This window comes from Bradyrhizobium sp. SEMIA (genome assembly GCF_014844175.1).
In the GTDB taxonomy this organism is placed as follows: Bacteria; Pseudomonadota; Alphaproteobacteria; order Rhizobiales; family Xanthobacteraceae; genus Bradyrhizobium; species Bradyrhizobium arachidis.
In genome coordinates this window covers 3072501-3186840 of sequence record NZ_CP046601.1, presented here as the reverse complement: position 1 = coordinate 3186840, position 114340 = coordinate 3072501, and the positions used below count along the sequence as shown (strand labels likewise).

The 114340-nt window shown below is 65.0% G+C and carries 96 protein-coding genes and 12 pseudogenes (1 of these 108 running past the window's edge); 38 read left to right on the top strand and 70 right to left on the bottom strand.

The window, feature by feature from the left end; all coding sequences use genetic code 11:
* Positions 1–118: 118 nt before the first annotated feature.
* From FOM02_RS15610 to FOM02_RS15600, 3 genes are read right to left on the bottom strand one after another with little or no spacing between them, the layout of a single operon-like run.
* Positions 119–319, bottom strand: a complete 201-nt coding sequence (locus tag FOM02_RS15610) for a hypothetical protein (protein WP_027558243.1) — start codon at positions 317–319, stop codon at positions 119–121.
* Positions 320–379: 60 nt separating this feature from the next.
* The gene (locus tag FOM02_RS15605; RefSeq protein ID WP_084334204.1) at positions 380–562 is read right to left on the bottom strand and encodes a hypothetical protein; all 183 of its coding nucleotides are present in this window, start codon (positions 560–562) and stop codon (positions 380–382) included.
* Positions 563–579: 17 nt separating this feature from the next.
* Positions 580–801: a hypothetical protein gene (locus tag FOM02_RS15600; protein WP_027558242.1), complete on the bottom strand. Its 222-nt coding sequence runs from the start codon at positions 799–801 to the stop codon at positions 580–582.
* A 115-nt stretch (positions 802–916) separates the two neighbouring features.
* Here FOM02_RS15600 and FOM02_RS15595 point away from each other — a divergent pair, with 115 nt between their 5' ends.
* Both FOM02_RS15595 and FOM02_RS15590 read left to right on the top strand, forming a co-directional pair.
* Positions 917–1108, top strand: a complete 192-nt coding sequence (locus tag FOM02_RS15595) for a DUF3072 domain-containing protein (RefSeq protein WP_027558241.1) — start codon at positions 917–919, stop codon at positions 1106–1108.
* Between the two features lie 74 nt (positions 1109–1182).
* On the top strand, positions 1183–1479 hold the full coding sequence (locus FOM02_RS15590; RefSeq protein WP_027558240.1) for a DUF6496 domain-containing protein: 297 nt from the start codon (positions 1183–1185) through the stop codon (positions 1477–1479).
* A gap of 18 nt (positions 1480–1497) precedes the next feature.
* Here FOM02_RS15590 and FOM02_RS15585 read toward each other — a convergent pair whose 3' ends face one another.
* From FOM02_RS15585 to FOM02_RS15575, 3 genes and pseudogenes are all read right to left on the bottom strand, one after another.
* A complete protein-coding gene (locus FOM02_RS15585) occupies positions 1498–1860 on the bottom strand; it encodes a hypothetical protein (protein ID WP_027558239.1) in 363 nt (120 codons plus the stop codon).
* A gap of 274 nt (positions 1861–2134) precedes the next feature.
* A pseudogene (locus tag FOM02_RS15580) lies at positions 2135–3666 on the bottom strand (Do family serine endopeptidase).
* A gap of 132 nt (positions 3667–3798) precedes the next feature.
* On the bottom strand, positions 3799–4686 hold the full coding sequence (locus FOM02_RS15575) for a transporter substrate-binding domain-containing protein (protein WP_027558237.1): 888 nt from the start codon (positions 4684–4686) through the stop codon (positions 3799–3801).
* A gap of 111 nt (positions 4687–4797) precedes the next feature.
* On the opposite strand from FOM02_RS15575, the gene FOM02_RS15570 reads away from it, so the two are divergent.
* A complete protein-coding gene (locus FOM02_RS15570; RefSeq protein ID WP_027558236.1) occupies positions 4798–5487 on the top strand; it encodes a GntR family transcriptional regulator in 690 nt (229 codons plus the stop codon).
* Between the two features lie 42 nt (positions 5488–5529).
* On the top strand, positions 5530–6897 hold the full coding sequence (locus tag FOM02_RS15565) for an NAD(P)/FAD-dependent oxidoreductase (protein ID WP_027558235.1): 1368 nt from the start codon (positions 5530–5532) through the stop codon (positions 6895–6897).
* A gap of 21 nt (positions 6898–6918) precedes the next feature.
* Here FOM02_RS15565 and FOM02_RS15560 read toward each other — a convergent pair whose 3' ends face one another.
* From FOM02_RS15560 to FOM02_RS15515, 10 genes are all read right to left on the bottom strand, one after another.
* Complete coding sequence (locus tag FOM02_RS15560; protein WP_027558234.1) at positions 6919–7131, bottom strand: hypothetical protein; 213 nt, start codon at positions 7129–7131, stop codon at positions 6919–6921.
* A 169-nt stretch (positions 7132–7300) separates the two neighbouring features.
* A complete protein-coding gene (locus FOM02_RS15555) occupies positions 7301–9154 on the bottom strand; it encodes a putative bifunctional diguanylate cyclase/phosphodiesterase (RefSeq protein WP_035730076.1) in 1854 nt (617 codons plus the stop codon).
* A gap of 267 nt (positions 9155–9421) precedes the next feature.
* Positions 9422–10168, bottom strand: a complete 747-nt coding sequence (rpe, locus tag FOM02_RS15550) for a ribulose-phosphate 3-epimerase (protein ID WP_416207771.1) — start codon at positions 10166–10168, stop codon at positions 9422–9424.
* Positions 10155–11087 (bottom strand): CbbX protein, encoded by a 933-nt coding sequence (cbbX, locus tag FOM02_RS15545; RefSeq protein ID WP_027558231.1) that lies wholly within the window; start codon positions 11085–11087, stop codon positions 10155–10157. The genes rpe and cbbX overlap by 14 nt, the downstream gene beginning before the upstream one ends.
* 102 nt (positions 11088–11189) lie before the next feature.
* Positions 11190–11597: a ribulose bisphosphate carboxylase small subunit gene (locus FOM02_RS15540; RefSeq protein ID WP_027558230.1), complete on the bottom strand. Its 408-nt coding sequence runs from the start codon at positions 11595–11597 to the stop codon at positions 11190–11192.
* 11 nt (positions 11598–11608) lie between these two features.
* Positions 11609–13069 carry a form I ribulose bisphosphate carboxylase large subunit gene (locus tag FOM02_RS15535; RefSeq protein ID WP_027558229.1) on the bottom strand — a complete coding sequence of 487 codons (1461 nt, stop codon included), beginning with the start codon at positions 13067–13069 and terminating at the stop codon, positions 11609–11611.
* A 31-nt stretch (positions 13070–13100) separates the two neighbouring features.
* Positions 13101–14186: a class II fructose-bisphosphate aldolase gene (fba, locus tag FOM02_RS15530; protein WP_027558228.1), complete on the bottom strand. Its 1086-nt coding sequence runs from the start codon at positions 14184–14186 to the stop codon at positions 13101–13103.
* A 14-nt stretch (positions 14187–14200) separates the two neighbouring features.
* Positions 14201–16222, bottom strand: coding sequence for a transketolase (gene tkt, locus FOM02_RS15525; protein WP_027558227.1), 2022 nt, complete (start codon positions 16220–16222; stop codon positions 14201–14203).
* 16 nt (positions 16223–16238) lie between these two features.
* Positions 16239–17114 carry a phosphoribulokinase gene (locus FOM02_RS15520; RefSeq protein ID WP_027558226.1) on the bottom strand — a complete coding sequence of 292 codons (876 nt, stop codon included), beginning with the start codon at positions 17112–17114 and terminating at the stop codon, positions 16239–16241.
* A gap of 11 nt (positions 17115–17125) precedes the next feature.
* Positions 17126–18163: a class 1 fructose-bisphosphatase gene (locus FOM02_RS15515; protein ID WP_027558225.1), complete on the bottom strand. Its 1038-nt coding sequence runs from the start codon at positions 18161–18163 to the stop codon at positions 17126–17128.
* 119 nt (positions 18164–18282) lie between these two features.
* Here FOM02_RS15515 and FOM02_RS15510 point away from each other — a divergent pair, with 119 nt between their 5' ends.
* Positions 18283–19260 (top strand): LysR family transcriptional regulator, encoded by a 978-nt coding sequence (locus FOM02_RS15510; RefSeq protein WP_027558224.1) that lies wholly within the window; start codon positions 18283–18285, stop codon positions 19258–19260.
* A 382-nt stretch (positions 19261–19642) separates the two neighbouring features.
* The gene (locus FOM02_RS15505; RefSeq protein ID WP_027558223.1) at positions 19643–22036 is read left to right on the top strand and encodes a TonB-dependent siderophore receptor; all 2394 of its coding nucleotides are present in this window, start codon (positions 19643–19645) and stop codon (positions 22034–22036) included.
* A 77-nt stretch (positions 22037–22113) separates the two neighbouring features.
* Here the strand turns inward: FOM02_RS15505 and FOM02_RS15500 are convergent, their stop codons facing one another.
* The 5 genes from FOM02_RS15500 to FOM02_RS15480 all read right to left on the bottom strand — a co-directional run bounded on the left by FOM02_RS15500 (position 22114) and on the right by FOM02_RS15480 (position 26465).
* Entirely contained in the window at positions 22114–22323 is a 210-nt protein-coding gene (locus FOM02_RS15500; RefSeq protein WP_027558222.1) for a hypothetical protein, read from the bottom strand.
* A gap of 135 nt (positions 22324–22458) precedes the next feature.
* Positions 22459–22878, bottom strand: coding sequence for a hypothetical protein (locus FOM02_RS15495; RefSeq protein WP_027558221.1), 420 nt, complete (start codon positions 22876–22878; stop codon positions 22459–22461).
* A gap of 126 nt (positions 22879–23004) precedes the next feature.
* Positions 23005–24198 (bottom strand): MFS transporter, encoded by a 1194-nt coding sequence (locus tag FOM02_RS15490; RefSeq protein ID WP_027558220.1) that lies wholly within the window; start codon positions 24196–24198, stop codon positions 23005–23007.
* A 53-nt stretch (positions 24199–24251) separates the two neighbouring features.
* On the bottom strand, positions 24252–24872 hold the full coding sequence (locus FOM02_RS15485; RefSeq protein ID WP_035730079.1) for a TetR/AcrR family transcriptional regulator: 621 nt from the start codon (positions 24870–24872) through the stop codon (positions 24252–24254).
* Between the two features lie 699 nt (positions 24873–25571).
* Positions 25572–26465 carry a LysR substrate-binding domain-containing protein gene (locus FOM02_RS15480; RefSeq protein WP_265441857.1) on the bottom strand — a complete coding sequence of 298 codons (894 nt, stop codon included), beginning with the start codon at positions 26463–26465 and terminating at the stop codon, positions 25572–25574.
* Positions 26466–26615: 150 nt separating this feature from the next.
* On the opposite strand from FOM02_RS15480, the gene FOM02_RS15475 reads away from it, so the two are divergent.
* Complete coding sequence (locus FOM02_RS15475; protein WP_027562917.1) at positions 26616–27368, top strand: sulfite exporter TauE/SafE family protein; 753 nt, start codon at positions 26616–26618, stop codon at positions 27366–27368.
* A gap of 142 nt (positions 27369–27510) precedes the next feature.
* On the opposite strand, the gene FOM02_RS15470 is transcribed toward FOM02_RS15475, so the two are convergent.
* Positions 27511–28143: a LysE family translocator gene (locus FOM02_RS15470; protein ID WP_027562916.1), complete on the bottom strand. Its 633-nt coding sequence runs from the start codon at positions 28141–28143 to the stop codon at positions 27511–27513.
* A gap of 219 nt (positions 28144–28362) precedes the next feature.
* On the opposite strand from FOM02_RS15470, the gene FOM02_RS15465 reads away from it, so the two are divergent.
* Together FOM02_RS15465 and FOM02_RS15460 are read left to right on the top strand one after the other, a co-directional pair.
* The gene (locus FOM02_RS15465; RefSeq protein WP_027562915.1) at positions 28363–30159 is read left to right on the top strand and encodes an adenylate/guanylate cyclase domain-containing protein; all 1797 of its coding nucleotides are present in this window, start codon (positions 28363–28365) and stop codon (positions 30157–30159) included.
* Positions 30160–30352: 193 nt separating this feature from the next.
* On the top strand, positions 30353–33136 hold the full coding sequence (locus FOM02_RS15460; protein WP_027562914.1) for a di-heme-cytochrome C peroxidase: 2784 nt from the start codon (positions 30353–30355) through the stop codon (positions 33134–33136).
* Positions 33137–33178: 42 nt separating this feature from the next.
* Here the strand turns inward: FOM02_RS15460 and FOM02_RS15455 are convergent, their stop codons facing one another.
* Positions 33179–34186, bottom strand: coding sequence for a KpsF/GutQ family sugar-phosphate isomerase (locus tag FOM02_RS15455; protein ID WP_027562913.1), 1008 nt, complete (start codon positions 34184–34186; stop codon positions 33179–33181).
* A 193-nt stretch (positions 34187–34379) separates the two neighbouring features.
* On the opposite strand from FOM02_RS15455, the pseudogene FOM02_RS15450 reads away from it, so the two are divergent.
* Positions 34380–36120: pseudogene (locus tag FOM02_RS15450) on the top strand (outer membrane beta-barrel protein).
* A 204-nt stretch (positions 36121–36324) separates the two neighbouring features.
* On the opposite strand, the gene FOM02_RS15445 reads toward FOM02_RS15450, so the two are convergent.
* The gene (locus tag FOM02_RS15445; RefSeq protein ID WP_027562911.1) at positions 36325–37776 is read right to left on the bottom strand and encodes a glutamate synthase subunit beta; all 1452 of its coding nucleotides are present in this window, start codon (positions 37774–37776) and stop codon (positions 36325–36327) included.
* Positions 37777–37918: 142 nt separating this feature from the next.
* Positions 37919–42652, bottom strand: a complete 4734-nt coding sequence (gltB, locus tag FOM02_RS15440; protein WP_092215673.1) for a glutamate synthase large subunit — start codon at positions 42650–42652, stop codon at positions 37919–37921.
* Positions 42653–43144: 492 nt separating this feature from the next.
* Between gltB and FOM02_RS15435 the strand changes: the two are divergent.
* A pseudogene (locus tag FOM02_RS15435) lies at positions 43145–43832 on the top strand (hypothetical protein).
* A gap of 239 nt (positions 43833–44071) precedes the next feature.
* Here the strand turns inward: FOM02_RS15435 and FOM02_RS15430 are convergent.
* Together FOM02_RS15430 and FOM02_RS15425 are read right to left on the bottom strand one after the other, a co-directional pair.
* Entirely contained in the window at positions 44072–44842 is a 771-nt protein-coding gene (locus tag FOM02_RS15430) for an alpha/beta fold hydrolase (protein ID WP_027562908.1), read from the bottom strand.
* 148 nt (positions 44843–44990) lie between these two features.
* Positions 44991–45458, bottom strand: coding sequence for an Hsp20 family protein (locus FOM02_RS15425; RefSeq protein WP_027562907.1), 468 nt, complete (start codon positions 45456–45458; stop codon positions 44991–44993).
* 222 nt (positions 45459–45680) lie between these two features.
* Here FOM02_RS15425 and FOM02_RS15420 point away from each other — a divergent pair, with 222 nt between their 5' ends.
* Positions 45681–46628 carry an alpha/beta hydrolase gene (locus FOM02_RS15420; RefSeq protein ID WP_027562906.1) on the top strand — a complete coding sequence of 316 codons (948 nt, stop codon included), beginning with the start codon at positions 45681–45683 and terminating at the stop codon, positions 46626–46628.
* Between the two features lie 36 nt (positions 46629–46664).
* On the opposite strand, the gene FOM02_RS15415 is transcribed toward FOM02_RS15420, so the two are convergent.
* Positions 46665–47216, bottom strand: a complete 552-nt coding sequence (locus FOM02_RS15415) for a carboxymuconolactone decarboxylase family protein (RefSeq protein WP_027562905.1) — start codon at positions 47214–47216, stop codon at positions 46665–46667.
* Between the two features lie 72 nt (positions 47217–47288).
* On the opposite strand from FOM02_RS15415, the gene FOM02_RS15410 reads away from it, so the two are divergent.
* Positions 47289–47654, top strand: coding sequence for a winged helix-turn-helix transcriptional regulator (locus FOM02_RS15410; RefSeq protein ID WP_051378331.1), 366 nt, complete (start codon positions 47289–47291; stop codon positions 47652–47654).
* Between the two features lie 129 nt (positions 47655–47783).
* On the opposite strand, the gene FOM02_RS15405 is transcribed toward FOM02_RS15410, so the two are convergent.
* The 4 genes and pseudogenes from FOM02_RS15405 to hemH all read right to left on the bottom strand — a co-directional run bounded on the left by FOM02_RS15405 (position 47784) and on the right by hemH (position 51517).
* Positions 47784–48227 (bottom strand): NfeD family protein, encoded by a 444-nt coding sequence (locus FOM02_RS15405; RefSeq protein WP_027562904.1) that lies wholly within the window; start codon positions 48225–48227, stop codon positions 47784–47786.
* Between the two features lie 21 nt (positions 48228–48248).
* Positions 48249–49260 (bottom strand): annotated as a pseudogene (locus tag FOM02_RS15400) (SPFH domain-containing protein).
* Positions 49261–49499: 239 nt separating this feature from the next.
* Positions 49500–50468 (bottom strand): ABC transporter substrate-binding protein, encoded by a 969-nt coding sequence (locus FOM02_RS15395; protein WP_027562902.1) that lies wholly within the window; start codon positions 50466–50468, stop codon positions 49500–49502.
* An 11-nt stretch (positions 50469–50479) separates the two neighbouring features.
* Positions 50480–51517, bottom strand: coding sequence for a ferrochelatase (hemH, locus tag FOM02_RS15390; RefSeq protein WP_027562901.1), 1038 nt, complete (start codon positions 51515–51517; stop codon positions 50480–50482).
* Positions 51518–51598: 81 nt separating this feature from the next.
* Between hemH and FOM02_RS15385 the strand changes: the two genes are divergently transcribed.
* A complete protein-coding gene (locus tag FOM02_RS15385; protein ID WP_027562900.1) occupies positions 51599–51997 on the top strand; it encodes an MAPEG family protein in 399 nt (132 codons plus the stop codon).
* A gap of 151 nt (positions 51998–52148) precedes the next feature.
* Here the strand turns inward: FOM02_RS15385 and FOM02_RS15380 are convergent.
* The 3 genes and pseudogenes from FOM02_RS15380 to FOM02_RS15370 form a co-directional block, all read right to left on the bottom strand.
* Positions 52149–53256: pseudogene (locus tag FOM02_RS15380) on the bottom strand (nickel/cobalt transporter).
* The gene (locus FOM02_RS15375; protein ID WP_027562898.1) at positions 53247–53885 is read right to left on the bottom strand and encodes a DUF1007 family protein; all 639 of its coding nucleotides are present in this window, start codon (positions 53883–53885) and stop codon (positions 53247–53249) included. Before FOM02_RS15375 ends, FOM02_RS15380 begins: the two are co-directional and overlap by 10 nt.
* On the bottom strand, positions 53885–55966 hold the full coding sequence (locus FOM02_RS15370; RefSeq protein ID WP_027562897.1) for a M3 family metallopeptidase: 2082 nt from the start codon (positions 55964–55966) through the stop codon (positions 53885–53887). The genes FOM02_RS15375 and FOM02_RS15370 overlap by 1 nt, the downstream gene beginning before the upstream one ends.
* Positions 55967–56103: 137 nt before the next feature.
* On the opposite strand from FOM02_RS15370, the gene FOM02_RS15365 reads away from it, so the two are divergent.
* A complete protein-coding gene (locus FOM02_RS15365) occupies positions 56104–56358 on the top strand; it encodes a hypothetical protein (RefSeq protein ID WP_027562896.1) in 255 nt (84 codons plus the stop codon).
* A gap of 485 nt (positions 56359–56843) precedes the next feature.
* Here the strand turns inward: FOM02_RS15365 and FOM02_RS15360 are convergent, their stop codons facing one another.
* Positions 56844–57032, bottom strand: a complete 189-nt coding sequence (locus FOM02_RS15360) for a hypothetical protein (protein ID WP_164938904.1) — start codon at positions 57030–57032, stop codon at positions 56844–56846.
* Between FOM02_RS15360 and FOM02_RS15355 the strand changes: the two genes are divergently transcribed.
* The 4 genes and pseudogenes from FOM02_RS15355 (at position 57031) to FOM02_RS15340 (ending at position 60941) form a co-directional block, all read left to right on the top strand.
* Positions 57031–58173 carry a type III PLP-dependent enzyme gene (locus FOM02_RS15355; protein ID WP_027562895.1) on the top strand — a complete coding sequence of 381 codons (1143 nt, stop codon included), beginning with the start codon at positions 57031–57033 and terminating at the stop codon, positions 58171–58173. The two genes, FOM02_RS15360 and FOM02_RS15355, sit on opposite strands and share 2 nt — an antisense overlap.
* A 131-nt stretch (positions 58174–58304) precedes the next feature.
* Positions 58305–58891: pseudogene (locus FOM02_RS15350) on the top strand (GNAT family N-acetyltransferase).
* 149 nt (positions 58892–59040) lie between these two features.
* Positions 59041–59430, top strand: coding sequence for a RidA family protein (locus FOM02_RS15345; protein WP_027562893.1), 390 nt, complete (start codon positions 59041–59043; stop codon positions 59428–59430).
* Between the two features lie 68 nt (positions 59431–59498).
* Entirely contained in the window at positions 59499–60941 is a 1443-nt protein-coding gene (locus tag FOM02_RS15340; protein WP_027562892.1) for a homospermidine synthase, read from the top strand.
* A gap of 130 nt (positions 60942–61071) precedes the next feature.
* Here FOM02_RS15340 and FOM02_RS15335 read toward each other — a convergent pair whose 3' ends face one another.
* The 11 genes and pseudogenes from FOM02_RS15335 to FOM02_RS15285 all read right to left on the bottom strand — a co-directional run bounded on the left by FOM02_RS15335 (position 61072) and on the right by FOM02_RS15285 (position 69314).
* Positions 61072–61401, bottom strand: coding sequence for a hypothetical protein (locus FOM02_RS15335; protein ID WP_027562891.1), 330 nt, complete (start codon positions 61399–61401; stop codon positions 61072–61074).
* Between the two features lie 101 nt (positions 61402–61502).
* Positions 61503–62218: pseudogene (locus tag FOM02_RS15330) on the bottom strand (MgtC/SapB family protein).
* Positions 62219–62339: 121 nt separating this feature from the next.
* Complete coding sequence (locus FOM02_RS15325) at positions 62340–63359, bottom strand: WD40 repeat domain-containing protein (RefSeq protein WP_027562889.1); 1020 nt, start codon at positions 63357–63359, stop codon at positions 62340–62342.
* Positions 63359–64408 (bottom strand): CobW family GTP-binding protein, encoded by a 1050-nt coding sequence (locus FOM02_RS15320; protein ID WP_027562888.1) that lies wholly within the window; start codon positions 64406–64408, stop codon positions 63359–63361. The genes FOM02_RS15325 and FOM02_RS15320 overlap by 1 nt, the downstream gene beginning before the upstream one ends.
* A 53-nt stretch (positions 64409–64461) precedes the next feature.
* On the bottom strand, positions 64462–65325 hold the full coding sequence (locus FOM02_RS15315; protein WP_027562887.1) for a metal ABC transporter substrate-binding protein: 864 nt from the start codon (positions 65323–65325) through the stop codon (positions 64462–64464).
* Between the two features lie 2 nt (positions 65326–65327).
* A pseudogene (locus tag FOM02_RS15310) lies at positions 65328–66196 on the bottom strand (metal ABC transporter permease).
* A 6-nt stretch (positions 66197–66202) separates the two neighbouring features.
* A complete protein-coding gene (locus FOM02_RS15305) occupies positions 66203–66955 on the bottom strand; it encodes a metal ABC transporter ATP-binding protein (protein WP_027562885.1) in 753 nt (250 codons plus the stop codon).
* A gap of 2 nt (positions 66956–66957) precedes the next feature.
* Positions 66958–67200, bottom strand: a complete 243-nt coding sequence (locus tag FOM02_RS15300; RefSeq protein WP_035730688.1) for a hypothetical protein — start codon at positions 67198–67200, stop codon at positions 66958–66960.
* Positions 67201–67338: 138 nt separating this feature from the next.
* Positions 67339–67839 (bottom strand): hypothetical protein, encoded by a 501-nt coding sequence (locus tag FOM02_RS15295; protein ID WP_027562884.1) that lies wholly within the window; start codon positions 67837–67839, stop codon positions 67339–67341.
* On the bottom strand, positions 67836–68447 hold the full coding sequence (locus FOM02_RS15290; RefSeq protein ID WP_027562883.1) for a permease: 612 nt from the start codon (positions 68445–68447) through the stop codon (positions 67836–67838). Before FOM02_RS15290 ends, FOM02_RS15295 begins: the two co-directional genes overlap by 4 nt.
* A 270-nt stretch (positions 68448–68717) precedes the next feature.
* Positions 68718–69314 (bottom strand): superoxide dismutase, encoded by a 597-nt coding sequence (locus FOM02_RS15285; RefSeq protein ID WP_027562882.1) that lies wholly within the window; start codon positions 69312–69314, stop codon positions 68718–68720.
* Positions 69315–69556: 242 nt separating this feature from the next.
* Here FOM02_RS15285 and FOM02_RS15280 point away from each other — a divergent pair, with 242 nt between their 5' ends.
* From FOM02_RS15280 to FOM02_RS15270, 3 genes and pseudogenes are all read left to right on the top strand, one after another.
* Positions 69557–70084 (top strand): GNAT family N-acetyltransferase, encoded by a 528-nt coding sequence (locus FOM02_RS15280; protein WP_027562881.1) that lies wholly within the window; start codon positions 69557–69559, stop codon positions 70082–70084.
* An 83-nt stretch (positions 70085–70167) separates the two neighbouring features.
* Positions 70168–71552: pseudogene (locus tag FOM02_RS15275) on the top strand (MATE family efflux transporter).
* Positions 71553–71662: 110 nt separating this feature from the next.
* On the top strand, positions 71663–72091 hold the full coding sequence (locus FOM02_RS15270) for a DUF2147 domain-containing protein (RefSeq protein WP_027562879.1): 429 nt from the start codon (positions 71663–71665) through the stop codon (positions 72089–72091).
* A gap of 97 nt (positions 72092–72188) precedes the next feature.
* On the opposite strand, the gene FOM02_RS15265 is transcribed toward FOM02_RS15270, so the two are convergent.
* Positions 72189–73340 carry a DUF3095 domain-containing protein gene (locus FOM02_RS15265; RefSeq protein ID WP_027562878.1) on the bottom strand — a complete coding sequence of 384 codons (1152 nt, stop codon included), beginning with the start codon at positions 73338–73340 and terminating at the stop codon, positions 72189–72191.
* A 211-nt stretch (positions 73341–73551) separates the two neighbouring features.
* Here FOM02_RS15265 and FOM02_RS15260 point away from each other — a divergent pair, with 211 nt between their 5' ends.
* The gene (locus FOM02_RS15260; RefSeq protein ID WP_027562877.1) at positions 73552–73938 is read left to right on the top strand and encodes a hypothetical protein; all 387 of its coding nucleotides are present in this window, start codon (positions 73552–73554) and stop codon (positions 73936–73938) included.
* A gap of 13 nt (positions 73939–73951) precedes the next feature.
* Here FOM02_RS15260 and FOM02_RS15255 read toward each other — a convergent pair whose 3' ends face one another.
* From FOM02_RS15255 to FOM02_RS15235, 5 genes are all read right to left on the bottom strand, one after another.
* Complete coding sequence (locus tag FOM02_RS15255; RefSeq protein ID WP_027562876.1) at positions 73952–74161, bottom strand: hypothetical protein; 210 nt, start codon at positions 74159–74161, stop codon at positions 73952–73954.
* Between the two features lie 126 nt (positions 74162–74287).
* On the bottom strand, positions 74288–75010 hold the full coding sequence (locus FOM02_RS15250; RefSeq protein WP_027562875.1) for an SDR family NAD(P)-dependent oxidoreductase: 723 nt from the start codon (positions 75008–75010) through the stop codon (positions 74288–74290).
* Complete coding sequence (locus FOM02_RS15245) at positions 75003–76385, bottom strand: class I adenylate-forming enzyme family protein (protein WP_027562874.1); 1383 nt, start codon at positions 76383–76385, stop codon at positions 75003–75005. Before FOM02_RS15245 ends, FOM02_RS15250 begins: the two co-directional genes overlap by 8 nt.
* Positions 76372–76617, bottom strand: coding sequence for an acyl carrier protein (locus FOM02_RS15240; RefSeq protein ID WP_015688794.1), 246 nt, complete (start codon positions 76615–76617; stop codon positions 76372–76374). The genes FOM02_RS15245 and FOM02_RS15240 overlap by 14 nt, the downstream gene beginning before the upstream one ends.
* A 145-nt stretch (positions 76618–76762) precedes the next feature.
* Complete coding sequence (locus FOM02_RS15235) at positions 76763–78577, bottom strand: long-chain-acyl-CoA synthetase (RefSeq protein WP_027562873.1); 1815 nt, start codon at positions 78575–78577, stop codon at positions 76763–76765.
* 233 nt (positions 78578–78810) lie between these two features.
* Between FOM02_RS15235 and FOM02_RS15230 the strand changes: the two genes are divergently transcribed.
* The gene (locus tag FOM02_RS15230) at positions 78811–79791 is read left to right on the top strand and encodes a Bug family tripartite tricarboxylate transporter substrate binding protein (RefSeq protein ID WP_027562872.1); all 981 of its coding nucleotides are present in this window, start codon (positions 78811–78813) and stop codon (positions 79789–79791) included.
* A gap of 92 nt (positions 79792–79883) precedes the next feature.
* Positions 79884–80297 carry a hypothetical protein gene (locus FOM02_RS15225; RefSeq protein WP_027562871.1) on the top strand — a complete coding sequence of 138 codons (414 nt, stop codon included), beginning with the start codon at positions 79884–79886 and terminating at the stop codon, positions 80295–80297.
* 10 nt (positions 80298–80307) lie between these two features.
* Here FOM02_RS15225 and FOM02_RS15220 read toward each other — a convergent pair whose 3' ends face one another.
* Positions 80308–80577, bottom strand: coding sequence for a DUF3551 domain-containing protein (locus FOM02_RS15220; protein ID WP_027562870.1), 270 nt, complete (start codon positions 80575–80577; stop codon positions 80308–80310).
* A 34-nt stretch (positions 80578–80611) separates the two neighbouring features.
* A complete protein-coding gene (locus FOM02_RS15215) occupies positions 80612–80893 on the bottom strand; it encodes a DUF3551 domain-containing protein (protein WP_027562869.1) in 282 nt (93 codons plus the stop codon).
* Between the two features lie 428 nt (positions 80894–81321).
* Here FOM02_RS15215 and FOM02_RS15210 point away from each other — a divergent pair, with 428 nt between their 5' ends.
* A complete protein-coding gene (locus tag FOM02_RS15210; RefSeq protein WP_265441856.1) occupies positions 81322–84456 on the top strand; it encodes a multidrug efflux RND transporter permease subunit in 3135 nt (1044 codons plus the stop codon).
* A 234-nt stretch (positions 84457–84690) separates the two neighbouring features.
* On the opposite strand, the pseudogene htpG reads toward FOM02_RS15210, so the two are convergent.
* The 5 genes and pseudogenes from htpG to FOM02_RS15185 form a co-directional block, all read right to left on the bottom strand.
* A pseudogene (gene htpG, locus FOM02_RS15205) lies at positions 84691–86566 on the bottom strand (molecular chaperone HtpG).
* 106 nt (positions 86567–86672) lie between these two features.
* The gene (locus tag FOM02_RS15200) at positions 86673–87095 is read right to left on the bottom strand and encodes a hypothetical protein (protein ID WP_027562866.1); all 423 of its coding nucleotides are present in this window, start codon (positions 87093–87095) and stop codon (positions 86673–86675) included.
* Between the two features lie 458 nt (positions 87096–87553).
* On the bottom strand, positions 87554–89350 hold the full coding sequence (locus FOM02_RS15195) for a hypothetical protein (RefSeq protein ID WP_141263229.1): 1797 nt from the start codon (positions 89348–89350) through the stop codon (positions 87554–87556).
* Between the two features lie 433 nt (positions 89351–89783).
* Entirely contained in the window at positions 89784–90383 is a 600-nt protein-coding gene (locus FOM02_RS15190) for a nuclear transport factor 2 family protein (protein WP_027562864.1), read from the bottom strand.
* A gap of 176 nt (positions 90384–90559) precedes the next feature.
* Complete coding sequence (locus FOM02_RS15185) at positions 90560–91366, bottom strand: response regulator (protein WP_027562863.1); 807 nt, start codon at positions 91364–91366, stop codon at positions 90560–90562.
* A 231-nt stretch (positions 91367–91597) separates the two neighbouring features.
* Between FOM02_RS15185 and FOM02_RS15180 the strand changes: the two genes are divergently transcribed.
* The gene (locus FOM02_RS15180) at positions 91598–91834 is read left to right on the top strand and encodes a NepR family anti-sigma factor (RefSeq protein WP_027562862.1); all 237 of its coding nucleotides are present in this window, start codon (positions 91598–91600) and stop codon (positions 91832–91834) included.
* The gene (locus FOM02_RS15175) at positions 91834–92382 is read left to right on the top strand and encodes a sigma-70 family RNA polymerase sigma factor (RefSeq protein WP_018316216.1); all 549 of its coding nucleotides are present in this window, start codon (positions 91834–91836) and stop codon (positions 92380–92382) included. The genes FOM02_RS15180 and FOM02_RS15175 overlap by 1 nt, the downstream gene beginning before the upstream one ends.
* Positions 92383–92484: 102 nt before the next feature.
* On the opposite strand, the gene FOM02_RS15170 is transcribed toward FOM02_RS15175, so the two are convergent.
* The 8 genes from FOM02_RS15170 to FOM02_RS15135 all read right to left on the bottom strand — a co-directional run bounded on the left by FOM02_RS15170 (position 92485) and on the right by FOM02_RS15135 (position 101577).
* Positions 92485–93183, bottom strand: a complete 699-nt coding sequence (locus FOM02_RS15170; protein ID WP_027562861.1) for a nitroreductase — start codon at positions 93181–93183, stop codon at positions 92485–92487.
* 136 nt (positions 93184–93319) lie between these two features.
* On the bottom strand, positions 93320–94564 hold the full coding sequence (locus FOM02_RS15165; protein ID WP_027562860.1) for an acyl-CoA dehydrogenase: 1245 nt from the start codon (positions 94562–94564) through the stop codon (positions 93320–93322).
* A 9-nt stretch (positions 94565–94573) separates the two neighbouring features.
* The gene (locus tag FOM02_RS15160; RefSeq protein ID WP_027562859.1) at positions 94574–95818 is read right to left on the bottom strand and encodes an acyl-CoA dehydrogenase; all 1245 of its coding nucleotides are present in this window, start codon (positions 95816–95818) and stop codon (positions 94574–94576) included.
* Positions 95819–95958: 140 nt separating this feature from the next.
* Complete coding sequence (locus FOM02_RS15155) at positions 95959–97086, bottom strand: acyl-CoA dehydrogenase family protein (protein WP_027562858.1); 1128 nt, start codon at positions 97084–97086, stop codon at positions 95959–95961.
* A gap of 155 nt (positions 97087–97241) precedes the next feature.
* Positions 97242–99113 (bottom strand): AMP-binding protein, encoded by a 1872-nt coding sequence (locus FOM02_RS15150; RefSeq protein ID WP_027562857.1) that lies wholly within the window; start codon positions 99111–99113, stop codon positions 97242–97244.
* A 43-nt stretch (positions 99114–99156) separates the two neighbouring features.
* Complete coding sequence (locus tag FOM02_RS15145) at positions 99157–99963, bottom strand: enoyl-CoA hydratase/isomerase family protein (protein WP_027562856.1); 807 nt, start codon at positions 99961–99963, stop codon at positions 99157–99159.
* Between the two features lie 181 nt (positions 99964–100144).
* On the bottom strand, positions 100145–100903 hold the full coding sequence (locus tag FOM02_RS15140) for an SDR family NAD(P)-dependent oxidoreductase (protein ID WP_027562855.1): 759 nt from the start codon (positions 100901–100903) through the stop codon (positions 100145–100147).
* 71 nt (positions 100904–100974) lie between these two features.
* On the bottom strand, positions 100975–101577 hold the full coding sequence (locus tag FOM02_RS15135) for a TetR family transcriptional regulator (RefSeq protein ID WP_027562854.1): 603 nt from the start codon (positions 101575–101577) through the stop codon (positions 100975–100977).
* 214 nt (positions 101578–101791) lie between these two features.
* On the opposite strand from FOM02_RS15135, the gene FOM02_RS15130 reads away from it, so the two are divergent.
* Together FOM02_RS15130 and FOM02_RS15125 are read left to right on the top strand one after the other, a co-directional pair.
* Positions 101792–102964, top strand: a complete 1173-nt coding sequence (locus FOM02_RS15130; protein WP_027562853.1) for an acetyl-CoA C-acetyltransferase — start codon at positions 101792–101794, stop codon at positions 102962–102964.
* 117 nt (positions 102965–103081) lie between these two features.
* Positions 103082–104626 (top strand): acyl-CoA synthetase, encoded by a 1545-nt coding sequence (locus FOM02_RS15125; RefSeq protein ID WP_027562852.1) that lies wholly within the window; start codon positions 103082–103084, stop codon positions 104624–104626.
* Positions 104627–104744: 118 nt separating this feature from the next.
* On the opposite strand, the gene FOM02_RS15120 is transcribed toward FOM02_RS15125, so the two are convergent.
* Positions 104745–105287, bottom strand: coding sequence for a methylated-DNA--[protein]-cysteine S-methyltransferase (locus tag FOM02_RS15120; protein ID WP_027562851.1), 543 nt, complete (start codon positions 105285–105287; stop codon positions 104745–104747).
* 141 nt (positions 105288–105428) lie between these two features.
* On the opposite strand from FOM02_RS15120, the gene FOM02_RS15115 reads away from it, so the two are divergent.
* Positions 105429–106247, top strand: coding sequence for an alpha/beta fold hydrolase (locus FOM02_RS15115; RefSeq protein WP_027562850.1), 819 nt, complete (start codon positions 105429–105431; stop codon positions 106245–106247).
* 2 nt (positions 106248–106249) lie between these two features.
* Positions 106250–107062, top strand: a complete 813-nt coding sequence (locus FOM02_RS15110; protein WP_027562849.1) for an alpha/beta fold hydrolase — start codon at positions 106250–106252, stop codon at positions 107060–107062.
* Between the two features lie 146 nt (positions 107063–107208).
* On the opposite strand, the gene FOM02_RS15105 is transcribed toward FOM02_RS15110, so the two are convergent.
* Entirely contained in the window at positions 107209–107667 is a 459-nt protein-coding gene (locus FOM02_RS15105; RefSeq protein ID WP_035732041.1) for a carboxymuconolactone decarboxylase family protein, read from the bottom strand.
* 100 nt (positions 107668–107767) lie between these two features.
* On the opposite strand from FOM02_RS15105, the gene FOM02_RS15100 reads away from it, so the two are divergent.
* The 6 genes and pseudogenes from FOM02_RS15100 to FOM02_RS15070 form a co-directional block, all read left to right on the top strand.
* Entirely contained in the window at positions 107768–108637 is an 870-nt protein-coding gene (locus FOM02_RS15100) for a sigma-70 family RNA polymerase sigma factor (RefSeq protein WP_027562847.1), read from the top strand.
* A gap of 86 nt (positions 108638–108723) precedes the next feature.
* The gene (locus FOM02_RS15095; RefSeq protein ID WP_027562846.1) at positions 108724–109971 is read left to right on the top strand and encodes a M20/M25/M40 family metallo-hydrolase; all 1248 of its coding nucleotides are present in this window, start codon (positions 108724–108726) and stop codon (positions 109969–109971) included.
* 196 nt (positions 109972–110167) lie between these two features.
* A pseudogene (locus FOM02_RS46825) lies at positions 110168–110831 on the top strand (GntR family transcriptional regulator).
* A gap of 133 nt (positions 110832–110964) precedes the next feature.
* Positions 110965–111765 carry a phytanoyl-CoA dioxygenase family protein gene (locus tag FOM02_RS15080; protein ID WP_027562844.1) on the top strand — a complete coding sequence of 267 codons (801 nt, stop codon included), beginning with the start codon at positions 110965–110967 and terminating at the stop codon, positions 111763–111765.
* 167 nt (positions 111766–111932) lie between these two features.
* Positions 111933–113245, top strand: a pseudogene (locus FOM02_RS15075) (NAD(P)H-dependent oxidoreductase).
* 178 nt (positions 113246–113423) lie between these two features.
* Positions 113424–114340: the 5' portion of a TRAP transporter substrate-binding protein gene (locus tag FOM02_RS15070; protein ID WP_027562842.1), read on the top strand. It continues 172 nt past the right edge of the window; only the first 917 of its 1089 coding nucleotides appear in the window; it begins with the start codon at positions 113424–113426; its stop codon lies off the right edge, out of view.

The following is a 114340-nucleotide window of genomic DNA, read 5'->3' as shown; positions in this document are numbered from 1 at the left end:
CATGACCACACCGGGCGCTAAAGCGCGATGAGATTTGGATGAATCGTCATCGCGCTTTAGGTTGTTGTTTACGCATGATCTTTCCGGAAAACCGCTTCGCACTTTTCCGGATCATGCTTTAGCGCCACATCGTCGGTGCGCGGACCAGAGCATCTCGCGCAGCCTGTTTTAGATCCTCGATCGAGCGGCGATCTGTTTGCGCGGCCTCACGCAGCCGCGTGGCGACACGCTCGCGCGTCGCCAGTTCGGAGAGAGGAAGCCCGGCGCAGACGTCGTCCAGCACGGCCTGTATCAAAGCGGCCATTTCGGCATCGTGCATCGGCGAGCTCCAGCGTGTCGCGTAGCGCGCTCGCTTTAGCTGCGTCGGATGTCAGGGATGTTAAACGCGCCCCACAGCATTGGCTTTCACGAGCTGGTCGAGCTGCGCGCGCTTGCGCGCAATCAGGAGCTGGGCCGCAGCATCATCCAATCCCTCGCGCTGCAATTGCCGGATCGCGGAGCCGAGCTCGAGGATTTCGGCGCGCAGTCTTAGAATCCGGTACGTGTCCGGGTCTTCCTCCACCGCGCGCCTCCGAACTCTCAGCGGCGCGCGATGGCGCGCACCGGATTGACGGCTGTCTTCACGGGACGAAGGCGCACCCGGTCGCGGACATCAGGCAGGACGTCGCCACCGCCGGCGGCCTTCCATTCGCCGATCAGCAGATTGATCCTCCGGCGCAGATCCATCTGCGCCAGAGCTTTTTCGGTGCAGTCGCGATCGCGATTGACGAGGTCGCGGACGGACGCCTCGATATCGGCCATCTCCAGCCTCAAGGCGCTGATTTTACGTCGAATTTCATTAATTCTGTTGTCCATGGCTTGTTAGAACAAAATAAGAACATATAGTCAAGTCACGAATTCAGGATGGAGCAGCGACATGCAGGTTCAGGGTAAATACGACGCAAAGGCTTTTCTCATGGAGATGACCCGCGCGCAGGGGCTGAGGCTGAAGCGGCTCAGCGAGGAGGCCTACCAGCCGGCGCAATACGATCGGGATCTGTCCTCCGCTGAAGCTGCGCGCCGCATCCGCGCGCTGGAGGCGGAGATCGAGCTCGCGAATTCTTTCTAGGCAGCCGGAACGTTCCGCGCTTTGGGAACCATGCTTGTGTCCAATGGTTTTTCCCCGGCCAAGGGAGAGAATGCATGGCACGCAAGGCAAAGAAACGCCGTTACTCGCGTAGCGCCGGCAGCGATGTCGAGAGCGAGATGCGGCGCTACAAGAAGGGCACCGCGAAGAGCGGACGCGGCGGTCGTGGCGGGCGCGTGAAGAGCCGCAAGCAGGCGATCGCGATCGGACTGTCGAAGGCGCGCAAGAAGGGCAAGAAAGTCCCGAAGAAGGCATCGAAGCGCAAGACGTCCAAGAAAAAGACGTCCAGGAAGACGTCTAAGAAGTCATCCAGGAAATCATCCAAGAGGTCGTCGAAGCGCAAATCCTCCTAGCGCTCGCGCCGATCCGTGTCAGATCATGCTGCCGGGCATGAAGCAGCGGATCGAAATCCCGAACGCGGTCTTCACCGGCCACACCATGGTGCGGCCGGCCCGGTTCGGCTCGGTGATGACGGCTTCATCCGGCACCTCGACCCACTGCCCGTCGAGACGCACGCGATAATGCCCGTTGTGCGACTCCCAGTCGGGATCGGCAACGGCAAAACCATCCGCATCCGAACAGCACGGGCCAAGATGGCTGCGCAGGCTGTCGAACCATGGCTTGAGGGGGGAGTCGGCGTAACGGCCGTCATCACGCCCGAGGGCGTTTCCGCTCCACAGCACCAATGGCGCCACAAGCAACGCACGCCTCAGCGAGAGCTTCAATCGATCCATGTTCGGCACCGATCAAATGCGAACCACCGGCCGGTTCCAAAAAGCGGCTGGCAGTTCGAAGGTCCACGCTTGCAACTGGCTCGGCGGCTCCGTTGCCGCCAAGCAAATATACGACTCGGAACAGTGATCAGCGAACACGGCTTTTTCGGACGAACCGGGTCATCGTCCCTGCCGTTAACGAGAATGTTATCAGATATCCCGCGGTAATTCTGAAGGCGAACAGAAAAGGCGGCCCCAAGGGCCGCCTTTGGATTTGGTTCGGTCGACGTTCGCCTTACGCGAGCGGCACCGCGACGAAGCGGGTCGCCTCCGCGCTCTTGACCTGCAACAGCACGCTGCGCTTGCCGGAGGACTTCGCCTGCGCCAGCTCCGAGCGGACGTCGCCGACATTGGCAACGGCCTTGCCGCCGACATTGAGGATGACGTCGCCGGTCTGGATGCCGCGCTGCGCCGCAGGCCCTTGCGGATCGACCTCGGTGACGACGACGCCCTTCTGGCCGGCGCCCTGCACCTCGCCGGCCGGAGCCAGGCTCAGCCCGAGGCGCGGCGTGCCGGCGTCCGGCTGCACCTTGCCCTCGCCGGTCTTGCCTTGGGCCTGCCGCTCGTTCGGCAGCTCGCCGAGCGCGAGCGTCACGTCTTGGCTGCGCCCTTGTGGAAGACGTCGAGCTTCACCGAGGTGCCGGGCGCCAGCGTGGCGATGGTGCGGGCGAGATCGCGGGAGTCCTTGATCGCGGTGCCGTTGACGGCGGTGATGACGTCGCCGGCCTCGATGCCGGCCTTCGCCGCCGGGCTGCCGTCCTGCGGATTGTCGACGATCGCGCCGCGCGCTTCCTTGAGGCCGAGGCTGTCGGCAATGTCCGACGTCACCGGCTGCACCTGCACGCCGAGCCAGCCGCGCGTCACCGCACCCTTGTCCTTGAGCTGCGCGACGACGAGCTTCGCGGTCGAGGCCGGAATGTCGAAGCCGATGCCGACCGAGCCGCCGGAGGGCGAGAAGATCGCGGTGTTCACGCCGATCACGTTGCCGCTCATGTCGAAGGCCGGACCGCCGGAGTTGCCCTTGTTGATGGGCGCGTCGATCTGGATGAAGTCGTCATAGGGGCCGTTGCCGATGTCGCGGCCGCTGGCCGAGACGATGCCGGCCGTGACGGTGCCGCCGAGGCCGAAGGGATTGCCGACCGCGACCACCCAGTCGCCGATGCGCGGCTTCTGGTCGGAGAACTTGACGAACGGGAAGTCCTTCTTGCCGTCGACCTTGATCAGCGCGAGATCGGTCTTCGGATCCGTGCCGACCACCTTCGCAGTGTAGACCGTGCCGTCATCCATCGTCACCTGCACGGATTCGGCATGGTCGACGACGTGGTTGTTGGTCACGGCATAGCCGTCGGCGGAGATGAAGAAGCCGGAGCCTTCGCCGGTGATGACCTGGTGGCGCTGGCGCGGCATGCCGTTCATGCCGGGGCCGCGGAAACCGAACTGCCGCGAGAACTGGTCGAACGGCGAATCCTCGTCCGAATCCATCCGGTTCTGCTGCATCATCGCGCTCTTGTCGTTGTCCTGGTCGATCTTGACCCGCACCGAGATGACGGCGGGTTTGACCTTGGCAACGAGATCACCGAAGCCCTGCGGCGTCGCGGCGCCTTCCGCGGCCTGGGCCGGCGCGACGAAGGAGTTGACGCCGAATTGCGAGGAAACGGGAGAGGCAGCGAGCACGGCCACGCCGAGCGCGGCCACGGTGCCGAGCAGCGCGAGGCGGCGCGGCTTCAGGATTTTGCGGGGGGTGTCGGAATTGACGCGATCGTTCATGTCGAAATGTCCATGTTGGGTAAGTCGCCTTGAACCCAACATGGACATCGTCACCTTACGACGTCCCGTCCGTCCGATTAAATCTTGGCAAAGAACGGCGCAGCAGAAGAGCTGCACCATGCCGTCGAGCGATCACACGCCCTTGTCGTTCGGATTGGCGACCGCATCCTTGAGCGGCGTCGGCATCGGGAAGTTCAGGTTCACATTCTTGGGCGGAATGGGTTTTGTGAACCATTTCGCGTAGAGTTCCGCGAACTCGCCGCGCTTCATCATGGCGACCAGCGTCTTGTCGATCAATGCCTTGAACTCTGGATCGCCCTTGCGGATGATCAGCCCGTAAGGCTCGGTGCGCAGGCTGTCGTCGATGATCCGCCAATTGTCCGGCGTCTGGCTGCTGGCGATGAGTCCCGCGAGCAGGATGTCGTCCATGACGAAGGCGTCGCTGCGGCCGGTCGTGAGCGCCAGGAACGACGCGGCATGGTCCGGCGACAGCACCTGCTTGAAGCCGAAATTCTTCTCCTGGCTGCGTGCCAGCAACAGCGTGATCGACGTCGAGCCGGTGGTGAGCGCGACCGGCTTGTCCTTGAGATCCTCGAACGTCTTGATCGGCGCATCCTTCCGGACCACAGCGCGAATGCTCGAGACGAAGATGGTATTGCTGAAGGCCACCACCTTCTGGCGCTCCAGCGTGTTGGTGGCGGGACCGCAGACGATGTCGATGGTTCCGTTCTCGATCAACGGAATCTGCGTGCTGAGCTGGATCGGCTGCAGCCTGGTCTGAAGTGCCGGCAGCTTGAGCTCGTCCTTCACCGCATCGACGATCCGCACGCAGAGATCCATCGCAAAGCCGACCGGCTTCTGGTTCTGGTCGAGATAGGAGAACGGGACCGAGACGTCGCGATGGCCGAGCCGGATCTCGCCGACATCCTTGATCTTCGCCAGCGTCCCGCCCGGCGTCTGAGCCTGCGCGGGCGCCGTCAGCGCGGTCAAAAACATCAGCGAATACCACAGGTCCTTCATCACGCCACTCCTAGTTTGGATACAATCTCTCAATATTTTATACGCCGTATTGCATAATCCGCAAACAGATTTTATACAATCTGGGTCAAGCCAACCGCGACAGGGTGCCGGATGAAATCGGGAGCAGTGGCAAAGCAGCGCAGTGGCGGCGGTCACGGCTCCACGCCTGATGCCGTGCGCGAGGCGCTGCGCCGCGCGATCAGTGCAGGCGAGCTCGCGCCCGGCATCCAGCTTCGTCAGGACGAGCTCGCGGAGAAGTTCGGGACCAGCCGCATTCCCGTCAGGGAAGCGCTGCGCCAGCTTGAAGCGGAAGGCTTCGTGACGTTCCTGCCCAACCGGGGCGCGGTCGTCTCCGATCTCTCCATCGACGAGGTCGTCGAGCTGCTCGAAATCCGCATCGCACTCGAATGCCACGCATTGCGGCTCGCCATTCCGGCGATGGGCGATATCGATCTCGACGACACCAGAAAGATCCTGCGTTCCTACGACGCGGAGCCCGATCCGGAGCAATGGGGCGCGTTCAACTGGCGCTTCCACAAGGCGCTCTACGCCCCCTGCAATCGCCCTCGCCTGCTCGCGATGATCGAGGCCAATTACGGCCATGTGAGCCGCTTCACCCGCACCCTCGTGTCGCGTGCGACCGGCAAGGAACGGCCCCAGCGCGAGCATTACCAGCTGCTCGAATATTGCCGCGACGGCGAGGTCGAGAAGGCCGTGCGCCTGCTGCGCGAGCACATCGTTCAGACGCAGAAGACGCTGCGATCGGCGCAGCGTCTCGCATCACGGGACGAGACCGACTGATCCCGGGGGATCATCTGTCCCGCGAGCCAACGGAGAGTACGCTTGAAGACGAACGACGTCGAAATCCTGGTCATTGGCGCCGGCATGGCGGGCCTTGCCACCGCTTACTACCTCGCCGTCGAGCACAAGCGCTCGCGCCTCCTGATCGTCGATCAAGGCCAGCCGATGGCGCTGACGTCGGCGCAGTCAGGCGAGAACTATCGCAACTGGTGGCCGCATCCGACCATGGCCGCGTTTACCGACCACAGCTCGGACCTGATGGAGGACGTCGCGCGCCGCACGGATAATCGCATCCACATGACGCGGCGCGGCTACCTCCTCGTGACCCGCGACGACAGTCCGGACGAGCTGCTCCGTCAGTTGCATGCCGGCTACGGCGCCGCGGCCTCGAAACTGATCCGCCAGCATGAGGGCACCAGTCAGACCTATTCGCCGCCGCTCTCGGTGGACTGGCAGACCGCACCCGACGGCGTCGATGTGCTGCGCGGCCGCGACCTGATCCAGCGCTATTATCCCGCCTTCGACAAGGAGGCCGCGACCGCGCTTCACATCCGCCGGGCCGGCGACATCAGCGGCCAACAGCTCGGCCAGTACATGCTGGAGACGATGCGACCGTTGGCGGTCCAATTTCAGCAGGCGCGCGTGGTGGGCATCGCCAAGGCCGACCGGTTTCAGGTCGACGTCGTCGCCGACGGCGAGCGCCAGACCCTCAAGGCCGATATCATCGTCAATGCGGCAGGCCCGTTTGCGGCGCACATTTCTGCGATGCACGGCGAAAAGCTGCCGATGCACAACGTGCTTCAGCAGAAGATCGCCTTCGTCGACCGCCATCGCGCGGTCGATCGCAAGATGCCCTTTGCAATCGACCTCGACGGCCAGACGCTGGCCTGGTCGCCGGAGGAACGTGAGGCGCTGGCGGCCGACCCGGACCTCGCCCGGTTGCTGGAGCCGATGCCGGGCAGCATTCACTGCCGCCCCGACGGCGGCGACCACGGCCAATGGATCAAGCTTGGCTGGGCCTTCAACTCGGAGCCATCAGAGCCCACGCGCGAGCCGGAGCTCAATCCTTACTTCCCTGAGATTGTGCTTCGCGCCGCAAGCCGGCTCCAGCCCGCGCTCGGGCAATATCTTGGTGCCCTGCCCCGCGACCGCGTGCATTACGGCGGCTTCTATCCGATGACGAAGGAAAACTGGCCACTGATCGGCGCGGCCAAGACTGCAGGTGTATTCCTCACGGCCGCATTGTCGGGCTATGGAACGATGTCAGCCTGCGCCGCCGGCGATCTCTGTGCGCGCGCCGTGGTCGGCGCGCCGACACCCGCCTTTGCCGGCGTCCTCTCGCTCGCGCGCTACGAGAACAAGGCACTCATGGACGAACTCGAGAGTGCCGAGAGCCGCGGTCTACTCTGACCGCTCGCCGGCCGGCTGCCTTCACGCCGCGACGTGAGTCTCCCACGCTGCGGCCGCGGCGGCGTCCTCGTCGCGTTGTGCATTGCAGGCGTCGAAATGCGCCTTCAGCTCGGTCTCGGCGAGATGTTCGAAATGCTCGGCCTGGCCGAGGAGTTCCCAGGTCTGGAGCGGCCGGTAAGCCGCCTGCTGACGACAGAGGGACGCTAGTGCCCGGTAGCGACGTACGTTCTCCATGAGACCCTCCCTCGCATTCACTGGGCTTATTGCCCTGATTTGCGTCAGGCCGATGGCGGCCGTGCAACAGATTTGCTGCGCGCACGGCCGGCCTCATCAAAGTTAACTTTTCAGAAATCCGCAAGCGAAGATTGGTTCCTGGCGCAGAACCGGGGGAACTCGCAAGGCCTCAGGCGTAGCGGCGGCGCTCGACGGTGATGCCGATCAGATCGAGATACCGTTCGATCGGTTCGGGCCGGCCGATGAGGTAGCCCTGCATCTCGTCGCAAGCTTCCCCCGCCAGGAAGGCACACTGTGCTTCCGTCTCCACCCCTTCGGCGACGACAGGAATGTTCAGGGCGCGCGCAAGGCTGAGGACCGCGCGGACGATCTCGGCCGATTGCGGACTCGCCTCGAGATTGGAGATGAAGCTGCGGTCGATCCTGATCTTGTCGAACGGAAACGACTGGAGATAGGACAACGACGAATAGCCGGTGCCGAAATCGTCCATGGCGATGCGGATGCCGAGCGCCTTCAAACGCCGCAGCAGATTCAGCGCGCGGGTAAAATCGCCGATCAGCACACCCTCGGTGATCTCGACCTCGAGCCGCGTTGGCGCGAGCCCCGTCTCCAGCAGGATCTGGTGGATCGAGCGTTCGAGGTCGCCGGCCTGGAACTGGACCGGCGACAGATTGACTGCGACCGGCAGCGGCCGCGGCCACGACACCGCCTCGCGGCACGCTTCGCGCAGGATCCATTCGCCGATCTGGATGATCAGCCCGTTCTCCTCGGCGAGCGGAATGAACTGGTCCGGCGCCACGAAGCCGCGCGTCGGGTGGTTCCAGCGCAGCAGCGCCTCGAAGCCAACGACCTCGCCGTCCATCCGGGCCTGCGGCTGGAAGTGGACGAGGAGCTGGTTCTGCTCCAGCGCCTGGCGCAGATCGTGCTGCAACAGCCTGCGGTCGCGCAGCTCCTGATCCATCTCGGATTCGAAGAAGCGGACCCGGGCCCTGCCCTCGCGCTTGGCGCGATAGAGCGCGGAATCGGCGTTGGCGAGCAGCGTCGCCGCATCCACGCCGTCATCGGGGTAGACCGCGATGCCGACGCTGAGCCCGACATGGGAGAGATAATCGTCGACCTCGAGCTCGGTGCCGATCGCCTCGACCAGACGTTCGGCGAGCGCCAGCACCGCGTCCCGGCACGCATCGTCCGGCAGCAGGATCATGAACTCGTCGCCGCCGACGCGGGCGATGAAGGCGCCGTCGGCCTCCGCCGCAAGACGGTCCGCCGCCGCCCGCATCAGCATGTCGCCAACGGGGTGGCCGAACACGTCGTTGACTTCCTTGAAGCGGTCGTGATCGAGGCTCAGCACCGCAAAGCTGGTCGAAGCGTCCTGCGCCCGTTCCAGCTGCTCCGCCAGCGCAACGTTGAATGCGCTGCGGTTGGGCAGATCGGTCAGCACGTCGTGATGTGCGAGATGGCTGATGCGTTGCTGCGTGTTGACCCGCTCGGTGACGTCCTCGATCACGCCGACCAGATATTGCGGCTCACCCGCGCCGTCCGTGATCAGCATCTTGCGCGAATTCACGACGCGGTCGTGGCCCTTGACGCCGACTTCGAGCAGGTACTCCTCCAGGAACATCGGCATGCCGCTGGCGACCACCCGCCGGTCCTGCTCGTTGACCATGCGGGCGACGTCGGCCGGGAAGATCTCCTCGGGAGTCCTGCCCAGCATCTGCTCGCGCGGCACGCCGTAATAATTCTCGCCGGCGCGGTTGAGCAGGATGTAGCGCGAATCCTTTGCGCACTTCGCGAACACGGCGATCGGGATGTTCTCGACGATGGTGTCGAGGAATTCCTGGGTCCGCAGCAGATCCTGCTCGACCTCGTCATGGGTGTGCCCGCGCACATCCGTCATTCTCTGGCGGCCGCGATCACTGGCCTCGTAAGCCGCGCTGACGAGCTCGCCCAGCTTGACGAGATCGACCTGTCCGGCAGCATCGGTGGCGCAGCGGAGCTGCTCGGCGAACAAGCGGTGCATCATGCCATCGCTCCGCGCCGCGTGCAGGCCTCATGCCCGCAAATATCTGCGTTCCGCATCCCCGCGCTCTCATAGCGTTCCTAAACCGCAGATTGAGGCGCTTAACATTGCGCGGGCGTTAATCGAACTCGCGCCCCGGCCGCGTTGGTTACCCCGGCCTGAAAAGAACCGATCAGTTTGTGCGGCATCCTCCGTAGAACCCCGGAGAAAAGTGGCATGCCTTCGCACAAAGGGGACCACAGCAACATCGCCACGCGTCCCGTCCGTAGTCTACCGAATGAGCGCGCCCTCTCCGGCGCGCATCGGCTGCGCGGAAATATCCTGCAACTTCGGAACCCCACCGGCTTCCGCAGCGGCGCGAATGGCCGAAATGTTGGCGGCATAATCGGCGCGGCTCTTGCCGCGGAACACCGCCGAACCCGCGACCAGCGTATCGGCGCCCGCGGCGGCGACGGCAGCAGCATTGTCGCGCGTGACGCCGCCATCGACCTCGAGCCGGATCGGCCGGTCGCCGATCATGCTGCGAATACGCCTGATCTTCCCGATCTGGGATTCGAGAAAGGATTGGCCGCCGAAACCAGGATTGACCGTCATCACCAGCACAAGGTCGAGACGATCCAGCACATATTCGATCGCACTCTCTGGCGTCGCCGGGCACAGGCTGACGCCCGCCTTCTTGCCGAGCGCGCGGATTGCCTGGAGCGAGCGGTCGAGATGCGGACCTGCCTCGGCATGGACGGTGATGACGTCAGCACCGGCCTTGGCGAACGCCTCAAGGTACGGATCAACAGGCGCGATCATCAGATGAACGTCGAAGATCTTCGACGTCACCGGCCGGATCGCCTTGATGACGTCGGCGCCAAAGCTGATGTTCGGCACGAAATGTCCGTCCATCACATCGCAATGGATCCAATCGGCACCGGCTGCGTCAATCGCCGCGATCTCCTCGCCGAGGCGGGCGAAATCAGCCGCCAGGATGGAGGGAGCATGATGATCTGCTTGGTCATTGTTTTGCACTCCGCGCGTCGGCCCCGCCGCTGAAGACGCGGCTCGCCAGCACATCGGCGGCATCGACGGTTTCGAGATCGGCGACATCGAGCATGCGGTCAAGATCGGACACCAGGCGATCGGCCTGACGCAGGCGGATGCGGTCGACGGCATTGCGGATCGAGCGCGCATTGGAGAAGAACGGCTGGGTCCGGCGCAGCGCAATGTATTTCTCGAATGCTTCCCGTGCGGCCGCCGAGAAGCGATAGCCGCGCTCCTTCAGCATCAGCTCGGCGATAACGAGCAGCTCGGATTCGGCATAATCAGGGAATTCGATGTGGTGAGCGATGCGCGAACGGAAGCCGGGATTGGAGGCGAAAAAGCTCGTCATCCGCTCGCCATAGCCGGCGAGGATCACGACGAGATCCTCGCGCTGGTTCTCCATCACCTGGAGCAGGATCTCGATCGCCTCCTGGCCGTAGTCGCGCTCGTTGTCGGGCCGGTGCAGGTAATAGGCCTCGTCGATGAAGAGCACGCCGCCCATCGCTTTCTTCAGGATCTCCTTGGTCTTCGGCGCGGTGTGGCCGATATATTGGCCGACGAGATCGTCGCGCGTCACCGAGATCACCTGCCCGCGCCGCACGAAGCCGAGCCCGTGCAGAATCTTCGCCATACGCAGCGCCACCGTCGTCTTGCCGGTGCCGGGATTGCCGGTGAACGACATGTGCAGCGTCGGCGGCGCGGCGGCGAGGCCCGCGCGCTGCCGGATGCGCTCGATCAGCAGCAGCGAGGCGATCTGGCGCACACGGTTCTTTACCGGCTTGAGCCCGATCAACTCCTGCTCGAGCTGTTGCAGCGTGTCGGTGATCCCGGCGGCTTCCGCTTCCTTGCGAAGATCGAAACTCGTCTCACCGGGCTCGGTCGTCGTGGCGTGGAGGACATCCAGCATAGCTACCCTCGAAGAAAAGAGCTTCGCCGCGGGGGGGATGCGGCGAAGCAGTGGTCCGCCAAGGAAACGGAGCAGGGAGTGCTCCGCGCGGAACGAGAATGGTTATTGAGAAGCGTGCGCGGCGAGCTTTCGCACGGTGGTGTAGCGGATGGCGCGTCCGCCCACCTCCTGCCGCACCAGCTCGAACTCCGCCTCTTTCGGCGGCCGATTGACGATGAACGAGATCCGCACCGACTCCCAACCGTGGCTCGAGTCGAAACCGCTGATGCGGATGTAGCGGTCGCCATACACCCGGCGGCATTCGGCGAGCTCCATCATCACGCCGGCTGCGTCCTGGAGATCGAACATCGGCAGGCCCCACATCTCCCAATAGGTGCTGCGGGGGTGCGGATCGTCGGTGAACTCGATGTTCACCGCCCAGCCGTTCGTGAGGCAATACTGCACCTGCTTGTAGATCTGGTCGTCGGTGAGATCAGGCAGGAACGAGAAGCAGCCCTGGGTCAGTTTCATGTCAAATCTCCTCAGACGGTTTCCAGCGCCGTCGGCACGAAGTCCGGCGTGTCGGTGGATTGATAATTGAAGGTGACGTCCTTCCAGACCTCGAGCGCGGACTTCAGCGGCGTGCAGGTCTGCGCCGCCTTCGCCAGGATCTCCGGGCCTTCATGGACGTAGTCGCGCCCCTCGTTACGGGCGAGGATCATCGCCTCCAGCGCCACGCGGTTGGCAATCGCGCCGGCGGCGATGCCCATGGGATGGCCGATGGTGCCGCCGCCGAATTGCAGCACGACGTCCTCGCCGAGGAGATCGAGCAGCTGATGCATCTGCCCGGCATGGATGCCGCCTGAGGCCACCGGCATCATCTTGTTGAGGCTCGCCCACGACTGGTCGAAGAACAGGCCATGCTCGAGCTTCATCGGGTTGAAGTCCTCGCGGCAGACGTCGTAATAGCCGCGCGTGGTGTTGGGATCGCCTTCGAGCTTGCCGACCACGGTGCCGGCATGGATGTGATCGACGCCGGCGAGTCGCATCCATTTGGCGATGACGCGGAACGACACACCATGGCTCTTCTGCCGCGTATAGGTCGAGTGACCGGCGCGATGCAGATGCAGGATCATGTCGTTGCGGCGTGCCCATTTCGCCATGGACTGGATCGCGGTGTAGCCGATCACGAGGTCGATCATGACGATCACCGAACCGAGCTCCTTGGCGAATTCCGCGCGCTCGTACATGTCCTCCATGGTCGCCGCGGTGACGTTGAGATAGGTGCCCTTCACCTCGCCCGTGGCCGCCTGCGCCCGGTTCACCGCCTCCATGCAATAGAGGAAGCGATCGCGCCAGTGCATGAACGGCTGCGAGTTGATGTTCTCGTCGTCCTTGGTGAAGTCGAGCCCGCCCTTCAGCGCCTCGTAGACGACGCGGCCGTAGTTGCGCCCCGAAAGCCCGAGCTTCGGCTTCACCGTCGCGCCCAGCAGCGGCCGGCCGAACTTGTCGAGCCGCTCGCGCTCGACCACGACGCCGGTCGCCGGTCCCTGGAACGTCTTCACATAGGCGACCGGGAAGCGAATGTCCTCCAGACGGAGCGCCTTGAGTGGCTTGAAGCCGAACACGTTGCCGATGATCGAGGCCGACAGATTGGCTATCGAGCCGGGCTCGAACAGGTCGAGGTCATAGGCAATGTAGGCGAAATAGGAGCCCGGAGTGCCCGGCACCGGATCGACGCGGTAGCACTTCGCGCGGTATTTCTCCGCAGCGGTCAGGCGATCCGTCCACACCACCGTCCAGGTCGCTGTTGAGGATTCGCCGGCGACAGCGGCGGATGCCTCGATCGGGTCGACGCCCTCTTGCGGCGTCACGCGGAACAGCGCGATGACGTCGGTCTCCCTCGGCATATAGTCGGGCTCCCAATAGCCCATGCGCTTGTATTCCATCACGCCCGAGCGATATCTTTCCTTGCCCCGGACGGTTCCTGCGTGTGCGTTCATGGCTCTCTCCTGCTCTTCTCTCTCTGAATGATTAGGCTGCGACCGGCTCGCGGGCGCCGATGCGCGGATCGAGCTCGCCGGCGCGGTAGCGCCGCGCCATCTCGCTCAAGGGAATGACCTTGATCCTGCTGGCATGGCCAGCGGTGCCGAACTGCTCGAAGCGATCGCGGCAGAGCTCGCGCATCGCATCCATCGCCGGCTTGAGGAACTTGCGCGGATCGAACTCGGAGCGCGCCTGCGTCGCGACCTTGCGAAACACGGCGGTCATGGCCAGACGACAGTCGGTGTCGATATTGACCTTGCGCACGCCGCTCTTGATGCCGCGGACGATCTCCTCCACCGGCACGCCCCAGGTCTGCGGCATCTCGCCGCCGAACTGGTTGAACATGTCCTGGAGCGGCTGCGGCACCGAGGAGGAGCCGTGCATGACGAGATGCGTGTTCGGCAGCCGGCGATGAATCTCCTCGACCACCCGCATCGCCAGGATGTCGCCATCCGGCTTGCGACTGAACTTGTAGGCGCCGTGCGAGGTGCCCATCGCGATCGCGAGCGCATCAACCTTGGTGGCGCGGACAAAGTCGACGGCCTGGTCGGGATCCGTCAACAACTGGTCGTGGCTGACCTTGCCCTCGACACCGTGGCCGTCCTCCTGTTCGCCGCCACCATGCTCGAGCGAGCCAAGCACGCCGAGCTCGCCTTCGACCGAGGCGCCCGTCCAATGGGCGAGATCGACGACGCGGCGCGTGATCGCGACGTTGTAGTCGTAATCCGCCGCGGTCTTGGCATCGGCCTTGAGCGAGCCGTCCATCATGACAGAGGTGAAGCCATGGGCGATCGCGGAGGCGCAGGTCGCTTCGTCATTGCCGTGGTCCTGGTGCATGCACAGCGGGATGTCCGGATAGGTCCGCTCCAGCGCGTCGATCATGTGCGACAGCATGAGATCGCCTGCATAGCTGCGCGCACCGCGCGAGGCCTGGATGATCACGGGCGCGTCGACCTCGGCCGCCGCCTGCATGATCGCGATGCCCTGCTCCATGTTGTTGATGTTGAACGCCGGCACGGCGTAGCCGTGATTGGCGGCATGATCGAGCAGTTGGCGAAGGGTGATACGGGCCACGACAGATCCTCCTGTTATTGCTTGCGAGCGCGGGCGATCGCCCGGCGGGCGGCTTCGGCAACGCTTTGCGGCGTGATGCCGAATTCGCGGTACAGCACCGGAGCCGGCGCCGAGGCGCCGAAGCCGCGCATGCCGACGAACTCGCCGTCACTGCCGATCCAGCGATGCCAATCGCCGGCGACTGCTGCCTCGACGCCGACGCGCGGTGCGGTGCCGAGCACGGCAGCGCGGTAATCGTCCGGCTGCTCCTCGAACAACGCGAAGCACGGCGCGGAGACCACGGCCGCACGCACGTGCTCGGTTGCGAGCAGTCGGGCCGCTTCCAACGCAATCGACACTTCCGAGCCGGTCGCCATCAGCGTGACGTCGCGCCCGCCAGCGGGCGAGACGATGAGATAGGCGCCACGGGCGACCCGATTCCTGCCGCGGACATCGCTACGGAAGGTCGGCAACGCCTGCCGCGACAGGCAGAGCACGGAGGGACGATCCTCCTCTTCAAGTGCGCAGTCCCAGGCTTCCAGCGTCTCGACCGCGTCGGCCGGACGGAACACCAGAAGGTTCGGAATCACCCGCAGCGCGGCGAGATGCTCGACCGGCTGATGCGTCGGTCCGTCCTCGCCGAGGCCGATGGAATCGTGCGTCATGACATGGATGACGCGCAGCCGCATCAGGGCCGCAAGGCGGATCGCGGGCCGGCTGTAATCGGAGAAGGCGAGGAAGGTGCCGCCATAGGGAATGAACCCACCATGCAGCGCGAGGCCGTTCATCGCAGCCGCCATGCCGTGCTCGCGGATGCCGTAATGGATGTAATCGCCGGCGAATGCGCCGCTCTTGACGGGGACTTGGGCCTTGGCGTGCGTCAGGTTCGAATGCGTCAGGTCGGCAGAGCCTCCGATCAGCCCGGGAATCGTTCCAGCGATGGCATCAAGCACCTGTTGCGAGGCCTGCCGCGTCGCGAGCTTCGGCCGCTCGCCGGCAAAGCGCTCGCGCAATTTCGCCGAGGCCTGGGCATAGGCGTTCGGCAGGGCAACAGCTTTGCCCTCGACGAACAGATCGCGCTGCTCGGGCGTTGCGCCTTCATAACGATCGAGCCAGGCAAGACGCTCGACCTGCCCGCGCTGCCCGATCATCCGCCACGCCTTCGCGACGGGAATCGGCACGACGAAGGGCTGATAGTCCCAACCGAGGGTTCGGCGCGCTGCCGCGGTCTGTTCGGTGCCGAGCGGCGCGCCATGCGCCTTCTCGGTGCCCTGTCTATCAGGCGCGCCATAGCCGATGATGGTGCGGCAGGCGATCAGCGACGGGTTTGCGGTTTCGCGCTCTTCCGCGATCGCTTGCGCAACGGCTTCGGGATCGTGTCCGTCGACGCGGCGCACCGACCAGCCGGAGGCGGCGAAGCGTGCGAGTTGATCGTCCGAGGTCGCAAGCGACGTCGGCCCATCGATGGAGATGCCGTTGTCGTCGAACAGCACGATCAGGCGGCCGAGCTTGAGATGACCGGCCAGCGAGATCGCCTCCTGGCTGATGCCCTCCATCAGACAGCCGTCGCCGGCGATGACATAGGTGAAGTGATCGACGAGGCCGTCGCCATGCCGCGCATTGGCCATGCGTTCGGCAAGCGCCATGCCGACGGCTGTCGCAATGCCCTGCCCCAGCGGACCCGTGGTGGTCTCGACACCTGGCGTGTGGCCATATTCGGGATGGCCCGGCGTCTTCGAGCCCCATTGCCGGAAGGCCTTGATGTCGTCGAGGCTGACCGCGCCGCCGGTGAGATGCAGCAGCGCATAGAGCAGCATCGAACCATGGCCCGCCGACAGCACGAAACGGTCGCGGTCCGGCCAGTTGGGATGGGCCGAGTCGAACTTGAGGAATCGAGAGAACAGCACGGTCGCGACATCGGCCATGCCCATGGGCAGGCCGGGATGGCCGGACTGCGAGGTCTCGATGGCGTCGACCGCAAGGAAGCGGACGGCGTTGGCGAGATCGTTGTGCGTGACCGCGGTGAGGTCGGCTTCGGCGTGGACGGAGATGTTCATCGGTTTCTCTCCTCGTTCACTTCAAGCTGCGCTTGCGCTCGATCAGCTGCATGATCAGCGGCGTCAGGATCAGCTGCATCGCAAGATCGAGCTTCGCGCCCGGACACACGATCGAGTTCGCGCGGGACATCCAGCTGTGCGGCAGCATCGAGAGCAGATAAGGGAAGTCGATGCCGCGCGGATTCTTGAAGCGGATCACGACCATCGATTCGTCCGGCGTCGGGATCCAGCGCGCGATGAACGGATTGGAGGTGTCCACCGTCGGCACACGCTGGAAGTTGATGTCGGTCTCGGTGAATTGCGGGCAGATGTAGTGGATGTAGTCGGGCATCCGCCGCAGGATCGTGTCGGTGACGGCCTCGGTCGAATAGCCGCGCGCGCTGCGATCGCGGTGCAGCTTCTGGATCCATTCGAGATTGATGACGGGCACGACGCCGATCTTGAGGTCGGCATAACGTGCGACATTGACTTTGTCGGTGACGACAGCGCCGTGCAGGCCCTCGTAGAACAAGAGGTCTGAATTCTCCGGCAGCCGTTCCCATTCGGTGAAGGTGCCGGGTGCAGCGCCGTGCAGCGCGGATTCTTCTGCGTCGTGCACGTAATGCCGCGTCGTCGCCGTTCCGGTCTCGCCATAGTCGCGGAACGCGCGCTCCAGCTCCTCGAACAGATTGGTCTCGGGGCTGAAATGGCTGAAATGCTTGTTGCCGCGCTCGGCCTCGGTGGCCATCTTCGTGCGCATCTCGGCGCGGTCGTAGCGATGGAAGGCATCACCCTCGATGTAGACGGCGTTGACCTTCTCGCGGAAGAAGATCTGCTCGAAGGTCTTCTTGACCGAGGTGGTGCCGGCGCCGGAGGAGCCGGTGATGGAGATGATCGGATGCTTCCTGGACATGGGACGCCCTCCTACAGCCGGAAGAAGCCGCGTCGCGCGAACAGCGGCGCGGCGACGCTGGCAACCAAAAGCGGGTCGCAATGCAGTTCCTCAACGCGCCGCACCTCGTTGCTCGAGCCCATGATCAGCGGCACGCGCTGATGCAAGCTTTGCGCCGACAGATCGAGGATGCGCTCGCGCCCGGTCGAGGCCGAGCCGCCGGCCTGCTCGATGATCATGGCCATCGGATGCGCCTCATAAGTGAGGCGCAGGCGGCCGTCGCCATAGCCGGGACGCGCGTCTGACGGATACAGGAACACGCCTCCGCGGGTGAGGATGCGATAAGCCTCCGCCACCAGCGAGCCGATCCAGCGCATGTTGAAGTTATGGTTGGCGGGGCCTTCGACGCCGGCGAGGCATTCGTCGACGAAGGCGCGCACCGGCGGATCCCAGTGCCGGCGGTTGGAGGCGTTGATCGCGAACTCCTCGCAGGCCTCGGAGATCTGCACGGCGCTGCGGGCGAGCCGGAAGCAATTGGCCTTGCGGTCGAGCGTGAAGATGTCGACGCCGTCGCCGAGCGTCAGCACCAGCGAGGTCTGTGGACCGTAGGTGACGAACCCGGCGGCGAGTTGCGCTGACCCGCGCTGATGGAAGGCGAGCGAGACGTCGTCGGGCGCGGGCAGGATCGAGAAGATCGTGCCGACAGTCATGTTCAGGTCGATGTTGGAGGAGCCGTCGAGCGGGTCGATCGCGACGCAGATCTTTGCCTCGCGGTCACCGATCTGCGGCTCGCGCATCTCCTCCGACGCCAGCGCCGCGATCGGGAGCTTGCCAAGGCAGCGGCGCAGGATCGCATCGGCCTGCACGTCGAGGTCGCGCTGGACATCTCCGTCGCTGTTGCGGCCGGTGGTCAGGCCGGAGGCGTCGGCGAGATCGCCGGTCGCGATAAGGTCGGCGATCTCGATCGCCGCAGCTGCGATGGCATCGACTGCGGCCGCCACGGCAAGCGCATGCGGCGCCGTCTCGGAATACCGTTGAAGGTGGTCGTCCAGCCTGAGTTGCCCGGTCATCTGCGTCCATCCCCTTGCTGGCGCCGCATCCAGTTCCCTCCCCGCTGGAGGTCGGTGCGGTCAGTCCCAGCACGAGGAGATTGACAGGGGCGGCCTAATAAGGAAAATTTCTATTCATAATGAGCGCCAAAGAATTTTCTTATAATGGCCCCGGCCATGCGGCGGCCCAGCTCCGGCATCTGACGATCCGGCAGCTGCGCTCGCTCGCGGCGCTCTCGGCCAAGGGCAGCGTCACGGCGGCCTCCGGCCATCTGGGGCTGACGCAGCCGGCCGTGACCCAGCAGCTGCGGCAGCTCCAGGACCTTGCCGGCTTGCCGCTGGTGCAGCGGACCGGCGACGGCATGCTACTGACGGAGGCCGGCCGGGAAGTGCTGGCGCTCGCCGAACGCGTCGAGGCCGCGATCATGGACTGCCAGGGCGCACTCGACCTGCTCGCCGGGCGCACCGGCGGCACCGTGCATCTCGGCGCGGTCTCGACCGCGAAATATTTCGTGCCGCATGCGATCGCTGCGTTCTCGAAGCGGCATCCGAAGATCGAGATCAAGCTCACCATCGGCAATCGCGAGGAGATTCGCGAAGCCATGCACGGCTACGACCTCGATTTCGCGGTGATGGGTCGGCCACCGGCCGATGTCAGCGTCGACGTGCGTCAGCTTGGACGCAATCCGCACATCATCGTCGCGCGCAAGGGGCACTGGCTGGAGAAGGATTCGGGCCTCAGCCTGACCGACCTCGTGCACGAGACCTTCCTCACCCGCGAGCCGGGCTCCGGCACGCGCACGCTGATGGAGGGCATGTTCCAGAAGTCGGATCTCGAGCCGATCATCGGCATGGAGATGAGCAGCAACGAGACGATCAAGCAGGCGGTGATCGCCGGGCTCGGCATCGCCTTCATCTCGGCCCACACGGTCGCGCACGAGCTCGCCGAGGGCCGCCTCATCGTGCTCGACGTCGCGGGCTTGCCGATCGTGCGGCAATGGTACGTGATCCGCCGCAGCGACAAGGTGCTGCTGCCGCCTGCGCAGGCGATGTTCGATTTTCTCGGCTCGGAAGGCTCGAACTATCTGCCCGACGTGCCCGAGTTCGGCGGACGATAACTCGCAGGCGCTCAGCTCATGAGCTTCATGGCGACGGTCGCCGCCAGCACCACGATGATCTGGAGCAGACGCTCCGTCGTGAAGATGCGGTTGAAGGTGGTCATCGCTTGCCCCCCGGCCGGTTTGAAGATGATTTCGGTCGGCCGTTGCTAGCACAGGCGGGCACCGAGAGAACTCCGTAGTCGCCACGGGTTCTGCCCCATCCGGCCGATCGCCGGAATTCGAATTGTTTCGAACGATTCAAATCTCATGTCCAGGAATTGCTCGACGCCCTCAGTGTTCATGCACGCAGTGACTTCGCGTGCACGGATGCGTCTTGCCCCGCGTCCAGCCGCATCCTTGGGGAATCCGGGCGAGTTTTGCAGAGTTGAGGGAGGGCGCGATGAGTCATATCGCAGCCAACGCAGAGGTGTCGCCGTCCGCAGGCCGGATTTTCGATAACAAGGCGCCAGGCATCGCGGGCGCTATTCTCACCGCCCTGATGATTTCGGCCGCATTTCTCGTGAGCCCGCAAGCCTTCGCACAATCCGCGCCGGCACAAGGCGCGACGCTCCCGCCCGTCACCGTCACCGCACCGGAAACGCGAGGTCGCTCGAACCCGTCCCCCGCCGCGCGCCGGTCGAGCGGCCCACGGACCCGCCGGCCCCAGACCGCGCGGAGGCCGGAGACGACTGACCAGCCGAAGCCGTTCACGCCATCGCAGGACGCGCGCACCGGCACGGTCGGCTATTTCGCCAACAGCACCTCGGTTGCCACCAAGAGCAACACGCCGATCGTCAACATTCCGCAATCGCTCTCCGTCATCACCCACGAGCAGATCCGCGACCAGAACTACCAGGGCCTGACCGACGTCACCCGCTACGTCCCGAGCGTCGCTGTGCACCAGGGCGAAGGCAATCGCGACGAGCTCGTCATCCGCGGCGTCGATTCCAGCGCGAACTTCTTCGTCAACGGTTTCCGCGATGACGTCCAGTACTTCCGCGACTTGTACAACGCCCAGAGCATCGAGGTGCTGAAGGGCCCGAGCGCGCTGACCTTCGGCCGCGGCGCCGGCGGCGGCGTGCTCAACCGCACCCTCAAGGAGGCCGACGGCAGGCGCATCTACGAGGCGAGTGCGCAGACGGGATCATGGGGCGACCGCCGCGTCACGCTCGATGCAGGGCAGGCCATCAACGACAACGTGGCCGCGCGGCTGAACATGTTCTACGAGGGCAGCGATGCGTTCCGCGACTTCAACCATCTCGAGCGCTACGGCATCAACCCGACCGTCACGCTGAAGCCTGACGACTTCACCAGGGTCAAGCTGTCCTACGAATATTACCACGACGGCCGCACCGCCGATCGCGGCAATCCCTCGCAGAGCCTTCCCGGCGGGGTCACCCGCTTCAACCCGACGACGCCGTTTGCACCGAACGGGAATCTCCAGACCTTCTTCGGCAGCCCCAGCCTCAACACGGCGCAGGCGACGGTGCAGACCGGCATGGCGATCATCGAGCACGATTTCCAGAACGGGCTCTCGATGCGCAACGGCACCATCGCGGCCGACTACCAAAAATTCTACCAGAACGTCTATCCGGCCAACGGGCCGCTCGCCGGCGCCGTCAATGCGGCCGACACCGCGTTCAACCTCGGTGCCTATCAGCACACCACCAACCGCGACAATGTCTTCAACCAGACCGACTTCACCTACAAGGGCTGGACCGGCCCGATCGCGCACACCTTTGGCTTCGGCACCGAGTTCGGCCGCCAGACCGGCGTCGACATCCGCAACACCGGCATCCTCCCGAACGGCACCAACACCATCGTGCAGAACCCGTTCGCACCGACCTATTTCGGCCCGGTGACCTTCATCCATCATTTCACCGGCGTGAATGGCGACGGCGTCACGACGCCGGATTCCAACAGCAAATATGCGTTGAACGTCGAATCCGGCTACTTGCGCGACACCATCGAATTCTCGCGCGCGCTCCAGCTCATCCTGGGCACTCGGTTCGACCGCTTCGAGATGTCGGCGCTGGACATGAACACCAACATCAACCGCAACCGCACCGACAATCTGGTGTCGCCGCAGGCGGCCGTGATCCTCAAGCCGATGCAGACCATGTCGGTCTACACCGCCTACAGCATCTCCTATTTGCCCGCCTCCGGCGACCAGTTCTCCTCACTCAACGACGGCACGCTGATCCTCCAGCCGCAGAAGTTCGAGAACACCGAGGTCGGAATGAAGTGGAACATCAATCCGAAGCTGTTGTTCTCCACCGCGATCTACAATCTCAACCGCACCAACCAGCCGATCGCGGACGGCAACAATCCCGGCTTCTTCCTGCCCTCCGGCAGCACGCTGACGCGCGGCTTCGAGGCGAGCCTCGTCGGCTATGTCACCGAGCAGTGGCAGTCCTCGCTCGGCTATGCCTATACGGATGCGAAGATCACGAGCGCAACGTCGGCGACCGTGGTGCCCGGCAACCGCGTGCAGCTTGTCCCGTACAATCAGTTCGCCTGGTGGAACAAATATCAGTTCACGCCGATGTGGGCGGCCGCGCTCGGCATCATCTATTTCGGCGACTCGTTTGCGTCGTCCGACGATACGGTGCGCCTGCCGAGCTTCGTGCGCTTCGATGCCGGCGTCTACGCCACGATCGATGCCAACTGGCGCGCGCAGCTCACGGTCGAGAACATCTTCAACCGCGGCTATTGGGCGTCCGCCGACGGCAACAACAACATCTCGCCCGGTCAGGGCCGCACGGTGCGCGTTCAGGCGAGCTACAGGTTCTGACCGGTCATGGCGCGAGCGTCTGCGATCCCTCGCATGCGGTTCGCGCCTTTCGACCTCCGTGCTGCGATGGTTAACGATCAGGCCGCGAGCGGGGCGGCGTAATCCACGCGCGTGGCAAAGTAGGTTTCCAGCTCCGACAGCGCCCGCGCTTCCCAGTCCCTCGCCTGCTCCAGCAGCGACCAGCTCTGGCCCGGGCGGAATGCGGCGGTCTGGCGATAGAGAGATGCGATGCCGCGATAGCGACGCACGTTCTCCAAAATGGCGTGACCGTTTATTTGGCCGTTCATCGAAAACTCCCTCGTCATTCCCGGGGGAGAAATTGCGGCCAAATCTTTTTCGAAAAGTTAGCGCCGCGCAGCAAGCTCGCGGATGGTTGCCGGACTGTTGCGCACGCGCAACGCGCGCGATCCGGCACCGCCGATTTATTGCGAATTCGTTGCCGCGCTTTCGCCCGACGGCTTCAGCCCGCCGCGGCTGATGATCGCCATCGTCTCGCGGCAGAGATCGGCAAGGCCGATCAGGAGCACGGCGAGCAGGCAGAAGAAGTTGATGGAATCCGCATTCGCGCTGGTCAGCGGCATGAACTCGAAGAAGGGCGGTATGAACGCCCACCACACCAGCGGCACGGTGAGCAGCGCCGCGAACGCCGCCGCCGGCGCGCCTGCGACGATGCCGAGCACGAACAGGCTGGGCAGGAATGCCGCGAAATAGAGCTTTGCGCCGAGCGCGACGCAGATGCCTTGAATCGCAGCCGACGCTGCGACGACGCCGAATCCGAGCAGGAACGCCTGCCACGACCATGGCCGTACTCGCGGTACGCCAAACAGTCCCGCACGCCTCATCAGCCTCCCCCTGCCGCCCGTTAACCAAGGCCGCTTGCGACCAAAGTACTACAGCGCTGCGGAAATCGCGAGATGGAAATTCGGGCGCCGGCCGAGGCTTGGTAAACGCATCGCACCATCGCAGCCCTACTCGGTGGCGGCGTAGAGCAGGCCCGCGACCGGCAGGGCAAGGCCAATGGCCGATGCCAGCGTCCAGCCGCCCTGCGCAAAGGCCCAGGCGCCGACCGCCGAGCCGGCAGCGCCGGCGGCGAAGAACGTCGCCATGTAAAGGCCGTTGAGGCGGCTGCGGTGCTCGTGCCCGAGCACGAAGATGGCGCGAAAGCCGAGCACGACGTTGCCCTGCACGCCGATGTCGATCGCGATCGCGGCCACGACGAGACAAGCGAGGTTCAGCATCGAGCCGGGCGCGCCGAGATAGGTCACCAGAAAACCGGCGGCGGCGAGCAGCATGGCGACCCGCGTCGCGATGCGGCTATGGCCGCGATCGGCGAGCCGTCCCGCGATGGGAGCTGCGAACACACCGGCGACACCGGCGAGCGCGAACAGCGCGATGCCGCGCTGGGTGAAGCCGAATTCACTGGCGAGCTGGAGCGGCGCCACCGTCCAGAACAGCGTGAAGCAGCCGAACAGGCTCGCCTGGTACAGGGCGCGGCGCCGGAGCAGCGGCGTAGTCAGGGCCAGATGCGGCATGGAGAGCAGCAGCGTTCCGTAATGCATGCGCGCGACCGGCTTGCGCTTCGGCAGCGTCATCCACAGCACCGCCGCGAGCACGATCATCAGTGCGGCCGAGCAGAAGAACACCGCGTGCCATGAGGCGGCCGCCGTGACGAAGCTCGACACCGGCCGCGCCAGCATGATGCCGAGCATCAGGCCGGTCGAGACGTTGCCGACGACGCGGCCGCGGATGGCTTCGGGCGCAAGATGCGCGGCATAGGGAATGATGATCTGCACCGCGACCGAGCCGAGCCCGACGAATAAAGCGGCGATCAGGAATGGCAGCGCGTGGGTGGCGAACGCAGCGGCGAGCAGCGCGGCCGCGCCGAGCGTGATGACCGAGCAGATCAGCGCGCGATTCTCGACGAGGTCGCCGAGCGGCACGATGAAGAGCAGCCCGACGCCGTAGCCGATCTGCGTCATGGTGACGATCAGCCCGGCCGCTTCGTGCGACAGGCCGAGCGCGGCGCTGATCGGGGCGATCAGCGGCTGGGCGTAGTAGATGTTGGCGGCGACCATGCCACAGGCCGCGGCCAGCACGAAGGTTAGTCGCTGCGACACCGCATCCGGCCTGGGCGCAGTCTCGATCGTAGCATTCATCGTCATTTCACGTGGTCTCCAAACAATCGGGAACGTTCATTCCCTAATACGACACAAATTCAGGCGAGCAGCTTCATCGCGATGCCGACGATGCGGGTGCCGTCGAGCGGCAGGCGCGCCTTGCCGACGACGCGCATGCCTTGCGTGATGCAGATCATCAGCCGCGCGGTGTCATCGGGCTCGACATGGCCGGGAATCGAGCCGTCGGCCTGGCCCTCGCGGATCAGGCCGGCGATGAAGCTTTCATTGGTCTCGAGCTGGGCGCGGACGCGGGCGGCGACGGCGGAATCGACCGCCGACAGTTCGACCGCACTGCCGACCACAAGGCAGCCGCGCCGCCCCTCGATGCCTTGCGAATGCGCGACATAGGACAGCAGCACGTTGCGCAGCCGCTCGCGGCCGTTGTCGCCCTCGGCCGCCGCGCTGCGGGTCTGCTCCTGGCGCAGCGCCGTGTAGCGCTCGAAGGCGGCGAGGAACACCGCATGCTTGTCGCGAAACGCCTTGTAGACGCTGCCGGTGGCGAGCCGCATCGCCGCTGTGAGGTCGCCGATCGAGGTGGCATGATAGCCGCGCTCCCGAAACACGCGCACGGCGCGGTCGAGCGCGGTATCCATGTCGAACTCCCGGGGCCGTCCGGGCGGACGGGCTGCGGGCTGGGATCGGCGGGCTGTCTTTTGCATTGCGGCATAATAGGGAATGATTGTTCCCGAATAAAGACACGTGGTTGTGATGGGGGATTGGCCTGTACGTCGTTGCCAGATCCGTCATCCTGAGGTGCGAGGCATGGGACGCGACGCGTCCCATGGGGAGCCTCGAAGGATGAGCGGCCGAGATGCAGCTGGGCCGTCGCCCTTCGAGGCTTGCTCCACGGCGCATTGCGCCGCGGAGCGCGCACTTCGGGGTGGCGGGATGGACAAAGAGTTCGCTGCTATGGGGCGGCATCGCAATTTTCGGAACGGCTCTTGTAGGATGGGTAGAGCGGAGCGAAACCCATCGACTCCCGTGAACGCCGAAGCATGATGGGTTTCGCTGCGCTCTACCCATCCTACGGACTACGGCGCTGCAGACACACCTTCGCATCCTCGCGGCTGATGTCACCCGAGCTTTGCTTGGTCATTCCACCCTCAAAGCCAAGAGGGAGGGAAGGCCGGGTGCCAGCTAGCACCCGCGGTCCGCTGCGCGAATAGGTAGCGCAAGGAGACCGCACAGCGGTATACAGGTGAAGCCCAACACACGGCCTTCCCTGCGCGATGGTTGGACGGCTTATGCTTTTGCTGGGCCACCCCTCTCCCCCGCCTCCCCCCGCAAGGGGGGAGGGAGCGCAGTTGAAGCTTGCGGCCACGATGCGAGCTCACGCCAGTTCGCAGCCAACAGCCTCCTCACACCCGCCCTCCGCCCCGCAAATGCTCCACCAGCATCTTGGCCGCCTTGGCAGCGCCTTGAACGCTGCGGGCGCAGATCACGAGCTTGCGGTTGGCCCAGGCATCGCGCAGGCGGACCATGGCGAGCGGCATCAGCTTGGCGCAGCGGCGGGCGGCGGAGATCGGCACCAGGGCCACGCCGACGTCGGCGGCGACCATCTGGCAGATCGCGTCGAAATCGCGCATGCGCGCGCGATAATGCGGGCGCATGCCGAGCCGGGCGGCGTGCTTCGAAATGTGCATCTGGAGCGCGGTGGCGCTGGTGAGCCCGACGAAATCGCACGCGCCCGTCTCCTGGAAGTCGATCTGGCGGCGGCCCGCGAACGGGCCGCGCCGCGACGTCACCAGCGTCAAATGATCTTCGCTGAAGACGAAGCGCTCGATATGATCGGGCAGCGCATGCTCGGCGGCAAAGCCGAGATCGGCGGCGCCCGCGGTGATCGCGGCCGCGATATCGGTGCTTTCGCGCTCCTCGATGTCGACGGCGACATCGCGATGCTCGTGCAGGAATCCGGCCAGCGCCTTCGGCAGATGCTCCGACAGCCCCGAGGTGTTGACGAGAAAATGCACGCTGGCGCGCACGCCGCTGGCAAAGCCGGCGAGATCGCCGCGCATGGCGTCGATCTGGTGGATGACGAGCCGCGCATGATCGAGCAGGCTCTCACCGGCCGCGGTCAATTCGACGCCGCGCCGCCCGCGCTTGAGCAGGGCGACGCCAAGCGCATCCTCGAGCCCCTTGATGCGCGCGCTGGCGGAGGCCAGCGCCAGGTGCGAGCGCTCGGCGCCGCGGGTGATGCTGCGCTGGTCCGCGACCGCGATGAAGAGCTGGAGATCGACGAGATCAAAACGCATGGCAGGTCTCCAACCTTGTTGATTGAGCACGATCTTTCGGAAAACCGCTGCACACTTTCCCGGATCGTGCTCCAGACTTCGTAACTGGCGAAGGCTATCTCCGGAACCTCCAGATTGTGCCGGGATGCGGCTTCGGTCAATGTGTCCGACATGATCGACCCGCTTCTCATCGTCATCGCCGCCGTGTTCCTGATCGCCGGATTCGTCAAGGGCGTGGTCGGGCTCGGCCTGCCGACCGTCTCCATGGGCCTGCTCGCGGTGAGCATGGCGCCCAGCCGCGCGATCGCCATCGTGATCGTGCCCGCCATCGTCACCAACATCTGGCAGACTTTTGTCGGCCCTTATTTGCGCGACATCCTGAAGCGGCTATGGCCGCTGATGATCGGCACCGTGATCGGCTGCTGGCTGAATGCCGGCGCGCTCACCGGCCCCCATGCGCGTTACGGCACCGTGGTGCTCGGCGTCCTGCTGGTGATCTACGCGATCATCGGCCTCAGCAAATTCAAGTTCCACGTCGCGCCGCAGAACGAGAAATGGGTCGGCGGCGTGGTCGGCCTCATCACCGGCGTGATCTCGGCCTCGACGGGCGTGCAGGTGATCCCCTCGATGCCGTTCATGCAGGCGATCGGCATGGAGAAGGACGAACTGGTGCAGGCGCTCGGCGTGTTCTTCACCACCGCGACGCTGGCGCTCGCCTTCAATCTCACCGCCGGTGGATTGCTGACACCGGCCAATGCCGTGCCGGGCGCCGTCGCGATGGCGATGGCCTTTGCCGGCATGTTCGTCGGCCAGTCGGTGCGGGCGCGGATGCCGGCAGAAGCGTTCCGCCGCTGGTTTTTGATCGCGATGATTTTGCTGGGGCTTTATCTCGCCGGCGGCGCGCTGCTGAAAGAGTTCGCCTGAGGTCTACGATTTCGGCTCATAGAGATCGTAGGGTGGGCAAAGCGAAGCGTGCCCACCATTCCTGACCGTCCGGATCGCCAAATGGCGGGCACGGCGCTCTGCGCCTTTGCCCACCCTACGCAATGTCATTCGTTCGAACGATCTACCGCGTCTCCAGCATGGCGACGCGGATGCCGAGATAGATGAAGAGGCCGCCGAGCGCTCGGTTGACCCAGGCGATCGCGCCTTCGGAGCTGCGCAAGCGATGCGCGGCCTTGGCGGCGAAAGCGGCCAGCACCAGGCACCACAGCGTTCCCGTCGAGATGAAGATCAGGCCGAGCGTCAGGAAGGCGAGCGGCTTGTGGGCGGAATCGGCTGCGACGAATTGCGGCAGGAAAGCCAGGAAGAACAGCGCGACCTTGGGATTGAGCGCGTTGGTGAAGACGCCCTGGAGGAACACCCGTCGCAGCGAGCTCAGCGCCGGCTCGTCGGTGGCCGGCGCCAGCGCCGGGCGCGACCACAACATCTGAAGTCCGGTGACGATGAGATAGGCCGCGCCGACCAGCTTCAGGATCGAGAATGCGGTGGACGAGGCCATCAGCAAGGCCGAAAGGCCGATCGCGGCGCCCGCGACGTGGAAAAAGCAGCCGCAGCTGATGCCAAGCGCGGCCGCGGCGCCGCCCCTCCAGCCCATCTGCATACTGCGGCCGATCACATAGACCGTATCCGGGCCCGGCGTGATGTTGAGCACTATGCCCGCCAGGATGAAAAGCCAGATCTCGTGAATGCCCAGCATGTGAGGTGCCCGCCCGACCGCCTGCCACAAAGGGTCGGCTTAGTCGGTTCGCCCGCCGGCGTCCACCACCAGGATGCGTCAAATTTACCGCGAATTTGCAATGCGGATCATACTTTCGCTCGGCCGCATCTGCTCTATAAAGGCAGGGTTCTTGAAATGCGGGATTCGAGGCGACTGCCACGCCGTGGCCGGTCCTCGATCCCTTGGAGCTCCGGGGCTATGGAAAGACGTTTGGCTGCCATCGTCTGCGCCGATGTCGCCGGCTATTCGCGCATGATGGGCAGCGACGAGGCCGGCACCCATGCCGCCTTCAAAGCCCATCGCAGCGCGATTCACCCCATTATCCTCAATCACGGCGGCCGCGTCGTCAAAAACACCGGCGACGGCTTCCTGCTGGAATTCCCCTCGATCGTCGGCGCCACTGAGGCCGCGATCGCGATGCAGACGCTGATGGCGGAGCGCAACCACCATCTGCCGACCGACCGCGCCATGCAATTCCGGCTTGGCATCCACATGGGTGATGTCATCGCCGACGAGGACGAGGTCTTCGGCGACGACGTCAACATCGCCGTTCGCCTCGAAGCGGTGGCGAGCCCCGGCGGCTTCGCGATCTCGGCCAAGGCCTACCGGGAGGCGAGCAAGCATCTCCAGGTGCCGCTGACCGATGCCGGCAACCACCGTTTCAAGAACATCAAGGACGCGGTCGGGGTCTTCACCTGGACACCCGAGAACGCACCGGCACTCCTCCCCGAGCTACGGGAGGCATCCGTCCTGTCGCAGCAGTACCGCACCGCGATCGTCGGCGTGCTGCCCTTCGCCAATCTCAGCGACGCCCAGGACGAATATTTCTCCGACGGCCTGACCGAGGATCTGATCCACGCGCTGGCGCTGCAATCGTTCTATCGCGTGCTGAGCCGCAACTCGACCTTCGCCTTCAAGGGCAAGAATGTCTCGACCCGCCTGATCGCGCGCGAGATCGACGCCACCTATCTGATCCAGGGCTCGGTGCGGCGCGCCGGCGCAAAAATCCGCGTCACCGCCGAGCTGATCGCCCCGGAGACCGGCGAGCAGCTCTGGACCGGCCGCTACGACCGCGACATCGGCGACCTCTTTGCGATGCAGGACGAGATCACCACCAATCTGTCCGCCGCCATCGCGACCGAGATCGTCCGCGCGGAAGCCTCGGCGCCGGCGCGGCCCTCCACCGACGTGACCGCCTGGGACCGCTTCCTCAAGGGGCTGTCGCATTACTACCGGCAGACCAAGGAGGACCTCGCCACCGCCGTCGACCTGTTCCGGGAGGCCATCAGGCTCGATCCCAAACTGTCGATCGCGCACGCCTATCTCGCCACGATCCAGATCCAGAGCATCCAGTTCGGCTGGGTCAAGGGCACGCGCGAAATGTGGGCCGAGGCGATGAACCTCGCCGAGACCAGCGTCCGGCTCGACCCGCGTTCCTCCTTTGCGTTCTCGATCCTGTCCTGGGCGCACGCGATGGAAGGCCATTACGAGGCCGCGATGGACGCCGCCAAGCGCGCGGTCGCACTCAATCCCTACGACATGGGCGCGCGCGGCGTGCTCGGCATCTGCCATTTCGTCATCGGCGAGCACCGCGAGGCAATCGAGCTGTTCTCGATGGCCGCCCAACGCGACAACAGCGACCCGCGCTATCAATGGGCCGCGCTGAACGCCTTCAGCCATTATCTGTTGAGACAATACGACGCGACGCTGTCATGGGCCCGCGAGCAGCTCTACATCAACCCGAACCACATGCAGGCGCTGGCGATCCGCGCGGCGGCGCTTGCACAGTTGCGCCGGGACGATGAGGCGGCGGAGGCCACCGTGGTGCTGATGACCAATTACCCGACCCTGAATGTCGACCGTCACCTGCGCAATTTCCACTGGAAGCGGCCCGAGGACCTCGCCCATTACCGCGAGGGGCTCCTGAATGCGGGCGTGCCGCTTGGCAAGCTGACCCTGGTCCAGAGCGACGTCAAACGCGCCGCCGAATCCTGAAAAGGCAGGCGGCGGCCGTCTGCGATCCCTTCCGGGTTTTCCCCGACCTCGCGCCTGCCCGTGTTGACGCGACAGTGAATTCGGACACACTTCGCTACACGCTGAAGTAGTATAGTGTGCTGCCGGTTTGTTAGGACTTTTCGCGCTTTATCGGCGCGTTATTTCACGATTCGCTGTTTGTAGGATTTGGGCCATGCACGACCCCGCTTCGAAGCCGCCCTTCGACCCCTCGATCCCAGTCTCGCCAGACAATCCCTGCCCGTTCCTGCGCGGCCTCGTCGGCGAAGGTTTTGTCGACGGCGGGACCGTCCCGCTCAACACGCTGTCGCAGACCATCGCGAATGCGAGCGGCGAGACCGGACTGAAGAAGATCTGGGCCCGCATCCAGGTCCGCGGCGTTGCGACGATCGCCAACGGTTTCAGTCACATCCTCAAGAGCATCTGGTCCGGCCCGCAGCTCGACGCGCTGCGCGGTGGCCCGCTGGACAAACTGGGCGCCGGCTCGCGCATCCTCGGCGTCGACGGCAAGGTCAACGAGGACGAGATCGCGCGCCTCCAGAGCTTCGGCCGGATTTACACCGATCCGAACACCGGCGTCAGCGAGCCAGGCCTCAACGCCGCGGAAATCAAGACCTTCATGCACGACAATCTCAAGCGCGCCGGCAGCGCCGCGCGCTGGTACTACCCGGCGCTGATGCAGTTCGAATGGCCAGTCCTGCTGAAGATCATGGGCAAGGGCAAGGTCGACGGCAAGAAGGCGGAGCTCTATCTCAGCGTGGCCGACGTGCGCACGCTGTTCAACGAGCGCAAATTCCCCGACAGGATCACCCAGCGGATCGTGTCACAGCCGCTGCTGTCATCCTGCGCACTCAGGTTTCGCTGGGCTCTCGGGATCGCCGGGCTCTTCCTCGCCGGCGCGCTTCTCGCGCTCGTTGCGGTCGCCGAATTCCCCAACCAGGTCCGCGCCATGCTGCCGCAGAAGGGAATCCTCGCGCAGCTGCTGCCGCCGCCGTTGCCCGCGGTGCCCGACACCAAGGCCGCTTTCTGGCTCGAGCAGAACTGGTCGCTGAAGGACCGGCACTGGTTTCACCATGCGAGTCAGGGCACTGCGACCTTCCCGGTGCCCTATGAGTGGTTCGTGGCGCTGGAGCAGCCGCGCCTGCGTCTGTTCTCGAAGCCGGGCATGATGAAGGACAGCGCCTATCTCGAAAGCTTCGGCTTCATCCCCAGCCCACAGTCGGTCCAGACCGACGAGACCACGCTGCGCCGCTTCGGCTACGCCAATGTCTATGACACGAAGCAGGTACCGGACTGGTCGACGAGATGGACGCCGGCCGAGAACGTCGACGGCCTGCCGGTCGGCTTTGCGCGGATGACCGGCGTCATCGATCCTGCGAGCGGCCGACGCGAGGAGGACAAGATCGGGCTGACCTGCGCCGCCTGCCACACCGGCCAGATCCATTACCAGGGCATCGACGTCCGCTTCGACGGCGGCCCGGCCATGACCGACCTGAAGAAGCTCGAGCTCGCCACCGGCCTGTCGATCGCCTACACGCTCTACGTTCCGTTCCGCTTCGACCGCTTCGCCGATCGCGTGCTCGGCGCCGACGCCGGCAAGACGGATCGCGACGCGCTGAAGCAGAAGCTCAGCGCGATCGGCAAGTTCCTGATCGGCTGGCAAGAGAAATATAACGAGACGATCGAAGGCAAGAAGACCTGGGACGGCAGGCAGCAGAAGGACACTGAGGAAGGGTTCGGCCGCCTCGACGCCCTCAATCGCATCGGCAATCAGGTGTTCTCGCAGGATCTCGCACTGAGCGGGGTCAAGGGATTCGAGAAGAACCTGCACGCCCAGGACGCGCCGGTGAGCTATCCCCCGATCTGGACCGTGCCGTGGTTCAAGTTCGCGCAATACGACGCCTCGATCGAGCAGCCGCTGATCCGCAACGCCGGCGAAGCGCTCGGCGTGACGGCGCTGCTCAACCTGTCCGACGCCTATCCCGGCGACAGGATCTGGCGCTCCTCGGTTCACGTCAACACGCTCGGCTGGATCGAGGACATGCTGAGGGGTCCCGATCCCTTCAAGTCGCCCGATCCCGCCACCGGTCCGAAATTCGGCGGCCTGCTGTCGCCGAAATGGCCGTCGCAAATCCTCGGCGATGCCTGGAGGATCGACAGGGACAAGGCCGAGAAGGGCCGCAAGATCTACGCCGAGATGTGCTCCGGATGCCATTTGCCAGCGGTCGACACCCCGGCATTCTGGTCGTCAGGACGCTGGGAGCCGAGCGGCGACAGCAAGGTGCTGAACGCGGTCACGATTCCCCTCAAGGAGATCAACACCGACCCCGAGCAGACGCTCGTGCTCAGCAACAGGATCATCGACGTGCCCGGCTTCCTGAAGGTCAATACGGCCGACCTGCAGACATGGTGGCAATGCGATGTCCCGACCGCGAGCGCCTCGCCCAACGAGATGGTCTATGCGCTCGGCCTGATGACGGTGGTGGATCTCGTCGCCCGCAAATGGATGGACGACGAGAAGCTGTCGGACGCCGAGCGGGCGAAGCTGTGGAATCTCGCGCGCAAGAACTGCCTCAATCCGGTGGGGGGAGCGCGCTACCGCGCGCGTCCGCTGAACGGCATCTGGGCGACGGCGCCCTATTTGCACAACGGTTCGGTGCCTTCGCTGTACTGGCTGCTCAAGCCGCAGAACGAACGCCCGACCAAATTCTGCATGGGCCGCCGCGACTATGATCCCGTGACCGTCGGCTTCGCCGTCACCGCCGACGAGCGCTGCAAGACGGGTGAAACGCAGTTCTCGATGACCGGATCGGACGGCAAGCCGGTCCAGGGCAACAGCGTGCGCGGCCATTCGTTCGAGCTTAAAGACGGCGAGCCGAGACGCGACGGCGTGATCGGCCGCATGTTCAAGGACGACGACGAGCGCTATGAGCTGATCGAGTATCTGAAGACGCTGTGAGCTGATGTGCCCGGGCTTGTCCCGGGCACGACGGCGATAGGACTACGCCACGCCGGCGCGCAGCAGGTCGTGCAGATGCACGATGCCGACCACCTTGTCCGCCTCGGTCACGACCAGCGTCGTGATCTTGCTTGTGTTCAGCACCTCGATCATTTCGGTCGCGAGCATCGAGGGCGGCACGGTCTTGGGCTGCCTGGTCATGATCTCGTCGACGGACGCCGTCAGCAGATCGGGGCGCATGTGGCGGCGCAGATCGCCGTCGGTGATGATGCCCGTGATGCCGCCGGCCTCATCGACGATGCAGACGCAGCCGAGGCCCTTGGCCGACATCTCGACCACCGCATCCGACATCTTGGTGCCGAGCGGCTTGACCGGAATCTCCGCGCCGGTGCGCATGTAGTCGCGGACAAATTTCAGCATCGCGCCCAGCTTGCCGCCGGGATGGAAATGCGCGAACTCGAGTGCGGTGAAGCCGCGGCCTTCAAGCAGCGCGATCGCGATGGCATCGCCGATCGCGACCTGCATCATGGTCGAGGTGGTCGGCGCCAGATTGTGCGGGCAAGCCTCGCGCGCCTTCGGCAGCTCGATCACGATGTCGGCGGCCTGTCCCAGCGAGGACGAAGCGTTCGACGTCACCGCGATCATGGGAATTGCAAAGCGCGCCGAATAATTCACCAGCGTCTTCATCTCCGGCTGCTCGCCGGACCAGGACAACGCCATGATGACGTCGTCCGCGGTGATCATGCCGAGGTCGCCATGGGCAGCTTCCGCGGTGTGGACGAAGAACGCGGGCGTGCCGGTCGAGGCCAGGGTCGCCGCGATCTTGCGCGCCATGTGGCCGGACTTGCCGAGCCCGGTGACGATGACGCGGCCCTTGGCGTTGCGGATCAGATCGACCGCCTTGGCAAACGCCTCGCCCAGCGGGCCGCGCAGCGCGGCGGCGAGCGCGTTGATGCCGCCGCTCTCCGTCTCCAGCGTGCGGAGCGCGGATTCGACGCTATCAGGGATGGGGCCGGATGATTGGGTCATCAGCGGTTTCGAACTCGGCATGATCAGGTCCAGGAAGGGTGGGGCATTCGCCCGTTGGCGCCTGCTTAGCACGCCCGGGCTGGTGAGGCGACGCGGCCGCAAATGCCCTCAACCGGTCATTAACCATAATTGTTTTAAGTCCATTAACGATGGGTTCCCGCCAGCCAGCGGAGGCCATCGTGGAAGCATTTGATTTCGTTGGAGTTATTCCATCGTGGGGTCGTCTCCAGGCAGGGGCCGGAGCAAGCGCGCGCAATTGTTGCGTGCGGCTTTGCCGTGTCTCGTCCCGTGCCTTGCGCTGACCGCTCTTGGAAGCGGCCCGGCGGTGGCCCAGAGCCTCACACCCGACCTGTTCAATCCCAACCGCGGCGGCTTCGCCTCGCCCGACACGCTGCCGACACGCCGTACGGCGGGCGTGCCGCAGGCACCCTCGGACGCGCTGCCCACGCTGCCCGATCCCGGTGCCGATCCGCGCAAGCGCCAGCAGACGCCAGCGCCTTCGCGCCTCGGCCAAAACACAGCCGGTCAGGTCCCGACCTACGGCCTGCCCGCCGCCAACGGCGCGAGCGGCTCGGGCTATGACTCGCTCAACCGCAAGCGGCAGCAGCCCAAGCTCTATCCCGGGCAGGCCAAGCCGAAGCCCCGTAACGCCGGTGACGACGCTCGGCCCGCCGCGCATCGCGCCGCCGCCGTCGGAGACCGCGCACAAGACACCGGTCGCCCCGGCGATGGCCGGCAATGTGCCAGGCCAGCCGCTGCGCCGCCGCCTCAAGGCCGATGACGATGCGTTCGGCGCGGTCGGCGATTATGCCGGCAGCTTCCTGATCAGGGGCGGGCTCGAGCTCTCCGCCGGCTACGACACCAACCCGGCGCGCCTGAACAAGCCGGTCGGCTCGCCGGTCTATGTCGTCGCGCCCGACCTCCTCGTACAATCCGACTGGGAGCGCCACGCGCTCGTCGCGGACCTGCGCGGGTCGTTCTCCGGCTACACCAACAACATGCCGGCGACGATCGACGGCTTTGCCTCGCCCTCGCCGGTCGAGATCGACCGGCCTGATTTCACCGGCCATGTCGACGGCCGCCTCGACGTCGACCGCGATCTCAAGCTGACCTCGCAGCTCCGCCTGCGGCTCGCGACCGACAATCCCGGCAGCCCGAACGTGCAGGCCGGCCTGCAGAAATATCCGGTTTACGCCACCTACGGCACGACGCTCGGCTTCGACCAGACCTTCAACCGTTTCCAGGTCGCCGCCGGCGCCACCGTCGACCGCACCGCCTACACGGATTCAAAGCTCACCGACGGCTCGACCTTCAGCAACAACGACCGCGACTTCAACCAGTATGGCGGCGTCGGCCGCTTCTCCTACGAGCTGAAGCCGGGCCTCAAGCCCTTCGTCGAGATCGAGGGCGACACCCGCGTCCACGACCAGGCCGCCGACCGCAACGGCTACTTCCGCGATTCAAACGGCGGCTATGCCAAGGTCGGCTCGTCCTTCGAGTTCTCGCGCATCCTCATCGGCGAGGTCTCGGTCGGTTATTCCGCGCGCAACTATACCGACCCGCGCCTCAGCCAGCTCTCCGGCTTCCTCACCGCGGGCTCACTGATCTGGAATGCGAGCGGCCTCACCACGGTGAAACTTGCCACCGACACGCAGATCGCCGAGACCACCGTCCCCGGCTCGTCCGGCGTGCTGGTGCACACCTACGGTGTCGAAGTCGATCACGACTTCCGCCGCTGGCTCACGGCGGTCGGCAAGTTCACCTACGGCACCTACGATTACCAGAACCAGGGTCGCAACGACAAAACCTTCTCGCTCGAAGGCAATCTGATCTACAAGCTCAACCGCAACGTCTGGATCAAGGGCACGCTGCGGCATGACATCCTGGATTCGAACCAGGCGGCGTCGAGCTCGCAGGGGACGGTGGTGATGCTGGGGGTGAGGCTGCAGAACTGAGGCGGCGGCGCGTGGCGTTGGGGCGAATGCTGCTTGGTTTGCTCCGCTCTCGCCACCCACTCCGTGGTCATGCCCCGGCTTGACCGGGGCATCCAGTACGCCGCGGCCTATCGTTTCAATGATACCTGTCTCTGGAATACTGGATCGCCCGGTCAAGCCGGGCGATGACACCGTCTATTGAACTGGCGGCGGGGCTCGCCGCGCCTACCGCGGCAGATCCGTCTTCCCCATCAGGAACGTGTCGATCGACCGGGCGCACAGCCGGCCCTCGCGGATCGCCCACACCACCAGCGACTGGCCGCGGCGCATGTCGCCTGCCGTGAACACGTTCGGACGCGAGGTCTGGTAGTCGAGCGTGTTGGCCTTGACGTTGCCGCGCGGGTCGAGGTCGACCGCGAGCTGCTTGAGCAGACCCTCGTGCACGGGATGGACGAAGCCCATGGCGAGCAGGACGAGCTCGGCGTCGAGCTCGAACTCGGAGCCGGCAATCGGCTTGAACTTGTCGTCGACGCGGACGCAGTGCAGCTTCTTGACCTTGCCGTTCTCGCCCGTGAACTTCTGGGTGAGCACGGCGAATTCGCGGACGGCGCCTTCGGCCTGGCTGGAGGAGGTGCGCATCTTCAGCGGCCAGTTCGGCCAGGTCAGGCCCTTGTTCTCGCGCTCGGGCGGGGCGGCCATGATCTCGAGCTGGGTCACCGACAGCGCGCCCTGGCGCAGCGAGGTGCCGATGCAGTCAGATCCGGTGTCGCCGCCGCCGATGACGACGACGTGCTTGCCGCCGGCGAGGATGTCGGCGCCGCTACCCAGCGGCTCATTGGAGACGCGGCGGTTCTGCTGCGGCAGGAAATCCATGGCATAGTGGATGCCGTCGAGCTCGCGGCCGGGGATCGGCAGATCGCGCGGGGCTTCCGCACCGCCGGTGAGCGCAATCGCGTCATATTCGTTCAGCATCTCGCGCGGATCGACATTGCCGTCAGCGCCGACATGGCTGTTGTAGTGGAAGGTGACGCCTTCGCCTTCCATCTGCCTGACGCGGCGGTCGATGACGCCCTTCTCCATCTTGAAGTCGGGAATGCCGTAACGCAGCAGGCCGCCGGCCTTGGCGTACTTCTCGAACAGATGCACGTCATGACCGGCGCGCGCGAGCTGCTGCGCGCAGGCCATGCCGGCCGGACCGGAGCCGATCACGGCGACCTTCTTGCCGGTCTTCTCGGCGGCGACCTCGGGCTTCAGCCAGCCATTGTCCCAGGCGCGGTCGACGATCGCGCATTCGATGGTCTTGATGGTGACCGGGTTGTCGTCGATGTTGAGCGTGCAGGACGCTTCGCACGGCGCAGGACAGATGCGGCCGGTGAATTCGGGGAAATTGTTGGTCGAGTGCAGGTTGCGCGAGGCTTCTTCCCAATTGCCCTGATAGACGAGGTCGTTCCAGTCGGGGATCTGGTTGTTGACCGGGCAGCCGGGCGTGCCGGGCGCGACCGAGCCGGTGCCGTGGCAATAGGGAATGCCGCAGTTCATGCAGCGCGCGGCCTGGTCGCGCACTTCCTTCTCGCTCAAGGGAACGACGAACTCGTTGTAATGCTTCACGCGCTCGGTGACCGGAGTGTACTTGCGGTCATGCCGTTCGATTTCGAGAAAACCCGTGATCTTGCCCATTAAACTCGAAGTCCCTGCCGCTTAGTTTTCTTTCCCGTCGTTCCGGGATGCGCGCGCCGCGCGCAGACCCGGAACCTGGAGGTTATCTTTGCGAGATTCCGGGTTCGCGCTTTGCGCGCCCCGGAATGACGCGAGGTGAGAATTACGCCCCGATCGCGATTTTCGGCTCGGCGTCCGCGTTGGCGGCCATCTCGCGCAGTGCGCGCCGGTACTCGACCGGCATCACCTTGCGGAATTTGGGCAGCCAGTCCTTCCAATTGGCAAGGATCTCGGCGGCGCGCCGGGAGCCGGTCGCTTTCGCATGGCGCGTGATCAGGACGTGCAGACGCTCGACGTCGGAATCGAGCAGGTTCTGGAACACGTCGACCCGGCCGTGCGCTTCGAGGTCACCGGCGTGATTGTAGGTGCCGGCGTTGATCAGCTCTTCCGACAAGACCGGCTCGAGCTCGACCATGCTGAGGTTGCACAGCTTGTCGAAGTCGCCGGTCTCGTCCAGCACATAGGCAATGCCGCCCGACATGCCGGCCGCGAAATTGCGCCCGGTCTTGCCGAGCACGACCACGATGCCGCCGGTCATGTATTCGCAGCAATGATCGCCCGCGCCCTCGACCACCGCGACGGCGCCCGAGTTGCGCACGGCGAAGCGCTCGCCGGCGATGCCGCGGAAGTAGCACTCGCCCTCGATCGCGCCGTACATCACGGTGTTGCCGACGATGATGCTCTCTTCCGGCACGATGCCGCCGTTCCGCGGCGGCTTGACGATGATCTTGCCGCCGGAGAGGCCCTTGCCGACATAGTCGTTGGCTTCGCCCTCGAGCTCGAAGGTGACGCCGTGCGCGAGCCAGGCGCCGAAGGCCTGGCCGGCGGTGCCCTTGAGGCCGACATGGATGGTGTCGTGCGGAAGGCCGGCATGGCCGTAGATCTTGGCGACCGCGCCCGACAGCATCGCGCCGGCGGAGCGGTTGGTGCTGTTGATCGTGGCCTCGATCTTCACCGGCGCGCCGCGGTCGAGCGCAGGCGTCGCCTTCTCGATCAGCGCGCGGTCGAGCACCGCTTCCAGATGATGGTTCTGGCGCTCGGAGTGATAGATCTTCTGGCCCTTCTCTTCCTTCTGCTTGACGAACAGCTTCGAGAAGTCGAGGCCCTTGGCCTTCCAGTGCGCGACCAGCCTGGTCTGGTCGAGCAGCTGAACCTGGCCGATCATCTCGTTGAAGGTGCGGAAGCCGAGCGAAGCCATGATCTCGCGGACTTCCTCGGCGACGAAGAAGAAGTAGTTGATCACGTGCTCGGGCTGGCCGGTGAAGCGCTTGCGCAGGACGGGGTCCTGGGTGGCGACGCCGACCGGGCAGGTGTTGAGATGGCACTTGCGCATCATGATACAGCCGGCCGCGATCAGGGGCGCAGTGGCGAAGCCGAACTCGTCGGCCCCGAGCAGCGCGCCGATCACGACGTCACGCCCGGTGCGGAAGCCGCCGTCGACCTGGACCACGATGCGGCTGCGCAGCCGCTCGCGCACCAGGGTCTGGTGGGTTTCGGCAAGGCCGATCTCCCAGGGCGAGCCGGCGTGCTTGATCGAGGTCAGCGGTGAAGCGCCAGTGCCGCCCTCGAAGCCCGCGATGGTGACATGGTCGGCGCGCGCCTTGGCAACGCCCGCGGCGACCGTGCCGACGCCGATCTCGGAGACCAGCTTGACCGAGACGTCGCCCGTCGGGTTGACGTTCTTGAGATCGTAGATGAGCTGCGCGAGGTCCTCGATCGAGTAGATGTCGTGGTGCGGCGGCGGCGAGATCAGGCCGACGCCCGGCGTCGAGTGACGCACCTTGGCGATGGTCGCGTCGACCTTGTGGCCGGGCAGCTGGCCGCCCTCGCCGGGCTTGGCGCCCTGCGCCATCTTGATCTGCATCATGTCGGAGTTGACGAGATACTCCGTGGTGACGCCGAAGCGGCCCGAGGCGACCTGCTTGATCGCCGAACGCATGGAATCGCCGTTCGGCATCGGCTTGAAGCGGTCGGCTTCCTCGCCGCCTTCACCGGTGTTCGACTTGCCGCCGATCCGGTTCATGGCGATCGCGAGCGTGGTGTGGGCCTCGCGCGAGATCGAGCCGAAGCTCATCGCACCGGTGGCGAAGCGCTTGACGATGTCCTTGGCCGGCTCGACCTGGTCGAGCGGCACAGGCTTGCGCTTCTCTTCATCGGCGTTCTTGATCCGGAACAGGCCGCGCAGCGTCAGCAGGCGCTCCGACTGCTCGTTGAGGATCTTGGCGAAGGCGCGGTAGCGCTCCTGCGAATTGCCGCGCGCGGCGTGCTGGAGCAGCGACACCGATTCGGCGGTCCAGGCATGGTCCTCGCCGCGGCTGCGATAGGCATATTCGCCGCCGACGTCGAGCGAGGTCTTGTAGACCTGCGCCTCGCCGAACGCGTCGGCATGGCGGCGCACGGCTTCCTCGGCGATCTCGGCAAGGCCGACGCCTTCGACACGGGTATGCGTGCCCGCGAAGAACTTCGACACGAAGTCCGCCTTGAGGCCGACCGCGTCAAAGATCTGCGCGCCGCAATAGGACTGGTAGGTCGAGATGCCCATCTTGGACATCACCTTGAGCAGGCCCTTGCCAATCGACTTGATGTAGCGCTTGACGATCTCGTAGTCGTCGAGCGAGCCGGGCAGGCGGTCCTTCATCGCGATGATGGTCTCGAATGCGAGGTAAGGATTGATCGCTTCGGCGCCGTAGCCGGCAAGGCAGGCGAAGTGATGCACTTCGCGCGGCTCGCCGGACTCGACGACGAGACCGACCGAGGTGCGCAGTCCGACGCGGATCAGATGATGATGCACGGCGGCGCAGGCCAGCAGTGCCGGGATCGGCACGCGGTCGGTGCCGACCATGCGGTCGGACAGGATGATGATGTTGACGCCCTCGCGCACCGCGCTCTCGGCCCGCGCGCAGAGCTCGTCGAGCACCTGGTCCATGCCCGCCGCGCCGAGGCCGGCGTGGAAGGTGGTGTCCAGCGTGCGCGACTTGAAGTGCGATTCGGCGACATCAGAGATCGAGCGGATTTTTTCCAGATCCGCATCGGTCAGGATCGGCTGGCGCACTTCGAGGCGCTTGGTCGTGGCCATGCCCTGCAGGTCGAACAGGTTCGGCCGCGGCCCGATGATCGAGACGAGGCTCATCACCAGCTCCTCGCGGATCGGGTCGATCGGCGGGTTGGTGACCTGCGCGAAATTCTGCTTGAAGTAGGTGAACAGCGGCTTGGCCTTGTCCGACAGCGCCGAGATCGGCGTGTCGTTGCCCATCGAGCCGGCTGCCTCCTCGCCCGTGGCCGCCATCGGCGTCATCAGGATGGTGATGTCTTCCTGGCTGTAGCCGAACGCCTGCTGGCGATCGAGCAGCGACAGGTTCGAGCGCACGCCGGTGGTCGGGACCTTCGGCAGCTCCTCCAGCACGATCTGGGTCCGCTCCAACCACTCCTTGTAGGGATGGCTCTTGGCGAGCTCGGCCTTGATCTCGTCGTCGGGGATAAGACGGCCCTGCTCGAGATCGACCAGCAGCATCTTGCCGGGCTGCAGGCGCCACTTGGTGATGATCTGATCCTCGGGGATCGTCAGCACGCCCATCTCGGACGCCATCACGATGCGGTCGTCCTTGGTCACGAGATAGCGCGCCGGCCGCAATCCGTTGCGGTCGAGCGTGGCGCCGATCTGGCGGCCGTCGGTGAAGGCGATCGCGGCGGGGCCGTCCCACGGCTCCATCAGCGCGGCATGATATTCGTAGAAGGCGCGGCGCTTCTCATCCATCAGGGGATTGCCGGCCCACGCCTCCGGAATCATCATCATGACGGCGTGCGGCAGCGAGTAGCCGCCCTGCACCAGGAATTCGAGCGCGTTGTCGAAGCAGGCCGTGTCGGACTGGCCTTCATAAGAGATGGGCCAGAGGCGGTTGATGTCCTTGCCGTAGAGCTCGGAGCTCACCGAGGCCTGGCGCGCCGCCATCCAGTTGGTGTTGCCGCGCAGCGTGTTGATCTCGCCGTTATGCGCGATCATGCGGTACGGGTGCGCCAGCGACCAGGCCGGGAAGGTGTTGGTCGAGAAGCGCTGGTGAACGAGCGCGAGCGCGCTCTCGAAGTCCTTCTCGTGCAAATCGGGATAGTACTTGCCGAGCTGGTCGGCGAGGAACATGCCCTTGTAGATCACGGTGCGGCAGGACATCGAGCAGGGATAGTAGCCGGCAAGGCCGCGGTCGCGGCGCTGGTAGATCGCCTGCGAGATCGACTTGCGCAGGATGTAGAGCCGGCGCTCGAAATCGTCCTCGGTCTTGGCAACGCCGTTGCGGCCGATGAACACCTGCATGCACGCGGGCTCGGTCGGCTTCACGGTGACGCCGAGCGAGGAATTGTCGGTCGGCACGTCGCGCCAGCCGAGCAGGGTCAGCCCCTCTTCCTTGATCTGGTCGGCGATGATGCTCTTGATGACGTTGCGCCAGGCGGTGTCGCGCGGCATGAACAGCGCGCCGATGGCGTATTCGCCCGGAGCCGGCAACGCGAAGCCGAGCTCCTTGGCCTTGCGGCTGAAGAAGGCGTGCGGGATCTGCACCAGAATGCCGGCGCCGTCACCAGCGCGCGGGTCGGCGCCGACAGCGCCGCGATGCTCGAGATTGCAGAGGATGCTCAGCGCGTCGGAGACGATCTCGTGGGACTTCTTGCCCTTGATGTTGGCGATGAAGCCGACGCCGCAGCTGTCCTTCTCCAGGCTCGGATCGTAGAGGCCTTCAGCGGCCGGACGGGAATTGTGCTCCTGAATCGGATCGGCCGGTTTCGAGGCGACCGTCGCCGACAGCTGTTCTGCCACGATGTTTGCGCGCTCGAATTGCGACCCGTTCATTGTTCCTGTCCTCTCCGTGCGGCAAGCTGTCTCACCGCCATCTTCGGCGCACCTTGGGCGTTCCGCGGCACCCGCCTCTGGGTCACCGCTCGTCCGCTTGCGAGCCGCATTTTCTTAAATTCAGGCCTAGGCGTTCTACGTCCCCGAGAACGGCTTTGCCTGGTACCTTCCTGGCGCTCGAAAGTGCCAGCTTTCGCTGCAATCCCTGTGCCGGAACCGCGAGCAAAATTGAGACAGTCTTCCTGTCCTAACCATCACCTTGCCAAATTTTTGTCTAGCACACAAGCGCGTGGAAGTCCCGATTCCCGATAAGTCAATCAATCGCTTTCCGAAAGTTGCGCAGCCCCGGTTTTGAAGCAAACGCGCCCTGATCCGGCCCAAGCCGCGCCGAAATCGCAAATGAAGCTTCGGATCGGCCCTTCGGAAGGCGCGTCACGCCGCAAGAAGCGAAAGAGCACGAGCATCCGGGGCCCTGACAGGAGCGTGTCGACCATGAAGTTTTTCACAGGATGTGTGGCCGCCGCCGCGCTGGCGATGGCTGCGACCGGGGTGCAAGCGCAGGTTCCGGCGAACGGAAGCGGCGGCGGAGCCATGATCGCCGTGTCGGATTTCGACGGGCCCTATGCCCCGCCGGACGCGCCGCCACCGCCGCCGCGTTACGGCTATGGCTATGGCTATGGCTATGAGGAGCGCGGGCCTGCCCCGGTGCTGCTGCCGCCCACCGAGGTTTACGCCGTGCTGCGCGAGAACGGCTTCTCGCCGCTCGGCATCCCGCGCCTGCGCGGCAGCGTCTACACCATCGCGGTGATCGACCGCCATGGCGATGACGGCCGGCTCGTGATCGACGCCCGGGACGGCCGGATCATCCGCTTCATGCCGGCCGCCGATGCCTATGGCATGGCGCCTTCGTATGAAGAGCCCGCGGTTGCACCTTACCGCCCGCAAAGCGCACTGCCGCCGCCGACCATGGTCCGTGGCGGACCGCCGCGTCCGCCCGCCCCGATCCCGCATGTCGCCAGCCGCACCGTGCCGCTGCCCGCAGCAGCAGCAGACGGCGGCCGCGCAGCCAAAACCCGCCGAGACGGCGCCGCAAGCCGCAGTTCCGACCGTCGGGCAAGCCAAGCCTGCTCCGACCATCCTACCGACGCAGGACATGCCGGCCGCGCAGGGGCTGGATTAGCGCTGCGCGTTAGATGCGATGGGATGACCACACAAACGGTGTCGTCCCTGCGAACGCAGGGACCCATACCGCGTGATTGATCGGTGGGGATGAGGAGCGAGTCCCGAACTCCGAATCATCGCCAAACTGCTCCCTGAGGTTATGGGTCCCTGCGTTCGCAGGGACGACGGCGGGGAGATAGTGGAGCAAGACAAAAGGCGCCTGAGATTGCAGGCGCCTTTTGCACTCACGCAATCACCTCAGCTCCGCGGATACCCCGCGGCTTCCAGGATCAGATTCGCGACCTCCTTCGGATGCGACACCAGCGAGAGGTGGCCGGCATCGAGCTCGACGGTGGTGGCGTTCATGCGCTTGGCGAGGAAGCGTTCGAGATCGGGATTGATGGTGTAGTCGTTCTTCGACACTGCGTACCAGCTCGGCCTGGAGCGCCACGCGGCTTCCGTGGTGCGGCCGGCGAAGATCGAGGCGGCCGTCGGCCATTGCACGGCGTAGAGCTCCCTCGCCTGCTCCGGCTTCACGCCGTTGGCGAAGTACTTCAGGAACGACTCTTCGGACAGCTTGGTGTAGCCGTCGCGCTCGACGATACCGGCGCGCACCGGGCCGGTCGGAAACTGCTTCGAGAGCGCGACGAAATCCTCGTTCGCATCAGGCGCGCGTGCCGCGACATAGACGAGGCCGGTGACCTTCGGATCAGTGCCGACCTGGCTGATCACGGTGCCGCCCCAGGAATGCGCGACCAGCACGGTCGGCCCGTCCTGCTCGGCCAGCGCGCGCTTGGTTGCCTCGACGGAGTCCACAAGCGACGACAGCGGGTTCTGCACGGCGGTGACATGGAGGCCGGCGGCCTGGAGGATCGGGATCACTTCCGACCAGCTCGAGCCGTCAGCCCAGGCGCCGTGCACCAGCACGACGTTCTTGGCCTTCACGGTTTGCGGTGTCTGCGCGTGAGCGAGGCTGAGCGGAGCCGCCAAAAGGCTCGCGGCGACGAAAAGGCTGCGCCAAAGTGACATGATCATCTTCCGTCTTGTTCGGGTGCGATGCCCAAAGGACGGAGCGTGAGGCCGCGGCGTTACGGTCCTCACCGTTCTGTGATGCGATGCAAAATGAAAAAACGCCCCGGGGCACCGGGGCGTTTTCGCAACCTGGAGGTCGCTTGTCTCAGGCGGCTTGCGCGGCCGAGTTCTCGATCACCTGCGCCTTTGGCGCGGCGGCGTTGATCGCGATCTGGCGCGGCTTCTTGGCTTCGGGAATCTCGCGCACGAGATCGACATGAAGCAGCCCGTTCTCGAGCGAGGCATCCTTCACCTGCACGAAGTCGGCAAGCTGGAAGGCGCGCTCGAAGGCACGCGCCGCGATGCCGCGATAGAGCACCTCGGACTTGCTGTTCTCGTTGGCGACTTTCTCGCCCTTGATCGTCAGCGTGTTTTCCTTCGCGACGATGGAGAGCTCGTCCTTGGAGAAGCCGGAGACCGCAACGGTGATGCGGTAGGCATTCTCGCCGGTACGCTCGATGTTATAGGGGGGATAACCGGGGCTGCCGTCCGAACCGGCCTGGTCGAGCAGGTTGAAGAGGCGGTCGAAGCCGACGGTGGAACGATAAAACGGGGTGAGGTCATAGGTACGCATGGTTCAAGTCCTCCATTGAGCGACTGTTCAGGTTACCCGCCCGCCAATCGGGCCGGGCTTTAGTCTGTGTGCAGCCTGATGTTCCGGTTCCGAAACACTGGTAGCGGCCTGCACGAAAATGATATGGGTGGCACGAGACGGCGTTCAAGAGGGCGGCATTGGCGCCTTTTCGACGCTCCCGCCCCTTGATTTGCAGCACTTGGCGCCCACGCACTCCCCATCATGACGCTGGTCTCGATTCCGTCCAACCCCGTTCCCGAAGACTGCGTCAGCGGCACGATCAAGACGTCCGACGGCGTCGAGCTGCGCTTTGCGCGCTGGGCTCCGCCGGCGAACCGCAAGGGCACGGTCTGCGTCTTCACCGGGCGCAGCGAGCAGATCGAGAAATATTTCGAGACCGTGCGCGACCTGCGCGACCGCGGCTTTGCGGTGGCGATGATCGACTGGCGCGGCCAGGGTCATTCCGCGCGCCGCCTGCGCGATCCGCGCAAGGGCTATGTGCGCGACTTCGCCGATTTCGAAACCGACGTCGAGGCCTTCGTGCAGCAGGTGGTGCTGCCGGACTGTCCGCCGCCGTTCTTCGCGCTCGCCCACTCCATGGGCGGCACCGTGCTGCTGCGGGTGGCGCATGCGGGCAAGCGCTGGTTCGACCGCATGGTGCTGTCGGCGCCGATGATCGACCTGCCCGGCCGCACCACCTCGTTTCCGGTGCGCGCGCTGCTCAAGACGATGCGCCTGCTCGGGCAGGGCGGCCGCTACGTTCCCGGCGGCAGCGACCGCCTCACCGGGCTCGATCCCTTCATCAACAATCCCGTGACGAGCGATCCCGTACGCTATGCGCGCAATGCCGCGATCCTGGAGGAGGACCCGACGCTGGGGCTGGCCTCGCCAACGGTGGCCTGGGCCGACACCGCGTTCCGCGCGATGCACACCTTCAAGGGCATGAACTACCCCTCCGAGATCCGCCAGCCGATCCTGATGCTGGCCGCTTCGAATGACACCGTGGTCTCGACCGCGGCAATCGAGGAGTTCGCCTACCATCTGCGGGCCGGCTCGCATCTCGTGATCGCCGGGGCCAAGCACGAGATCCTGCAGGAACAGGACCGCTACCGCTCGCAGTTCTGGGCCGCCTTCGACGCCTTCGTGCCGGGCACGCCGCTGTTCGGGTGAGGCAAGTCCCCTCCCCGGCTCCGCGGGAGAGGACGTCTATTGCGGAAACCGCGCCGCGTTCTCTTCCAGCGGCAGCTTCAGCCCGTTCGCCAGATAGGACACCGTGCGGTAGAAGCCGCACAGAAGCATGATCTCGAGAATCTGCGCCGCATCGTAATGCGCCGAGAGCGCGGCGAATTCGTCGTCACTCAAGGTCGCGTGCTGATGCAGCGCATCGACCGCCGCGATCAGCGCCTGCTCGGCCGGCGACCAGCACAGCGAGGCTGCATCGCCTTGCACGGTGGCGCGAATCTCGTCCTCGGTGAGCCGTGCCGGGCCGGCAAAGATCGCGACATGCACGCCCCATTCATATTCGCATCGGGTCAGCGCGCAGGTGCGATCGATCACGATCTCGCGCTGGCGCAAGGACAGCGGACCCGGATCAAGAAGCCCGCCGGCGCGGAACTTGTCCCAGGCGCGGGTGTTGCCCGCCATCACCCGGAACAGCAGCAGCGGTGGCGCCCCGCGCATGATGCGGTTGAACTGCGCCTGGATCTCCGGTGGATAAGGCGCCTCCAGCGGCGCAATGCGCGGTGTGACCTCGGACATCGGCCGTCTCCGTTGCTACATTTACCGTAGCATAACGCTACACTTTATGTAGCGTCGCGCAAGAGGGATTCGATGGCGAAAAAGGCAGCATCAGGGAATGTCCGCGGCTCGCGCACCGGGCGGCCGATCATGGCCTTGCTCGATCTGCTCGGCCGGCGCTGGAGCCTGCGGATCCTCTGGGAATTGCGCGATGTCCCGCTCACCTCACGCAGCTTGCGCACGGCCTGCGACGAGGCCTCGCCGACGGTGCTGCAGGCGCGGCTGACGGAGCTGCGCGAGGCGGGTTTCGTGGAGCTCGGCGAAGGCGGCGGTTACGGGCTGACACCGCTCGGGCGGGAGTTGTGCGAGACATTCATGCCGCTGCACCGGTTTGCGGAGCGGTGGAAGGGCTCTTCCCCCTCTCCCCGCTTGCGGGGCCGCGACGAGCGCTCGCGCTGAGAGGGTCGGGGTGAGAGGGAGCCTCCGCGCAGACGGTGACACACGGACCCGCGGAGAGTCCCCCTCACCCGGATTGCATCTGCGATGCAATCCGGCCTCTCCCCGCAAGCGGGGAGAGGCGAAGAATCCTCAGGTCACCGCCACGGTCAAATTCGCGCCGTCCACCTGCACCACCTTCACCCGCGTTCCTGCCGGCGTATCGGGGCCGGCGACGCGCCACACGGTGTCGCCGATGCGGACCGTGCCGGAGCCGTCGATGATCGGCTTCTCCAGCGTGAACTCGCGGCCGAGAAGCGCCTCGGTGCGCTTGTTGAGGAAGGGGCTGGCGCTGGCGTCCAGCTTCGGACGGGCGAGCCGCCGCCACACCGGCACGGCCGCTGCCGCGAAGATCGCGAACATCACGAGCTGGATCTGCCAGGACATCGTGACGACGAACGAGACCAGGCCCACCAGCAAGGCCGCAAGCCCGAGCCAGAACAGGAATACGCCCGGCGCGATCGTCTCCAGCGCCATCAGGATGAAGCCGAAGATCAGCCAATTCCAGTTGCCGAGCGATGCGAACATGTCGGTCATGACACGACCTCTCCAAATGCCCTACTGCGGCGGCACGGCCGGCGGCGTCGGGCCTGACGACGGCACCGAACCGCCGCGACGGGCCGCGGCCGTAGCCGATGCGGCACTCTCCCCGAACGTCGCCTTGGCGATCTCGCCGATGCCGGCCGAGCGAGCCGAGCATGCTGGTCGCTTCCATCGGCAGCATGATGATCTTCTGGTTCGGCGCGTCCGCGAACTGGCCGAACGCCTTGATATACTTGTCGGCGATGAAATAGTTCAGCGCGGCGACGTCGCCCTTGCCGATGGCTTCCGACACCGCCAGCGTCGCCTTGGCTTCGGCCTCGGCGAGGCGCTCGCGCGCCTCGGCGTCGCGTCGGCGTCGCGGAAGGCGGCCTCGCGGCGGCCCCTCGGCCTGGAGAATCTGGCCCTGCTTGGCGCCCTCGGCGCGCAGGATCTCGGACTGGCGCTGGCCCTCGGCGGCGAGAATGTCGGCGCGCTTGACGCGCTCGGCCTTCATCTGCCGGCCCATCGCCTCGACGAGATCGGCGGGCGGCACGATGTCCTTGATCTCGATGCGGTTGACCTTGACGCCCCAGGGCGAGACCGCAGCGTCGACGACGCGCAACAGGCGCTCGTTGATCTCGTCGCGATGCGACAGCACCTGGTCCAGATCCATCGAGCCCATCACCGAGCGGATGTTGGTCATGGTCAGAACCGTGATCGCCTGGGTGAGGTTGGCGACCTCGTAGCTCGCCTTCGCCGCGTCGAACACCTGAAAGAAAGCCACGCCGTCCACCGTCACGGTGGCATTGTCCTTGGTGATGACCTCCTGCTCGGGAATGTCGATCACCTGCTCCATCATGTTGATCTTGCGCCCGACGCGATCGAAATAGGGCACGATCAGGTTGAGCCCGGGGCTCAGCGTCTGCGTGTATTTGCCGAACCGCTCGATGGTCCAGTCATAGCCCTGCGGCACCGTCTTCACGCCGGCCAGCAGCGTGGCGATGACGAGCAACACCAGAACAATCGCGAAAATGTCGAAGCCGCTCATATTTCCTCCAAGGCGGGAAAAACAAGGCAGGAAAGCCCTCTCCCGCGCCGTCATTGGTCGGGAGCGCGACCCTACCGGTTCAGCGGTCGCGATTCACGTCGGTATCGGCCCAATTCTGCACAAGACGGAGAAGGAGGGAATGGTCACGATATGTATTTGCAACGGGCTCTTGAAAGCGTGCGGGCGCAGACCTACCGACGAAAATTAACGAATCCGGCAAGGCGTCCGTTTCGAGAACGTCATTCGATGACGTCGTTCGCGAGTGCGATGAGGCCCGGAGCAACCGTGACGCCGATCGCCCTCGCGGTCCTGAGGTTGATCGCCAGCTCGAACTTTGTGGGGTTCTGAACCGGGAGGTCGGCCGCCTGCGCGCCCTTGAGGATGCGGTCGATATAGGACGCCGCGCGCCGCAACTGCTCGGCACTGTCAGTGCTGTAGGACATCAGCCCGCCGTCGTCGACGAAGGTGCGGCTCCAGAACACCGCCGGCACGTGCGCTTCGCTGATCGCCGCCAGGAGCTGCATCCGATTGGCCATGGTGAAGAAATCGGGCAGCACCAGGAAGCCGCCCTCCTTGCGCGCGGCCAGCGCCGCGATCGCGGCGGCATCATGGATCGGCGCGGGCTCGACCGTCACGTGCAGGGTCCGAGCCGCCTCCTCGACCGTGCGCAGCATCAGGGGCGCGAACGGCGCGGTGGCGGGGTTGTAGACGACGAAGACGCGGGACACCCTGGGCGTGACCTGAGTCAGCATCTCCAGCCATTTGCCGGCGAGCGGGCCGTCGTAATCAGTGAAGCCGGTGATGTTGCCGCCGGGATGGGCAAGGTTTTTGACAAAGCCCTGGCTGACGGGATCGGTGACGACGGCGAACACGATCGGGATCGTCGTGGTGCGCTGACGCAGTTCCTCGACGGAGGGCGTGCCGAGCGCGAGCAGGACGTCGGGCTTGAGCGCGATCAGCTCGTCGGCAAGCCGGGCGATGCGCGCGCGATCTCCGGCGCCGCTGCGCCAGTCGACCCTCAGATTATCCTGCTCCTTCCAGCCATGGGTGGCGAGCGCCTCGGCCAGGCGTGTCTGGCCGATCACCTCATCGCCCGCAATGACCGACAGCACGCCGAGCCGGCGCGTTGCGTTCGGCTGCTGCGCCAGCACTGCGGTCGGCAGCGCGGCGGTCATCCCGAGAAGCGCCAGACAGTCGCGGCGACTCACGGGACGAACCATCAGATCCAGCCCTGAAGCTCGCGCAGCACCAGGGTGCGGATCACGTCCATCCCGGGCTCACTGTCGTTGAGGCAGGGGATCGCGGAAAACTCTTCGCCGCCATTGTGCTTGAAGATCTCGGCGTTCTCCTGCGCGATCTCCTCCAACGTCTCGAGGCAATCGGCGGAAAAGCCCGGCGTCACCACCGCGATCCGGCGCACGCCTTCTTTCGCCAGCCGCTCCATGGTCTTGTCGGTGTAGGGCTGGAGCCACTCGTCATTGCCGAAGCGCGACTGGAAGGTCAGCAGCAGCTTTGTCTCGTCCATGCCGAGCCGGCGGCGCAGCGCCTCGGTCGTGGCGATGCAGTGGCTCTGATAGGGATCGCCCTTGTCGACATAGGATTTCGGCATGCCGTGGAAAGAGGCGACGATCAGCTCCGGCTTGAAGGACAACGTCGCCAGATGCGTCTCGATCGAGGTCGCGAGCGCCTCGATATAGGCCTCGTCATCATAGTATGGCGGCGTCACCCGCAGCGTCGGCTGGTTGCGAAGCTGCGCGAGCACGCGGAACACCTCGTCGCAGACGGTCGCCGAGGTCGAGGCGGAATATTGCGGATAGAGCGGCACGGCCAGGATGCGCTCGCAGCCTTTGGCGATCAGCGCGTCGATGCCCGCCTTGATCGACGGATTGCCATAGCGCATCGCCCAGTCCACGGCGACATGCGCGCGGTCCGACAGCGCGGCCGCGAGCTTGTCGGCTTGCGAGCGCGTGATGGTCTTCAGCGGCGACTCGTTGCGCTCATTGTTCCAGATCTTCCGGTAGTCGAGCGCCTTGGTGCGCGGGCGGCTGCGCAGGATGATGCCGTTCAGTACCAGCTTCCAGATCAGGCCCTGGTCCTCGATGACGCGGGCGTCCGAAAGGAACTCCTTGAGATAGACCCGCACGCCGGGCGCATCGGCCGTATCGGGTGTGCCGAGATTGACCAGGAGCACGCCGACCCGCGGGCGGCCGGACTGCACGGCCGCCTTCGCAGTCTCGATGGGGACAACGTTCGTCATGGCCGTTGCGTCGCGCGTTGCCCCGAACTTGTCAAGATGAGGCGGGTTTCGCTAGGGTCGCATCCAAGCGGGGGAGGAAAGATGACACTCGCGGAATGGTGCGTCTTCGGAGCGGTGCTGCTTTATCTGTCGACGATCGTCTCGATCAAATGGATCAGGTTTCGCGGCTTCGACAATTCACGGCCGCGCGATCCCGCCTTCTATGCGGACGCCATCGCGCAGCGCGCGCTCGGCGCCCACCAGAACGGCATCGAGACCTTCCCGTTCTTCGCCTTCGCCGTCCTGCTCGCCGAATTCCGGGATTCGCCGCAGCGCCTGATCGACGAGCTCGCGGTGCTGTTCCTGATCGTGCGGATCGCCTATGTGCTGACCTATCTCGGCAACCGCCCGACGCTGCGCTCGATCCTCTGGAGCATCGGCTTCGCGATCAATCTCGGGATCTTCTTCATGCCGGCGCTGATGAGGTTTTTGCCGGTGTGAAGGTGCCGTGTCCCCGACGCGGTGCAGCGCTCTTGCGCTGCTCCGCAGGGCCGGGACCCAGAAGGCCACACGTTACCGTGCCGTGAAATGGGCCCCGGCTCAGCGGCGCAACGCTACGCGCTGCGCTGCGTCCGGGGCACGAGAGTTCGCCTCAAAAACACGTCGTCCGTTCGGCGGCGATGTAGCCGAACAACAGCCCCGCACCGAACAGCAGCACGACGGCAGCCGCGGCGAATTCGATGCCGCGCATGAACAGCGCGCCGCCGCCGTCGCGGCCGGCGACGGCGATGGCCGCGACCGTCGATCGCGGTGCGAGCCCATCGGAGTCGCGGCGATGCGGCCCAGAACAGGCCCTGGGCCAGCGCGAACACCAGAACCAGGATCGCCCCCGAACAGGGACGGATGCCGACGGTCAGGATCGCCGCAAAGCCGCGCCGCCAGCCGCCGGGGCCGGCAAGCTCGCTTGGCGTCGGACCATGGGAATGGCCGCAATGCTCGTCGTGGACGTGGTCATGCCCGTGATGGTCATGGGCGTGATCGTGGGCGTGATCATGGGCATGGGCGTGACTGTGATCGTGGTGATGGTGATCGTGGTGACCATGCGCATCATGATGATGGTGATGGCCGTGATCATGATGGTCATGCGGCACGCCGGCGATCGCCGGCACCGGCTGGGCCGCCTGGAGCGCGCGGATGAAGGTGCGGCCCTTGACCCAGACGAGGCGCAGGCCAAATAGCGCGATCAGGGCGTAGCTCGCGATCTCGATCGCGCCCTCCGCCTTGCACATGGTCTTGGCGGTGGCGTTCAGGATCCACGCCGAGATGCCGACGATCAGGATCGCGACCACCGACTGCATCAGCGCCGAGGCGAACGACAGCGCGATGCCGCGCCGGGCGGTCTCGCGGTTGGCGACGAGATAGGAGGCGATCACCGCCTTGCCATGGCCGGGGCCGGCGGCATGAAAGATGCCGTAGGCGAACGAGATGAAGAGCAAGGTCCACACCGCCGAACCGTCGGACTTCGCGGCACGGATGGTCGTCGACATCTGACGATAGAATTCCGACTGCTTTGCCAGCAGCCAGCCGACGATGCCGCTGGCTTCGGGTTCGGCCGCCTGCGCCGGGCGCGGCGCGCCAAAGGGATTTTGCGCGAGGAGATCATGGAGCGCGGCATCGGCCACGCCCAGCACGACGACGACCGCAGCGCAGGCGAGCAGCCCGCGGGCGAGCGGAGACTGAAGACGACCGGTCAAGGGCAATCCACCGTGATCTTGTTGGCGAACATCATGCCGAAATTGGTGTTCTCGCCGCTCATGAAGGTCTGCTCGTTGAGCTTCTGCGCGGTCGCAGTGCCGTCGCTGGGACGGTCGAGCTTCATCTGGCAGCCGGCGGGCGCGCCGACCAGCTTGACCGGATTGCCCTTGGCCATCTGGAAGTCGATGAAGAAGGAGCGGTCGAACACTTCGAGCACCAGCTGCTTGGGCTTGACCGGATTCTTCAGCGGCAGCGTGAAGTGCAGGGTCAGCACCGTATCCTTGTAGTCGAGGAAGTAGTCGACCGGCTCATTGAAGCGCTCTTTCTTGCCGTCGGCTTTCGCAAAGGTGAAATAGGCGTATTCCTTGAGCGACTCGACATTGGTCTGCGCCAGCGGCCCCAGCTCCTCGCGCGTATAGGCGCCCTTCTTCTTGGCCTCGAGCCCCTGCACCGCATAGGCCGAGAACATATCGTCGAAGGTCCAGGCGTGGCGGACGCCGGTGATCGAGCCGTCCTCCGCATAAAGCAGTTCGCTGGTCGCGGTGATCCAGACATGCGGATGCGCGCTCGCCACGCCTGCCGCGAGGATCATCGCGGCGGCGAGCAATATCCCCAACAGGACGCGCATGCCCATCAGGCCGCCTTGGCGTCGTCGAGCAGGCCGCGGCGGCGCAGCAGCGCGTCGGGCTCCGGCGGGCGGCCGCGGAAGGCCTCATAGGCGGCTTCCGGGTCGACCGATCCGCCTGAGGAGTAGATGTCGTCGTGCAGGCGTTTTGCGACTGCCGGGTCGAAGATGTTGCCGGCCTCCTCGAAGGCGCCAAAGGCGTCGGCGTCCATCACCTCGGACCACATGTAGCTGTAATAGCCCGCGGCGTAGTGATCGCCGGAGAAGATGTGGCCGAACTGGGTGGGCCGGTGGCGCAGCGAGATCTCCTCGGGCATGCCGATCTTCTCCAGCTCCTTCTTCTCGAAGGCGCGCACATCCTGTGCGGCCTCGGCCGGCTGGGTGTGGAATTCGAGATCGACCAGCGCCGAGGAGACGAACTCGACCGTGGCAAAACCCTGGTTGAACTTTCGCGCGGCGAGGAAGCGCTGGAGCAGATCGTCCGGCAGCGGCTCGCCGGTCTGGTAGTGGCGGGCGAACTGCTGGAGCACCTCGGGCCGCTCCTGCCAGTGCTCGTAGAGCTGCGAGGGCAGCTCGACGAAGTCGGTGAACACCGAGGTACCGGACAGCGACGGATAGGTCACGTTGGAGAGCATGCCGTGCAGGCCGTGGCCGAACTCGTGGAACAGGGTGCGGGCATCGTCGGGCGACAGCAGCGAGGGCTCGCCATTGGCCCCCTTGGCGAAGTTGCAGACATTGATCACGAGCGGCGCGATGTCGCCGTCGAGCTTCTGCTGGTCACGCAGCGAGGTCATCCAGGCGCCGGACCGCTTCGACGGCCGGGCATAGTAGTCGCCGTAGAACAGCGCCTTGTGCTTGCCATCAGGCCCCTTCACCTCCCAGACCCGGACGTCGGGGTGCCAGGTGGGAACGTCCTTGCGCTCCTCAAAGGTGATGCCGAACAGGCGCGTGGCGCAGTCAAAGGCGGCGGCGACCATATGGTCGAGCGTCAGATATGGCTTGATCGCGGAATCGTCGAAATTGGCGCGCTGGAGGCGGAGCTTCTCGGCATAGAAGCGCCAGTCCCAGGGCGCGAGCTTGAAATTACCGCCCTCTTCCGTGATCAGCGCCTGCATCTCGTCGCGGTCGGCCAGCGCCCGCGTGCGGGCCGGCTTCCAGACCCGCTCCAGGAGGCCGCGCACCGCGTCCGGCGTCTTGGCCATGGAATCCTCCAGCCGGTAGGCGGCGAAGGTCGGGTAGCCCAGGAGTCTGGCGCTCTCCTCCCGCAGCTTGAGGATCTCGACGATGGTGCCGTTGTTGTCGTTGGCATTGCCGTTGTCGCCGCGCGCGGTGAAGGCCTTGTAGACCTTCTCGCGGAGGTCACGCCGCGCCGAGCTCTTCAGGAACGGCTCCGTCGAGGAGCGCGACAGCGTCACGATGGCCTTGCCTGCCATGCCGCGCTCTTCTGCCGCAGCCCTGGCGGCGGCGACGAAGCTCTCCGGCAGGCCCTGGCGGTCCGCTTCGGCGAGCTCCATGAACCATTCCTGCTCGTCGCCGAGCAGATGATGGCTGAAACCGGTGCCGAGCTGGGCGAGCTTCTCGTTGATCTCCGCCATCCGCGTCTTGGCCTCCTCCGAGAGGCCGGCACCGGAGCGGTGGAAGCGGGTGTAGGTGCGCTCCAGCAGGCGGAGCTGCTCGGGGGTGAGACCGAGATTGGCGCGGTTCTCGTGCAGATGAGCGATGCGACCAAACAGCACGGCGTTCATCATGATCGGATTCCAGTGCCGCGCCATCCGCAAGGAGACTTCCTTGTCGATCTCCAGGATGACCGGATTGGAATGCGCCGAGACGAGGTCGTAGAACACCGCCGCGACCTTGCTCAGCAGCTTGCCCGAGCGCTCCAGCGCCGTGATGGTGTTGGCGAAGTCGGGCGCGGCCGGATCATTGGTGATCGCCGCGATCTCGGCGGAGTGATCGGCGAAGGCCTGCTCGAAGGCGGGGACGAAGTGCTCCGGCTTGATCTCGTCGAACGGCGGGGTCGCGAACGGCGTCACCCAGGCCTTCAGCAGCGGATTGATCTCGGTGTCCGTATTCTGGCGGGGTTCTGACATCACAAGTCCCGATTTTTGAGCCGATTTGTTGCGAGCAGCTATAGCACGCCATGGGGCTTTTTTGGGCCATTTGCCCTTGCTCCCGACCGGCTTTTCGGGGAGATTGCGGCCCTCGAAGCCTTGGGATCCCAGAGTTCATGAACGCGCCTTCCTCGTCCTCCCGCCAGATCGTCTGGCCGAGCGTCATCACCGTCATCAGCGCCGCGATCCTGATCGGCGCGGAGGTGTTCGGCGCGGCCTTTGCCGGTGGCTGGGCGCTCGCGATCCTGTTCGGTCTCGGCGACCAGGGCACGCACATCCTGCAAGCCGTGCTGTTCACGCTCGGCGTGCTCGTGATGACCGCGTTCATCCGCGCAGCTCAGCGCGTCGAGCCCTTCACCAAGCGCCGCTGACGCGCACACGCGCGTGAGCAACACGCGCGCGACACAGAAAACTTAACGCACGTTCATCTTCCGCGTCGCTCGCGCAACACTGCGCAAGCAGACGTTAGGCAATTCTGTCCGCAGCCTAAAAAAATTCTTGCGAACCAGAGTCAAAACGCTTATGTGCGGTCTTGCCCAATTTCGCACGTGCCTGTGGTCGTGTGTCAGTCGGTAGGTATCCGGACAAGAGGCCGGACAGCCGCCAAGGGGTGAAGAAGCCGAGGGGCTCTTCGGAAGTGCGGAAGTCGAAGACTGAATAGTCGAACGACCGAAGCAAACCCGGAGCCCAGCATCTCTCTCAAGAGATGCCTTGTCGAAGGTGACTTCACTTTTTGCAACCGTGACTGGCAGCCGGAGGCGAACCGGCGCACCCCGCTCTCAACGGGGGACGCGACTTAAAGCAACGACGGATCGGGCTTTTTTGGTCTCTACCGGCAGTCCAACGCCGGCGCGGGCTACTGAAAAGGCTTGTCCTTCATTGCCAGGTGTGCGGGCGGGAAGCTCTCCCAACCAATCCACGGCAGCACAGTCTGGTTTGAGTTTTTTGGCCTCAACGCGCCTCCATCGCGCGATGTGGCCGAAGCACTCTTATCCGACGTCACGTTGATGCGGATCCCGTCGCTGGGACCGTTGGAGAGTGCCATGACCGAACGTATCCAGGAATTCCTGCGCAACCGCCGCAAGGAAGGTCTCGACACCGAGCCGTGCCTCGTCGTCGACCTCGAGGTCGTGCGCGACAATTACCAGAGCTTCGCCAAGGCGCTGCCCGACAGCCGCGTGTTCTACGCCGTCAAGGCGAACCCGGCGCCGGAAGTGCTGTCCCTGCTCGCCTCCATGGGCTCCTGCTTCGACACCGCGACGGTCGCCGAGATCGAGATGGCGCTGGCCGCAGGTGCGACGCCCGACCGCATCTCCTTCGGCAACACGATCAAGAAGGAGCGCGACATCGCGCGCGCCTTCGCGCTCGGCATTCGCCTGTTCGCGGTCGACTGCGCCGCCGAGGTCGAGAAAGTCGCCCGTGCCGCTCCCGGCGCGAAGGTGTTCTGTCGCATCCTCTATGACTGCGCCGGCGCCGAGTGGCCGCTGTCCCGCAAGTTCGGCTGCGACCCGGAGATGGCCGTCGACGTGCTCGACGTCGCCAAGCGCCTGGGCCTGGAGCCGTGCGGCATCTCCTTCCATGTTGGCTCGCAGCAGCGCAAGGTGAAGGCGTGGGATCGTGCGCTGGCGATGGCCTCGCAGGTGTTCCGCGACTGCGCCGAGCGCGGCATCAACCTGTCCATGGTCAACATGGGCGGCGGCTTCCCGACCAAGTACCTGAAGGACGTGCCGCCGGTCGTGACCTACGGCCGCTCGATCTTCCGTGCGCTGCGCAAGCACTTCGGCAACCAGATTCCGGAGACCATCATCGAGCCGGGCCGCGGCATGGTGGGCAACGCCGGCATCATCGAGTCCGAGGTCGTGCTCATCTCGAGGAAGAGCGACGAGGACGAGGTGCGCTGGGTGTACCTGGACATCGGCAAGTTCGGCGGTCTCGCCGAGACCATGGACGAGTCGATCCGCTACGCCATCCGCACCCCGCATGACGGCGCGGACATGACCCCGTGCGTGCTCGCCGGCCCGACCTGCGACAGCGCCGACGTGCTGTACGAGAAGAACCCGTACCCGCTCCCCGTCACGCTCGAGATCGGCGACAAGCTGCTGATCGAAGGCACCGGGGCCTATACGTCGACCTACTCGGCTGTGGCGTTCAACGGTATCCCGCCGCTCAAGACGTACCACATCTAAGCTGCCTCTCTTCTGAGGCCTGACGAACCCGGGAGCCGGCTTGCCGGCTCCTCCCTGACATCTTCGATTTCTGACGACGTCTTGGACCGGCGTGCTGCACGCGCGTCGGCTCAAGCGGGGACTGACGCGCCATGACTGCTCCTCGGAAGCCACAAGTCGCCCTCACTTCGAAAGCCGCTCCGTTCGCGATCCGTGCGGAACGTGCTGCCGACGTCGCGATGCGTGAAGCGTTGCTCGATACGTGCTTTGGCGAGAATCGCCATGGCCGCACCTGCCAGCGCCTCCGCGACGGGCGCGCACCTGCCGCAGGCCTTGCCCTGTCGGCCGTGCGCGAGGGGACACTCGTGGGAACCGTGCGGTTGTGGCACGTCAGCGCCGGAGGCAGGCCCGCTCTGGTCCTCGGACCGCTGCGGTTGACCCTGCCTTCCGCGAGCTCGGGATCGGCGCCGCGCTGATGCATCAAGCGCTGGCCGCCGCCCGGGCGCGCGGGCATGAAGCCGTGATCCTGCTCGGCGATGCCCCCTACTACGCCCGCTTCGGCTTCTCGGCGGAGAAGACCGGCGCGCTGTCGCTGCCCGGCCCGTTCGAACGCGACCGCCTGCTGGCAATCGAGCTCACCGACGGTGTGCTCGATGGCGCCGAGGGGATGATCGTCCCGACCGGCGCGGCCCTGCCCAAACGGAGGGCGGTTCGCGCCCTCCACGCGCACGCGGCCTAAGGGATCGCTTTCATAGCGAAGACCGAAGCCGCAGCATCCTGCGGCAACGCCCGGCCGCGCCTGCGCCAAGCCTCTTCCTTTGGGGTTGCGCAGGCGCCGGAAACGCCTTTTAACCCCGCGAAACACCCCTTTCAGTCGAGGTCCAAAACATGTCTCGTCGCCTGATCTCCACCGGCTCCCCGCTCGAGAAGACCGTCGGCTACAGCCGCGCCGTGATCGATGGCGATTTCGCCTTCGTCGCGGGAACCACCGGCTACGATTACACGACGATGACGATGCCGGCCGATGTCACGAGCCAGTCACGCAACTGCTTCAAGACCATCGAAGCCGCCCTGAAGGAGGGCGGATTCGAGATGGCCGATATCGTCCGTGCGACCTACTACGTCACCGACGCCAGCTACATCGATGCCCACTTCGCCGTCTGCGGCGAGGTTCTCGGCGACATCAGGCCGGCGGCGACGTTGCTGGTCGTCTCCGCCCTCGCCAAGCCCGAGATGAAGGTCGAGATCGAAGTCACCGCCAAGCGCCGCAGCGTCTGACAAGCGCCGCAGCGCCTGATCCACCCCCTCACCTTTCGTTCGCCAGCACGTTCCGGAGAAACCATCCCATGAGCCACCCCTCGCAGATCTACGCGAAGATCACCGGTCCCATCGTCATGGTCGGCTTCGGCTCCATCGGCAAAGGCACCTTGCCGATGATCGAGCGGCATCTCGACTACGACAAGTCGCGCGTCACCGTGATCGATCCCAAGGACGAGGGCCGCAAGGCGCATTGCGAGCAACAGAATGTGCGCTTCATCCAGAAGGCCGTGACCAAGGACAATTACCGCGAGCTGCTGACCCCGCTGCTGACCGAAGGCGGCGGCCAGGGCTTTTGCGTCAATCTCTCGGTCGATACCGGCTCGACCGACATCATGGAGCTCTGCAACGAGCTCGGCGCGCTCTACATCGATACCGTCAACGAGCCCTGGCTCGGCTTCTATTTCGATGCGTCCAAGGGCCCGGAAGCGCGCTCCAACTACGCCCTGCGCGAAGTGACGCTGGCCGCCAAGCGGGCGCGCCCGGCGGGCTCGACCACGGCCGTCTCCTGCTGCGGCGCCAATCCCGGCATGGTCTCCTTCTTCGTCAAGCAGGCGCTGCTCAATGTCGCCGCCGATCTCAAGCTCAATGCTCCCCGGCCGAAGACCAAGGCCGAATGGGCGGATTTGATGCGGCAGGCCGGCATCAAGGGCATCCACATCGCCGAACGCGACACCCAGCGCTCCAAGAAGCCGAAGGAGCCTGATGTCTTCGTCAACACCTGGTCGGTGGAAGGTTTCCTGTCGGAAGGCGTGCAGCCGTCCGAGCTCGGCTGGGGCACCCACGAGAAGTGGATGCCGGAGAATGCGCGGACCCACGAGGCCGGCTGCGGTGCTGCCATCTATCTGATGCAGCCCGGCGCCAACACGCGCGTGCGCACCTGGTGCCCCACCCGCGGCGCGCAGTACGGCTTCCTCGTCACCCACAACGAATCGATCTCGATCTCCGATTACTTCACGGTGCGTGACGCCTCCGGCAAGGCCGTCTACCGGCCGACCTGCCACTACGCCTATCATCCCGCCGACGATGCCGTGCTGTCGCTGCATGAGATGTTCGGCCGCGCCGCCAAGATGCAGGAGAAGCACCACATCCTCGACGAGAACGAGATCGTCGACGGCATCGACGAGCTCGGCGTGCTGCTGTTCGGACACGACAACAATGCCTATTGGTACGGCTCGCAGCTCTCGATCGAAGAGACCCGCGCCCTTGCGCCCTATCAGAACGCCACCGGCCTGCAGGTGACCTCCGCCGTGCTCGGCGGCATGGTCTGGGCGCTGGAGAACCCGAACGAAGGCATCGTCGAAGCCGACGAGATGGATTTCGATCGCCTGCTCGAAATCCAGCTGCCGTATCTTGGCCCGGTGAAGGGCTTTTATACCGACTGGACGCCACTGACGGATCGTCCGGGGCTGTTCCCGGAGGACATCGACACCAGCGATCCCTGGCAGTTCAGGAATATTCTGGTGCGGTGAGGCAGGCTCTCTCGCCCCGTCATTCCGGGGCGCGCCACTTGGCGCGAGCCCGGAATCCATCGGGCGGCAATACGTGCGGATGAATGGATTCCGGGCTCGCGTTTCGCGCGCCCCGGAATGACAGAGAAACCTACTTCTTCTCGATCGGCGGCGCGACCTTCTCCGCCGGAGCCGGTGGCAACACCGGCTTTGCCGCGCCCTGCGTCTGCGGATCGGGGCGCGCCGGCTCGGGGGCCGGCGTGGTCGGCCGGTCGCCGCCGGGCTTGGACTCCGCGGGCGTCTTGCTCTGTTCGTCGGACGGCGTGCCCTGGAGCGGCTGCGTCGCTTGCGCCGTCTGCATCCGGCTTTCGGCGCGGATTTGCGCCAGTGACACCACCGACACCACGACGCCTGCTGCGAACAGCGAACAGGCGATTGTCAGGTCGAGCTTCAGTCTGCGCTTGTCATTCTGGCCGGGCATATCGATCACCGCGTTTGTCCGCGGGATCAACGAAACTGGGGCACGCCGGTTCCGGGGCCGAATGAGCGGGAACCTATCCCCTGCGCGCCAAAGCGCCGCGCTCACTCCGTCGTGCTGACTTCCCAGGTCGCGTGACGCACGCCCGGCAGGTGTTGGAGATCGGTCGCCACCGCATTCAGCTCGTTCGGGTCGACCGCTGTGGCCACCAGCTTTGCGACGATCTCCAGATTGTCCTCGCCGATCTCGGCGACCTCGACATCGGCCACCGGATATTTCGCGGCCTCGAGCTTGTCGACGAGGCGGTCGCGCATGTCGGGCAACGCGTCGGTCGCGACCGCGAGCTTGAAGTAGTAGGTCGCTTCCAGCGCCTTCTCGTTCAGCGGGATGCGGTTGATGGCGTTGACCAGCGGGCGCAGCAGCGTGTTGCCGGCGATGACGAACACGGTGAGCGCGGCCGCCTGCGCGACCATGTCCGCGCCCGCGCAGGAGCCGACCGCGGCCGAGGCCCACAGCGTCGCCGCGGTGTTGAGCCCGCGCACGTCCATGCCCTGCTTCATGATGACACCGGCGCCGAGAAAGCCGATGCCGGAGACGACATAGGCGATCACCCGCACGGCACCGTCGGCGCGTCCAGATGCATGGCGAGATCGACGAAGGCGGCCGCTCCCACTGCGACCAGCACGTTGGTGCGCAGGCCCGCGGTGCGCTGGCGGTATTGCCGCTCCGCGCCGATCAGCGTGCCCAGCACGAAGGCCGTGAACAGGCTGACCAGCGTGTCGGCGAAATCAGCAAGCTGGAAGGTCGTCAGAAACCGCATGAATGTCAGCTGCCGGAGGGTGGGCAAAGCGAAGCGTGCCCACGGCTCCCGTCAAAGGAAAAAGATCGTGGGCACGGCGCGAGGGCGCCTTTGCCCACCCTACGGCGGGAACTATGACAGATTAAAGCTCCAGCAGCCCGCCATCCCCACTTTCGTCCGCAAACGCCAGCAGGGTGCCCTTGGCATTCCAGGCGAGCGCAGACACGGGCGGCGTGCCGTTGCGACGGACCAGGATCTCGGCGCCGTCCTCCAGCCGCACCATCAGCACGGTGCCGTCGCTGTAGCCGGCGGCGAGGATGTCGTTCTTGGGATGACAGGCGACCACGGAGACACGGGCCTGCAGCGGCGCGAGCATCGCGGGCTCCTTGCCCATCGGGCCGTCCTTGCTGGCGAACGGCCAGATGATGACGGTGTCGGCGCCGGAGGTTGCCAGCCCCTTGCCGCCCGCGCTCCAGGACATCGAACGGACGCGGCCGGGATAGCCGGTCATGCGCATGTGCCTGTTGTCGGCGAGCCGCCAGCCATGCAGCGCCGCCTCGTGCATCGAGGTGACCAGGAATTTGTTGTCGGGGCTGAAGGTGACGCCGAGATGCGAGCCGGCCCAGGGCAGGAATTCGGCCGATCCTTCCATGTTCGGAAACCACAGCGTCGCGCCATTGTAATGCGCGATCGCGAGCCGCAGACCCTTTGGCGCAAACGCGAGTCCGCCGACGGTCGAGGGCACCTCGAGCGACTTCTCCTCGGCCTTGCCGCTCTTGACGGTCGCGGTCTTGCCGGCCGACCAGGCGAAGGCGCCATCGGCGTGGAGCGCCACCGCGTCGATCCAGCGCCGCTTCGGGTCGGTCGCAAGCAGCGTCACCTCGCCCTTGGCGTCGAGCGCAACGACCTTGCCGTCGTCGCCGCCCATCACGAGGCGCTTGCCGTCGGAGGCGGTCGAGAGAATGCCGCCACTGTGCACGGCGACCGTGGTGATCTCACCCTTGGCGTCGACGAATGCGACGTTCTCCTCGCCGCCGACGAAGGCGGCGCGGAGGCCAAGGAAATGCACCGAGGTCACGGCCATGCCAAGCGCGAGCGGCTTGACGCGGTCGGTGACGGAGACGATCGAGGCGGAATCGGGGGCCGGCGAAAACTCTTTCATCACGAGACGATGCAGCTCTCAAAGCCCTCGCGAATGGCCTTTTCCGGCAATTCGCGGCCGATGAAGACGAGGCGGCTCTCGCGCGGCTCACCGTCCTTCCACTTCCGCTGGTGGTTACCCTCCAGCATCATGTGGACGCCCTGGAAGACATAGCGGTCGTCGTCGTCGTGGAAGGCGAGGATTCCCTTGGAGCGCAGGATCTTGCCGCCCTCGACCTGCACCAGGTTCTGCAGCCAGGGCATGAACACATTGGGATCGAGCGGCTTGTCGGTCTTCAGCGACAGCGACTGCATGTCCTCGTCGTGATAGTGCTTCAGGCCGTGGCCGTGATCATGGTGGTGATGGTCGTGGCCGTGATGGTGGTGATGATCATGGTCGTGGTCATGGTCGTCGGCCTCGAGGAAATCCGGCTCGATGTCGAGGATGCGGTCGAGGTCGAACGCGCCGCGATCGAGCACGTCGGCCAGCGCCACCGAGCAGCGCTCGGTACGATGCAGCTTCGCATAGGGGTTGATGCCGCGGATACGGGCCTCGACCTCGGCAAGCTCGCCCTTGTTGACGAGATCGGTCTTGTTCAACACGATGACGTCGGCGAACGCGATCTGGTTCTTGGCCTCGGGCGCGTCCTTCAGACGGTCCGACAGCCATTTGGCGTCGGCGACCGTGACGACGGCGTCGAGGCGGGCGTTCTTCTGCACGTCCTCGTCGACGAAGAAGGTCTGGGCGACGGGTGCCGGATCGGCAAGGCCGGTGGTCTCGACGATGATGGCGTCGAACTTGCCCTTGCGCTTCATCAACCCGTCCATGATGCGCACGAGGTCGCCGCGCACGGTGCAGCAGATGCAGCCGTTGTTCATCTCGAACACTTCCTCATCGGCGCCGATGATGAGGTCGTTGTCGATGCCGATCTCGCCGAATTCGTTGACGATGACGGCGTATTTCTTGCCGTGGTTCTCCGACAGGATGCGGTTGAGCAGCGTGGTCTTGCCGGCACCGAGATAGCCGGTCAGCACGGTCACGGGAATTTTCTGGGAGGTCGCTTCAGACATAACAACTCCGGCTTCGGGCTTTTCGCGCGACGCGAGGCGGGGTGGCCCCTGCCCTAATGGTCAAGCGCGCTGGTCAGGGCCTTTATATTGTGCCTGACCATGTCAATGTAAGTGGGTGCAGGCCCCTTTTCGCCGGTCAAACCGTCCGAAATCAGGGTCCCGCCGACCTGTGCGCCGGTCTCGGCCGCGATCCGCCGGATCAGGCGGTCATCGCTAATATTTTCCAGAAATACCGCCGGGATTTTTTGGGCCTTGATCTGGCCGATGATGGCCGCGATGTCCCGCGCGCTGGGCTCGGTTTCCGTGGAAACGCCCAGGGGGGCGATGAACTGGACGCCGTATTCGGCGGCGAAATAGCCGAAGGCGTCGTGGGTCGAGATCACCTTGCGCCGCTCGGCCGGGATTTTGGCGACGGCCTCGCGGACCTCGCGGTCGAGGGCTTCGAGCTTTTCCAGATAAGCCCTAGCCTGACCGCGGAAGAACTCGGCATCGTCAGGATCGGCCACGGCCAGCGCGTTGGCGATGTCGGTCACGTAGACCTTGGCATTCGGCACGGACTGCCAGGCATGCGGATCGGCGGCCGAGCCAAGCTTCAGAGGTGCAATGCCGGCGCTTGCGGTGACCACCTCCGCCTTGCTGCCTGCTGACTGCACCAGACGCGGCAGCCAGCCCTCGAGGCCAAGCCCGTTGACGATGACGAGCTTTGCAGCCGCGATCCGCTTCGCATCGCCCGGCGCCGGAGTATAGACGTGAACGTCGCTGTCGGGGCCGACCAGCGTGGTCAGATCGATCCGGTCGCCGCCGACATTGCGGACGAAGTCGGCGAGGATCGAGAAACTTGCGACCACGTTTAGCCGCTCGGCGGCGTGCAGCGGTGAGGCCATCAGCAGCAAGGCAAGGAGCAGAAGGAAGCGCATCGTCACGCCTCCAGATGCCGGCCGGGAAACATCTGCCTGACGATGCGCCGACGCGACCGAACAGCACAGAGACGATGTAGAACACCGTCGCCACCAGGATGATCGCGGGCCCCGACGGCACGCGGGTCTGAAACGACAGCACGAGGCCGGCGTAGCCCGAGATGGCCGCGGCGATCACAGCGATGCACATCATGGCCGTGAGATCGCGCGACCAGAACCGCGCGATGCCGGCAGGGAGGATCATCAGCCCCACCGCCAGCAGCGTGCCGAGCGCCTGAAAGCCGTTGACGAGATTGATCACGACGAGGGCGAGGAAGGCGAGATGCGCAGGGCCGCCGGCACGGCTGACGGTGCGCAAGAAGAGAGGATCGACGCTCTCGATCACCAGTGGACGATAGATCACGGCAAGCACCAGCAGCGTCACCGTGGCGTTGAAGGCGACCACCAGCAGCGTCTGATCGTCCATCGCGAGGATGTTGCCGAACAGGACGTGCAAGAGGTCGATATTGGTGCCCTTGATCGAGACGATGGTGACGCCGAGCGCCAGCGAAGCCAGATAGAAGGTCGCAAGCGAAGCGTCCTCCTTCAGCCCCGTCGAGCGCGCGACCACGCCGGCGAGGATCGCCACCGCAAAGCCGGCGATCAGGCCGCCGGCGGTCATCGCAAACAGATTGAGGCCGGAGAGCAGGAAGCCGACGGCCGCGCCGGGCAGGATCGCATGCGCCATGGCATCGCCGACCAGGCTCATCCGCCGCAGCATCAGGAACACGCCGATCGGCGCGCCTGCCAGCGCCAGCGCGATCACGGCGGCGAGCGCCCGCCGCATGAACTCGAATTCGGTGAACGGGCCGATCAGCGCGTCATAGACCATCTGTGATCACGCCGCCTGCGAGCGCCCATCTTCGCCACAGGCCGCGGCGCTGTCGTCGAAGGCCTCGCACATCCGCATCGCGACCATCAGGTTTTCCGGCGTCAGCACCTCCGCTGTCGGGCCCCAGGCCACGGGGCCGCGCGCCAGCACCAGCGTCTCGGTAAAGTGGGTGCGCACCATCTCCATGTCGTGCAGCGCGGCCAGCACGGTCCGGCCTTCGCCGTGCCAGTGCTTCACCAGCGCGAGCAGGTCCGCCGTGGTCTTGCTGTCGATGGCGTTGAAGGGCTCGTCGAGCACGATCAGGCGCGCATCCTGGAGCAGCACGCGCGCGAACAGGACGCGCTGCATCTGTCCGCCCGAGAGCGTTCCGATCGGGCGGTTCTCGAAGCCGCTGAGGCCGACGGCGCCGATCGCGCGGAGAATCTTCCCGCGCGCGGCCTTGCCGATGCCGCCGAACAGGCCGGCATCGCGCCACAGCCCAGTGCCGACGAAATCGAACACCGAGATCGGGAAAGTGCGGTCGATCTCCGCACTCTGCGGCAGATAGGCGATGTCGCGGACGTCTAACCCACCGAGATGGATGCTGCCGTCGAGCGGCCTGAGGATGCCGACGATGCCGCGCAGCAACGTGGATTTCCCGGCGCCGTTGGGGCCGATCACGGCGACCAGCGCCCCTCGCGCGACCTCGCCATTGAGATGGTGCACGGCCGGATGGCGGTCATAGCCGAGCGTGACGTTGTGGAAGTGCAGCGCCGCCATGGTCACCTCATCGCCAGAAAGACGATGCCCCAGAGCACGGCGCAGACAGCGACAGCCGCCGCAAGGCGGCCGGCCATGGTCATGCGCAGGATCGACCAGGGTGCGTCCTGCGCCGGATGCGGCGAGGCCGCATCGTGGACATGGGCGTGGGTGTGGTCGTGCCCATGCGAATGGTCATGAGAATGACCTTGGGAATGCCCATGAGCATGGTCGTGATGGTGGGCGTGGGACGCGGCGGGAACCATGCCAGGGACGTTATATTATAACATTACGCCTGTCCACGGCTGAGGATGTCATTCCGGGGCGGCTCGAAGAGCCGAACCCGGAATCTCGAGATTCCAGGTTCGATGCTGCGCATCGCCCCGGAATGACCTCCCGAGCGTTTAGGGCTTGCCAATCACCATCGCGATGGCGGCAGCCACGAAGGGAAACGGCACGGACACCGCGCAGCGGAACCAGACAAAACGGGCCGGCATGAACGGGATTTCCCACAAAATCACCCGCTGGAAGGCGAACAGGGCCCAGGCGACGACATAGGCCACCACCTGCGGCACCCCGCCACCGGACTTCAGCGCCACGGTCCCGATCGAGAAGCCGATCACGGGACCGCCGGGTGTGGCCGCGCCGGCGACCACGGCGGTCGCAACCCCGAGCCAGCCGCTGTCCGGGCCGAGCCAGCCGGTGATCACCTCCTGCGGGATGATCGCGGCGATGTAGCCGGAGCCGATCACCCCTAACGCGATCCGCGGCACGATGTTGATGAAGTCCATCGTGCCTTCGCGCAGCGAGGCCTTGAACACCGGAGGGCCGCGGCGGAAGGCGATCAGGCCGACGCCGAACACCGAGCCCCAGAGCAGGATGTCGATCAGGAGCGCTGCGCTCAATTCGCCTCCTCGTCGCTTTCACGCTTCGGATAGACCCGGACATAGACGAAGCGGCCGAGCGCACCGGCGAGTACCGGCAGGGGCAGCGAGATCACGATCCGCCACAGCGTGAAGTCGGTGCCCATGATCGGGATCTCCCAGGCGACCGCGCGGCCATAGCCGATCAGGGTCCAGCTCACGACCATGGCGATGGTGGCGCCGAAATCGGCACCGACCGCAAGTAGCGCGCTCGCCACCGGATAGGCGGTGAAGGGACCGCCGGGGAGAATCGCTCCGAAGGCGGTGCCGATCAGGAGGCCCATCAGGCCGGATTTCGGCCCGAGCGAGCGCGAGACTTTCTCGTGCGGCAGGATCTCCGAGATGAAGGCCCCTAACAGGCAGCCGGCCAGCACGCGCGGCAGGATGCCTGAGAACAGCGAGAGATCGTGGGTGAGGATGTCGAGGACGCCGTCGGTGCCGTCGCGCCGCCAGACCAGGCCTGCGCTCACCGCCACCAGCGCTGCGATGATGATGGTCGACCAGCCGATCGGCTTGCGCACACGGCCCGGCCGCGGCTCGGACTCCGCGTCCTCGGCAGGCGCCGGATTGTTCGGGGAAGGCTCTGACAACGGCTCGGTCGGATCGAAGGTGATGCCCGTCCTGATTAAGGGCGGCGTTCCCCCGATGCAAACGGTGTGATGACAGACCCGTGCGCGCGCTGCGCAGGACTGGTTCAATCAGTCAATTCCGCACAGCAAAAAGGCGGCCGCTGATGCGACCGCCTGATTTGTCATTCCGGGGCGCACGAAGTGCGAACCCGGAATCTCGAGATCCTCAGGTGCGCAACCGCGCACCGTAGTTCGATGCTGGCGCATCGCCCCGGGATGACGGAGTAAAGCTTACGCCTTGTCGAACAGCGACTCGACGTATTCCCAGTTCACGAGGTTCTCGACAAACGCCTTGAGATAATCGGGGCGGCGGTTGCGATAGTCGATGTAGTAGGAGTGCTCCCAGACGTCGCAGCCGAGGATCGGCGTGGCGCCGTGCACCAGCGGATTCTCGCCGTTCGGGGTCTTGGAGATCTCGAGCTTGCCGTTCTTGACCTGGAGCCAGCACCAGCCGGAGCCGAACTGACCGACGCCGGCCGCCTGGAAGTCGGTCTTGAACTTCTCGAAGCCGCCGAGGTCCTCGTTGATCTTCTTCTCGAGCTTGGCCGGCAGCTTCGTGCCGCCGCCATTGGGCTTCATCCAGCTCCAGAAGTGGATGTGGTTGTAGTGCTGGCCGGCGTTGTTGAACACCGCGGGGTTCTTGCCGAACGAGCCCTTGACGATCTCCTCAAGGGACTTGCCTTCCCATTCGGTCCCCTTGAGCGCATTGTTGCCGTTGGTGACGTAGGCCTGATGATGCTTGTCGTGATGATATTCGAGCGTCTCCTTCGACATGTACTGGCCGAGGGCGTCATAGGCGTAGGGGAGTGGGGGCAGCGTAAAGGTCATGGCTTCTTGTCCGCAACTGGTGGGGAACGAGTTCTAACGGTCACCCCTTATAGAAGGTTCCTGCAGCATTAAATACCTCAGAATTTGCGAAAACGCGTGATGGGGTGACTTCGCCCGAATGCACCAATTCGTCGCAACGGGCCGCGGTCGATCAAGCCTGCGGTTCGCCATAAAATATCATTGCCTTTGAGGCGCTTAAGACAGAACAAGCGCGCCACGAAGCGGAGCTGCGAAGGGACGCCATGAGCATAGAGATCGACATTTTGAACGGCGACGCCTCGTGGCCGATCGCCGCGCCGCTGCATCAGGCGGTCTGGGGACCGCAGATGATCGCGGGCAAGCCCTGGGCTCACGTCAAATGGGACAATGCCCATCTTCGCGTGCTGCTCGAGACGCCCGAGGACGGTATCGTCTGCCACGTCGGCGTCTACTTCCGCACCGTCACCTGGAACGGACAGAAGGTCCATGTCGGCGGCATCGGCGGCGTCTGCACCCGCGAGGACCGGCGCGGCCGCGGCTATGCGACCATGGCCATCGACGCAGCCGTCCATACCATGCGCGCCAACGAGGCGGTCCGCTTCGGGTTCCTGTTCTGCGAGCCGCACAATTTCGCATTCTACGAGGCGCGCAGATGGCAGCCCTTCAAGGGCGAGGTCTACTGCGAGCAGCCGGAGGGGCGGATCCGCTTCGAGTACATGGCGCCCTACGTCTTCGAGATCGTCCGCGCGCCGACGCTCGGCACCATCGACCTATGCGGCCTGCCCTGGTGAGCCCTGCGTGAGCGCAGGGCTGGCGCGGAGGGGGGCCGCCCTATAATATGTCGCTCATCATCCAATATTCCGCCCGGTGGGACATGACGATCGACGCCCCGATAGACGCCGCGCCGCCGCGGGCCCCGGTCGCTCCCCACTTGCGAGCCTGCTGACGGCGCCGATCCTGCCGACGCTGCTCCGGCTCGCGATCCCCAACATGATCGCGATGGTCGGCAGCACGCTGGTTGCGATCGCCGAGACTTCCTATATCGGGCGGCTCGGCACCATCCCGCTCGCCGCCATCGCCCTCGTTTTTCCGTTCGCGATGCTGACGCAGATGATGAGCGCGGGCGCGATGGGCGGCGGGGTCTCCTCGGCGATCAGCCGCGCGCTAGGCGCCGGGAATCGCGATCGCGCCGCGACGCTGGCGCTGCATGCCGCCATCATCGGCCTCTGCGGCGGACTGTTCTTCACGGCGATGATGCTCGCCTTCGGCCGCTCGTTCTTCACGCTGCTCGGCGGGCGCGAGCGCGTGCTCGAGGAGGCCTGCGGCTATTCGCAGGTGCTGTTCTCGGGCGCGGTCGCGATCTGGCTCGTCAACACGCTGGCCTCGGTGATCCGCGGCACCGGCGACATGCGCCTGCCGTCGATGACGCTGATCGTCGCGAGCGTGCTCCAGATCGCGCTCGGCGGCACGCTGGGGCTCGGCCTGTTCGGCATGCCGCAATTCGGCATGCCCGGAGTTGCTGCCGGCCAGCTGATCGCGTTCAGCTGCGCCGCGGTCTTCTTTCTCTGGTATCTACTATCAGGCCGCAGCCGGCTGGCGCTGAACTTTCGCGCCTTCCAGTTCGAGCGCGCGATGTTCCTGGACATTCTCAAAGTCGGCGCCGTGGCCTGCCTATCGCCGCTCCAGACCGTGCTCACCATCCTGATCTTCACAAAGATCCTGGCGACCTTCGGCACCGAGATGCTGGCCGGTTACGGCATTGGCTCGCGGCTGGAATTCCTGCTGATCCCGATCACCTTCGCCTTCGGCATCGCCTCGGTGCCGATGGTCGGCATGGCGATGGGCGCCGGACATATCAAGCGCGCGCGGCGTGTCGCCTGGACCGCGGCTGCCGCTTCGGGACTGGCGGTCGGCCTGATCGGCCTCGCCGTCGCGCTCGATCCTGCGCTGTGGGTGTCGCTGTTCACCGGGGAGCCCGGTGTCACTGCGGCGGCGCACAGCTATTTCCACTGGGCCGGCCCGGCCTTCGTGTTCTTCGGCATGGGCGTGTCGCTGTATTTCTCATCGCAGGGCGCGGCACGCGTCGGCGGCCCGGTGCTGGCCTCCACTGCCCGGCTTTTGATCGTCGCGATCGGCGGCGTCAGTCTGATGACGGCGCAGGCGCCGGCCTGGACGTTGTTTGCGCTGGTCGGCGGCGCCATGGTCGTGTTCGGGCTTTCGACCGCCGCCTCGGTCGCCTTCGCGCGCTGGGGCAAATGAGCGCAGGCGAGTAAGCGCAGGCAGGTAAACGCGGGAATGTGATTCCATCCAGCGTTGCACTATCCTGCCGGGCTGCTATGGAAGCGCCTCCATTTTTCGGGGCTCCCTCCATGCTCAGCAGGTTCGCGATTCCTTCCGTCATTTTGGCTGCGCTGTTTGGCGCGACTGCCGCCCATGCTCAGAGCGCCGACGGGACCTGGCTCACCCAGGCGGGTGATGCGCGCGTGAAGATCAGCAAGTGCGGCGGCGGCATCTGCGGCCACATCGTCTGGCTGCGCGAGCCCATGGACACCGCGACCGGCCAGCCCGCCACCGACAGCAAGAACCCCAACCCCGCGCTCGCGAGGCGCCCGATGATTGGCCTGCCGCTGTTCAGCGGCATGCAGCCGTCAGGGCCGAACAAATGGTCGGGCCAGATCTACAATGCCGACGACGGCAGCACCTATGCGAGCAGCGTCACGGTCACCGGCGCAGATTCGCTGCGGGTCGAAGGCTGCGTCGGCGCGCTCTGTGGCGGCGAGACCTGGACCCGGCGCTAAAGCGCGATGAGATTGGGATGAATCGTTATCCCGCTTTAGGTTGTTGTTTGAGCATGATCTTTTCGGAAAACCGCTTCGCACTTTTCCGGATCATGCTTTAGCCCGCCGCCATCATCGCCTTCAGCGCCGTCGCCGCCGAGGCGTAGCCGCCCCGCGCGCCGTCGATGAAGTGGACATGGTCGCTGCGCAGCGCCGACGGCGTGAAGCAGGTCATCATCGCCGCGTCCTGCTGGTAGAGGCCGTAGCGCACGATGCCGTCGCGCGCCGCCATCGCGAGGCGCTCGCTCAAGGCGCGCTCAAGCTGCGGCGTGCAGTCGAGGATCATGCGCAGGCCATCATCGTATTTGCGGAAGTCCGAGTTCTCGACCACCTGGCGCTTGTAGACCTTGGGCACGAAGCCGCCGACCTTGAGGTCGAAACGCATGATCAGATAGACGAACAGCGTATAGGCCAGCACGCTGGCCCTGCGCGCGAGCAGCGGACCGCCGCGCTTGGTGCGGGCTTCGAAGTCCAGCCCCTGCGGCGGCCATTTCAGCGGCGGGCCCTGCGGCGGCACGGGACGGCCGCCGTCCGGGCTGCGCTCGACCAGGTGGATGATGTCCTCGATCACCTTGCGGAAGGCCGCCGGATCGACGCCGCGGGCGGGCATCACCAGCACCGACAGGATCAGGCCGCGCGCAGCCGGCATCACCTCGAAGCGGCAAGACAGTCCTGAGAGATCGGGCTGCGCGCCCGCCGGTGCCTCCGCGACCGCGAACTCGCCGCGCTTCATCGCAGCGTCGGCCCAGGCGAGCCCGCCGCCCGAGAACATCGCATAGGACAAATTCGCCGACGGACCGAAACGCGCGACGCGCACGTCGAGGCCCTGCGCGCGGATGGCGCTGACCGGCACCAGCGCGACGCGCATCTTCAGGTCGAGATCCTCCCGCACCCAGGTCGCGGTCGCGGCCAGTGCCTCGCGCGCAGCATCGAGATCCGAAGGCGCGACCGCAAAGCTCGCGCCGTCACCGCCGAACACGAAGGGAAATTCGCGACCCTCAAGCGCATTGGTCACCGCCGCGATCACGGCGGCGCCGGCCATGTTGACCGCCTTGTAGCGCTGCGCCGCGATCGCCTTGGTCGAATCCACGATATCGGCAACGCCAATGCTCCAGTCATCCGGCAGCGGCGCATAGAGCGCGGGGTCCATCAGGCTGGTGAAGCCGCGGAAGACGGGAATGCCGCCGTAGAAGGAGTCGCCTGATGTCATCGGGTGATGCCGGATGGTTGGAAGCGTCCGAGAGAGATACGAGGCAGGAGCGATCCGGGTTCGCCGGGCGCGCCGCTTTCGATCATTGGCCGAAACCGGCCCGGACAACAAGATCGCAGCGCGCCGCAATGCCGCAGCCGATCATTGATCGACGTCAAACAGCCGGCCCGGGCAACCTCTACGATGGCGGCATCTCCAGGAGCGAGGCGGGATGATCGAGGTGTCCGACTTCAGCAACAGGCAGTCCAACCCGCCGATGCGGCGACGCACGGGGCTTGACCCGATCAGTGCGGTGAAAATGCCGGAAAGACTGACAGCAATTGTCGATGCCTGGGCTGAAGCCCATCATTTGTCGCGCTCGGCTGCGATCTGCAAGCTGGTCGAGCTCGGGCTGAAGATCGCGCCTGCTGCGCCGGCATCGGCGCACTCGGTCGCATCCGACGCCACGCGGATCGAGGAGATCGCGGTGCACGAGATCAAAGCGCTGCTCGATCCCGCACTGCCGGTCGACGAACGCGAGCGCCGCATCCGCCGCCTCACCGAGGGGCCGCCGGAATTCTCACACGAACGGATTGACCTGCCGAAGCATCGAGCTTGAGCGCCCGCACGCGCTAATGCAGCTTCTCGTCCTCGCGCTTGCGCAAGGCCTCGAGCGAGGCATCGTGGCAGCCGACAAGCCGCACGAATTGCTGCGGATACATTTCATGGCCGTGGCCGCCGGAGTTCTGATGCGTCATCGGCGGGCAATGGACCTCGTCTGGCTTCGCGCCAGATTGCTCGGTCCGGTGCTGAGATGAAGCGGTCATGTCTTGCACGGTCATGGACTGCTCCCTGTCGATTAGGGCAGATCGATTGACGTAACCCAATCGATTGCGGAGCATCTTACGACCAAATCCGGCTGAATGTCATTGCGCCGGATCAACGCAATTGTGGCAGACGGGTTCCGTTTACGCGGTATTGCCCGCGTCGATCGTGAACACGGTACCGGTCACGTTGCGGCCGCCCTCGCCGAGCAGATATTCCACCATGCGCGCGACGTCGTCCGTTTCCGGCAGGCGGCGCAATGCGCTGCGGCCGGCGATGCGCTTGCGGCCTTCGTCGGAGAGATTGTGCGTGAGCTCGGTGTCGATGAAGCCGGGCGCGATCGCATTGACGGTGATGCCGAGCTTGCCGACCTCCCGCGCGAGCGAGCGGGTGAAGCCGGTTGCGGCAGCCTTGGTCGCGCCGTAGACGGAGAGGCCGTTATAGCCTGTCGTCGCGATGATCGAGGAGATGTTGATGATGCGGCCGGCGCCATCGGCCATCATCTGCCGCGCGACATATTTGGTGAGGATGATCGGCGACAGCACATTGAGCTGCACCAGCGCCTCGATCTCCGAATTGTGCATGGTCGCGAGCAGGCCTTCGGTGCCGAGGCCGGCATTGTTGACGAGACCAAAGGTCGGACCGAACTCGTCGCGCACGAGCTTCGCGAAGGCGGGGATCGCATCGATCACGGCGAGGTCGCAGGCCCGAAAATGCAGGCGGCCCTCGGACTCTGCGATCGCCGCCTTGAGCTCGTCGCTCTCGCGCCGCGCCGCCGCGATCACGTTGTAGCCTGAAGCAACGAGGCGCTTGCCGATCGCCAGGCCAATGCCGCGGCTGCCGCCGGTGACGAGAACATTATGCATCGGTGCGCGCCAGTTTGCCGGCCGGAGTGACATCGAGCGCCTCGACGAAGCGGATCACCGCCGGCACCTTGTGGGACGCCAGCTGGGCGCGGCACTGCTCCAGGATCTGGTCGCGGATCTCCTTGATCCGCGCCTGGTCGGTGCCCTCAGTGAGGATCACGTCGGCGACGACGATGCCGCCGGTGATCGGGCTGCGCCGCGATTTCGCCCGCGACATCCGCACATCAGGGTGGCGGTTGATCACCGCCTCGATTTCCTCGGGGTGGACCTTCAGGCCGCCGATATTGATGATGCCGCCGCGGCGGCCGACGAAATAATAGCGGTCGCCCCGCAGCTCGACGATGTCGCCGCTGTCGACAAAGCCGTCCGCGTCGCTGAGTGCGGCGGCGTTGCGGCCGACATAGGCATGTGCGGTGCGCGTCGAGCGGATCCGCAGCGAGCCATCGACCACCTTCATCTCGACGCCATTGCGATTGCCGAGATAGTCGGCCGGGAAACCTTCGAGCCCGTCATTGACGGCGAAGCCGACGCCGGCCTCGGTCGAGGCATAGGCATGGCCGACGGAAGAATTCGGGAATGCGGCCTTGAGCCCGTCGAGCACCGCCTGGTCGGCGATCTCGCCGGAGAGGCGGACATAGCGCGGGGCGAACTGCGCGGCCGCGCCGCTCATCAAGAGCTTGCGCCAATGCGAGGGCGTACCGGAGATGTGGGAGACGCCGCGCCCGTTCAGCCGCGCGACGTGATCGCCGAGCGCCTCATGCGGATCGGACAGCACCATGGAGCCGCCGGAGAGAATGGCGCGGAGAAAGATCTGCAGGCCGCCATAGCGGCGGATGTCGTAGAACGTCGCCCATACCGGCGCGGGGCCTTTTGCCGGACCTTCGGCGACGATGGCGCCGGTCAACGCCTCCAGCGTATGGCCGGCGATTTTCGGCACGCCCGAGGTGCCCGACGTCAGCATCAGCCATTCGGTGGCGCGCTCGGTCTTGGCAGGCGTGGTGGCTTGAAGCGGCAGTTGCGCGGTGACGACCAGCGACACGCCGGCATCAGTCCAGCGATCGGGCTCGTCGGTGACAACGGCATCGATCCCGGCATCGGCGATCAGCGCGTCGAGATGCGCCGGGTTGAGATCGGGCGGGCACAGCAGCATGCGACGGGCGATGCCGTCGAGCTCGATCATGGCGATGCCCGACCGAAGCTGGTCGGACAATTTCAGCAGGACGGCACGGCCAGACAGCTCATGCAGGCGGCCGCCGAGGACCGTCTGCGACAGGATATCCGTCAGCGACACCACATGGTGGGCATCCGACAGCGTACGGCCGGTCAGCTCCGCGCCGAGATGGTCGCGAAGCGCAAAAATCTCACGCGGGGACATTTTCGTAGGCCCGCACGAAATCGCCCACGGTGGCGGGGAACGCTGCGTCCTCGGAAATGGTGAAGGGGTCGACGCCGGTCTCGTCTTCGAGGCGCGCCACCAGAATGGCGAAGGCGAGCGAGTCGAAGCCCGTCTCGTGCAGGGACAGATCGTCCGAGAGGGCGGGAAGCGTCACGTGCTGCTCTTTGGCGATCTGCTGGATCGCCTCGATGACCTTGGACCGTACCGACATGGCTGGCTCGCTCTTGTTATCGATATTTCGTGTTGCGGCGGCTCTTGATGACCGCCTCCCCATGGCCGTCTGTTTACCCGACAGAAGTAAATGGCTTCTTGGACAATTCAGATAAAATTGGACCTATCTGGCGATTTCCGCGGCGCTACAGCCTGATCGTGCCGTCGATGATCTTGGTAAACGTCCCTGAATCGAGCGGGGCATAGGCGCCGGATTTCGGGTCGAGCATGAACAGCGGATCGGAGATCGCAGCCGGATCAAATCCCTCCCGCGCCAGCTCGCCCTTCTTCTGCTTGAACGTCTCGGTCGCATCGAGCTCGCGCGAGATGCGAACGAAGACCGGGCGGGCGTAAGCCGGCAGGCGCTCGGCGAGATGAGCCGGCAACGCGGCGATGTCAAAGCCCTCGTTCACGACGATGGCGCTCATGCCGGCGCGGCCGTCGGTGTCCAAAATGCTGACGCCGTAGGTGGTGGCATCGATCACGCCGGTGAAATCGCGGACGGCGTCATTGACCTCGGAGGTCGCGACGTTCTCGCCCTTCCAGCGGAAGGTATCGCCGATGCGATCGACGAAATGGAAAAAGCCCTGGTCGTCGAGCCGCATCAGATCGCCGGTCCGGAACCAGGCATCGCCCTTGGCGAACACGTCGCGGAGAATCTTCTTCTCGGTTTCGCCGGCGTCGGTATAGCCCTCGAAGCGGCCCCCGCCTTCGTCGGCCGTGCCGATGCGGCCGATCGCTTCGCCGGCTTCGCCGCGGGCGCAGGCGATGCAACAGCCATCTTCATTGCGCAGCGGCGCGCCGCTATCAGGGTCGAGCTTGACGAGGCTCGCCGGAAACCGGTGCGCAAGCAGCGGCGGGATGCGGCCGATCGCGCCTGGCTGGCCCTCGACGTTGAACAGCGAGAAATTGCCTTCGGTCGCGGCGTAGAATTCGAGGATGCGGGGAATGGCGAAGCGCGCCTGGAAATCTTCCCAGATGTCGCCGCGCAAACCATTACCGCAAACGAGCCGCAGCCGGTGGCGGTTCTCGTATTCCGACGGCGGGGCTTTGAGCAGATAGCGGCAGAGCTCGCCAATATACTGGAACAGCGTGCAGTCGTGCCGGACGATGTCGGGCCAGAAATTCGAGGCGGAGAATTTGTCCGCGATCACCACCGAGCCGCCGGCGGCGAGCATGCTGCATGGCGCGACGATGCCGCCGACCGAGTGGAACAGCGGCAGGCAGTCATAGAGCCGGTCCTGCGGCGTGGCGCCGGTGAGACCCGCGAACCAGAAGCCCCAGTTGAGGATGCGGCGATGGCTGATGCTGGCGGCCTTCGGCAGGCCTGTCGTGCCGGAAGTGTAGATCAGCAGCGCGCGGTCATCGATGGTGACGTCGCCGTGCTCGTCCGGCGACAGCGGCGCATCGTCGAGCGCCGCAAGCGCAACGTCGATGGCGCGCTCGCTGCGGACATCGCCGTGGGTCCAGACTTTTGCATCTGACTTCAGATGCGGCTTCGCGCTCTCCAGCGTCTCCGCGAGCTCATGCGCGACGATGATATGCGAGGGCCTTGCGACGCCGATGCAATGCGCGAGCGACGGTCCGACCAGCTTGGTATTGATCAGCGCCACCACGCCGCCGACCCGGCTGATACCGAGCCAGGCCGCGAGATAGTCGATGCCGTTCGGCATGATCAGGGCGACCGTATCGCCCTTGGCGACGCCGACCGAGCGCGCCCAGCGCGCATAGCGGTTGGTCCGCCTCGACAGGCCTTCGTAGTCGAGCGTCGTCTCGTCTGCGACCAGCGCGATGCGATCAGGCTGACACTGCGCCCGATCGTCGACGACGTCGGCGAACAGGCGGCCCGGCAGTGTCTCGATCCGTGCCGTGAGCTCGATGGCTTTCAGCCAGATCTTTGACGCCGAAGGTGCACGCGCGGCCTTTGATTGCTCGATGACGCCGGTAGTCATGCCGTTCATTCTTTCGGAACGTGTCTGCAGGTAGCGGCAGCTTAGCCCGCGCGTCCTGCCCAGGTGTTAAGAGACAAGGTAAAAGCCGGTTAGTGCGCGATTAACTCCAGTCATCCTTTACCAAGCCGACGGGATCGGCGTGCGGCGTGGCGCAATTCTTGCGATAGCAAATCCAGTCATTTCGGGCGCGCTGCGCGCGTCCCCGCTCCCTGGTTGCAGGACGAGCCGAACTGGACACGATGATGATCACCAGACGACATTTCCTTCGGGCCGCCGCCTGCACCGTCGCCACGCTCGCAGCACCGCGCGCCTTTGCGATCGGCAACCCCTCCTATCCCTCGCGCAGCGTGAAATGGGTCGTGCCTTATGCGCCGGGCGGCGCGACCGACGTGCTGTCGCGGCTGCTGTGCCAGCGGCTGTCCGACCGGCTCGGCCAGACTTTCGTGGTCGAGAACAAGCCCGGCGCCGGCAGCAATATCGGGACGCAGACGGTGATCACGTCCGCGCCCGACGGTTACACACTGCTGCTGACCTCGACTGCGAACGCGATCAACGCTTCGTTCGATCCCTCGCTGCCCTATGATTTCGCCAGGGCTATCGCGCCGGTCGCCGGGCTCGCGCGCATTCCGCTGGTGCTGGTCGTCAACAACGACCTGCCGGTGAAGAATATTGCCGACTTCATCGCCTATGCCAAAGCCAACCCGGGCAAGATGTCGATCGCCTCGTCCGGCATCGGCACCTCGCTGCATCTGTCCGGCGAGCTGTTCAAGTCTCTCGCCGGCGTGCAGTTCACCCATGTGCCCTATCGCGGCTCAGCGCCGGGCCTCACCGACGTGATGAGCGGCCAGATCCAGGGCATGTTCGACAACGTCACCTCGTCGTTCGAGCTGGTGCGCGCCGGCAAGCTGCGCGCGCTCGGCGTCACCACGCGCGAGCGCTCGGAGATCCTGCCCGACGTGCCGCCGATCGCGGACACCCTACCCGGCTACGAGACGAGCTCGTTCTACGGCGTCGGCGCGCCGCACGACACGCCGCGCGAGATCGTCGATCTGCTCAATCGCGAGATCGACACCGCGCTGTCCGATGCCGAGATCAAGGCCCGCATCGCCGAGCTCGGCGCGATCCCGCTGCACGGCAACGCCGGCGAGTTCGGCAGCATGCTGAATGCGGAGACCGAGCGCTGGCGCAAGGTTGTGGAATTGTCGGGGATCAAGAAGGAGTAGCGGTGCGGAACGCGGATTGCGTCAAAGCCATCCACACCCACCATTCCTAGCGGCTTGCCGAAATGTCCCGGGCGCGGGCATGTTGCCGCGTCATGACGACCAAATCCCGCGAGCGAATCTATGGTGCGTCCGTCCGGGCGGCGGCAGAACGCGCGGCCGACGTGCGTAAAGAGGCCGATCGTCTCGCCTGCGAAGCCTGGAACCAGCGGATGCTAGGGTTTCAGGGCCCCGCACAGCCCTCACCGACGCTCGGGGACGCACTCAACGCGGGCTACTGCTATCTCGAGGTCAAGTGCCTGGGCTGCGAGACGCATCAGACGGTGGCGCTCGACATCGTCAGGCGGAGGAAGTCGACGCCGATCCACGAGCTTGAGCGGGCCATGTGCTGCCGCCAGTGCTCGGAGCTTGCGGGCCGGCCCTACAAGCGCAGCCATCTGGTTGCGCTCCGCACGACAAAGATCTCCGCAAAAGATCCGCGCTCGAACTGGTGGCCCGGCGAGCGGTGATCGCGCGGAGCTAGCCGCCTCGCCTGTAGCGCGCGCGGGGCAGCGGCGCGTTGACCGGATAATACGGATTGAGATCGCAGCTCGCGGGGCGGCCTGAGGCCGTGGCACGGCACTGCGGCACGGAGATGAAGGAGCAATCGTACCATTCCCCACCGCCGCCATTCGCGCCGGAATAGACGTGCATGCAGACTGGAAAGCGGGGATCGAACGTCTGCGCCCGCGCCGGCGCAGCCGCGATCAATGCACCGGCGATCACCATCAGACCGAATGAGCTGCGCATGACAGGCATCTCTCCAAGCTGCAATCGCGGATCGCTAGTGCTGCTTCCTGTGGCGCTTGCGCGGAGGCGGCGGCGGTTCGTCGAAGGCGTAATAGGGATTGAGGTCGCAGCTTGCCGAGCGGCCGGACGCCGTCGCGCGGCACTGCGGCAGCGAGGTGAAGGAGCAGTCAAAATAGTCGCCGCCACCGCCACCGAAGCCGCCCGGCGTGTAGACGTGCATGCACACCGGGTAGCGCGGATCATAGGTCTGGGCGCGGGCGTCCGCCGCGGCAAACAGCGAAGCAATCGCGGTCAGGGTCAAAATTGGCAGGCGCATCGGGCATTTCCTCGAATCGGCAACAACGGCACGCGGTATGTCATTTCGATATGGCACAATGGCGCGGAAGAAGCGATTGTTCCTGTTCATACCTCTCCCGCTTGTGACGCGCGGCGAAACGGATGAGACTTGGCGCCGCAACAGCATGAAAGCGGGAAGACGCGACGTTTTCGGCCTGCACGGAGCGCATAACTCGCTGCAACTCTCCTCCGACAAAGGTCGCAAACATCCGGTGCAGGAATCCGTTCGCACACCGGCACGAACGGACTAGTCTTTCGAGCACAACGCCGGCCCCGGACCGACGACGTTCCAGGGCAATCAAGAAACAAACGGGCTGAAGGAAACGCACATTCGCGCTCGGGCTCTTTCGGGCGCGGCTCCGCCATGCGCGGGGGAGAAGATGCGCTGGCCCTCTGTGGTCCCAGGGCATGCAAGAGAGCTTCTCGTCTCCGTTCATCCGATACCCGATCGGCACCTCGCTGCTGATGGCGGGCATCCTGTTCGTAGGCCTCGTGGCCTATCCGCTACTGCCGGTTGCACCGCTGCCCCAGGTCGACTTTCCGACCATCCAGGTTTCCGCGTCGCTGCCGGGCGGCAGCCCGGAAACCATGGCCTCCTCGGTCGCACAGCCGCTCGAGCGCCAGCTCGCCCAGATCCCCGGCATCACCCAGATGACCTCGACGAGCTCGCTCGGCTCGGCCTCGATCACCATCCAGTTCGATCTCAACCGCCTGATCGATGCCGCCGCCAATGACGTGCAGGCTGCGATCAACGCGGCGAGCGGGCAATTGCCGAAGAACCTGCCCTCGCCGCCGACCTACCGCAAGGTCAACCCGGCGGACTCCCCGATCATGATCCTGTCGGCGACGTCAGACACGCTGCCGCTGACCACCGTCAGCGACCGCACCGACGCGCAGCTCGCCCAGCAGATCAGCCAGATCCCGGGCGTCGCCCAAGTATTCGTCGGCGGCCAGCAAAAGCCCTCGGTGCGCATCCAGATCGATCCGGCCAAGCTCGTCGCCAAGGGATTGTCGCTGGAGGACGTGCGCAGCCAGATCGCGATCGCCACCGCCGACAGCCCGAAGGGCAACATCGATGGCACGCGGCGCTCCTACACCATCTACGCCAACGACCAGCTGCTCGAGGCGGCGCACTGGAAGGACATCATCGTCGCCTACCGCAACGGCGCACCGTTGCGGATCCGCGACATCGGCGAGGCCGTGTCCGGGCCGGAAGACATGAAGACCGCGGCCTGGGCCGACGGCAAGCGCGGCGTGTTCCTGGTCATCTTCAAGCAGCCCGGCGCCAACGTCATCGAGACCGTCGACCGCATCAAGGAGAAGCTGCCGCGGCTGATCGCAGCGATCCCGCCCGCGATCAAGATCAAGATCATCAGCGACCGCACCATCACCATCCGCGCCGCAGTCGACGACGTGCAGATCACGCTGATGATCACCATCGCGCTGGTGGTGATGGTGATCTTCATCTTCCTGCGCAGCTTCTGGGCCACGATCATCCCGAGCATCACCGTGCCGCTGGCGCTGCTCGGGGCCTGCTCGCTGATGTGGGTGTTCGGCTATTCGCTGGACAATCTGTCGCTGATGGCGCTGACCATCGCGGTAGGCTTCGTGGTGGACGACGCCATCGTGATGCTGGAAAACATCACGCGCTATGTCGAGCGGGGCGAGAGCCCGGTCGCCGCGGCATACAAGGGCGCGGCCGAGATCGGCTTCACCATCGTCTCGATCAGCATCTCGCTGGTCGCGGTGCTGATCCCGCTGCTGCTGATGGGCGGCATCATCGGCCGGCTGTTCCGCGAGTTCGCGGTGACGCTGTCGATGGCGATCTTCGTCTCCCTCGTGGTGTCGCTGACCCTGACGCCGATGATGGCCTCGCGCTTCCTCCGCGCCGACCACGAGGCGCGGCGCGGCCGCTTCTACCAGTGGAGCGAGCGGATGTTCGAGCGCCTGCTCGGCGCCTACGAGCGCGGCCTGGATCTCGCGCTGAAACACAGCTTCGTCACGCTTCTCATCTTCTTCGGCACCGTCGCGCTCTCGGCAGTGCTGTTCATCATGATCCCCAAGGGCTTCTTCCCGCAGCAGGACAACGGCTTCCTCACCGCGGTATCCGAGATGCCGCAGGACATCTCCTTCACCGAGATGAAGCGCCGGCAGGAGGAGCTCAACGCCATCGTGCAGGCCGATCCCGCCGTCGATTCCATCGCGATGTTCATCGGCGGCGGCGGCACGGCGCTGAACTCGGGGCGCATGTATGTCACGCTGAAGCCGATCGGGGAGCGCGATGCCAGTGCGCAAGCGATCATCGCACGGCTGCGGCCGAAGCTTGCCGAGGTCGAGGGCGCTCGCCTCTACATGCAGGCCTCGCAGGACGTGCGGCTCGGCGGGCGCGCCACCCGCACCCAGTTCGAGTTCACGCTCCAGGACGCCAATCTCGCCGAGCTGAACGAGTGGGCGCCGAAGATCCTGGCCGGCATGAGGGGCCTGCCACAACTGCGCGACGTCGCCACCGACCAGCAAACCGAGGGTACGACGCTGCAGCTCAGGATCAATCGCGACACCGCCGCGCGCTACGGCATCCAGCCGCAACTGATCGACGACACGCTCTACGACGCCTTCGGCCAGCGCCAGGTCGCGCAATATTTCACCCAGACCAACAGCTATCACGTGGTGCTCGAGATCACGCCGGCCCTGCAAGGCCAGCTCGAGACGCTGGAGAAGCTCTACATCAAGTCGCCGCTGACCGGGGACCAGGTGCCGCTTTCGGTGATCTGCAACTGGACCAACGTGCCGGTGCGGCCGCTCGCGATCGCGCATCAGGGCCAGTTCCCTGCGGTGACGATCAGCTTCAACCTCGCCGAGGGCGTGGCGCTGGGACAGGCCACCGACGCGGTGCTGCGCGCGGTTGGCGCCATGGGCGCGCCGCCGACACTGTCGACGAGTTTTCAGGGCACCGCGCAGGCGTTCCAGCAATCGCTCGGCACCGTGCCAATGCTGATCCTCGCCGCGCTGGTCGTCGTCTACCTCGTGCTGGGCGTACTCTACGAGAGCTACATCCACCCGCTGACCATCTTGTCGACGCTGCCGTCGGCAGGTGTCGGCGCGATCGCGATCCTGATGATCTTCGGATTCGACTTCAGCCTCATCGCCCTGATCGGGATCATCCTGCTGATCGGGATCGTCAAGAAGAACGGCATCATGATGGTGGACTTCGCCATCGCCGCCGAGCGCGAGCAGCATCTGACACCGGAGCAGTCGATCCGCCAGGCCGCGCTGCTGCGCTTCCGCCCGATCATGATGACGACGATGGCGGCGCTGCTCGGCGGTGTCCCCCTGATGCTCGGCACCGGCACCGGCGCCGAGATCCGCCAGCCGCTCGGCTATGCCATGGTCGGCGGCCTGCTGGTGAGCCAGGCGCTGACGCTGTTCACGACGCCTGTGGTCTATCTCTACCTCGACCGCTTCTCCAACCTGCTGTCACGCTGGATGGACGGGAAGCCGCAGGCCGAGACAGCCAGCGACAAGCAGAAGGATGCGGCGGAGTAGATCCAGAGGCTTTCCACGGAGGGTTCTGGATTGCTTCGTCGCAAGGGCTCCTCGCAATGACGGAGCATGAGGCAGCAGCTTCGTTCATCAGGTGCCGTAGGGTGGGCAAAGCGAAGCGTGCCCACCATCCGCATTTGGTGGGCACGCTTCGCTTTGCCCACCCTACAGGGTCTACGCGGTCTGCGCGCGTGGCAAGCTGCTCCCCATCGCAATGACGACGGAACAAGAGGAGCGTCAGCCCAGCCCCTGCAGCACCAGCCGATTCAGCCTCGCCGCAAACGCCGCCGGATCCTCCGGCAGCTCGCCGTCCAGGATCTGCGCCTGCTCGAGCAGGAGCAGGCTGAGATCGTCGACCGTCTTGGAGCCGGCCTGCGCCTTGGTGATCGCGCTCACCATGGGATGACGCAGATTGATCTCGAGGATCGGCCTGGTGCGCATGCCGCGGTTCTGCTGCGACAGGATGCGCTCGAGCTCGCGGCTCGGGCCCTGGCTGTCGGTGACGAGGCAGGAGGCGGAGCTGGTGAGGCGCGTCGAGGCCTTGACGTCGCTGACGCGCTCGCCCAGCGCGGCCTGTAATCACCGCGACGGTCGCGGCTTCGTCCGCTTCGGGCTCGTCCTTCTTCGCCTCGTCCGCCGCGTCGACGCGCGGGATCAGGTCGAGGTTGAGATCGCCCTGGCTGAGCGACTTCAGCGGCTTTCCGTCGAACTCCGTCGGCATCGAGGTCCAGAACGCGTCGACCGGATCGGACAGCAGCAGCACCTCGATGCCGCGCGCGGTCGCCGCTTCCAGCCGCGGATTGGACTTCAGACGCTCGATGCTGTCGCCGACGAGATAGTAGATCTCGGTCTGGTTCGGCTTGAAATCGGCGACGACCTGCTTCAGCGAGCGCTTCTCGCCCGAGGTGGTGGTGAAGCGCGACAGCGCCAGCAGCTTTTCGCGCCGCTCGAAATCCTCGTAGATGCCTTCCTTCAGCACCGCGCCGAAGGCATCCCAGATCTTTGCAAAGTTGTCCGGATCCTTGTCGGCAAGGCCTTCCAGCTCGGACCCGACGCGGGTCGCCACCGCCTTGCGGATCTGCGCCAGCTGCGGATTGTTCTGCAGCATCTCGCGCGAGATATTGAGCGGTAGGTCCTCGCTGTCGACCACGCCACGAATGAAGCGCAGATAGCCGGGCAACAGATCGGCATCGTCGGTGATGAAGACGCGGCGAACGTAGAGCTTCACCCGGCCCTTGCGGTTCGGCTCGAACAAGTCGAACGGCTTGGTCGAGGGCGCGAACAACAGCACGGCGTAGGAGTAGCGGCCCTCGGCGCGGTAGTGCAGCGTCATCGCGGGATCGTCGAAGGCCGAGGCGATCTGCTGATAGGCCTTCTTGTAGTCTTCCGCCGTCAGCTCGGATTTGGAGCGCTGCCACAGTGCGCTCGCCGAGTTGATCTGGCGCGGCTCGCCCTCTTCGGGCACGAGCTCGATCGGGAACAGGATGTTGTCGGAATAGGCGCTGACGATGCGCTCGATCTCGTACGTCTCGAGATATTTCTTGGCGTCGTCCTTGAGGTGCAGGACGATCTCGGTGCCGCGCGCCACGCGCGCCGCGTCCGCCTCGCCGGCCCGCGCGATCTCGAAGCCGGAGCCGCCGGAGGACGTCCAGGTCCAGACGTCGCTCTCGCCGGCGCGACGGCTGATGACGGCGATCCTGTCGGCGACCATAAAGGCGGAATAGAAGCCGACGCCGAACTGGCCGATCAGGCCGAGGCCGTCCTTGGCCTCCTTCAGCTTCGACACGAAGGCCTTGGTGCCGGAGCGGGCGATGGTGCCGAGATGGTCGATCAGCTCCTGCCGCTCCATGCCGATGCCGTTATCGGCGATCGTCAGCGTTCCGGCCGCCTTGTTCGGGATGATACGGATCTTGAGCGCGTCGCCTTCGCCCAGCAGCGCCGGACTTGCGATCGCCTCATAGCGCAGCTTGTCGCAGGCGTCCGAGGCGTTGGAGACGAGCTCGCGCAGGAAGATGTCGGTCTCCGAATAGACGGAGTGCACCATGAGGTGCAACAGCTCGGAAACCTCGGCCTGGAATGGCTGCGTATGCACAGCCGTATCTGACGTCGTCATGCGTTTACCCGGTCAATCAAAGGGAAAGCCGGGATATAACGCGATCGGACAACGGATCAAGAGGATGTGAGCGCCGTGACGACGCCGGTCCTTCGGCCAGGCGCGATCAGGTCACGCAGCGACCTGGCTGGAGCAGCCTTGCGACCTCGGTCAGCGAGCTGACCATCGGCTCGCAGGCGATCGTCGGCTTGGGGCGGCCCTGCTTCTGGTCCTTGCCCTTGAGCAGCACCGGCGGCGGCTTGGCATTGCCGGTCTCGATCACCGCGGGGACCCGCAGCAGCACCGACGTGTCGGCAAGGTCGTTCAGCCGCATCGACACGGTGCGGGTGGGAACCGGGGCGGCCTTGACCTCGGCGAGACGGTCGGCCTTGCTGGCGCGATTGACGTTGTGGCCCGGCTTGTCGGCAACCGCCTGCCAGCGGTCGGCCAGATCGTGGCCGGAGGCCAGCTGCACCGCGCCGACCTGGACCGCACCGAGCGTTGCGGCAATTGCGACGGCGCCCAAAAATATCTTTTGAATCTGTGACATGGCTAAATATCCCTCGCCCCATGGCGATCGCGGGAACAACGCGACGAGAGGACCGGGAGTTCTCAGCCGTTAAGATCACTTAACCGTGTGCGCAAATCACCGAAGGCGGCACAAAAAATTTCGCTACCGCCTGGAACGACTTTCGCGCCCGGGAGTCGTCTCAGCAGCCGGCTATTCCCCCCTGCCCCATAAGCCGGCGACGTAGGGCGCGACTGTGGTGATGCCAGTCGCGCCTTACTTTTTTCGGAAGATCGGGGGGATAAATCCGCCCCAGCAAACGTCCGGTCGGTCTCAGCCGCGCGCACCGCCTCGCTCGAAAAGCGCCCCGCCCGGCCTGAAGGTGCGTCCTGGCGCCGCAGGCCGTCGCGGTCGATCACGGCCTACCGGCGGTCGGCCGCACTGCGACCATGAGCACAGCGCGGGCGCAATCATCCGACAGCGACCGGGCTCCGGGAAACCTAATCGAGCGTTTGCAGATAGGCGTAGACTGTCTTCGATCCCACGCGGCCCGTTCCAACCAACTCGCTTTTCAGCTTCTGCGCTGCAAAGGTCGACGGCTCTTGCTCGGTCAATACAATGACGCGGCTGTCTCTAATGTCCGCGTGGTCAGATTGCAGGAAGCTTCTGTAACGATCAATCGCCCGCGGGATGTCTCGGACGATCTCATCCGTACGGGTATTCTTGCCATCAGAAGCCGCAGCATAGGCATCCTGGGTGCTGTACAAATATGCCAGGTAGTAGCCTCCCTGCTGCAGGGCTTCTTTCGTCACGATCTTCTGCGCGTCCTCGGGACTTGTTCCCAAGCGCCACCAATATTCAAACAGAATTGGCTCGACAGGGCTGATCGACGGCACGCCACCTGGCGGAATTCGTGAGATACAGCATGGCCCTCCTGGCATGTACAGCTTTGCCAGGTTGAGGACGTAATCGTATTGAGAATTTGTGCGCACGTTGAAAATCGGGACGAGCTCTGCCGGGTGTAGCAGGACTCGATTTACGTCCGGATGCGTTTTCCTGGCAGCATCGACGGCCTGCATGCTTGCGAACACTGCAGGTGTGTTCGTTGCATTCCAATACACCATCGCCGTTCTGTCGGCGTTGATCACCACGAGGGCGATCACCAGGGCAATACCGGGGCCTGCCCATCGAAAGATCCGGTTCATCCAGAGAGCTTGTTTCGGAAGTGTGCAGAGCAACGCGACGCCAAGAGCCAAAAATTGATAGTTGACATTCCGCTCCCAGTCCCGAGTGCCGATTGTGAGCCCGGTGATCACTTGCTGGTTGCTCACGATGATAGGTATCGCAAGGAAGCCGATTGCCAACCATGCGGCTCGTTCGGCGGGCCGCTTCACCGCTGTCCAGATTGCCAACGGCACCACAATCAGTCCGCACACCAACAACGCAGGAGTTACGGCTGGAAGCCGCGTCGTGTAGACAGGTAAAGCCCCTTTGGCCTTTGCCAGCGAGACACCGGCGAAAATCGCGCACGCAGTCAAAACGATTGCGGCCAAACGGATGGCTAAATCCCGCCTGACGAAGAAGAAGCTAACGAGAGTAACCCACACGGCCATGAGCAGCGAAGGGAAAGCGATGTAGGTGTACGTGAAAGGAAACAGAACGCCCAAACTCGCGATGCCCGCGAGGGCAGCGCCGGACCGGCGATCGTCTTTTGCAATTCGAAGCAAGAAACCAAGAAAAGCAAATACAACCGCGTAGCTAAGCTGCGGTTCGGGTGTTCTCAAAATCGTAAGATAGCTAGTCGTGGCGTCTGGCACCACTCCTGCACCAAAGAACTTCCTGAACCCCTCCAGCCATGTGTAATTCCAGACGGAGACATTGGCGAGCGAGAACAAGTCCTGACCAAAGAGAAGCAGCAAGGTCAGCACGGCCCTGCCTCGCCAAGAGACCAGGATCGAACTCGCGAGATAATAAGCCGCGACTACGCTGATGGCCGGAAAAATCGCATCGGCCAGGATCATCGTCCAATCAATCGAATGGTTGGTCAGCGCGAACATGGCCGCGAAAATGTAGTGACTTAGCGCACGGCCAATCTCAAAGTAGTTCGAGACCATATAGACAAGGTAAGTATCTTCGTCGAAGCCCATCTGAAAGAATGCAACCTGCCCAACCTGGCGACTCAAGAGCAGGTGCGGCACGAGTGCCAGCGCCATAGCGAAAAGAATCACGATGCTGCAGGCAGCCAAATCGTCAGAGTGAGAGTATTTCGATCCCGGCAAGTACCTCGCAATTTTCACTGACTTCTCCGCTCAGACGATACAACTGGCACGCGATTTGCGTACCACCGAAAGTTCGCACCAGCAAGACTGCGCAGCACCGCGCCCACAAGCCGCGGCTGCGCGGGGCAATCATGAGCCGTTAGTTAGTTTCCATCGTGCCGGTTGCGACGACGGTTGCCATCGCCGATGATGGTGTTGTCGTATGCGCTCGGCAATCGGATGAGCGGCAGCGACGTTATCGTTGCACTGGGCGCGCTGCAATCTGCTCGCGCATCAGCCGCGCGACGACGTTCGAGAACTGGTGCGCCGTCGCGCTCGCGGTCGCCTTCGCCCGGCAGCAAGGGCCGGATGTGCTTTCATGACTGCTGGCGATGAACCCCGGAATGAACAGCGCGACTGTGGTGATGCCAGTCGCGCCTTACTTTTGTCTGGGGCTCACTTTTGCTTCAAGTTATTTGGCCTTCCCCGCCAGCCACTCCCGCCCTTCGGCATAAAGCTTCTCGACCTCGGGCCCGATCAGGCCGGGCATGTCGCGCTTGACCTTGTAGCCGATCAGCTCCTGCATGTAGGCGAGGTGGCGGTAGCCTTCGGGCAGTGCGGCCAGCGCTTGCTGGTCAAGCCGGAGTGTTGCCGCGGGATCGACCGGATCGATGCGGTCCTTCTCGTAGATCGGCTGGCGGCGGACGATGCCCCATTGGCCTCGCCGCTTCTCCAGGAAATCGTAGAAGCGGCCGGTGCAGACGACGTCGCAGAGCACGTCATGCACCAGGGCACGCTGCGAGATCGTCATCTTGGTCTGGGCGATCGCGCGCTCGCCCGCGAGGTCGATGCTGGAGCCGCCGAGGAAATGCAGGATGCGCACGCCCCTGGCAAAGCCCTCCTGGCTGACGCGCATGAAATCCCGCGCCGGTCCCTGAAACCAGGTCGCGGACATCCAGCCCTCTTCGTGCCAGACCGTGGCAAAACGCTCCCAGTCACCGGCATCGCGCCACACCGCCCAGTTCTCGACGAGGTCGCGGATGGCGAGACGATCGAGCAGTTGCTGGTCCATGGTGCGTATCTCCGATTGGGATCGATGCCGAGGTATGAGCGGCGAATTCGATGCGCGTCAAGCGCGGCAGGCAGACATGAAAAATCCGGCGTGCCTTGCAGCACGCCGGATCGATCACTTCGCCAAATAACGCGTTATCAGGCCGCGGGCGCCTTCTTACGCCGCGGGCGCCCTTCTTACGCCGCGGGCGCCTTGGGCGTGCGGTTGCGCGAGTTGCGCTGGAAGAACAACGCCTGGCTCGCCACCGCCGAGACCATTGCGGGCTGGAACGGCTTTGAGATCAGGAACGCCGGCTCGGGGCGCTCGCCGGTGAGGAAGCGCTCGGGGTAGGCGGTGATGAACACCACCGGCACCTCGAAGGTGCGCAGCAGCTCGTTGACGGCGTCGAGGCCCGACGAGCCGTCGGCGAGCTGGATGTCGGCGAGGATCAGGCCAGGCCGCTTGTTCTTGGCCAGCGCCACCGCATCGGCATGGGTGCGCGCGACGCCGACGACGTTGTGGCCGAGGTTCTTCACCAGGCTTTCGAGGTCCATGGCGATGAAGGTCTCGTCCTCGATGATCAGCACGTCGGTGGCGATCTCGGCCGCCATCTCGCGTCCGGCGGCATCGGCCAGCCGCCGCGTCTCGCCAACGTCAGTGCCGAGGATGTAGGCGACTTCCTCTTCCGAAAATCCCTCGAGCGAGAGTAGCAGGAAGGCCTGCCGCGGCAGCGGCGTGATGTTCGACAGCCGCCGCTCCGGCGGCATCGGCAGCGTCGTCACCTCGGCATCATCGTTGACCGAGACGGAATTCCAGATCTGGGTGAACAGCCGGAACAGACCGGCGCGCGGCCCGTGGCTCTCGTCGAGCACCGACGGATCCCCCAGCATGGCTTCCAACATGGCTGCGACATAGGCGTCACCGGAGGCCTGGCTGCCCGTCAGGGCGCGGGCGTAGCGGCGCAACAGCGGCAAGTGTTCAGCAACAAGCTGTGAACGGGACATCCCCACTCCATTCATCTTCGGGCCAGCCTTAGATCCAACCCTGAGGTCAGGCGATACGCGGGGGGGCCCGGGTTCCCCTGCTGGGCTGTTTACGCATCAGGCCAATAAAAGTTCCGCAAAGCGCGGAACTTTTTATCTCACGTCGCATTGTGCCTATCCAGGGAACGGCTCCCGGTTGAGAAAACTTCTCTATTTTACAGTCACTTAACTCGGGGAAACGTGGAACAGGTCATGAAAGATCTCAAATCTCAAGCCAGCAAAAGCACGACCCCCGGCAAGGGAGGGCTCACTCCGGAGATTCAATCCCGGATCGGGCATCAGCTCCGCGCCATGTACGACGACGTCGTGCGGCAGGGGGTTCCCGACCGGTTCGCGGAGCTCATCAAAAAGCTTGATGCGCCGGGAGGGATATCTCAAAGCGAGAATGTTGCTGGGGGCTCCAACGACAACAACAATGGGAGGGATTAATGCCTCTCACGGACTCCCTGCGTAACGACATCCTGGCGGCCGTGCCGAGTCTGCGCGCGTTCGCCATCTCGCTCAGCGGCAATGCGGACCGCGCCGACGACTTGGTGCAGGAGACGCTGCTGCGCGCGCTCGCCAACATCGACTCGTTTCAGCCCGGCTCCAATCTGCCGGCGTGGCTGTTCACGATCCTGCGCAACCTGTTCCGCTCCGACTATCGCAAGCGGCGGCGGGAAGTCGAGGATGCCGAGGGCAATTACGCCAAGACGCTGAAGACGCAGCCGTCGCAGAACGCGCATCTCGAGTTCGAGGAATTCCGTACCGCGCTCGACAAGCTTCCGCAGGACCAGCGCGAAGCCTTGATCCTGGTCGGTGCCTCGGGCTTCTCCTATGAGGACGCGGCTTCGATCTGCGGCTGCGCGGTCGGCACCATCAAGAGCCGCGTCAATCGCGCGCGCTCCAAGCTCGCCGCGCTGCTCTATGTCGACGGTGCCGAAGATTTCGGGCCCGACGAGACCGTGCGGGCCGTGATCGGCGGCAGCGGCGGCTAGCGGCCCGCGTCAATCGGACCAAACGACAGCTGCAAAGGCGGCCGTTTCTGCGGCCGCCTTTGCTTGCGTGGATTTCAGTGTTTTCCGCGAATAGCCGCCGGATCACTCCTCGACGAAGGTCACCGTGTCCGCCACGTTCGCGCGCGAGGTGCGGTAGCTGTTGACCTTGTGGGCGTTGTCGGCATAGCCGAACGAGATGCCGCAGACGACGCGGCGATCGTCGGGCAGATTGAAGTGGCGGCGGATCAGGCCGGAGTGACGCGCCAGCGCCGCCTGCGGAATGGTGCCGAGCCCGAGCGCCTGCGCGGCCAGCATGAAGTTCGAGACATAAGCCCCGCAATCGATCGCACCGTAGATGCCGAGCGGCTCGTTGGTGTGGATGATGGCCACGTGCGGCGCGCCGAAGAAATTGTAGTTCTCCAGCGCCTGTTTGGCGTAAGCGCTTCTGTCGCCGCGGGCGATGCCGAGCGTGTTGTAGAGCTGGAAGCCGCTCTCGCGGCGGCGCTCCAGATAGACCCCGACATATTCGCGCGGCGGGGTGAAATCGTAGTCGTCGCCGAGCCCGCGCGACGCTTCCTTGTAGATCAGCTTGCGGAAGCGCTCCTTGGCCTCGCCGCTGGCGATGATGACCTGCCAGGGCTGGCTGTTGCACCAGGACGCGGTGCGCTGCGCGGTGGTCAGCACATGCTCGATGGTCGCGCGGTCGACTTCCCTGGGATGGAAAGCGCGGACGGAGTAGCGCTCGTTGAGGAGCTCCTCAAGCACGCCGATGCGGTCATTCTGTTTCACTTGTGCGTCCATGGATCAGCTCGCGCTCTTTCGTAGGGTGGGCAAAGGCGCATCGCGCCGTGCCCACGGACAGACTTACTCCGGCGCATCCGCATATGGTGAGCACGCCTCGCTTTGCCCACCCTACGAGATGCAGCGAGAGGCGAGATCACCGCCCCTTGGTCGGGATCTTGTTATACGGCACATCCTTGTCGACACGGATATCACCCGGCAATCCCAGCACGCGCTCGGCGATGATGTTGCGCAGGATCTCGTCGGTGCCGCCGGCGATGCGCATCGAGGGCGAGGACAGAAGCATCTGCTTGAACTGGCCCTGCACTGTCTCCTCATCGTTGCCGGTGAGGACACCAGCCGCGCCCTGCAGGTCCATCGCATAGGTCGCGATGTCCTGCAGCATCATGCCCGAGACCAGCTTGCCGATCGAATTCTCCGGCCCCGGCCGTTCGCCCTTCGACAGCGCCGAGATCGTGCGGTAGCTGGTGTATTTCAGCCCGCTCGACTTCGCCGCCCAGCTTGCAAGCTTCGAACGCACCGCGGGATCGTCGATGGCGAGGCCATCCTCCAGCATCAGGTTCGAGCAGAACTCGAACATTTCAGGGACGCCGGTCGCAAGCCGCGCACCGATCGACATGCGCTCGTTCATCAACGTCGTCAGCGACACGCTCCAGCCCTCACCGACGGCTCCTAACCGCTGGCTGTCGGGGATCACCACATCGGTGAAATAGACTTCGTTGAACTCCTGCATGCCGTTGGCCTGCTTGATCGGGCGGACCTCGACGCCCGGGCTCTTCATGTCAAGGAAGAACATGGTGAGGCCCTTGTGCTTGGGCACGTTGGGATCGGTGCGCGCGATCAGAAGGCCATAGTTGGAGTAGTGCGCGCCCGAGGTCCAGATCTTCTGGCCGTTGACGACCCAATTGTCGCCCTTCTTCTCCGCGCGGGTGCGAAGGCCCGCGACATCGGAGCCGGCCGACGGCTCGGAGAAGAGCTGGCACCAGATCTCCTCGCCCGAGGCGAGTTTTGGCAAATACCGGCGCTTGGCGTCCTCGCTGCCGAAGGCCATCACGGTCGGGCCGCACATGCCCTCCCCGATCTGGAACGGCTGCGTCAGCTTGCCGTAGACGCCTTCTTCCTGCTGCCAGATCACGCGCTCGATCGGGGTCGCGCCACGGCCGCCATACTCCTTTGGCCAGTGCAGGCAGGCCCAATTGCCTTCGAACTTCTTCTTCTGCCAGGCCTTGCCGACATCGACGATGTCGTGCTTGGCAAGCCGGATGCGGCCAAGCGAGGATTTTGACAGCTCGGCATGCAGCTCCTTCGGCGCATTGGCCTCGACCCATTTGCGCGCGGTCTCGCGGAAGGCGGCTTCCTGCGGGGTGTCGTCGAAATTCATGGCGGACCTCTAACCTCTTCCCTTGGTCGGGATCTTGTTGAACGGCACGTCCTTGTCGACCCTGATATCGCCAGGCAGGCCCAGCACCCGCTCGGCGATGATGTTGCGCATGATCTCGTCGGTGCCGCCTTCGACGCGGGTGCCTGGGGCACGCAGCAGCATGGCCTGGAAGCGGCCGGCCAGCTCGGCATCCTCGCCGCTGACCACGCCCGCCGCGCCCTGCAGATCCAGCGCGTAGGTCGCGACGTCCTGGATCATCGAGCCCGCCACCAGCTTGCCGATTGAGTTTTCCGGTCCCGGCCGCTCTCCCTTCGACAGCGCGGAGATCGCGCGCATGCTGGTGTATTTCAGCCCGCTCGCCTTCACCGCCCAGTTCGCGAGCTTCGAGCGCACCGCGCGGTCCTCGATTGCCGGGCCGTCGTCGAGCATCAGGCTGGAGCAATATTCGAACAGCTCCGGGAAGCCAGTCGAGACGGCCGCGCCGATCGCGCTGCGCTCGTTCATCAGCGTGGTCAGCGAGACGTTCCAGCCATCGCCGACCTCGCCAAGGCGCTGGTGGTCGGGGATGCGGACATTGTTGAAATAGACCTCGTTGAAGTCGGACGTGCCGCTTGCCTGCTTGATCGGCCGCACCTCGACACCCGGGCTCTTCATGTCCAGGAAGAACATGGTGAGGCCCTTGTGCTTGGGTACGGTCGGATCGGTGCGGGTGAGCAGTATGCCGTAGTCGGAATAATGCGCGCCCGAGGTCCAGATCTTCTGGCCGTTGATGATCCAGTCGTCGCCGTCCTTTTCGGCGCGCGTGCGCAGGCCGGCCACGTCCGAACCGCCGGCGGGCTCGGAGAACAGCTGGCACCAGATCTTCTCGCCGGAAGCGAGCGGCGGCAGATAGGTGCGCTTATGCTCCTCGCGCGCGAACGCCATCATGGTCGGCCCGCACATGCCGTGGCCGATGATGAACATGCGGGACAGCTGGCCGAACGGCCCTTCTTCCTGCTGCCAGATCACGCGCTCGATCGGCGATGATCCGCGGCCGCCATACTCCTTCGGCCAGTGCAGGCAGGCCCAGCCGGCATCCGCTTTCTTCTTCTGCCAGGCCTTCGCGACCTCGAGAATGTTGGCGTTCTTGAGCACGGTGCGGCCGAGCGAGGATTTGCGCAGCTCGTCCTCGTATTGCCTGGGCGCGTTGGCGCCGATCCAGGCCCGGGCTAAGCTGCGGAATTCGGCTTCCTGCGGGGTGTCGTCGAAGTTCATGGTGCTTTTCTCTCTGTCATTCCGGGGCGCGCGCAGCGCGAACCCGGAATCTCGACGTTATTCATTCACCTCTGGATTCTCAGATGTGCAATTGCACATCGTAGTTCGCCGCCTTGCGACGCCCCGGAATGACGACAACATCACGCCGCGTTCTTCTTCCGCATGCGGTCGATCAGCTGGTCTTCCCAATAGGAGAGGCTGCCCAAGCCCAACGCCATGGCGTTGGCGCGGCGGTAGTACATGTGGCAGTCGAACTCCCAGGTGAAGCCCATGCCGCCGTGAACCTGGATGTTGTTCTTGGCGCAATGCTGGAACGCCTGCGTTGCGCTGATCCGCGCGGCGGCGGCCGCTTCCGGCAGCTCGGCCGCATTGGTCGAAAGCGCCCAGGCGCCGTAATAGCTGTTGGAGCGCGCCAGCGTCGCCGAGACATACATATCGGCCAGCATGTGCTTGACCGCCTGGAACGATCCGATCTGACGGCCGAAGGCGATGCGGTCGAGCGCGTAGTCGCGGCCCATCTCCAGCGCGCGGTCGGAGCCACCGACCTGCTCGAAGGCGCACAGCACCGCGGCGCGGTCGAGCACCTGGGTCAAGATGCTCCAGCCCTCGCCGGCCGCACCGAGCGGCTCGGCCTTGCAGTCTTTGAACGTGAACTCAGCCTGCCCGCGGGTCGGATCGAGATTGGTGAGGTTTTTGACCTCGACGCCGCCGTCCCTAAGGTCGACAAGGAACAGCGAGATGTCGTTCTCGCGCCCGCTCGATCCCGTGCGCGCGGCAACCACCGCGAAGTCGGCGATCGCGCCATCGGCTACCGGCTTCTTGACACCGTTGAGCACGCCATTCGCCGCGGTGAGCTTGACGTTCTTCGGCGCCGGATTGCCCTTGCCCTCGAACAGGGCCAGCGTGCCGATCGCCTCGCCCGAGGCGATTGCGGGCAGCCACTTCTTTTTCTGCGCCTCGCTGCCGGCGATCAGCAGCGCTTCGGCGGCAAGATAGACGGTCGAGGAGAACGGCACCGGCGCATTCGCCCGCCCCATCTCTTCCGCGATCACGCAAAGCTCCAGATGACCGGCGCCCGCGCCACCAAACTCCTCGGGAATCGCGACACCGAGGAAGCCCATCTCGGCGAGGCCCTTCCACAGCTCCTTGTCGTAGGGCGCCTTGCCGTCGAGCACGACACGCACCGCCTTGGGCGAGCATTTTTCCGCGAGGAATTTGCGCGCCTGGTCGCGGAGCTGTTTCTGATCGTCGGAGAAATCGAAGTTCATGGCGGCTACCTCTTATTTTATCGTCATTGAGACCGTCATTCCGGGGCGCCGCGTAGCGGCGAGCCCGGAATCCATTTCGCCGCGTTTATGCGGCCCGATGGATTCCGGGTTCGCGCTGCGCGCGCCCCGGAATGACGAATGGAGAGAGAAGTGCTTCATCGCAGCACGATCACATCCTGATCCGGCGTGTCCGCATAGAGCCGTTCCACCAGCGCGGCACGGCGCTCGAGGCCGGCGCGCTGGTTGATGTAGCCCTTGTCGGTGAGCTCATTGCCGTCGATCGAGGGCGGCTCGACCATCAGCATCGCGCGGCCGATGACGCGGCTGCTGGCGCCTCCGCATTCGGTGTTGTGCGCTTCGAGACCTCGCCTGAAGCAGGCGATCACCTCCGGATGCTTCACCGCGTCCTCGAAGGTCAGCTCGGGATTGCCGACGAGCTGACGGCACGCATGCAGATTGGGCCAGGCGAGCAAGCCAATGGAGCACTGATCCTGTCCAGCGACCAGCGCGTCATGCACGACGGGCGTCGCCGCCGCGATCGCATCGGTGCGAAGCGAGCCGACATGCACGAAGGTGCCGGTGGTGAGCTTGAAGTCCTCGACCACCCGGCCCGCAAAGATGATGCCCTTCACCGGATCGGCTTCGTCGACGAAGACGCCGGCATCGCCAATGCAGTAGAAGCCTTCCTCGTCGAACATCTTCTTCGTGAGATCAGGCTGACCGAAGTAGCCGGGCGTGACGTTGACGCCGCGCAGGCGCAGCTCGTATTTCGACCCGCACGGCACCATCTTCAGTTCGACGCCCGGGAATGGCAGGCCGATCAGGCCGACGCGTTCGGTGTCCCAATAGGTGCCGGTCGAAGTCGGCGCGGTCTCAGTCGAGCCCCAGCCGGTGTAGAATACGATGCGCTCGCCGACGGCCTTCACGGCGAGGGCCTGCATGCGGTTGTTGAGATCGTCGGGCAGCCGCGCGCCGCCATAGGCCATGATCGACAGGTTCTTGAAGAACGAGCGGCACAGCGCATCGTCCTTCTCCATCGCCGCCGCGAGCGCGGCGTAGCCCGCCGGCACGTTGGCGTAATAGGTCGGCGAGATCTCGCGGAGATTCCTGATGGTCTCCTCGAGCTGGCCGGGCATCGGCCGGCCGTCATCGATATAGAGCGTACCGCCGTCAACGAGCACCGGATGGAAAGCGGCATTGCCGCCCATGGTGTGATTCCACGGCATCCAGTCGAGCACGACCGGCAGCGGGCCGCCCGGGATGCGCGGCCGCACCTGCATCATCATCGCCGCATTGGCGCACATCATGCGTTGCGTGTTGATGACGGCCTTGGGCATGCCCGTCGAGCCGGATGTAAACAGCAGCTTGCCGACGGTGTCGGGCGTGATCTTTGCGATCGAGTCCTCGACATCCCCAGTCACCGGCGTTGCCGCGAGCTCAGCGAAGCTGACGCTCTTGACGCCCTCGCAGGGCCGCACGACGTGAACGACGGTGACGCCGGTGAGATCGAGTGCCTTCAGCGCCTTCTCGAAGGTCGGGCCGTCCTGCACCATCACCACGGCCGGCTTGATCAGGTCGAACAGGTACTTCAGCTTGACGTGATCGTGGCTCATCAGGGAGTAGGCCGGCGACACCGGAGCCGCGGGGACGCGCGCCTGCATCGCGGCCTGCGTCATCAGCGCGTGCTCGATCGAATTGCCGGAGAGGATCGCGACCGGGCGTCCGTCGAGCCTGAGATCGAGCAGCGCCTGCGTCAGCGCATCGACGGTGCGCTTGGCCTCGCCGTAGGAAACCTTGCGCCAGTCACGATTGGGATCACCGCGCTGTGCGAGCCAAATACGCTCGGGCGCTTCCTTGGCCCATTTCGCCAGCGAGGCCGGGATGTGCTTCTCGTAGGCCTGCAGCGGAATGCGCGACTTGAGCACCACCGTGCCGTCGGCCCGGCGCTCGACATCGATGTCGCGCGCGAGCCACTCGACCTTGCGAAAGGCGGGCTTTGACATCACCGCCGCCGCGCTTCCACTCATTTTGCGTCTCCCGGAATTATTGTCCTTTGCGGATCTTTGTCGTTCAGCGCTTGATATAGACAGGCTTTCGCTTCTCAAGGAAGGCCCTGATGCCTTCCGAAAATTCCTCGGAGCGGCTGCACAGGACCTGGTTGCGATCCTCCATCGCGATCACAGCTTCCAGCGATCCGGCATCGACGCTCATGTTGAGACATTCCTTCGACAGGCGTAGCCCCACGGGCGAGGCCGTCATCATCGCATCGACATAAGACTCAGCCGCTGCATCGAGCTTGTCCTCGTCAACGACCTCCGAGACGAGCCCGACCGCGAGCGCACGCTCGGCGCCGATGAAGCGTCCCGTGAGGATCAGCTCGGACGCCACCGACACACCGACGAGGCGCGGCAGGAAATAGCTGGTGCCGATGTCGCAGCCGCCAAGGCCGAGCTTGATGAAGGCGCAGTTCATCCGCGCCGACTTCGTCGCGATGCGGATGTCGGAGGCGAGCGCCAGCGCAAAGCCGCCACCGGCTGCGGCCCCCTGCACCAGAGAGATGATCGGCTGCGGACAGCGCCGCATCAGCATGACGATGTCGGCGATGCGGCGCTGCGAGTCCAAGGACTCGGTGACGCCGGGCGGCTCCTGCTGCCCGGCCCGGCGCGCCATCGCATTCTTGAGATCGAGCCCCGCGCAGAAATTCTTGCCGGCGCCCTTGAGCACGACCACGCGCGTGTCGCGATTGCGCTGGAGGCCCTGGAAATAGACGTTGAGCGCATCGATCAGCGCAGGATCGAGCGCGTTCAGGCTCTCTGGACGATTCAGCATCACGCGATCGACGCCGTCGTGATGCTCGATCAGCAGCGGTTGGGACATGGGGCGCTCCTGCATCCGCTCTTTGAGTGGCGGTTATTGCGCCCTCTCCCCTTGTGGGAGAGGGCATGTACGTCGCTGACCACATACTCCCTTGGGTGAGGGGTCTGTCTCCGCGGAGAGAGCCCCTCATCCGGCGCGCTACGCGCGCCACCTTCTCCCACAAGGGGAGAAGGGAAGAGAGCTACCGCGGAGCCATGCGGATGGCGCCATCGAGACGGATGGTCTCGCCGTTCAGCATGGCGTTCTCGACGATGTGCACGGCGAGCGCGCCGTATTCCTTGGCATCGCCGAGGCGCGAGGGATGCGGTACCTGGGCCCCCAGGCTCTTGCGGGCTTCTTCGTTCAGGCCCATCAGCAGCGGCGTGAAGAACAGGCCGGGCGCGATGGTGTTGACGCGGATCTTCTGGCTGGCGAGGTCGCGCGCGGCCGGCAAGGTCAGGCCGACGACGCCGCCCTTCGAGGCCGAATAGGCGATCTGACCGATCTGGCCTTCGTAAGCGGCAACCGAAGCGGTGTTGATGATGACGCCACGCTCCTCACCGACCGGCTCGATGGTGACGAGGCGCTCGGCGAACAGCCGCAGGCAATTGAAGGTGCCGATCAGGTTGACGTTGATGATGCGCGCGAACTTTTCGAGCGGATAAACTCCGTCGCGGCCGACGATACGCTGCGAGCCGCCGATGCCGGCGCAGTTCATCAGCACGCGGGCGACACCATGCGCGGCTTCTGCTTTCGCGATTGCCGCCTTGATCTGCTCCTCGCTGGTGACGTCGGCATGAAGCGCAACGCCCTTCACCTCGGCGGCGACTTTCTCGGCGTTCTCCTTGTTCTGGTCGATCACACCGATCTTGGCGCCCTTGGCCGCCATGGCGCGGGCGGTCGCCTCGCCGAGACCCGAACCACCGCCGGTGATGAGAACGGCTACGTTTTTCAACTCCATCGTATTCTTACCTTTCCTTGGGCGTTTCTTCTCTAGACTTGCAAGTCTTCTGATTGACGAGTGATGGCCGATCATCCGGCCGCGGCAGCATCCATTGCTTGCGCGAGGATGCCGCCGCAGATCAGCGTTTCCATGTGCTTGATGTATTGCCGGCAGACGTCATCGGTGACCGGACCGACGCCGGTCGCGCGAGACATCGCGTGCCGGCCGAAGAACAGATGATCGCAGGCGCCGATCAGGCTGGTGTAGAACAGCACCGGATCGGTGACGCGGAATTCGCCGCTCTTCTCGCCTTCGGCGAGCAAGCGACGATGGAAGTCCAAGAGCGGCGCGACGAAGAATTTCGAGACCTCGTCCGCGGAGCCGGCAACGCTTTCGTGCAGCAGGTAATGGATCAGCCGGTTCATGTAGGGGAACCGGTAATAGGCGCGGATGATGCCGGCGATATGCAGCTTCAGCTTTGCCGTCGGCGTGATCGGCTGCGCGAGGAGATATTCGAGGTTGGACAGCTCGGTCGCGGCGTTACGCTCGAGTAGCGCCAGCAAGAGGCCGTCCTTGTTGCCGAAATGATATTTGACCAGCGCTGCGTTGGCGCCCGACTTCTGGGCGATGTCGGAGAGCGAGATCTCGATCGATGAGCGTTCGATCATCAGCTCGCTGGCGGCCACGAGCAATTTCTCTGCCGTGGAATTTTTTCCGCTCGGGAGCCTATTCGGTACGCTGGTAGTCACGGAGATCCCTGTTCTCGGCGCTTGAAGCGGCCGCAGATAAGCCGATGCAGCGCCTCATCACAAGAGTTAATTGATCGATTGACTAAACGATATCCCGCCCCTTAAATCCGCCCCCGACAACCAAACCCATCCAAGAAGAATCCAGGGAGAGACCGACATGGCCGAGGCTTACATCGTCGCCGCCGCGCGTACCGCGGGCGGGCGCAAGGGGGGCCGCCTCGCCGGCTGGCATCCGGCCGATCTCGCCGCCAAGGTGCTGGACGAGCTGGTCGATCGCACCAAGGTCGATCCCGCGCTGGTCGAGGACGTGATCATGGGCTGCGTCATGCAGGTCGGCGAGCAGTCCAACAACGTTGCGCGCAACGCGATCATGGCGTCGAAGCTGCCGGAGAGCGTGCCGGGAACTTCGATCGACCGTCAGTGCGGCTCCTCGCAGCAGGCGCTGCACTTTGCGGCCCAGGCCGTGATGTCCGGAACGATGGACGTGGTGATTGCGGCCGGCGTGGAATCGATGACGCGCGTGCCCATGGGCCTGTCCTCGCAGCTCGCCGCCAAGAACGGTTTTGGCCATTACAAGAGCCCGGGCATCGAGGCGAAGTATCCGAACATCGTGTTCAGCCAGTTCACCGGCGCCGAGATGATGGCCGAGAAGTACGGCCTGTCGAAGGATGATCTCGACGAATACTCTTTCAACAGCCATCAGCGCGCGATCGCAGCGACGCAAGCCGGCCACTTCAAGAAGGAGATCGTGCCGCTCGAGATCACTCGCGCCGACGGCAGCAAGGATACCCATCATATCGACGAAGGCATCCGCTTCGATGCCACGCTCGAAGGCATCAAGGGCGTCAAGCTGATCGCCGAGAACGGCAAGCTCACCGCGGCCAGCGCCAGCCAGATCTGCGACGGCGCCTCCGGCGTCATGGTCGTCAACGAGCGCGGCCTCAAGCAGCTCGGCGTGAAGCCGCTGGCGCGCATCCACCACATGACCATGACCGGCGGCGACCCCGTCATCATGCTCGACGCTCCCCTGCACGCCACCAAGAAGGCGCTGGAAAAGGCCGGCATGAAGGTCGACGACATCGACCTGTTTGAGGTCAACGAGGCCTTCGCTTCGGTGCCGACCGGCTGGCTCAAGACCACCGCCGCCGATCCGGCTCGCCTCAACGTCAACGGCGGCGCCATCGCGCTCGGCCACCCGCTCGGCGGCTCCGGCACCAAGCTGATGACGACGCTGGTCCACGCCCTGCACCAGCGCGGCAAGCGCTACGGCCTGCAGACCATGTGCGAAGGCGGCGGCATGGCCAACGTGACGATCGTGGAGCGGCTGTAAGAAAAACAAAAGCGAGTAGTGAGTGGCGAGTAGCGAATGGTGAGTAGGCGAAGAGCGGTTTGCCCTTCTTCCCTATTCGCCACTCGCTACTCGCCATTCGCGTTTTGAGGAAACGCCATGACCCACCCCTCCGTCTACGCCCGTGCCACGCCCGACAAGATCGCCTACCGGATGGCCGGGACGGGCAAGGCGATCACCTATCGCGAGCTCGACGAGCTCTCGAACCAGGGCGCGCAGTTGTTCCGCTCGCTCGGCCTCAAGGCCGGCGACCACATCGCACTGCTGATGGAAAACCGGTTGGCGTTCATGGAGATCTGCTGGGCGGCGCAGCGGAGCGGGCTCTATTACACCGCGATCAGCCGTTACCTGAAGCAGGACGAGATCGACTACATCATCGGGGATTGCGGCGCCAAGGTCGTGATCACCACGCCGAAATGTGCCGACCAGATCAGGGATCTGGTCAAGGGCGCTCCGGGCGAGCCGATCTTCTTCATGGTGGATGAGCCGCTGCCCGGCTTCCGCTCCTACGACAAGGAAGCGGCCGCGCAGCCGACCACGCCGATCGCGGACGAAGTCGCCGGCTACGACATGCTGTATTCGTCGGGCACCACCGGCCGCCCGAAGGGCATCAAGAAGGCCTTCGAGGGCAATGCGATCGACGTACCCAACGCGTTCCTGCGGGTGCTCTGCGCCGACATGTGCGGCATGAACGCGGAGAGCACTTATCTGTCGCCGGCGCCGCTCTATCACGCGGCTCCCCTGCGCTTCAACATGATGGCGATCGTGCTTGGCGGCACCTCCATCATCATGGAGCATTTCGATGCCGAAGAATTCTTGAAGCTGGTCGAGAAGTATGAGGTCACGCAATCCCAGCTGGTGCCGACGATGTTCGTGCGCATGCTGAAGCTGCCGGACGAGGTTCGCACCAAATACAATGTCTCGACGCTGAAGGGCGCGATCCACGCCGCGGCCCCCTGCCCGGTCGACGTGAAAGCAAAGATGATCGAATGGTGGGGCCCGATCCTGATCGAGTACTACGCGGGCTCGGAAGGCAATGGCGTCACCGTCTGCAACTCGCAGCAATGGCTGGAGCATCGCGGCAGCGTCGGCCGCGCCGTGGTCGGCAAGATCAAGATTCTGGACGAGAACGACGAGGAGCAGCCGGTTGGCGAGATCGGCACGGTCTATTTCGCCGACGCGCCGGCGTTCACATATCACAACGATCCCGAGAAGACGAAGAAGGCCTACAACGCCAAGGGATGGTCGACGCTCGGCGACGTCGGCTATCTCGACAAGGACGGTTTTCTGTTCCTCACCGACCGCAAGTCCTACATGATCATCTCGGGCGGCGTGAACATCTACCCGCAGGAGACCGAGGACGTGCTCATCACCCACTCGGAGGTGGCCGACGTCGCCGTGTTCGGCGTGCCGAACGAGGAGATGGGCGAAGAGGTCAAGGCAGTGGTGCAGCCGCACGACATGAAGCGCGCCGGCAAGGCGCTTGAGGCCGACCTGATCGCCTACTGCAAGAGCCGCCTCTCCGCCATCAAGTGCCCGCGCTCGATCGACTTCGAGGCCGAGCTGCCGCGCACGCCCACGGGCAAGCTGGTGAAGCGGCACCTGCGCGACAGGTATTGGCCGAAGATGGCGGCGAAGATTTAGGGCGGGATCTCGTAGGGGGGCAAAGGCGCAAAGCGTCGCGCCCACGACCCGTCTATGTTGAGACGGTTTGGTGGGCACGCTTCGCTTTGCCCACCCTACGGCGCCGGCGCAAGCCCACTCAATCGAACAGGCTCGGCGTGTGGTTCACCAGCGCGCCTTCGATCTCGAGCATCTTCAGCTTGGTCACCACGCCGCCATTCGCCGAGAAGCCGCCGGGCTTGTTGCCGGCCGCCAGCACACGATGGCAGGGCACGACGATCGGGCAAGGGTTGCGGCCGAGCGCCTGACCGACATCGCGAGACAGCTGCACGCCGCCGAGCTGCTTGGCGATGTCGCCATAGGTGATGGTCTTGCCGGGCGGGATGGCGCGGGCGATCTCGTAGACGCCGCGGCTGAACTCGGGCACGCCATCGAGATCGAGCGGGATGTCGGTGAGATCGTCGGGCTCGCCCGCGAGCAACTTGACGATGCGGTCGATCGCCCGCTGCACCTCGGCGGTCGGCTCGGCTTCGCTGGCATCAGGATGGCGCTGGCTGATGCGGGTGCGGATCTTCTGCTCGCCGCCCATCGGCAATTGTGTGCCGTTGATGCCGCGCGGGCCCCAGGCGATGGCGCAGAGGCCTATCTTCGTATCGAACAGGGCAAAATGCTGGTCGGTCATGGCTTGGTTCCTGAGCTTGCGTCCTTCTCGCATGCCCCCACTGTGATCTGTCCTCAAATCTAGGCTTGGAAATAGTTGCGATCCACCCGGTTTCCGGGAATCTTGCACAGGAGTTCCGCCCTCTTCTCACGAGCCCCCAGAATGCAAAGCCTCCACGTCAACGGATACGACATGCCCTATCTGGACGTGGGCGAGGACAGGGGCCGCGCGCCGCTGGTCTGCGTTCATGGATCGCTCAATGACTTCCGCGTCTGGGGCTGCGTGCTCGGGCCGCTGACGCAGCGACACCGGGTGATCGCTGTCAGCCTGAGGCACTTCTTCCCCGATCGTTGGGACGGTGTCGGCGAGACCTATTCGATCGCCCAGCATGTCCAAGACGTCATCGCCTTCATCGAAAAGCTCGACCTCGGCCCGGTCGATTTGATGGGCCATTCCCGCGGCGGGCACATCTGCTTCCGCGTGGCGCAGCAGCGGCCGGACCTGCTCCGACGATTGATCCTGGCCGAGCCCGGCGGCGAGCTCGATGCCAGCCTCGACCCTGACTATGTCGGCGGGCCCTCGCCTTTGCTGGCGCGCTTCACGGCCTCTGCCGAAAAGATCGCAGCGGGAGATGTCGACGGCGGGCTCGCCGTCTTCGTGGATACGCTGGAAGGCGCCGGCACCTGGCCGCGGCTGCCAGCCATGGTGAAGCAAAACCTGCGCGACAATGCCTACACCCTGATCGGCCAGGTCCGCGACAATCGCCCGCCCTTCTCGAAGGCGGATGCGGAGTCCATCAAAATGCCGACGCTGTTCATCCTGGGCGCGCGGACCAAGGGCCTGCTGCCAAAAGTGCTGCATGCGCTAGCCGCGCACGCGCCCTATTCCAAGACGGCGATCATCCCGAACGCGACGCATCCGATGTTCGAGCAGGCGCCGCAGAAATACTCCGAAGTGGTCCTGGACTTTCTGGCGAGCTGATCATGCAGACATTTCACGTCAACGGCTACGACATGGCCTATCTCGAAGTCGGCGAGGGCCATCCGCTGGTCTGCGTGCACGGCACGCTCGGTGACTTTCGCACCTGGTATTCGGTGCTCGGGCCGCTGTCGAAGAATCATCGCGTGATCTCGGTCAGCCTGCGGCATTTCTTTCCGGAGCATTGGGACGCCATCGGCGACGACTACAAGATGGCGCAGCATGTCGCCGACACAATCGCGTTCATCGAGCAGGTCAAGCCCGGACCGGTCGACCTGATGGGCCATTCGCGCGGCGGCCACATCGCGTTTCGTGTCGCGCAGGCGCGGCCGGATCTGCTGCGAAAGCTGGTGCTGGCCGAGCCGGGCGGCGATCTCGATGCCAGCCTGCCGGTGCCGGAAGGCACGCCGGCGCATCCGCCGCTCGCCGCAAAGACGGTGCGCTCGGTCGAGATGATCCGCGCCGGCGACATCGAGGGCGCGCTGCAGAATTTCTACGAAGGCATCGAGGGCGACGGCTCCTGGCGGCGCGTGCCGGCGGCCGCCAAACAGCAGCTGCGCGACAACACGCTGACCTTCCTCGGCCAGATCAACGAGCAGCGCCGGCCCTACACGCTCAGCGATGCGCAGGTGATCAGGACGCCGACGCTGCTGATCGGCGGCGGTGCGACCACGGGGAGCCTGTCCGTGATGTGGCGGGTGCTGGCCGAGCATATTGCAGGCGCCAAGACGGCGATCATTCCCAATGCCGGCCACTGGATGTTCGAGCAGGCGCCGCTGGAGTTCGGCGAGGTGGTGAGCAGGTTTCTGGCGGAGTAACTCTCTTCCCTTCCTTGTGGGAGAAGGTGGCGCGAAGCGCCGGATGAGGGCTCTCTGTCCGCATATGAGTTTGCAGAGCGAGACCCCTCACCCGCCGAGCTTCGCTCGGCACCCTCTCCCACAAGGGGAGAGGGTAAGAAGGTGCCTCACGCCACCTTCCACACTCCGACCGGCATCTTGATCGTCGCGTTCAGCCGGTTCCAGACGTTGATGACCGCGATCGAGAGGATCAGCGTAGCCAGCTCGCGCTCGTCAAAATGCTTGGCGGCCTCGTTCCAGATTGCATCCGGCACCGGGTCCTCGCGATCGGCAAGGCGGGTGACGGCTTCGGTCAGCGCCAGCGCGGCGCGCTCGGCCTCGCTGAAATAAGGCGCATCGCGCCAGGCGGACACGGCAAACAGGCGCTCGTCGGTCTCGCCCAGCTTGCGGGCCATCTTGGGATGCATGTCGACGCAGACGCTGCAGCCATTGATCTGGCTGGCGCGCAGGTGCACCAGTTCCAGGAGCTTTTCCGACAGGCCCTGCTTGGTCAAATTGCCGAGGGACTGCAAGACATTCATGGCTTCGGGCAGGACCATGACGGGGTGATTCATGCGGGCGTGCATCATATCGAGTCTCCGTTTCACGAATTTCGAAGGTTCCGGTCACATCGGCCGGATTGGCTTCGTCATGGGCATGACGGATCGCGATGAGGGAATGTGACCGATGAGCCAAGAAAACTTCGAAGACAATTTTCTGGTGCGGCAGTTCGAGGCCAACAGGGACCATCTGCGTGCCGTCGCCTACCGCATGCTGGGATCGCGCGGCGAGGTCGACGACGCCGTGCAGGAGGCCTGGCTGCGTGTCAGCCGCTACGACACATCTGACATCGCGAACCTCCGGGGCTGGCTCACCACCGTGGTCGCGCGCATCTGCCTCGACATGCTGCGCGCACGCAAGTCGCGCAAGGAAGATCCGATGGGCCCGCATGTGCCGGAGCCGGTCGACGAGACGCGGGAGCGCGAGGCGGAGATGGCCGATTCCGTCGGCGCGGCACTGCTGGTCGTGCTGGAGACATTGCAGCCACCGGAGCGGCTCGCCTTCGTGCTGCACGACATGTTCGCAGTCCCGTTCGAGGAGATCGCGCCGATCGTCGGGCGCTCGGTCGATGCCTCGCGGCAACTGGCAAGCCGCGCGCGGCGGCGCGTGCAGGGCGCGCCGGTGCCCGAGGCGGACTTGTCGCATCAGCGCAGGATCGTCGATGCATTTCTCAAGGCTTCGCGCGAGGGCAATTTCGAGGGGCTGCTCGCCGTGCTCGATCCCGACGTCGTCTTCAGCGCCGACGACGCCGCGGTGCGGCTCGGCACGCTGCCCGAGATCCGCGGCGCGGATGCGGTCGCGCAGATCTACAAGGGCCGCGCCCAGGCGGCACGGTCCGCGCTGGTCGATGGCGAGATGGGCGTGGCCGTCATCCTCGACGGCCAGCTGCGCATCGCACTACGCGTCACGTTCAGCGGCGACCGTATTGCGGGGATCGAAGCTCTGGCCGATGCGGAGCGGATTGCGGCGCTCGAGGTGGAGGTGCTGGAGCCCTAGAGCAGCGTGGCATCCGGACGGTGTGGATGCTACGTTTCCGTCCGATCGCGCGATTGCAGACGCCCAAGACGCGAAAGGATGCTCTCATGACAGCCCGCTCCGTCTCCATGCTGGCCGTGCTCGGCCTCGTCGCCGCCAGCAGCACCGCGCTCGCGGCTGCCGACGAGAAGCTGAAGGCCGCCGCCGAGCAGGAGAAGGCGCCGCTGATCGAGACCCTGCGCGAAATGGTGATGACCGAGAGCGGCAGCGGCGATGCCGAAGGCCTGAAGAAGATGGCCGACTTCACCGAGGCCCGTCTCAAGGCGCTGGGCGCCAGCACCGAGCGGCGCAAGACCACCGCGGGCACCCGCGCCGACATGGTGATCGCGACGTTCAAGGGATCAGGCACGCGGAAGCTGATGCTGATCGCGCATATGGACACGGTCTATCAGCGCGGCATCCTCGCAAGCGAGCCGTACCATGTCGACGGCAACCGCATCTACGGTCCCGGCATCGCCGACGACAAGGGCGGCATCGCCGTGGTGCTGCATGCGCTCAAGATGCTGAAGGACGCCGGCTGGAAGGACTACGCGACGCTCACGGTGTCGTTCAATCCGGATGAAGAAGTCGACTCGATCGGGTCGGGCGAGATCATCGCCGAGCTCGCCGACCAGCATGACGTCGTGCTGTCCTGCGAGCCAACGGCGGCGTCGCCTCCGGCGAAGAACGACGCGCTGCTGCTGGGTGCGAGCGGCACAGCGACGGCGAAAATGGAAGTGAAGGGCCGCGCCTCGCATGCGGGTGCCGCGCCCGATCTCGGGCGCAACGCGCTGATCGAGCTCGCGCATCAACTGCTGCAGGCAAAGGACGTCGCCAAGTCGATCCCGGGCACGCAGCTGAACTGGACCACGGCGCAGGCGGGCACCGTGCGCAACCAGATCCCGGAGAAGGCCGAGGCCGGCGCCGACATCCGCCTCACCATTCCCGACGGCGTCGCCAAATTGCAGGCGGCGCTTGACGAGAAGCTGAAGACCAAGCTCGTGCCCGACACCGAGACGACGGTGACGATCATTGCGGGGCGCCCGCCCTTCGTCGCGAGCGAGCGCGGCCGTGCGCTGGCTCAGGAGGGACAGGCGATCTATGCCGAGATCGACCGCAAGCTCGACATCGCCGAGATGACCGGCGGCGGCACGGATGCCGGCTATGCCAGCCGCAGCGGCAAGGCGGTCGTGGTCGAGAGCTTTGGCCTTGCCGGCTTCGGCTATCACGCCCGCGACGAGTTCATCGACACCAACTCGATCGTGCCGCGGCTTTACCTGATGAGCCGGATGCTCATCGAACAGGGCAAGAAGTAGTAGCGGCCGGGCCTCGCCGGGGCCCGCATTCGAAAACAACCCCATGCACAGTAGAGCGCGCCTAGCGATATCAATGATTTAACTAGGTCGAAGACGGCGACCTGAGCGGGCCTCGCGGCCACCTTGACGCGCTCCCCCTCCCGCTATACCTTCGAATACGGAATTCCGTATTCCCTTTTGCTTCGGAGCTTCCGGCGTGATCCCTCTCGATCCGCTCCCGAACCTGATCGACCAGGTCTATGCCCGGATCCTGGAGGCGATCTCCGACCGCACGCTGCAGCCCGGCCAGCGCATCCGGCAGAACGAGCTTGCCGACAAGCTCGGCGTCTCGCGCCAGCCGGTGTCGCATGCGCTGCATCTGTTGCACCGGCAGGGGCTCGTTGCCGAGAGCGGCAAGCGCGGCTTTGAAGTCACCCAGCTCGATCCTTCCCGCATCCGCCAGCTCTATGAGGTGCGCGGCGCCATCGATGCGCTGGCCGCACGGCTGGCGGCGCGACGCGGCGGGACGCGCACGGCTGGACGCAGCGCTCGCCGCCGGACGGAACATCGACCGCAACACCTCGCTCGCCGACCTCATCTCGCTCGATGTCGATTTTCACCGCGCGATCTATCAGCTCGCCGGCAATCCCGTGATCGAGGAAACCATCGCGCCGCAATGGCCGCATATGCGCCGTTCGATGGCGACGGTGCTGTCGGAGCTCGACTATCGCGGCAGTGCCTGGGCCGAGCATGCCAATATCGCAAAACACATTCTCGCAGGCGAGGCGAAGGCTGCCGAGCGTGCGGCGCTGGCGCATGCGCAGACGGCGGGACGGATGACTGAGGAGAGATTAAGGGCGACGGACGAGGCGGCGGCGTAAGCGGCTGTCATTCCGGGGCGACGCGTAGCGTCGAGCCCGGAATCCATCGGGCCTCATAGACGGCGAATAAATGGATTCCGGGTTCGCGCTTCGCGCGCCCCGGAATGACAAAAACAAAACAGGAGGACGACCCATGAAACTGTCTCAGGAGCAATTGGAGTTCTTCCACCGCGAGGGCTGGCTGTTCCTGCCCGAGCTGTTCAGCCAGGAGGAGGTCGATCTGCTCGTGCGCGAGGCGGTCGGCATCTATGACGCCAACCGGCCGGAGGTCTGGCGGGAGAAGAGCGGCGCGCCGCGCACGGCCTTTGCCGCGCATCTCTACAACGAGGCGTTCAGAACCCTCGGCGCGCATCCGCGCATGATCGAGCCGGTCGAGCAGGTGTTCGGCGAGCCTGTCTACATGCACCAGTTCAAGATCAACGCGAAATCCGCTTTCACCGGCGATGTCTGGCAATGGCACCAGGATTACGGCACCTGGAAGCGCGACGACGGCATGCCGGAGCCGCGGGCGATGAACATCGCGATCTTCCTCGACGAGGTGATGCCGATCAACGGCCCCCTGATGCTTGTGCCGCGCAGCCAGAACGCCGGCGATCTCGAAGCCTCGCACGACCTTGCCACCACGTCCTATCCGCTGTGGACGCTGGACGAGGACACCGTGACGCGCCTCGTCAAGCAGGGCGGCATCGTCGCCCCCACCGGCAAGCCCGGCGGCATGCTGATGTTCCACGGCAATCTCGTGCATGGCTCGAGCGGCAACATCACGCCCTACCCGCGCAAGATCGTGTACCTGACACTGAACGCGGTCTCGAACTACATCCGCACACCGACGCGGCCGGAGTACATCGCGCATCGCGACTTTGCGCCGATCAAGACGGTGGAGGATGATGCGCTAGTGCGGCTCGCGCGGGCACCGCGGCAGGCGGCGGAGTAAGACGCGGTCGCGCAACATCTCCGGTCGTCATGCCCGGGCTTGACCCGGGCATCCACGTCTCGACACGATCACTTGCAGCAAGACGTGGATGGCCGGGTCAAGCCCGGCCATGACGAGCTGATAGAGCCGCGCGTTCACGAATTTCTGTATCACCGGAAAACATCCCTATGAACCTCTTCCGTCTCCTCCAGGCCCGCGCGTCGGCCGGCAAGCCCGTCCGTGTCGCGCTGATCGGTGCCGGCAAGTTCGGCTCGATGTTCCTCGCCCAGGTGCCGCACACGCCGGGGCTGGAAGTGCCCATCATCGTCGACATCGACTGCGAGCGCGCTCGCGAGTCGTGCCGCACCGTCGGCTGGGACGCCGAGCGCATCGCCAGGACCGTATTCACCGATGACGGCGCCCGCGCCATCGCCGGCGGCGCCATGGATGTGGTGGTGGAGGCGACCGGCAATCCCGCGGTCGGTATCAAGCATGCGCGCGCGGCGATCGCGGCGGGCAAGCATATCGTGATGGTCAACGTCGAGGCCGACGTGCTGGCCGGCCCGCTGCTCGCCGAGGAAGCACGGAAGGCCGGCGTGGTCTATTCGCTCGCCTATGGCGACCAGCCGGCGCTGACGGCGGAGATGGTGGACTGGGCCCGCGCCACCGGCTTCCGCGTCGTCGCCGCCGGCAAGGGCACAAAATATCTGCCGGCCTACCACGATGTGACGCCCGACGGCGTCTGGCAGCATTACGGCCTGACCGCCGGCGAGGCGCAGTCGGCCGGCATGAACCCGCAGATGTTCAACTCCTTCCTCGACGGCACCAAATCGGCGATCGAGATGGCCGCGATTGCGAATGCTTGCGGGCTCGACGTGCCCGCAGGCGGCTTGCTGTTTCCGCCCTGCGGCGTCGACGATTTGCCGCATGTCATGCGGCCCAGCGACAAGGGTGGCGTGCTGGAGCGCTCCGGCGTGGTGGAGGTGGTGTCGTCGCTCGAGCGCGACGCCGGCCGGTGTTTCGCGATCTGCGCTGGGGCGTCTACGTCGTGCTGGAGGCGCCGAACGACTACGCCGCCGACTGCTTCAAGCAATACGGCCTGAAGACCGATGCCAGTGGGCGCTTCGCTGCGATGTACAAGCCCTATCATCTGATCGGGCTCGAGCTGAACATCTCGATCCTGTCGGCCGCGCTGCGCGGCGAGCCGACCGGGCAGCCCTACGGTTTCCGCGGCGACGTCGCGGCGGTCGCCAAGCGCCCCTTGCGCGCCGGCGAGATGCTGGACGGCGAAGGCGGCTACACGGTGTGGGGCAAGCTGGTGCCGGCGGCCGCGAGCCTGAAGACCGGCGCGCTGCCGATCGGCCTCGCCCATCGCCTGAAGCTGAGGCACGACGTCGCGCATGGCGCGATGGTGCGCTGGAGCGACGTCGAGTTCGACGCGAGCAACGAGACCGTGAAGGTTCGAAAGGCGATGGAAGCCGCGTTCGCAGCGCAACATTGAACGTCGATGCCGAAAACACGACCAAAGTGCGCTTGCTTTGCGTATCCCCTTTGGTCATCCTGACCAGGATCCGGAAAACCAAGATTTCGGACAGAACGTCGGTTGCCCGGCGAAGACAAAGCGGCACCAAGATCGCAATCCCTCGTCGAGGACTCGACATCACAGAGAGGGGAAGCGCATGGAACGTCGTAAATTCCTCACGGCAGGCGGATTGGGCCTTGCCGCGAGTGCCGTTGCCTCACCAGCAGTTGCCCAATCGATGCCGGAAGTCAGATGGCGGCTCGCCGCGAGCTGGCCCAAGGCACTCGATACGCTCTATGGCGGCTGCGAATATTTCTGCAAGCGCGTCGCCGAGGTCACCGACAACAAATTCCAGATCCAGCCGTTCGCGTCCGGCGAGATCGTCCCGGGCCTGCAGGTGCTGGATGCCGTGTCCAACGGCACCGTCGAGATGGGCAACACGGCGCTCTATTACTACTGGGGCAAGAATCCGGCCTTCACCTTCGGCACATCACTGCCGTTCGGACTGAACACGCGGGCGCATATTTCCTGGCTGCTGTTCGGCGGCGGACAGGAGCTGCTCAACGACCTCCTGAAGGAATACAACACGATCGGCATTCCGACCGGCTCGACCGGCGCCCAGATGGGCGGCTGGTTCCGGAAGGAGATCAAGTCGATGGAGGACTTCAAGGGATTGAAATTCCGCGTCGGCGGCTTCGCCGGCACGATCATCGCCAAGGTCGGCGGCGTGCCGCAGCAGATCGCGGGCGGCGACATCTATCCGGCGCTGGAGAAGGGCACGATCGACGCGGCCGAATGGGTCGGCCCCTATGACGACGAGAAGCTCGGCTTCGTGAAGGTGGCGAAGTTCTATTATTATCCGGGCTGGTGGGAAGGCACCGGCCAGGGCCACAACATCATGAACATCGACAAGTGGAACGCGCTGCCGAAGCACTATCAGGCTGCGATCGAGGTCGCCTCACGCGATACCTTCACATGGGTCACCGGCAAATACGACTACGTCAATCCGCCGGCGCTGAAGCGCCTGCTGGTGGCCGGCGCGATCCTGAAGCCGTTCCCGCAGGAGGTGCTGGA

Bases quoted from the DNA above. Each gene is read 5' to 3' on its own strand.
- FOM02_RS15335 (WP_027562891.1), bottom strand. From the start codon at position 61,401: ATGCCCGGCCAGAATGACAAGCGCAGACTGAAGCTCGACCTGACAATC.
- FOM02_RS15110 (WP_027562849.1), top strand. From the start codon at position 106,250: ATGCAGACATTTCACGTCAACGGCTACGACATGGCCTATCTCGAAGTC.
- FOM02_RS15155 (WP_027562858.1), bottom strand. From the start codon at position 97,086: ATGAACTTCGATTTCTCCGACGATCAGAAACAGCTCCGCGACCAGGCG.
- FOM02_RS15270 (WP_027562879.1), top strand. From the start codon at position 71,663: ATGCTCAGCAGGTTCGCGATTCCTTCCGTCATTTTGGCTGCGCTGTTT.
- FOM02_RS15480 (WP_265441857.1), bottom strand. From the start codon at position 26,465: ATGCGTTTTGATCTCGTCGATCTCCAGCTCTTCATCGCGGTCGCGGAC.
- FOM02_RS15465 (WP_027562915.1), top strand. From the start codon at position 28,363: ATGGAAAGACGTTTGGCTGCCATCGTCTGCGCCGATGTCGCCGGCTAT.
- FOM02_RS15230 (WP_027562872.1), top strand. From the start codon at position 78,811: ATGATCACCAGACGACATTTCCTTCGGGCCGCCGCCTGCACCGTCGCC.
- FOM02_RS15245 (WP_027562874.1), bottom strand. From the start codon at position 76,385: ATGTCCCCGCGTGAGATTTTTGCGCTTCGCGACCATCTCGGCGCGGAG.
- FOM02_RS15585 (WP_027558239.1), bottom strand. From the start codon at position 1,860: ATGGATCGATTGAAGCTCTCGCTGAGGCGTGCGTTGCTTGTGGCGCCA.
- FOM02_RS15570 (WP_027558236.1), top strand. From the start codon at position 4,798: ATGAAATCGGGAGCAGTGGCAAAGCAGCGCAGTGGCGGCGGTCACGGC.
- FOM02_RS15420 (WP_027562906.1), top strand. From the start codon at position 45,681: ATGACGCTGGTCTCGATTCCGTCCAACCCCGTTCCCGAAGACTGCGTC.
- FOM02_RS15410 (WP_051378331.1), top strand. From the start codon at position 47,289: ATGGCGAAAAAGGCAGCATCAGGGAATGTCCGCGGCTCGCGCACCGGG.
- FOM02_RS15280 (WP_027562881.1), top strand. From the start codon at position 69,557: ATGAGCATAGAGATCGACATTTTGAACGGCGACGCCTCGTGGCCGATC.
- FOM02_RS15595 (WP_027558241.1), top strand. From the start codon at position 917: ATGCAGGTTCAGGGTAAATACGACGCAAAGGCTTTTCTCATGGAGATG.
- FOM02_RS15495 (WP_027558221.1), bottom strand. From the start codon at position 22,878: ATGAGGCGTGCGGGACTGTTTGGCGTACCGCGAGTACGGCCATGGTCG.
- FOM02_RS15370 (WP_027562897.1), bottom strand. From the start codon at position 55,966: ATGTCAGAACCCCGCCAGAATACGGACACCGAGATCAATCCGCTGCTG.
- FOM02_RS15220 (WP_027562870.1), bottom strand. From the start codon at position 80,577: ATGCGCAGCTCATTCGGTCTGATGGTGATCGCCGGTGCATTGATCGCG.
- gltB (WP_092215673.1), bottom strand. From the start codon at position 42,652: ATGAACGGGTCGCAATTCGAGCGCGCAAACATCGTGGCAGAACAGCTG.
- FOM02_RS15415 (WP_027562905.1), bottom strand. From the start codon at position 47,216: ATGTCCGAGGTCACACCGCGCATTGCGCCGCTGGAGGCGCCTTATCCA.
- FOM02_RS15285 (WP_027562882.1), bottom strand. From the start codon at position 69,314: ATGACCTTTACGCTGCCCCCACTCCCCTACGCCTATGACGCCCTCGGC.
- FOM02_RS15095 (WP_027562846.1), top strand. From the start codon at position 108,724: ATGACAGCCCGCTCCGTCTCCATGCTGGCCGTGCTCGGCCTCGTCGCC.
- cbbX (WP_027558231.1), bottom strand. From the start codon at position 11,087: ATGCTGGATGTCCTCCACGCCACGACGACCGAGCCCGGTGAGACGAGT.
- FOM02_RS15610 (WP_027558243.1), bottom strand. From the start codon at position 319: ATGCACGATGCCGAAATGGCCGCTTTGATACAGGCCGTGCTGGACGAC.
- FOM02_RS15125 (WP_027562852.1), top strand. From the start codon at position 103,082: ATGACCCACCCCTCCGTCTACGCCCGTGCCACGCCCGACAAGATCGCC.
- FOM02_RS15600 (WP_027558242.1), bottom strand. From the start codon at position 801: ATGGCCGATATCGAGGCGTCCGTCCGCGACCTCGTCAATCGCGATCGC.
- FOM02_RS15405 (WP_027562904.1), bottom strand. From the start codon at position 48,227: ATGACCGACATGTTCGCATCGCTCGGCAACTGGAATTGGCTGATCTTC.
- FOM02_RS15500 (WP_027558222.1), bottom strand. From the start codon at position 22,323: ATGAACGGCCAAATAAACGGTCACGCCATTTTGGAGAACGTGCGTCGC.
- FOM02_RS15300 (WP_035730688.1), bottom strand. From the start codon at position 67,200: ATGGTTCCCGCCGCGTCCCACGCCCACCATCACGACCATGCTCATGGG.
- FOM02_RS15485 (WP_035730079.1), bottom strand. From the start codon at position 24,872: ATGCAAAAGACAGCCCGCCGATCCCAGCCCGCAGCCCGTCCGCCCGGA.
- FOM02_RS15255 (WP_027562876.1), bottom strand. From the start codon at position 74,161: ATGACCGTGCAAGACATGACCGCTTCATCTCAGCACCGGACCGAGCAA.
- FOM02_RS15455 (WP_027562913.1), bottom strand. From the start codon at position 34,186: ATGCCGAGTTCGAAACCGCTGATGACCCAATCATCCGGCCCCATCCCT.
- FOM02_RS15215 (WP_027562869.1), bottom strand. From the start codon at position 80,893: ATGCGCCTGCCAATTTTGACCCTGACCGCGATTGCTTCGCTGTTTGCC.
- FOM02_RS15250 (WP_027562875.1), bottom strand. From the start codon at position 75,010: ATGCATAATGTTCTCGTCACCGGCGGCAGCCGCGGCATTGGCCTGGCG.
- FOM02_RS15180 (WP_027562862.1), top strand. From the start codon at position 91,598: ATGAAAGATCTCAAATCTCAAGCCAGCAAAAGCACGACCCCCGGCAAG.
- FOM02_RS15260 (WP_027562877.1), top strand. From the start codon at position 73,552: ATGATCGAGGTGTCCGACTTCAGCAACAGGCAGTCCAACCCGCCGATG.
- FOM02_RS15115 (WP_027562850.1), top strand. From the start codon at position 105,429: ATGCAAAGCCTCCACGTCAACGGATACGACATGCCCTATCTGGACGTG.
- FOM02_RS15470 (WP_027562916.1), bottom strand. From the start codon at position 28,143: ATGCTGGGCATTCACGAGATCTGGCTTTTCATCCTGGCGGGCATAGTG.
- FOM02_RS15145 (WP_027562856.1), bottom strand. From the start codon at position 99,963: ATGTCCCAACCGCTGCTGATCGAGCATCACGACGGCGTCGATCGCGTG.
- FOM02_RS15265 (WP_027562878.1), bottom strand. From the start codon at position 73,340: ATGACATCAGGCGACTCCTTCTACGGCGGCATTCCCGTCTTCCGCGGC.
- FOM02_RS15425 (WP_027562907.1), bottom strand. From the start codon at position 45,458: ATGCGTACCTATGACCTCACCCCGTTTTATCGTTCCACCGTCGGCTTC.
- FOM02_RS15375 (WP_027562898.1), bottom strand. From the start codon at position 53,885: ATGGGCATGCGCGTCCTGTTGGGGATATTGCTCGCCGCCGCGATGATC.
- FOM02_RS15185 (WP_027562863.1), bottom strand. From the start codon at position 91,366: ATGTCCCGTTCACAGCTTGTTGCTGAACACTTGCCGCTGTTGCGCCGC.
- FOM02_RS15120 (WP_027562851.1), bottom strand. From the start codon at position 105,287: ATGACCGACCAGCATTTTGCCCTGTTCGATACGAAGATAGGCCTCTGC.
- FOM02_RS15515 (WP_027558225.1), bottom strand. From the start codon at position 18,163: ATGACCGGGCAACTCAGGCTGGACGACCACCTTCAACGGTATTCCGAG.
- FOM02_RS15460 (WP_027562914.1), top strand. From the start codon at position 30,353: ATGCACGACCCCGCTTCGAAGCCGCCCTTCGACCCCTCGATCCCAGTC.
- FOM02_RS15080 (WP_027562844.1), top strand. From the start codon at position 110,965: ATGAAACTGTCTCAGGAGCAATTGGAGTTCTTCCACCGCGAGGGCTGG.
- FOM02_RS15540 (WP_027558230.1), bottom strand. From the start codon at position 11,597: ATGAAACTGACCCAGGGCTGCTTCTCGTTCCTGCCTGATCTCACCGAC.
- FOM02_RS15165 (WP_027562860.1), bottom strand. From the start codon at position 94,564: ATGAATTTCGACGACACCCCGCAGGAAGCCGCCTTCCGCGAGACCGCG.
- FOM02_RS15575 (WP_027558237.1), bottom strand. From the start codon at position 4,686: ATGAAGGACCTGTGGTATTCGCTGATGTTTTTGACCGCGCTGACGGCG.
- FOM02_RS15170 (WP_027562861.1), bottom strand. From the start codon at position 93,183: ATGGACGCACAAGTGAAACAGAATGACCGCATCGGCGTGCTTGAGGAG.
- hemH (WP_027562901.1), bottom strand. From the start codon at position 51,517: ATGACGAACGTTGTCCCCATCGAGACTGCGAAGGCGGCCGTGCAGTCC.
- FOM02_RS15445 (WP_027562911.1), bottom strand. From the start codon at position 37,776: ATGGGCAAGATCACGGGTTTTCTCGAAATCGAACGGCATGACCGCAAG.
- FOM02_RS15315 (WP_027562887.1), bottom strand. From the start codon at position 65,325: ATGCGCTTCCTTCTGCTCCTTGCCTTGCTGCTGATGGCCTCACCGCTG.
- FOM02_RS15475 (WP_027562917.1), top strand. From the start codon at position 26,616: ATGATCGACCCGCTTCTCATCGTCATCGCCGCCGTGTTCCTGATCGCC.
- FOM02_RS15210 (WP_265441856.1), top strand. From the start codon at position 81,322: ATGCAAGAGAGCTTCTCGTCTCCGTTCATCCGATACCCGATCGGCACC.
- FOM02_RS15190 (WP_027562864.1), bottom strand. From the start codon at position 90,383: ATGGACCAGCAACTGCTCGATCGTCTCGCCATCCGCGACCTCGTCGAG.
- FOM02_RS15200 (WP_027562866.1), bottom strand. From the start codon at position 87,095: ATGTCACAGATTCAAAAGATATTTTTGGGCGCCGTCGCAATTGCCGCA.
- FOM02_RS15340 (WP_027562892.1), top strand. From the start codon at position 59,499: ATGAGCCACCCCTCGCAGATCTACGCGAAGATCACCGGTCCCATCGTC.
- FOM02_RS15175 (WP_018316216.1), top strand. From the start codon at position 91,834: ATGCCTCTCACGGACTCCCTGCGTAACGACATCCTGGCGGCCGTGCCG.
- FOM02_RS15225 (WP_027562871.1), top strand. From the start codon at position 79,884: ATGACGACCAAATCCCGCGAGCGAATCTATGGTGCGTCCGTCCGGGCG.
- FOM02_RS15510 (WP_027558224.1), top strand. From the start codon at position 18,283: ATGAGCGCCAAAGAATTTTCTTATAATGGCCCCGGCCATGCGGCGGCC.
- FOM02_RS15235 (WP_027562873.1), bottom strand. From the start codon at position 78,577: ATGAACGGCATGACTACCGGCGTCATCGAGCAATCAAAGGCCGCGCGT.
- FOM02_RS15365 (WP_027562896.1), top strand. From the start codon at position 56,104: ATGAACGCGCCTTCCTCGTCCTCCCGCCAGATCGTCTGGCCGAGCGTC.
- FOM02_RS15385 (WP_027562900.1), top strand. From the start codon at position 51,599: ATGACACTCGCGGAATGGTGCGTCTTCGGAGCGGTGCTGCTTTATCTG.
- FOM02_RS15160 (WP_027562859.1), bottom strand. From the start codon at position 95,818: ATGAACTTCGACGACACCCCGCAGGAAGCCGAATTCCGCAGCTTAGCC.
- FOM02_RS15535 (WP_027558229.1), bottom strand. From the start codon at position 13,069: ATGAACGCACACGCAGGAACCGTCCGGGGCAAGGAAAGATATCGCTCG.
- FOM02_RS15360 (WP_164938904.1), bottom strand. From the start codon at position 57,032: ATGGCACTCTCCAACGGTCCCAGCGACGGGATCCGCATCAACGTGACG.
- FOM02_RS15430 (WP_027562908.1), bottom strand. From the start codon at position 44,842: ATGTCACTTTGGCGCAGCCTTTTCGTCGCCGCGAGCCTTTTGGCGGCT.
- FOM02_RS15505 (WP_027558223.1), top strand. From the start codon at position 19,643: ATGAGTCATATCGCAGCCAACGCAGAGGTGTCGCCGTCCGCAGGCCGG.
- FOM02_RS15345 (WP_027562893.1), top strand. From the start codon at position 59,041: ATGTCTCGTCGCCTGATCTCCACCGGCTCCCCGCTCGAGAAGACCGTC.
- FOM02_RS15520 (WP_027558226.1), bottom strand. From the start codon at position 17,114: ATGTCCAGGAAGCATCCGATCATCTCCATCACCGGCTCCTCCGGCGCC.
- FOM02_RS15240 (WP_015688794.1), bottom strand. From the start codon at position 76,617: ATGTCGGTACGGTCCAAGGTCATCGAGGCGATCCAGCAGATCGCCAAA.
- FOM02_RS15105 (WP_035732041.1), bottom strand. From the start codon at position 107,667: ATGCACGCCCGCATGAATCACCCCGTCATGGTCCTGCCCGAAGCCATG.
- FOM02_RS15555 (WP_035730076.1), bottom strand. From the start codon at position 9,154: ATGATGCACCGCTTGTTCGCCGAGCAGCTCCGCTGCGCCACCGATGCT.
- FOM02_RS15130 (WP_027562853.1), top strand. From the start codon at position 101,792: ATGGCCGAGGCTTACATCGTCGCCGCCGCGCGTACCGCGGGCGGGCGC.
- tkt (WP_027558227.1), bottom strand. From the start codon at position 16,222: ATGAACATCTCCGTCCACGCCGAAGCCGACCTCACCGCGGTCACGCAC.
- FOM02_RS15490 (WP_027558220.1), bottom strand. From the start codon at position 24,198: ATGACGATGAATGCTACGATCGAGACTGCGCCCAGGCCGGATGCGGTG.
- FOM02_RS15590 (WP_027558240.1), top strand. From the start codon at position 1,183: ATGGCACGCAAGGCAAAGAAACGCCGTTACTCGCGTAGCGCCGGCAGC.
- FOM02_RS15150 (WP_027562857.1), bottom strand. From the start codon at position 99,113: ATGAGTGGAAGCGCGGCGGCGGTGATGTCAAAGCCCGCCTTTCGCAAG.
- FOM02_RS15305 (WP_027562885.1), bottom strand. From the start codon at position 66,955: ATGGCGGCGCTGCACTTCCACAACGTCACGCTCGGCTATGACCGCCAT.
- FOM02_RS15325 (WP_027562889.1), bottom strand. From the start codon at position 63,359: ATGAAAGAGTTTTCGCCGGCCCCCGATTCCGCCTCGATCGTCTCCGTC.
- FOM02_RS15355 (WP_027562895.1), top strand. From the start codon at position 57,031: ATGACCGAACGTATCCAGGAATTCCTGCGCAACCGCCGCAAGGAAGGT.
- FOM02_RS15140 (WP_027562855.1), bottom strand. From the start codon at position 100,903: ATGGAGTTGAAAAACGTAGCCGTTCTCATCACCGGCGGTGGTTCGGGT.
- FOM02_RS15100 (WP_027562847.1), top strand. From the start codon at position 107,768: ATGAGCCAAGAAAACTTCGAAGACAATTTTCTGGTGCGGCAGTTCGAG.
- FOM02_RS15320 (WP_027562888.1), bottom strand. From the start codon at position 64,408: ATGTCTGAAGCGACCTCCCAGAAAATTCCCGTGACCGTGCTGACCGGC.
- FOM02_RS15560 (WP_027558234.1), bottom strand. From the start codon at position 7,131: ATGGAGAACGTACGTCGCTACCGGGCACTAGCGTCCCTCTGTCGTCAG.